Origin of the sequence: Shewanella nanhaiensis, assembly GCF_019457885.1 — a bacterium.
Taxonomy (GTDB): domain Bacteria; phylum Pseudomonadota; class Gammaproteobacteria; order Enterobacterales; family Shewanellaceae; genus Shewanella; species Shewanella nanhaiensis.
Map to the genome: position 1 here is coordinate 230,687 of NZ_JAHZST010000002.1, position 115,343 is coordinate 346,029.

At 44.0% G+C, this 115,343-nt stretch carries 107 protein-coding genes and 3 pseudogenes (2 of these 110 running past the window's edge); 48 read left to right on the plus strand and 62 right to left on the minus strand.

Annotation, left to right across the window (positions count from 1 at the left end; genetic code table 11):
• The 7 genes from murA to K0625_RS03325 all read right to left on the minus strand — a co-directional run.
• Positions 1-102 carry the beginning of a UDP-N-acetylglucosamine 1-carboxyvinyltransferase gene (gene murA / locus K0625_RS03295; RefSeq protein WP_012326810.1) on the minus strand. Its footprint begins 1,158 nt before the window's first position, so 102 of the gene's 1,260 nt are visible here — the first part of the coding sequence; its start codon is at positions 100-102; its stop codon lies beyond the left edge, outside the window.
• Between the two features lie 13 nt (positions 103-115).
• Positions 116-406 carry a BolA family protein gene (locus tag K0625_RS03300; RefSeq protein WP_220108357.1) on the minus strand — a complete coding sequence of 97 codons (291 nt, stop codon included), beginning with the start codon at positions 404-406 and terminating at the stop codon, positions 116-118.
• A gap of 4 nt (positions 407-410) precedes the next feature.
• A complete protein-coding gene (locus K0625_RS03305; protein ID WP_220108358.1) occupies positions 411-713 on the minus strand; it encodes an STAS domain-containing protein in 303 nt (100 codons plus the stop codon).
• Positions 714-1,376 (minus strand): MlaC/ttg2D family ABC transporter substrate-binding protein, encoded by a 663-nt coding sequence (locus K0625_RS03310; protein WP_220108359.1) that lies wholly within the window; start codon positions 1,374-1,376, stop codon positions 714-716.
• Between the two features lie 3 nt (positions 1,377-1,379).
• Complete coding sequence (gene mlaD, locus K0625_RS03315; RefSeq protein ID WP_220108360.1) at positions 1,380-1,847, minus strand: outer membrane lipid asymmetry maintenance protein MlaD; 468 nt, start codon at positions 1,845-1,847, stop codon at positions 1,380-1,382.
• Between the two features lie 62 nt (positions 1,848-1,909).
• Entirely contained in the window at positions 1,910-2,692 is a 783-nt protein-coding gene (gene mlaE, locus K0625_RS03320; protein WP_220108361.1) for a lipid asymmetry maintenance ABC transporter permease subunit MlaE, read from the minus strand.
• A 62-nt stretch (positions 2,693-2,754) separates the two neighbouring features.
• Positions 2,755-3,570: an ATP-binding cassette domain-containing protein gene (locus K0625_RS03325; protein ID WP_220108362.1), complete on the minus strand. Its 816-nt coding sequence runs from the start codon at positions 3,568-3,570 to the stop codon at positions 2,755-2,757.
• A gap of 187 nt (positions 3,571-3,757) precedes the next feature.
• Here K0625_RS03325 and K0625_RS03330 point away from each other — a divergent pair, with 187 nt between their 5' ends.
• The 12 genes from K0625_RS03330 to mgtE all read left to right on the plus strand — a co-directional run bounded on the left by K0625_RS03330 (position 3,758) and on the right by mgtE (position 13,524).
• Positions 3,758-4,717, plus strand: coding sequence for a calcium/sodium antiporter (locus K0625_RS03330; protein ID WP_220108363.1), 960 nt, complete (start codon positions 3,758-3,760; stop codon positions 4,715-4,717).
• 88 nt (positions 4,718-4,805) lie between these two features.
• Entirely contained in the window at positions 4,806-5,783 is a 978-nt protein-coding gene (locus K0625_RS03335) for a KpsF/GutQ family sugar-phosphate isomerase (RefSeq protein ID WP_012326818.1), read from the plus strand.
• Positions 5,784-5,888: 105 nt separating this feature from the next.
• A complete protein-coding gene (kdsC, locus tag K0625_RS03340; protein WP_220108364.1) occupies positions 5,889-6,440 on the plus strand; it encodes a 3-deoxy-manno-octulosonate-8-phosphatase KdsC in 552 nt (183 codons plus the stop codon).
• A complete protein-coding gene (gene lptC / locus K0625_RS03345; protein WP_220108365.1) occupies positions 6,437-6,994 on the plus strand; it encodes an LPS export ABC transporter periplasmic protein LptC in 558 nt (185 codons plus the stop codon). Before kdsC ends, lptC begins: the two co-directional genes overlap by 4 nt.
• Positions 6,995-7,068: 74 nt before the next feature.
• A complete protein-coding gene (gene lptA / locus K0625_RS03350; RefSeq protein ID WP_220108366.1) occupies positions 7,069-7,659 on the plus strand; it encodes a lipopolysaccharide transport periplasmic protein LptA in 591 nt (196 codons plus the stop codon).
• Positions 7,656-8,387, plus strand: a complete 732-nt coding sequence (lptB, locus tag K0625_RS03355; protein WP_220108367.1) for an LPS export ABC transporter ATP-binding protein — start codon at positions 7,656-7,658, stop codon at positions 8,385-8,387. Before lptA ends, lptB begins: the two co-directional genes overlap by 4 nt.
• Positions 8,388-8,538: 151 nt before the next feature.
• Positions 8,539-10,020 carry an RNA polymerase factor sigma-54 gene (locus K0625_RS03360; protein WP_220108368.1) on the plus strand — a complete coding sequence of 494 codons (1,482 nt, stop codon included), beginning with the start codon at positions 8,539-8,541 and terminating at the stop codon, positions 10,018-10,020.
• Positions 10,021-10,228: 208 nt separating this feature from the next.
• Complete coding sequence (gene hpf / locus K0625_RS03365; RefSeq protein WP_012326824.1) at positions 10,229-10,516, plus strand: ribosome hibernation promoting factor; 288 nt, start codon at positions 10,229-10,231, stop codon at positions 10,514-10,516.
• A gap of 2 nt (positions 10,517-10,518) precedes the next feature.
• The gene (ptsN, locus tag K0625_RS03370; protein ID WP_012326825.1) at positions 10,519-10,962 is read left to right on the plus strand and encodes a PTS IIA-like nitrogen regulatory protein PtsN; all 444 of its coding nucleotides are present in this window, start codon (positions 10,519-10,521) and stop codon (positions 10,960-10,962) included.
• On the plus strand, positions 10,959-11,801 hold the full coding sequence (gene rapZ / locus K0625_RS03375; RefSeq protein ID WP_220108369.1) for an RNase adapter RapZ: 843 nt from the start codon (positions 10,959-10,961) through the stop codon (positions 11,799-11,801). Before ptsN ends, rapZ begins: the two co-directional genes overlap by 4 nt.
• Positions 11,794-12,069: an HPr family phosphocarrier protein gene (locus K0625_RS03380; RefSeq protein WP_220108370.1), complete on the plus strand. Its 276-nt coding sequence runs from the start codon at positions 11,794-11,796 to the stop codon at positions 12,067-12,069. The genes rapZ and K0625_RS03380 overlap by 8 nt, the downstream gene beginning before the upstream one ends.
• Positions 12,070-12,159: 90 nt before the next feature.
• Positions 12,160-13,524, plus strand: coding sequence for a magnesium transporter (mgtE, locus tag K0625_RS03385; RefSeq protein WP_220108371.1), 1,365 nt, complete (start codon positions 12,160-12,162; stop codon positions 13,522-13,524).
• A gap of 59 nt (positions 13,525-13,583) precedes the next feature.
• On the opposite strand, the pseudogene K0625_RS03390 reads toward mgtE, so the two are convergent.
• The 5 genes and pseudogenes from K0625_RS03390 to K0625_RS03410 form a co-directional block, all read right to left on the minus strand.
• A pseudogene (locus K0625_RS03390) lies at positions 13,584-14,373 on the minus strand (molybdate ABC transporter substrate-binding protein).
• A 217-nt stretch (positions 14,374-14,590) separates the two neighbouring features.
• On the minus strand, positions 14,591-15,265 hold the full coding sequence (locus K0625_RS03395; RefSeq protein ID WP_220108372.1) for a YiaD family glycine zipper/OmpA-like lipoprotein: 675 nt from the start codon (positions 15,263-15,265) through the stop codon (positions 14,591-14,593).
• A gap of 404 nt (positions 15,266-15,669) precedes the next feature.
• Positions 15,670-16,098 (minus strand): GtrA family protein, encoded by a 429-nt coding sequence (locus K0625_RS03400; protein WP_220108373.1) that lies wholly within the window; start codon positions 16,096-16,098, stop codon positions 15,670-15,672.
• The gene (locus K0625_RS03405) at positions 16,086-17,477 is read right to left on the minus strand and encodes an ArnT family glycosyltransferase (protein ID WP_220108374.1); all 1,392 of its coding nucleotides are present in this window, start codon (positions 17,475-17,477) and stop codon (positions 16,086-16,088) included. Before K0625_RS03405 ends, K0625_RS03400 begins: the two co-directional genes overlap by 13 nt.
• Positions 17,474-18,493 (minus strand): glycosyltransferase family 2 protein, encoded by a 1,020-nt coding sequence (locus K0625_RS03410; protein ID WP_220108375.1) that lies wholly within the window; start codon positions 18,491-18,493, stop codon positions 17,474-17,476. The genes K0625_RS03405 and K0625_RS03410 overlap by 4 nt, the downstream gene beginning before the upstream one ends.
• Before the next feature lie 124 nt (positions 18,494-18,617).
• On the opposite strand from K0625_RS03410, the gene K0625_RS03415 reads away from it, so the two are divergent.
• Both K0625_RS03415 and K0625_RS03420 read left to right on the plus strand, forming a co-directional pair.
• A complete protein-coding gene (locus tag K0625_RS03415; RefSeq protein WP_220108376.1) occupies positions 18,618-19,304 on the plus strand; it encodes a response regulator transcription factor in 687 nt (228 codons plus the stop codon).
• Positions 19,304-20,608: a sensor histidine kinase gene (locus tag K0625_RS03420; protein WP_220108377.1), complete on the plus strand. Its 1,305-nt coding sequence runs from the start codon at positions 19,304-19,306 to the stop codon at positions 20,606-20,608. The genes K0625_RS03415 and K0625_RS03420 overlap by 1 nt, the downstream gene beginning before the upstream one ends.
• Before the next feature lie 122 nt (positions 20,609-20,730).
• Here K0625_RS03420 and K0625_RS03425 read toward each other — a convergent pair whose 3' ends face one another.
• The 3 genes from K0625_RS03425 to mnmC2 form a co-directional block, all read right to left on the minus strand.
• Positions 20,731-22,920 (minus strand): OmcA/MtrC family decaheme c-type cytochrome, encoded by a 2,190-nt coding sequence (locus K0625_RS03425; RefSeq protein ID WP_220108378.1) that lies wholly within the window; start codon positions 22,918-22,920, stop codon positions 20,731-20,733.
• A gap of 287 nt (positions 22,921-23,207) precedes the next feature.
• A complete protein-coding gene (locus K0625_RS03430) occupies positions 23,208-24,746 on the minus strand; it encodes an FG-GAP repeat domain-containing protein (RefSeq protein ID WP_220108379.1) in 1,539 nt (512 codons plus the stop codon).
• A 159-nt stretch (positions 24,747-24,905) separates the two neighbouring features.
• A complete protein-coding gene (gene mnmC2 / locus K0625_RS03435) occupies positions 24,906-25,589 on the minus strand; it encodes a tRNA (5-methylaminomethyl-2-thiouridine)(34)-methyltransferase MnmC2 (RefSeq protein WP_220108380.1) in 684 nt (227 codons plus the stop codon).
• Positions 25,590-25,768: 179 nt separating this feature from the next.
• Between mnmC2 and K0625_RS03440 the strand changes: the two genes are divergently transcribed.
• Positions 25,769-27,679 carry a DUF885 domain-containing protein gene (locus K0625_RS03440; RefSeq protein ID WP_220108381.1) on the plus strand — a complete coding sequence of 637 codons (1,911 nt, stop codon included), beginning with the start codon at positions 25,769-25,771 and terminating at the stop codon, positions 27,677-27,679.
• Positions 27,680-27,854: 175 nt separating this feature from the next.
• Positions 27,855-28,796, plus strand: a complete 942-nt coding sequence (rarD, locus tag K0625_RS03445) for an EamA family transporter RarD (RefSeq protein ID WP_220108382.1) — start codon at positions 27,855-27,857, stop codon at positions 28,794-28,796.
• Here the strand turns inward: rarD and K0625_RS03450 are convergent.
• Positions 28,793-29,377 (minus strand): lipase family alpha/beta hydrolase, encoded by a 585-nt coding sequence (locus K0625_RS03450; RefSeq protein ID WP_220108383.1) that lies wholly within the window; start codon positions 29,375-29,377, stop codon positions 28,793-28,795. The genes rarD and K0625_RS03450 overlap by 4 nt on opposite strands.
• Before the next feature lie 111 nt (positions 29,378-29,488).
• On the opposite strand from K0625_RS03450, the gene K0625_RS03455 reads away from it, so the two are divergent.
• Entirely contained in the window at positions 29,489-30,496 is a 1,008-nt protein-coding gene (locus K0625_RS03455) for a class I SAM-dependent rRNA methyltransferase (RefSeq protein WP_220108384.1), read from the plus strand.
• Positions 30,497-31,084: 588 nt separating this feature from the next.
• Here the strand turns inward: K0625_RS03455 and K0625_RS03460 are convergent.
• From K0625_RS03460 to K0625_RS03500, 9 genes are all read right to left on the minus strand, one after another.
• A complete protein-coding gene (locus tag K0625_RS03460) occupies positions 31,085-31,372 on the minus strand; it encodes a hypothetical protein (RefSeq protein WP_220108385.1) in 288 nt (95 codons plus the stop codon).
• 116 nt (positions 31,373-31,488) lie between these two features.
• Positions 31,489-31,857, minus strand: coding sequence for a hypothetical protein (locus tag K0625_RS24530; protein WP_232846898.1), 369 nt, complete (start codon positions 31,855-31,857; stop codon positions 31,489-31,491).
• Positions 31,858-32,760: 903 nt separating this feature from the next.
• Positions 32,761-33,357, minus strand: coding sequence for a DUF1287 domain-containing protein (locus K0625_RS03470; RefSeq protein ID WP_220108386.1), 597 nt, complete (start codon positions 33,355-33,357; stop codon positions 32,761-32,763).
• A 176-nt stretch (positions 33,358-33,533) separates the two neighbouring features.
• The gene (locus K0625_RS03475) at positions 33,534-34,913 is read right to left on the minus strand and encodes a class II fumarate hydratase (RefSeq protein WP_220108589.1); all 1,380 of its coding nucleotides are present in this window, start codon (positions 34,911-34,913) and stop codon (positions 33,534-33,536) included.
• A 46-nt stretch (positions 34,914-34,959) separates the two neighbouring features.
• Positions 34,960-35,334 carry a hypothetical protein gene (locus K0625_RS03480; protein WP_220108387.1) on the minus strand — a complete coding sequence of 125 codons (375 nt, stop codon included), beginning with the start codon at positions 35,332-35,334 and terminating at the stop codon, positions 34,960-34,962.
• Positions 35,335-35,459: 125 nt separating this feature from the next.
• Positions 35,460-35,975: a P-loop NTPase family protein gene (locus K0625_RS03485; RefSeq protein ID WP_220108388.1), complete on the minus strand. Its 516-nt coding sequence runs from the start codon at positions 35,973-35,975 to the stop codon at positions 35,460-35,462.
• Between the two features lie 311 nt (positions 35,976-36,286).
• On the minus strand, positions 36,287-38,269 hold the full coding sequence (locus K0625_RS03490; protein ID WP_438944488.1) for an alkyl/aryl-sulfatase: 1,983 nt from the start codon (positions 38,267-38,269) through the stop codon (positions 36,287-36,289).
• 219 nt (positions 38,270-38,488) lie between these two features.
• Positions 38,489-39,592, minus strand: a complete 1,104-nt coding sequence (locus K0625_RS03495) for an AraC family transcriptional regulator (RefSeq protein ID WP_220108390.1) — start codon at positions 39,590-39,592, stop codon at positions 38,489-38,491.
• A gap of 3 nt (positions 39,593-39,595) precedes the next feature.
• Complete coding sequence (locus K0625_RS03500) at positions 39,596-40,033, minus strand: GNAT family N-acetyltransferase (protein WP_220108391.1); 438 nt, start codon at positions 40,031-40,033, stop codon at positions 39,596-39,598.
• A 473-nt stretch (positions 40,034-40,506) separates the two neighbouring features.
• Between K0625_RS03500 and K0625_RS03505 the strand changes: the two genes are divergently transcribed.
• The 4 genes and pseudogenes from K0625_RS03505 to K0625_RS24890 form a co-directional block, all read left to right on the plus strand.
• Positions 40,507-41,679 (plus strand): MFS transporter, encoded by a 1,173-nt coding sequence (locus tag K0625_RS03505; protein ID WP_438944484.1) that lies wholly within the window; start codon positions 40,507-40,509, stop codon positions 41,677-41,679.
• 327 nt (positions 41,680-42,006) lie between these two features.
• Complete coding sequence (locus K0625_RS03510; protein WP_220108393.1) at positions 42,007-42,381, plus strand: DUF3135 domain-containing protein; 375 nt, start codon at positions 42,007-42,009, stop codon at positions 42,379-42,381.
• Between the two features lie 428 nt (positions 42,382-42,809).
• A pseudogene (locus K0625_RS03515) lies at positions 42,810-43,868 on the plus strand (PAS domain-containing protein); the annotation flags it as partial.
• Between the two features lie 120 nt (positions 43,869-43,988).
• Positions 43,989-44,219, plus strand: a pseudogene (locus K0625_RS24890) (methyl-accepting chemotaxis protein); the annotation flags it as partial.
• Positions 44,220-44,323: 104 nt separating this feature from the next.
• Here K0625_RS24890 and ppnP read toward each other — a convergent pair.
• From ppnP to K0625_RS03535, 4 genes are all read right to left on the minus strand, one after another.
• The gene (gene ppnP / locus K0625_RS03520) at positions 44,324-44,605 is read right to left on the minus strand and encodes a pyrimidine/purine nucleoside phosphorylase (protein ID WP_220108395.1); all 282 of its coding nucleotides are present in this window, start codon (positions 44,603-44,605) and stop codon (positions 44,324-44,326) included.
• Between the two features lie 125 nt (positions 44,606-44,730).
• Complete coding sequence (locus K0625_RS03525; RefSeq protein WP_232846900.1) at positions 44,731-45,522, minus strand: class I SAM-dependent methyltransferase; 792 nt, start codon at positions 45,520-45,522, stop codon at positions 44,731-44,733.
• 249 nt (positions 45,523-45,771) lie between these two features.
• The gene (locus tag K0625_RS03530; protein ID WP_232846926.1) at positions 45,772-46,119 is read right to left on the minus strand and encodes an MAPEG family protein; all 348 of its coding nucleotides are present in this window, start codon (positions 46,117-46,119) and stop codon (positions 45,772-45,774) included.
• 217 nt (positions 46,120-46,336) lie between these two features.
• The gene (locus tag K0625_RS03535) at positions 46,337-46,714 is read right to left on the minus strand and encodes a GFA family protein (protein WP_220108397.1); all 378 of its coding nucleotides are present in this window, start codon (positions 46,712-46,714) and stop codon (positions 46,337-46,339) included.
• Positions 46,715-46,976: 262 nt separating this feature from the next.
• Between K0625_RS03535 and K0625_RS03540 the strand changes: the two genes are divergently transcribed.
• Positions 46,977-48,365, plus strand: a complete 1,389-nt coding sequence (locus K0625_RS03540; protein WP_220108398.1) for an aminotransferase class V-fold PLP-dependent enzyme — start codon at positions 46,977-46,979, stop codon at positions 48,363-48,365.
• Positions 48,366-48,445: 80 nt separating this feature from the next.
• On the opposite strand, the gene K0625_RS03545 is transcribed toward K0625_RS03540, so the two are convergent.
• The 3 genes from K0625_RS03545 to K0625_RS03555 form a co-directional block, all read right to left on the minus strand.
• Positions 48,446-50,836 (minus strand): putative bifunctional diguanylate cyclase/phosphodiesterase, encoded by a 2,391-nt coding sequence (locus K0625_RS03545; protein WP_220108399.1) that lies wholly within the window; start codon positions 50,834-50,836, stop codon positions 48,446-48,448.
• A gap of 4 nt (positions 50,837-50,840) precedes the next feature.
• Positions 50,841-51,773 (minus strand): transporter substrate-binding domain-containing protein, encoded by a 933-nt coding sequence (locus tag K0625_RS03550; protein ID WP_220108400.1) that lies wholly within the window; start codon positions 51,771-51,773, stop codon positions 50,841-50,843.
• A 373-nt stretch (positions 51,774-52,146) separates the two neighbouring features.
• Entirely contained in the window at positions 52,147-52,650 is a 504-nt protein-coding gene (locus K0625_RS03555) for a peptidylprolyl isomerase (RefSeq protein WP_220108401.1), read from the minus strand.
• Between the two features lie 282 nt (positions 52,651-52,932).
• Here K0625_RS03555 and K0625_RS03560 point away from each other — a divergent pair, with 282 nt between their 5' ends.
• On the plus strand, positions 52,933-53,487 hold the full coding sequence (locus K0625_RS03560) for a DUF2799 domain-containing protein (RefSeq protein ID WP_220108402.1): 555 nt from the start codon (positions 52,933-52,935) through the stop codon (positions 53,485-53,487).
• A gap of 135 nt (positions 53,488-53,622) precedes the next feature.
• On the opposite strand, the gene K0625_RS03565 is transcribed toward K0625_RS03560, so the two are convergent.
• On the minus strand, positions 53,623-53,946 hold the full coding sequence (locus K0625_RS03565) for a zinc-ribbon domain-containing protein (protein WP_220108403.1): 324 nt from the start codon (positions 53,944-53,946) through the stop codon (positions 53,623-53,625).
• A gap of 345 nt (positions 53,947-54,291) precedes the next feature.
• On the opposite strand from K0625_RS03565, the gene K0625_RS03570 reads away from it, so the two are divergent.
• Both K0625_RS03570 and K0625_RS03575 read left to right on the plus strand, forming a co-directional pair.
• The gene (locus tag K0625_RS03570) at positions 54,292-55,179 is read left to right on the plus strand and encodes a LysR substrate-binding domain-containing protein (RefSeq protein ID WP_220108404.1); all 888 of its coding nucleotides are present in this window, start codon (positions 54,292-54,294) and stop codon (positions 55,177-55,179) included.
• A 534-nt stretch (positions 55,180-55,713) separates the two neighbouring features.
• Positions 55,714-57,804, plus strand: coding sequence for a hypothetical protein (locus tag K0625_RS03575; RefSeq protein ID WP_232846901.1), 2,091 nt, complete (start codon positions 55,714-55,716; stop codon positions 57,802-57,804).
• Between the two features lie 147 nt (positions 57,805-57,951).
• Here the strand turns inward: K0625_RS03575 and K0625_RS03580 are convergent, their stop codons facing one another.
• Complete coding sequence (locus K0625_RS03580) at positions 57,952-58,356, minus strand: hypothetical protein (protein ID WP_220108406.1); 405 nt, start codon at positions 58,354-58,356, stop codon at positions 57,952-57,954.
• A 356-nt stretch (positions 58,357-58,712) separates the two neighbouring features.
• Here K0625_RS03580 and K0625_RS03585 point away from each other — a divergent pair, with 356 nt between their 5' ends.
• Complete coding sequence (locus K0625_RS03585) at positions 58,713-60,380, plus strand: SulP family inorganic anion transporter (RefSeq protein ID WP_220108407.1); 1,668 nt, start codon at positions 58,713-58,715, stop codon at positions 60,378-60,380.
• A gap of 139 nt (positions 60,381-60,519) precedes the next feature.
• On the opposite strand, the gene K0625_RS03590 is transcribed toward K0625_RS03585, so the two are convergent.
• From K0625_RS03590 to K0625_RS03600, 3 genes are all read right to left on the minus strand, one after another.
• On the minus strand, positions 60,520-60,882 hold the full coding sequence (locus tag K0625_RS03590) for a hypothetical protein (RefSeq protein ID WP_220108408.1): 363 nt from the start codon (positions 60,880-60,882) through the stop codon (positions 60,520-60,522).
• Positions 60,883-61,485: 603 nt separating this feature from the next.
• Positions 61,486-62,466, minus strand: a complete 981-nt coding sequence (locus tag K0625_RS03595; RefSeq protein WP_220108409.1) for a transposase — start codon at positions 62,464-62,466, stop codon at positions 61,486-61,488.
• Positions 62,467-62,559: 93 nt separating this feature from the next.
• Positions 62,560-63,144 carry a hypothetical protein gene (locus tag K0625_RS03600; RefSeq protein WP_220108410.1) on the minus strand — a complete coding sequence of 195 codons (585 nt, stop codon included), beginning with the start codon at positions 63,142-63,144 and terminating at the stop codon, positions 62,560-62,562.
• A 301-nt stretch (positions 63,145-63,445) separates the two neighbouring features.
• Between K0625_RS03600 and K0625_RS03605 the strand changes: the two genes are divergently transcribed.
• Positions 63,446-64,291 carry a TonB family protein gene (locus tag K0625_RS03605; RefSeq protein ID WP_220108411.1) on the plus strand — a complete coding sequence of 282 codons (846 nt, stop codon included), beginning with the start codon at positions 63,446-63,448 and terminating at the stop codon, positions 64,289-64,291.
• A gap of 411 nt (positions 64,292-64,702) precedes the next feature.
• Here the strand turns inward: K0625_RS03605 and groL are convergent, their stop codons facing one another.
• Together groL and K0625_RS03615 are read right to left on the minus strand one after the other, a co-directional pair.
• Complete coding sequence (gene groL / locus K0625_RS03610) at positions 64,703-66,355, minus strand: chaperonin GroEL (RefSeq protein ID WP_220108412.1); 1,653 nt, start codon at positions 66,353-66,355, stop codon at positions 64,703-64,705.
• A gap of 82 nt (positions 66,356-66,437) precedes the next feature.
• Positions 66,438-66,728, minus strand: coding sequence for a co-chaperone GroES (locus tag K0625_RS03615; protein ID WP_012326890.1), 291 nt, complete (start codon positions 66,726-66,728; stop codon positions 66,438-66,440).
• Between the two features lie 229 nt (positions 66,729-66,957).
• Here K0625_RS03615 and K0625_RS03620 point away from each other — a divergent pair, with 229 nt between their 5' ends.
• Positions 66,958-68,313: an MATE family efflux transporter gene (locus K0625_RS03620; RefSeq protein ID WP_220108413.1), complete on the plus strand. Its 1,356-nt coding sequence runs from the start codon at positions 66,958-66,960 to the stop codon at positions 68,311-68,313.
• A gap of 40 nt (positions 68,314-68,353) precedes the next feature.
• A complete protein-coding gene (locus tag K0625_RS03625; RefSeq protein WP_220108414.1) occupies positions 68,354-69,013 on the plus strand; it encodes a Qnr family pentapeptide repeat protein in 660 nt (219 codons plus the stop codon).
• Positions 69,014-69,107: 94 nt separating this feature from the next.
• Here the strand turns inward: K0625_RS03625 and K0625_RS03630 are convergent, their stop codons facing one another.
• Entirely contained in the window at positions 69,108-70,628 is a 1,521-nt protein-coding gene (locus K0625_RS03630) for a polysaccharide deacetylase family protein (protein WP_220108415.1), read from the minus strand.
• A gap of 575 nt (positions 70,629-71,203) precedes the next feature.
• On the opposite strand from K0625_RS03630, the gene K0625_RS03635 reads away from it, so the two are divergent.
• On the plus strand, positions 71,204-71,755 hold the full coding sequence (locus K0625_RS03635; RefSeq protein ID WP_065204217.1) for a hypothetical protein: 552 nt from the start codon (positions 71,204-71,206) through the stop codon (positions 71,753-71,755).
• Between the two features lie 49 nt (positions 71,756-71,804).
• Here the strand turns inward: K0625_RS03635 and K0625_RS03640 are convergent, their stop codons facing one another.
• Entirely contained in the window at positions 71,805-72,749 is a 945-nt protein-coding gene (locus K0625_RS03640; protein ID WP_220108416.1) for a LysR family transcriptional regulator, read from the minus strand.
• A gap of 194 nt (positions 72,750-72,943) precedes the next feature.
• Between K0625_RS03640 and K0625_RS03645 the strand changes: the two genes are divergently transcribed.
• From K0625_RS03645 to K0625_RS03655, 3 genes are all read left to right on the plus strand, one after another.
• Positions 72,944-74,026: an efflux RND transporter periplasmic adaptor subunit gene (locus tag K0625_RS03645; RefSeq protein WP_220108417.1), complete on the plus strand. Its 1,083-nt coding sequence runs from the start codon at positions 72,944-72,946 to the stop codon at positions 74,024-74,026.
• A 3-nt stretch (positions 74,027-74,029) separates the two neighbouring features.
• On the plus strand, positions 74,030-77,116 hold the full coding sequence (locus tag K0625_RS03650) for an efflux RND transporter permease subunit (RefSeq protein ID WP_220108418.1): 3,087 nt from the start codon (positions 74,030-74,032) through the stop codon (positions 77,114-77,116).
• Positions 77,117-77,322: 206 nt separating this feature from the next.
• On the plus strand, positions 77,323-77,673 hold the full coding sequence (locus tag K0625_RS03655; RefSeq protein WP_220108419.1) for a DUF6677 family protein: 351 nt from the start codon (positions 77,323-77,325) through the stop codon (positions 77,671-77,673).
• 88 nt (positions 77,674-77,761) lie between these two features.
• On the opposite strand, the gene K0625_RS03660 is transcribed toward K0625_RS03655, so the two are convergent.
• The 3 genes from K0625_RS03660 to K0625_RS03670 all read right to left on the minus strand — a co-directional run bounded on the left by K0625_RS03660 (position 77,762) and on the right by K0625_RS03670 (position 79,012).
• Positions 77,762-78,067, minus strand: a complete 306-nt coding sequence (locus tag K0625_RS03660) for a hypothetical protein (RefSeq protein WP_220108420.1) — start codon at positions 78,065-78,067, stop codon at positions 77,762-77,764.
• A 190-nt stretch (positions 78,068-78,257) separates the two neighbouring features.
• On the minus strand, positions 78,258-78,638 hold the full coding sequence (locus K0625_RS03665) for a hypothetical protein (RefSeq protein WP_220108421.1): 381 nt from the start codon (positions 78,636-78,638) through the stop codon (positions 78,258-78,260).
• Positions 78,639-78,841: 203 nt separating this feature from the next.
• Entirely contained in the window at positions 78,842-79,012 is a 171-nt protein-coding gene (locus K0625_RS03670; RefSeq protein WP_220108422.1) for a hypothetical protein, read from the minus strand.
• 193 nt (positions 79,013-79,205) lie between these two features.
• Between K0625_RS03670 and K0625_RS03675 the strand changes: the two genes are divergently transcribed.
• On the plus strand, positions 79,206-79,751 hold the full coding sequence (locus tag K0625_RS03675; RefSeq protein ID WP_220108423.1) for a helix-turn-helix domain-containing protein: 546 nt from the start codon (positions 79,206-79,208) through the stop codon (positions 79,749-79,751).
• Between the two features lie 71 nt (positions 79,752-79,822).
• Here K0625_RS03675 and K0625_RS03680 read toward each other — a convergent pair whose 3' ends face one another.
• The 3 genes from K0625_RS03680 to K0625_RS03690 form a co-directional block, all read right to left on the minus strand.
• Positions 79,823-82,228 carry a zinc-dependent metalloprotease gene (locus K0625_RS03680; RefSeq protein WP_220108424.1) on the minus strand — a complete coding sequence of 802 codons (2,406 nt, stop codon included), beginning with the start codon at positions 82,226-82,228 and terminating at the stop codon, positions 79,823-79,825.
• Positions 82,229-82,727: 499 nt separating this feature from the next.
• Positions 82,728-86,429 (minus strand): response regulator, encoded by a 3,702-nt coding sequence (locus tag K0625_RS03685; RefSeq protein WP_220108591.1) that lies wholly within the window; start codon positions 86,427-86,429, stop codon positions 82,728-82,730.
• Positions 86,430-86,722: 293 nt separating this feature from the next.
• The gene (locus tag K0625_RS03690) at positions 86,723-88,117 is read right to left on the minus strand and encodes a PhoH family protein (protein WP_220108425.1); all 1,395 of its coding nucleotides are present in this window, start codon (positions 88,115-88,117) and stop codon (positions 86,723-86,725) included.
• A 425-nt stretch (positions 88,118-88,542) separates the two neighbouring features.
• Here K0625_RS03690 and rapA point away from each other — a divergent pair, with 425 nt between their 5' ends.
• Both rapA and K0625_RS03700 read left to right on the plus strand, forming a co-directional pair.
• Positions 88,543-91,449: an RNA polymerase-associated protein RapA gene (gene rapA / locus K0625_RS03695; protein WP_220108426.1), complete on the plus strand. Its 2,907-nt coding sequence runs from the start codon at positions 88,543-88,545 to the stop codon at positions 91,447-91,449.
• A gap of 119 nt (positions 91,450-91,568) precedes the next feature.
• The gene (locus K0625_RS03700) at positions 91,569-92,462 is read left to right on the plus strand and encodes a DUF3530 family protein (protein WP_220108427.1); all 894 of its coding nucleotides are present in this window, start codon (positions 91,569-91,571) and stop codon (positions 92,460-92,462) included.
• A 19-nt stretch (positions 92,463-92,481) separates the two neighbouring features.
• Here K0625_RS03700 and K0625_RS03705 read toward each other — a convergent pair whose 3' ends face one another.
• Positions 92,482-92,979, minus strand: a complete 498-nt coding sequence (locus tag K0625_RS03705) for a YqhA family protein (RefSeq protein WP_220108428.1) — start codon at positions 92,977-92,979, stop codon at positions 92,482-92,484.
• Positions 92,980-93,112: 133 nt separating this feature from the next.
• Positions 93,113-93,934, minus strand: coding sequence for a crotonase/enoyl-CoA hydratase family protein (locus K0625_RS03710; protein WP_220108592.1), 822 nt, complete (start codon positions 93,932-93,934; stop codon positions 93,113-93,115).
• 370 nt (positions 93,935-94,304) lie between these two features.
• Here K0625_RS03710 and K0625_RS03715 point away from each other — a divergent pair, with 370 nt between their 5' ends.
• Entirely contained in the window at positions 94,305-95,300 is a 996-nt protein-coding gene (locus K0625_RS03715) for a response regulator (protein ID WP_012326907.1), read from the plus strand.
• 13 nt (positions 95,301-95,313) lie between these two features.
• The gene (locus K0625_RS03720) at positions 95,314-96,276 is read left to right on the plus strand and encodes a sensor domain-containing diguanylate cyclase (RefSeq protein ID WP_220108429.1); all 963 of its coding nucleotides are present in this window, start codon (positions 95,314-95,316) and stop codon (positions 96,274-96,276) included.
• Positions 96,277-96,357: 81 nt separating this feature from the next.
• Here K0625_RS03720 and rraB read toward each other — a convergent pair whose 3' ends face one another.
• The 6 genes from rraB to K0625_RS03750 all read right to left on the minus strand — a co-directional run bounded on the left by rraB (position 96,358) and on the right by K0625_RS03750 (position 101,320).
• Positions 96,358-96,792 carry a ribonuclease E inhibitor RraB gene (gene rraB, locus K0625_RS03725; protein WP_220108430.1) on the minus strand — a complete coding sequence of 145 codons (435 nt, stop codon included), beginning with the start codon at positions 96,790-96,792 and terminating at the stop codon, positions 96,358-96,360.
• 129 nt (positions 96,793-96,921) lie between these two features.
• On the minus strand, positions 96,922-97,644 hold the full coding sequence (locus tag K0625_RS03730; RefSeq protein ID WP_220108431.1) for a 1-acylglycerol-3-phosphate O-acyltransferase: 723 nt from the start codon (positions 97,642-97,644) through the stop codon (positions 96,922-96,924).
• 137 nt (positions 97,645-97,781) lie between these two features.
• Entirely contained in the window at positions 97,782-98,588 is an 807-nt protein-coding gene (locus K0625_RS03735) for a metal ABC transporter permease (RefSeq protein ID WP_220108432.1), read from the minus strand.
• A gap of 82 nt (positions 98,589-98,670) precedes the next feature.
• Positions 98,671-99,582 (minus strand): metal ABC transporter solute-binding protein, Zn/Mn family, encoded by a 912-nt coding sequence (locus K0625_RS03740; RefSeq protein ID WP_220108433.1) that lies wholly within the window; start codon positions 99,580-99,582, stop codon positions 98,671-98,673.
• Positions 99,566-100,774: a hypothetical protein gene (locus K0625_RS03745; protein ID WP_220108434.1), complete on the minus strand. Its 1,209-nt coding sequence runs from the start codon at positions 100,772-100,774 to the stop codon at positions 99,566-99,568. Before K0625_RS03745 ends, K0625_RS03740 begins: the two co-directional genes overlap by 17 nt.
• Positions 100,775-101,029: 255 nt before the next feature.
• The gene (locus tag K0625_RS03750) at positions 101,030-101,320 is read right to left on the minus strand and encodes an ABC-type zinc uptake system zinc chaperone (protein ID WP_220108435.1); all 291 of its coding nucleotides are present in this window, start codon (positions 101,318-101,320) and stop codon (positions 101,030-101,032) included.
• Positions 101,321-101,585: 265 nt separating this feature from the next.
• On the opposite strand from K0625_RS03750, the gene K0625_RS24655 reads away from it, so the two are divergent.
• Complete coding sequence (locus K0625_RS24655) at positions 101,586-101,711, plus strand: hypothetical protein (protein ID WP_012326915.1); 126 nt, start codon at positions 101,586-101,588, stop codon at positions 101,709-101,711.
• A 203-nt stretch (positions 101,712-101,914) separates the two neighbouring features.
• Here K0625_RS24655 and K0625_RS03755 read toward each other — a convergent pair whose 3' ends face one another.
• Positions 101,915-102,250: a hypothetical protein gene (locus K0625_RS03755; protein WP_220108593.1), complete on the minus strand. Its 336-nt coding sequence runs from the start codon at positions 102,248-102,250 to the stop codon at positions 101,915-101,917.
• Between the two features lie 166 nt (positions 102,251-102,416).
• Here K0625_RS03755 and K0625_RS03760 point away from each other — a divergent pair, with 166 nt between their 5' ends.
• Positions 102,417-104,018 (plus strand): mechanosensitive ion channel family protein, encoded by a 1,602-nt coding sequence (locus K0625_RS03760; protein WP_220108436.1) that lies wholly within the window; start codon positions 102,417-102,419, stop codon positions 104,016-104,018.
• A 68-nt stretch (positions 104,019-104,086) separates the two neighbouring features.
• On the opposite strand, the gene K0625_RS03765 is transcribed toward K0625_RS03760, so the two are convergent.
• Positions 104,087-105,799 (minus strand): formate--tetrahydrofolate ligase, encoded by a 1,713-nt coding sequence (locus K0625_RS03765; RefSeq protein WP_220108437.1) that lies wholly within the window; start codon positions 105,797-105,799, stop codon positions 104,087-104,089.
• A gap of 212 nt (positions 105,800-106,011) precedes the next feature.
• Here K0625_RS03765 and K0625_RS03770 point away from each other — a divergent pair, with 212 nt between their 5' ends.
• Entirely contained in the window at positions 106,012-106,908 is an 897-nt protein-coding gene (locus K0625_RS03770) for an aldo/keto reductase (RefSeq protein WP_220108438.1), read from the plus strand.
• Positions 106,909-106,974: 66 nt separating this feature from the next.
• Here K0625_RS03770 and K0625_RS03775 read toward each other — a convergent pair whose 3' ends face one another.
• From K0625_RS03775 to K0625_RS03785, 3 genes are all read right to left on the minus strand, one after another.
• On the minus strand, positions 106,975-107,808 hold the full coding sequence (locus K0625_RS03775) for a MaoC/PaaZ C-terminal domain-containing protein (RefSeq protein ID WP_220108594.1): 834 nt from the start codon (positions 107,806-107,808) through the stop codon (positions 106,975-106,977).
• A 198-nt stretch (positions 107,809-108,006) separates the two neighbouring features.
• The gene (locus K0625_RS03780) at positions 108,007-108,636 is read right to left on the minus strand and encodes a chemoreceptor glutamine deamidase CheD (RefSeq protein WP_220108439.1); all 630 of its coding nucleotides are present in this window, start codon (positions 108,634-108,636) and stop codon (positions 108,007-108,009) included.
• A gap of 171 nt (positions 108,637-108,807) precedes the next feature.
• Positions 108,808-109,692, minus strand: coding sequence for a TraB/GumN family protein (locus K0625_RS03785; protein ID WP_220108440.1), 885 nt, complete (start codon positions 109,690-109,692; stop codon positions 108,808-108,810).
• Positions 109,693-109,742: 50 nt separating this feature from the next.
• Here K0625_RS03785 and K0625_RS03790 point away from each other — a divergent pair, with 50 nt between their 5' ends.
• Positions 109,743-110,054 (plus strand): prephenate dehydrogenase, encoded by a 312-nt coding sequence (locus K0625_RS03790; protein WP_220108441.1) that lies wholly within the window; start codon positions 109,743-109,745, stop codon positions 110,052-110,054.
• 103 nt (positions 110,055-110,157) lie between these two features.
• A complete protein-coding gene (locus K0625_RS03795; RefSeq protein ID WP_220108442.1) occupies positions 110,158-111,876 on the plus strand; it encodes a GGDEF domain-containing protein in 1,719 nt (572 codons plus the stop codon).
• 38 nt (positions 111,877-111,914) lie between these two features.
• Here K0625_RS03795 and K0625_RS03800 read toward each other — a convergent pair whose 3' ends face one another.
• Positions 111,915-112,439, minus strand: coding sequence for a DUF3016 domain-containing protein (locus K0625_RS03800; RefSeq protein ID WP_220108443.1), 525 nt, complete (start codon positions 112,437-112,439; stop codon positions 111,915-111,917).
• 238 nt (positions 112,440-112,677) lie between these two features.
• On the opposite strand from K0625_RS03800, the gene K0625_RS03805 reads away from it, so the two are divergent.
• The 3 genes from K0625_RS03805 to K0625_RS03815 all read left to right on the plus strand — a co-directional run bounded on the left by K0625_RS03805 (position 112,678) and on the right by K0625_RS03815 (position 113,816).
• The gene (locus K0625_RS03805; protein ID WP_220108444.1) at positions 112,678-112,983 is read left to right on the plus strand and encodes a hypothetical protein; all 306 of its coding nucleotides are present in this window, start codon (positions 112,678-112,680) and stop codon (positions 112,981-112,983) included.
• Positions 112,984-113,074: 91 nt separating this feature from the next.
• Positions 113,075-113,338, plus strand: coding sequence for a hypothetical protein (locus K0625_RS03810; RefSeq protein WP_220108445.1), 264 nt, complete (start codon positions 113,075-113,077; stop codon positions 113,336-113,338).
• 163 nt (positions 113,339-113,501) lie between these two features.
• On the plus strand, positions 113,502-113,816 hold the full coding sequence (locus tag K0625_RS03815; RefSeq protein WP_220108446.1) for a hypothetical protein: 315 nt from the start codon (positions 113,502-113,504) through the stop codon (positions 113,814-113,816).
• A gap of 42 nt (positions 113,817-113,858) precedes the next feature.
• Here K0625_RS03815 and K0625_RS03820 read toward each other — a convergent pair whose 3' ends face one another.
• On the minus strand, positions 113,859-114,368 hold the full coding sequence (locus K0625_RS03820) for a DUF4240 domain-containing protein (RefSeq protein WP_220108447.1): 510 nt from the start codon (positions 114,366-114,368) through the stop codon (positions 113,859-113,861).
• A gap of 151 nt (positions 114,369-114,519) precedes the next feature.
• On the opposite strand from K0625_RS03820, the gene K0625_RS03825 reads away from it, so the two are divergent.
• Together K0625_RS03825 and K0625_RS03830 are read left to right on the plus strand one after the other, a co-directional pair.
• Positions 114,520-114,921 (plus strand): hypothetical protein, encoded by a 402-nt coding sequence (locus K0625_RS03825; RefSeq protein ID WP_220108448.1) that lies wholly within the window; start codon positions 114,520-114,522, stop codon positions 114,919-114,921.
• Positions 114,922-115,086: 165 nt separating this feature from the next.
• A protein-coding gene (locus K0625_RS03830) for a response regulator (protein WP_220108449.1) crosses the window boundary here: on the plus strand, positions 115,087-115,343 show its 5' end (the start). Its footprint extends 541 nt past the window's final position; 257 of the gene's 798 nt are visible here — the first part of the coding sequence; it begins with the start codon at positions 115,087-115,089; its stop codon lies beyond the right edge, outside the window.

Sequence of the window (115,343 nt, forward strand, 5' to 3'; positions counted from 1 at the left end):
CAATACACCCGCCATCAAAATAGGCAGAGCAGCATTCTTAGCACCCGAAATAACAACATTCCCGGCAAGTGCTTCACTTGCCTCAATCTTTAATTTATCCACTTTAGCTCTCAGCTTACATGTTAAATACTTTTTCACGCTTCCATTGTGTCGGCGTGAAAGCATTGATCGTTAGTGCATGCAGTTCACCACTGGTGATGCGGTCCATCAAGGGGCCATAAATAGTTTGCTGCTGCTTAACACGCCCCATGCCTTCGAAACACTCGCCGACGGCAACGATTTTGTAGTGGGTTCCAGCTTGGGTCACATGAACTTCATCTAATGAAAGTGCATCCAATAACAGCTGCTCTAGCTCTTTAAGTTTTGCTGTATCGTCATTAACTTGTTCGGTCTCGTTAGCATTCATGGATCTATTTACCTTGTTTTGCTTCTTCATTGAAGAAGAGTTCTAAATCATATAAATCAATTAATTTTGAAAGTTGCTCAGAGGCAGAGGTAAAGCTCAAACTCCGCTTTTCGGCTCTCGCTACACTCATCAGCTCTAAAATAAACGCAATCCCTGCGCTGTCACTGTATGAGAGTTTAGAGAGATCAATAACCTCAACCTCTCTATTTAACAGCGACTTTTTGCGCAGCCACAGTGCCGGTATCTCCTCCTGAGATAAACGGCCACTGATATGACAAATCGAGCCCTGTTGAGTAAACTCAGCCACTTAGGCCTTCTTATCCGCAGATCCGCGATGGATAGACACCTTAGTGCGCTCATCAAGTTCAGCAATAACAGCATCAATCCCTTTTTGACGGATAAGATTGGAGATCTCTGAGCTTTTTGAAGCAAGTAAACTCACCCCTTCAGCCACCAAATCGAAAGCCTTCCAGCTATCATCCTTAAGACGACGCACTCTGAACTGCAGTTTAATGGGAGGACGACCCGCATCAATGATCTGCACATCCACACTGACCATCTTCTCTTTGCTGAAATCTGCAGCTCGTGCAAAGCTCACCTTTTGATCTGTATACTCAGTAAATGCCTGAGCATAAGTAGAGATGAGGTAACCTTTAAACGCTTCAACAAAACGTTCACGCTGCTCTTTTGTTGTCTTCCTTAAATATGTGCCCATCACCTTATAAGAGGCATACTTAGTGTCGATATAAGGCATCAACTCGTCCGATACTATCACCTTAAGGTGGTCAGGATTGGTCTCAATAATGGCAAAGTCATGATGAAATCTGTCAAAAGTATTATTAGCAACGGTTTCCACCATAACATAGGGGTCCATGGTGTTCACCTCGGCCTCCTGACTATGAGCGGTCGCGCTAAAAACCAGCAAAAATAGTGAAGCTGTGAGCTTGAAAATTTGATTAAACATTCTCATTCCTTAATCCTTTGACGCACTATACAAAAACTGACCAATCAACTCCTCTAGCACAAGTGCAGAGTGAGTATCATCGATGCGATCACCATCGACTAACATGGCTATATCATCATCGATAAAGCCAGGCGTCAGGCCTAAAAACTGCTCTCCTAATAAACCCGAAGTCAAAATCGACAGACTACTGGTTTCAGGGAACTGATTAAATCTCTTATCCATAGAGAGTTTAACCACGGGCACAAGCTCAGTCGGGTCGAGATTAATCTCACTCACACGCCCAACGACTACGCCACCCACCTTGACAGGAGAGCGCACTTTTAGCCCGCCTATATTGCTAAATTTAGCGTATAGGGTGTAGTTACTGCCATTTGCTTTCACCTCTACATTGGCGACATTGAACACCAAAACTAAAAATGCAGCTAAACCAGACAGAATAAACAGACCCACTAATACTTCGATTTTACGCGTTAACATACTCTTATTTCCATTCTCTTATTGCGCAGATTATTCAAGAATAATCTGCCAATGTTCATCCATTAACGACCAAACATCAGTGCGGTAAGCAGGAAGTCCAGTGCTAACACAGCCAGACTAGACTGAACTACGGTTTGCGTTGTTGCCTTGCTGATCCCTTCAGGATTAGGGATCACCTGATAACCGCGATATAGCGCAATCCAGGTCACCACCACCGCAAACACTAAACTTTTAATTAAACAATTTACAATATCTTGTCGCCACTCAACAGACGCCTGCAAAATAGACCAGAAACTACCACTGTCTATCCCCTTCCACTCGACACCCACGATATGACCACCATATATCCCCACAGCAGTGAAGATAAGGGCTAACAGAGGAAGACTCACCACCCCGGCCCAAAACCTTGGCGCGATGATCTGTCTTAAGGGATCTATTGCCATCATCTCAAGGCTGGAAAGCTGCTCAGTGCTCTTCATCAAGCCAATCTCAGCGGTTAATGCAGAGCCTGCTCTTCCGGCAAACAAGAGGGCTGTCACTACAGGCCCTAACTCACGCAACAGGCTCAACGCCACCATAGGCCCTAAACTCTCTTCAGTGCCAAAGCCAACAAGAATATTATACCCTTGCAACGCCAATACCATGCCGATAAAAAGCCCCGACACAAATATCAGCACCATAGATTGCACGCCGACAACATACAACTGTTTAACGAACAGGGGAAAACCTTTGGCTCTAGGTTTACGGGCAATTGCTCCCCACAACATTAATCCCGCACTTCCAAATCCAGTTACCAGCTCAATAGCTGCTCGTCCCAGATTGGCAACTCTATCTAACAAGTTCATAGTTAACCCCCACCGTTATCAAGGTGGAAAAACTTGCTAACCACATATTCAATATCATCATGCTAGCCTATCAGCTCCTTTTGATAATCTTCAGCAGGAAAATGAAAAGGGACAGGCCCATCCGGCTCACCGCCAATAAACTGCTTTAACTGCGCCATATCTGAGGCTTTAAGCTCTGCGGGAGTTCCCTGTGCAATCACACGCTTATCTGCCATCACATAAACGTAATCGGCAATACTAAGCACCTCCTGCACATCATGGGAGATCACAACTGAGGTCAACTGTAACGCCGCTGATAACTCCCGGATCAGCTTAACCAGAACCCCCATAGAGATAGGATCTTGACCTGCAAAAGGTTCATCATACATCACCATCTCAGGCTCAAGCGCTATCGCCCTTGCCAGTGCTGCACGTCGCTGCATACCACCAGACAATTCGTTAGGCATCATGTTCGCAGTGCCACGTAAACCTACCGCTTCTAGTTTCATTAGTACGATACGTTTGATGATCTCTTCCGGCAGGCCTGAGTGCTCCCGCAATGCAAAGGCGACATTATCAAAGACATTCATATCGGTAAACAGAGCCCCACTTTGAAACAGCATGCTCATGCGTTTACGCAATGTAAACAGCTCCTCTCGACGACACTTATGCACATCGACACCATCAAACAACACATGCCCGATATCTGGCGTCAGCTGCCCGCCCATCAATTTCAGCAAAGTGGTCTTTCCAATACCACTTGGCCCCATGATAGCCGTGACCTTCCCTCTTGGAATAGACAGACTGATATCGTCAAAAATTACATGTTCACCACGACTAAAACCCAAATTGTGGATCTCAACCAAAGGTTTTGGCTCAGCTAACACCTGATGATCCATAACGATTCCATCCACTAAAAGTGAGTTATCTGCCTCGATGAACAGATTAACGAAAGAAAAAGAGACAAATTGTACGTAATTGGACTATTAGGTACAACTGAATCAACACTATCTTGCCGCAATACTTTCAATTTTGCTCAATTCCAGCGAAAATGCGCGTCGGGCTCACTTACTGAAATGCAATTTAATGTTATTTAATATTTTCATGCTTATCGCCGGATTAGTCGCTCTAGTGTGGAGCGCTGACAAATTTGTCTATGGTGCTGCAGCTTTTGCCAGAAATCTTGGTCTTCCTCCTATGTTAATTGGATTAACCATAGTCGCCATGGGCAGTTCAGCCCCAGAGATGTTCGTCGCCGCGACCGCCTCGATGGAAGGGATGACAGATACCGCAATTGGAAATGTTTTAGGCTCAAATGTTGCAAATATCACCCTTATTTTGGGACTCACCGCTCTACTTGGGGCGATTGCAGTTAGCTCGCAAACGTTAATGCGAGAGATCCCCTTGATGATTATTGCCACCATTATCGCTGGCTACTTCCTCCATGATGGTATGCTGACCCGCATAGAGGGCTTTATGCTATTAGGCCTCTTCTTCATGTTGATGGGCTACTTTATCTGGCACGCTGTCACAAATAAGAAAAAAGATGCATTGGAAGAGGAAGCTGACAGCGAGATCCCAACCGGTGTTCCTACATCTAGAGCAATACTCTGGCTTATTGTTGGTATTGTACTGCTGCCTCTATCTGCAGACTGGATGGTACAAGGGGCCGTAGGCATTGCCAAAGCCTACCATCTGTCAGACCTAGTCATAGGCTTAACTATCATAGCTATTGGTACCAGCTTACCTGAGCTAGCAGCATGTGTTGCGGGCGTCATGAAAAAAGAGGATGATCTAGCAATAGGTAATATCGTAGGCTCAAACCTATTCAATATTTTAGCTGTATTAGCCATTCCGGGAATTATTGCTCCCGGCGCCGTTGATGCAGCCGCCAGTAGCCGTGATTTTTATATGGTACTGGCTACCAGTAGTGCACTTGCTGTATTTATATTATTAAGTGGTCGAGCAAGGGCTTTAAAACGCTGGCATGGTGTAGTGCTACTGTGCACCTTTATCGCCTATCAGTTAATCCTGTTTCAGGCTTAACGAAACTGGTTTTCAGAAATTAAGTCGTCGACAGATTGATTAAGCAAAATCTAACGACACAGAGCCTTGATTAAATAGAGAGAGCAAGATGGTAGATGTAACTCAACTTCGCCAATGGGGCAGAACGGTTATCGACATCGAGCGCAACGCACTCGATAACCTTTACCAGTACGTCGACTCAGAAGAGTTCACCCAAGCCTGTAAGCTAATTCTTAACTGTACAGGTAAAGTTATCGTAATGGGCATGGGTAAATCAGGTCATATCGGTAACAAGATCTCAGCAACATTAGCCAGCACAGGCACTCCAGCCTTCTTCGTGCACCCCGGTGAGGCGAGCCACGGAGATCTCGGCGTTCTTAGTGAAAATGATATTATCTTAGCCATATCAAACTCAGGTGAAGCCAGTGAGATACTCACCTTAATGCCTGTCATTAAGCGCATGGGATTGCCAGTTATCGCTTGTACGGGAAATCCCGATTCAAATATGGCTAAACTCTCTGTTGTGCACTTATGTATAGAGGTGCCAGAAGAGGCGTGTCCATTAGGATTAGCACCGACATCAAGCACCACAGCAACGTTAGTCATGGGCGATGCCTTAGCCGTTGCACTTTTGCAAGCTAGAGGCTTTACCAAAGATGATTTTGCCCTCTCTCATCCCGGTGGTAGCTTAGGGCGTAAGCTGCTGCTTAAGGTCAGTGATGTGATGCATAAAGGCAAAGATCTGCCCTCGGTAAACCATGATATCTGCATCACAGAAGCCCTCTATGAGATCTCTAAAAAGAGCTTAGGCATGACAGCTGTCGTCGATGAAGCAAATAAACTGGTAGGTATCTTTACCGATGGTGACCTAAGACGCGTTATCGACAGTGAAGTCAATCTTCGCACCACCTCTATCAGTGATGTAATGTCTAAAGGGTGCGTCACTGTCTCTGCCGATATTCTAGCGGCCGCAGCACTGAAAGTGATGGAAGATAAAGATATTAATGGTTTGATCGTTATCGATGATCAGCAGCACCCGATAGGCGCCTTAAACATGTTAGATATGGTCAAGGCTGGCGTTATCTAACATTAGGGATTGCTCCCTTTTTACCAATTTAGGCCAACTTAATGAGTTGGCAAAGCAGTTAGCCCTTCGATGAACAAACGGCTAGCGCGATAATGGAGATACTGTATGTCACACCAAGGTTTTTACGGTCCGATAGAGGATACTGTTTGGCAAAAGGCCAGTAAGATCAAGCTTCTAATTTGTGATGTAGATGGAGTATTCTCCGACGGCTTAGTCTATATGAGTAACTCGGGCGATGAACTTAAAACCTTCCATACCCGCGACGGCTACGGCGTCAGATCTCTGCTCACCAGTGATATTCCTGTCGCCATTATTACCGGCAGAAAATCTAAGATTGTCGAAGATCGCATGACAGCCCTAGGGATCACCCATATTTATCAAGGCGTCGATGACAAGCTGACTCCCTATCAGGAGCTACTCTCTTTATACAAGGTAACGCCAGAAGAGGTCGCATATATCGGCGATGATATGGTTGACCTACCAGTGATGAAACAGGTTGGTTTATCGGTATGTGTTGCTGACGGCCATCCTTATGTTCAGCAAGGTGCCGATTTTGTTACTCATATCAAGGGAGGCCACGGCGCCCTACGTGAGTTGACAGATCTACTGCTTCTTAGCCAGAATAAGTTCGAAACGGCTCATGGAATGAGTATATGAATAGAGTCACCCTCGCCATTATCGCCTTCTTTGGTACCGCACTTCTGCTCTACTGGCAGGTGCAATCCAAACGAGGAGATGAGGGGTTAACTGTCGATGTTAGCGCCCGACCCGATTATATTGCTGATAATCTAAAAAGTGTTGAATACAATGAACTTGGCTTAGTTAATAGCCGGGTTAGTGCTAAACATATGGAGCATTATGAAGAGGATAATATGACCTACTTCACCGAGCCTATCTATCTGGTGTACCCTGAGCAAGGCGAGGCTCAGTGGCAGCTACAATCGACCAAAGGCACCATGAATAAAAATTCAGGAAAAGTCATACTCGAAAACAATGTTATCATCAACGCCATAAACAGCAATGAGCCGATACAGTCGATCAAAACAAGCTATCTTGAGTTGGATCTCAATACCATGATCATGACATCCGATGACAATATCTATATCACAGGTAGCGACTTTATTATTGAAGGGGTTGGTCTATATGCCGACCTCAACGCTGAAAACGTAAAATTAACCAGTCAGGTTAATGGCACCTACTCAGCACACTAGTTAACGTCAACGCAAAATGGGTAAACATTTGCTTGATTAGCATTGGCATCTTTTATGTCAAATTGAAGGGATATATGAAGCAAAATACAGGCATCATCACTGCACTACTCTGCTTAATAAGCTTTAGTAGTGTTGCAAAAGTCGATGATCTAAAACAAGAAGTTAAAATCTCTGCAGCAAGTCAGGAAGCAGATATTAAAAATAACCAGATCATCTTTAATGGCCCAGTTGAAGTCGTTCAGGGTTCAGTTAAAATCAATGCCGATAAGCTTAGAGCCTTTACCAAAGAGGGCTCTAACGGACGTATCTTAGTCGCTACGGGAAACCCAGCAACTTACTCACAGATAATGGAAGATGGCCGTCCAGCCAACGCCAGCGCAAAAGAGATCCGCTACGAGTTATCAAAACGCACTCTTATTCTGAAGGGTAATGCGACACTTGAGCAAGATGGTAGCCAAGTTACAGGTAATCAGATTCAATATAACATTGAAAAGCAGCAGCTTATTGCTGAAAGTACAGGTAGCGAAAGGGTGATCACCATTATCCAACCTGAAAATTACCAGGATGAATCTAAGCCTAAAACAGATAGCAACAAAGAGACTCAACCTGAAACTGAGCCAGAGACACCAGTAGAACCTGCAGTTAACGCTCAGGAGATCGAATGAGCTCTTTAACGTTAAAGGCTGTAAACCTAGCCAAAAGTTATAAAAGTCGCGCCGTAGTACAAGACGTGAGTCTCAGTGTAAAAACAGGTCAGATAGTTGGCTTACTCGGCCCCAATGGTGCCGGAAAGACCACTACTTTTTATATGGTTGTGGGCTTAGTCCAAAGTGATAAAGGCCGTATCTTTATCGATAATGACGATCTCACATTAGATCCCATGCACCTACGTGCCCGTAAAGGGATAGGATACCTGCCCCAAGAGGCCAGTATTTTCAGAAAACTCTCTGTGCGCGATAACATTATGGCCGTTCTCCAGACCCGTGATGAGCTAGATAAAAATGCTCGCGAGGAGCAGCTTGAACACCTGCTGGAGGAGTTTCACATTACCCATATCAGAGATAGCCAAGGTATGTCACTGTCTGGTGGTGAGCGTAGACGCGTCGAGATAGCCAGAGCACTAGCAGCAAACCCTAAATTTATCCTGCTCGATGAGCCCTTTGCAGGTGTCGATCCTATCTCGGTTATCGACATCAAAAAGATCATTTTACAGCTCAAAAGTCGTGGTCTTGGTGTCCTGATCACCGACCATAACGTACGGGAAACATTGGATGTTTGTGAGCATGCCTATATTGTAAGTCATGGAAACTTAATCGCTGAAGGTACACCCGCTGAAATCTTAGACAATCAGCAAGTACGAGCTGTGTACTTAGGTGAACAATTCAAGCTATAGTTAATCTAGAGGATCGATTCTCCTCTAATTTAAAAATTCTACAGCATCGTTATGATTCGTTCTTATGAAGTCAATTGAGGGAGCAAAGACTCCCCAAATAGCTCCAACAGGCTTTCTCATTTTATAAGTACAAAGTAGGGAATAGCAGTACATGAAAGCGTCACTCCAGCTCAAAATGGGTCAGCACTTAACCATGACACCTCAGCTTCAACAGGCGATACGTCTGCTGCAACTGTCGTCACTGGAACTGCAACAGGAGATCCAACAAGCATTAGATTCCAATCCATTACTGGAGTTGGACGAAGAGCAAGTTGATGCTAACGCTGATAATAGCGATGTAAAAAACAACAGCGAAACAGACTTCAGTGCTTCTGTCGAAAAAGAGGCCGATAAAGATAGCTCGTCACTTGAAACATCCGACGCACTGAATCAAGATTCCATGCCTGAGGACCTCCCTGTCGACACCACATGGGATGAGGTCTATACCGCAACACCAAACTCAAGCTCTGGCGCGATGCGAGATGATGATCTTCCCTTCCAAGGCGAAACCTGTGAAGGTCTGTATGAGCACCTTGAGTGGCAAAAAAACTTAACCCCGTTTTCAGATAATGACTTAGCCATCGCGACCGCCATTATTGATGCGATCGATGAGCGTGGTTATCTGACGCAAAGTACCGATGATATCTTAGAAGCCATGGGCGATCCTGAGATTGAACTTGATGAAGTTGAAGCTGTGCTTAAACGTGTTCAGCACTTTGACCCTATCGGTGTTGCAGCCCGTGACCTCAGTGAGTGTCTGTTTATTCAGCTAGCCCAATATACCGACACAACACCTCATATCGACAATGCCCGATTACTGATTAAGGAACACCTTGATCTAATAGCAGGCCGTGACTTCCGCCTCTTAATGCGTAAAACCAAGCTTAAAGAGGATGATTTAAGGCAAGCTATTGAGCTTATCCAAACTCTAAATCCACGTCCTGGACTGGCCATCAATCCAAGTCGAGATGAGTACGTTATTCCAGATGTGACTGTGATTAAAAAGAAGGGCCGCTGGGTTGTTGAACTCAACCCAGATTATATGCCAAAAATTAATGTGAATCAGCATTACGCTTCCATGGCTCGCAGCACTAAAAACCAAGCAGATAGTCAATTTATCCGCGGGCATTTGCAGGAAGCCAAGTGGTTTATCAAGAGTTTAGAGAGTCGTAACGACACACTTCTCAAGGTCTCAAACTGCATAGTCAAATTTCAGCAGGGCTTCTTCGAATATGGTGAAGAGGCGATGAAACCTATGGTGCTAAATGACATAGCCGAAGAGGTTGAGATGCATGAATCGACCATCTCCCGTGTCACAACCCAAAAATATATGCATACCCCAAGAGGCATATTTGAGCTGAAATATTTCTTCTCCAGCCATGTGGGTACCGACGATGGCGGAGAGTGTTCATCGACAGCTATCCGCGCCTTCATAAAAAAACTGGTGGCAGCAGAGAACCAACAAAAGCCTCTCAGTGATAGCAAGATGGCCCTTCTTCTTGCAGAGCAGGGCATCAAAGTAGCGAGACGAACCATAGCCAAGTACCGTGAGGCCATGTTGATTCCGCCATCAAACCAAAGAAAGAGTTTATAAGATATTTGAAAAGTGAATATATTGAGGTTGGTCATTGTGACGTAAAGTCTGTAACTTCACGACATGCTGGACCCTGAACATAGAAGTGATCTGGATATATATCCACACAGGATGCGGTGTTTCGAAGTAGCTTGAATATGTAAATGCAGTGTAAACCTCAAATCAGCGAGCGCGTTTTTAACACAAACGAATCTGAAGGAGTATCTCTATGCAAATAAACGTAACAGGTCATCACATCGAAATTACCACATCGCTACGCCAATATATTGAAGAAAAGTTTTCAAAGCTTGAACGACATTTCGATCAGATCAATAATGTGCACGTTATTTTGAATGTTCAAAAAATGCAGCAGAAAGCAGAAGCCAAACTCCATCTTGCCGGAGGTGAGGTTTTCGCCGCGTCACAACATGCGGATATGTATGCAGCAATAGACTCCCTGATTGACAAGCTCGACCGTCAGGTAATTAAACATAAAGAGAAGCAAACAAAACATTAACGATGGAATTAAGCACCATCCTGCAGCCGGAGTGCACAACTTGCGCCACTCCGGGCAGTAAGAAAAAGGTACTGGAACTTATCAGCGATCTTGCCGCTGTCCAGTACCCAAGCCTTTCCTCTCAAGAGATTTTTGAAAGTCTTTTGGCTAGAGAGAAAATGGGCAGCACAGGTATAGGTAACGGTATAGCGATTCCACATGGAAGGTTAACCAATATTAGTCAGCCCGTTGCGGTACTCATTAAGTGCGAAGAGCCTATCTCTTTCGACTCAATTGATAAACAGCCGGTCGATATACTATTTGCACTATTAGTTCCAGCTGATCAATGTGAACAGCACTTAAGCACCCTGTCGGCGATGGCAGAGAAGCTTAATGACAAGCTAATTTTAAAGCAGTTACGAAAAACACAAGATGAGTCAGAACTTTATCAGGTGATCACCCAATGAAACTGGTTATGGTATCCGGTCGTTCCGGATCAGGAAAATCTGTCGCCCTTAGGGTTTTAGAGGATCTCGGATACTATTGTGTCGACAATCTTCCTCTGCCTCTTATGGATACATTATTGGAACAACTCAAAGGTAGCACAGAGCTTGTCGCTATCAGCGTTGATGTCCGTAATATGCATGAGACAGAGCTAGAGAAACAGCTTTCGAATCTACCTGAAGGGACTGAGCTGCTAAGCTTCTTCCTAAACTCAAGTGACGAAGTTCTCCTCAAGCGTTACAGCGAAACCCGCCGTCTCCACCCTCTTTCGAGAAGTAAAACTTCACTTAAAGAAGCGATAGATCATGAGCGACTACTGCTAGAGCCAGTCTCTAAACTCGTTGATCACTATATCGACACCTCTAATCTCAATATTTACGATCTTAGTAATCAGGTCAGAGAGATATTATTAGGCAGTGTAGATAAAGAGCTAGTCATTAACTTCGAGTCTTTCGGTTTCAAACATGGCATGCCAGCAGAGGCAGATTTTATGTTTGATGTCAGGTTCTTACCAAACCCGCATTGGGAGCCTGAGCTTAGACCGATGACAGGTCTGGATGAACCCGTTCAGCTTTTCCTTAGTCAGCAACCCACAGTCAATAAGTTTATCTGGCAAATAGAGAACTTGTTAGAAACCTGGCTGCCGCATCTTGAGCGCAATAACCGTAGTTATCTAACAATCGCTATCGGTTGCACCGGTGGACAACACAGATCTGTCTATGTCACAGAGCAGCTTGCTAAGCTCTTTAGTCAAAGCAAACACACAGTACAGGCCCGCCACCGCGAATTAAGCAATGACTAAATTAGAACGCCAAGTTACCATATGTAATAAGCTTGGACTCCACGCCCGCGCCGCGACTAAACTAGCCGTTCTAGCATCGGAATTCGACGCTAAAGTCACGATTATACAAGGGGAGAAACAAGCTTCTGCAGCAAGTGTGCTGGGCTTGTTGATGCTGGAAACCGGAATAGGGAAAACCATAACCCTGCTCGGTGAGGGCCAAGATGCCTCTGCAGCACTAGACGCCATCTGTGCTCTAGTTGATGCAAAATTTGATGAAGCAAGTTAAACCTTACCACTAAGCTATCCCAGATATTTCTTATCAACACCGTGGTCTGTATTTAACCTAAAATACAGACAGCTTCATAGGGGGCCTGTTATGCCAATTGAAGTATTAGATAATGAGCTTACCGATCAGCGGTTAAACCAGTTAACACAAGCCCTTAGCAGTGGCATGTTTGTTCATGTCAGAAATATGCTCCATGATATGGCAGCCTCTGATATCGCCTTTATATTAGAGTCATCCCCACCCAGAACCCGTCAGGTTTTATGGCAACTGATCGATCAAGATCAAACTGGTGAGATCCTCGATGAACTTGGCGAAGAGCTTAAAGATAGTCTCATCAAACAGATGAGCCCTGAGCGCGTTGCAAAAGCGGCTGAAGGGATGGACACCGATGACCTCGCTTATATATTACGAAGCCTACCTGATAGTGTATTTAAACAGGTACTTCACTCCATGCGAAGTCAAGACAGGGCCAGAGTCGAACAAGCCCTAGCCTACCCCGATGACACCGCTGGCAGTATCATGAATACCGATACCGTCACCCTACGCCCCGACGTAAATATCGATGTTATCCTACGTTACTTAAGAATACGAGGTAAGCTTCCGGAAGCTACAGATACTCTCTATGTGGTCGATAAACACGACCGCTTACTCGGCGGCGTCGAGATAGCCGATCTGCTAACCTGCGATCCTAATTCATCGATACGAGATATTATGGATGCTGAGCTGGAGGGTATTCCGGTCGGCATGTCAGATAATGAGGTGGCGCAGCTTTTCGAACGACACGATTGGATTTCAGCACCAGTTATCGGTGAAGATAACCAGCTCCTTGGCCGTATCACCATCGATGATGTTGTCGACGTTATTCGAGAAAATGCCGAGCACTCCATGATGGGGATGGCAGGTATGGATGATGATGCCGACACCTTTGGTCCAGTGCTAAAGAGTACCCTTCAACGCTCACTTTGGCTAACCATCAATCTGTTTGCAGCCCTGCTAGCGGCTTCTGTCAGTAACATGTTTGAAGGCACTTTAGAGCAGTTTGCCACCATAGCGATTTTGATGACAATTGTCCCCAGCATGGGAGGCGTAGCCGGAAATCAAACCTTAGCACTTGTGATACGCGGCATCGCACTTGGCCAAATAGGCCAAAGTAACTCCCGCTGGCTAATAGGTAAAGAGTTGGCCATCGGCTTCCTCAATGGACTGCTTTGGTCTGTCCTCGTCTTTGCTGCCATCTGGCTCTGGAAAGGCGATCTTGCCTTAGGTGGGCTCATTGGAGGGGCCATGTTGATCAATATGACAGTAGCTGGCCTCGCAGGCGCCTGTATCCCATTACTACTGAAGAGAATGAATATTGACCCCGCGCTCGCTGGCGGTATGGTACTTACAACTGTCACAGACGTCATCGGCCTCTTTGCCTTCTTGGGTCTCGCGACATTCTTTCTACTGAACTAATCAGTATAACTTCACTATCAAAAAGGGAGCCAATTGGCTCCCTTATGCTAAGCAGTAAACTAGCGCAGTGGCGCATCGAAGCCATATTTAGCCAAAATATTTTGCCCCGGTTGAGACAGAATAAACATGGCAAGTTCACTGGAGTTCGCGTTGGCGTCTTCTAGGATAGTTAAACCATAGTTAGCCCCAACAGATAATGCTTGTGGGATCTGTACGATCTGCAGGGCTGGTAGCTCTTTTTGTGCCAACACAGCATTGGTACAGTAAGTTAAAAAGATATCAGCACCTCTGTTTTCCATCACCCAGCCATAGGGGTTTCTCCCTTTAGGTGCTACCGCTGTTTTTGCACCACCAGTTAACTTTATCGCCTTGCGCTCCAGCTTCTGTGTCGCACCAAGTTGAACTTTATCGGCTCTGGCAAATAAGGCCCAAGCATAATCACCAGCTGGATCTGCTTTAGGGGTGGAGATCCCCACCTTGACTGAATCTTGCAACATCTTCTCCAGCAGTGAATCACTCGCAACATCCACTTCCGGCTGTGCAATGGCGCATAGCTTATTGCGCGCAAACATAACCACAGAGCCACTTTTATCCGATGCATGTAACGTTTGAGGGTGCTTCATATTAGCTGAAGCAAATAGATCAACCCTCTCCCCCTCTTCGATACGTTTACGCAAGAGCCCAGATGGAGCAAACTCAGCATTAACCTTTTCACTCTCCAGCTGCTGATATTCACTCACTATACTCTGTCATCGCCGCCTTTAAACTTCCAGCAGCTCTTAGCTCTAACGGTGTTGAATTGGCCATAAAAGGGAGGGTTAATACGGCGACGGCTATCCACTTTTTCATCTTATTATTCCAGCAAAATAAACCTATAGGCGACTATCAAGCCATAGCTCACGCTCAGTCTCAATAGGCATAAAATGATGTTTATAATACTTGGGAGATGAGTCTTACGTTTCAAATATTAGCAGGACAAATTGTCTATACGCACCAAAAACAAAAATGGCTTCCAATAAGGAAGCCATTTATAGATAAGGATAATACCAATCAATATAAGATGAAATTAAGAGAGTGGACTCAAGATAATTTCAACACGGCGGTTCTCCGCACGTCCCTCTTTAGTGGCATTTGATGCAATCGGTCTCTCTTCACCCATACCATCAGATTTCACTCTAGCATACTCAACTTTCTGAGAAACAAGGTAATCAGCAACCTCAACAGCACGTACTTTAGAGAGTCTTAAGTTATAAGATTCTGAACCTGAGCTATCGGTGAAGCCAAGAACATTCAAGCGCGTCTTGTCATACTCTTTCGCCACTAATGCCACACTGTTGAGTACTCTCTTAGCACCCGCACTCAAGTGTGTCTCATCGACGCCGAAAGTAACTTCATTAGGCATATTTAAGATAATATTATCGCCACTGCGAGTCACACTCACACCAGTCGATTGTAGCTGCTTTCTTAGCTCTGCTTCCTGAGTATCCATGTAGTAACCGATACCACCACCTAGCGCAGCTCCAGAAGCTGCACCAATTAACGCACCTTTACCTCGATCACTCTTACTCGATGATGCAACACCAATCGCAGCACCCGCAATCGCGCCTATGATGGCACCATTTGTTGCCTTGGCATTTTGTGATTCATTGGTATAAGGGTTAGTCGTTTGGCAACCAGTTAACGCTACCAATGAACAAGCTAGTACTACTTTTACTGCAAAAAACTTCTTCAAACTCTGCATCTTTACTCCAAGCCTGTTTATGTAGATTTTCAAAAACATTCATAGACACAGAGACGCCGCTCTATGACTAAAAAATCAAGTAAGCATTGTCTCATATCAAGGCACTATTTCCAGTAATTACTCATACATAATACCCAAGCTACCTCAAGATGCTCGTTTCAGAGCCCCCGTAGGATAGCTGAACAAGGCAGTGATTGAGGATAATGGTTATTCCCTTATTGATATCACTAACACAGTGCAGGTATTCTACGGGAACTCCCGAAGGGCATGGCGAGAAGCAACATTTTTCTGCGTTATGAAATATTGAATTAGAATAACTAGTCCTACTATTTCATGCCTTGAACTCTGTCACTTCTCGACATGCTGAATCCTGCATCTTGAAGTTGTTTGGGTATATACGTCAGTTAATGGCGAAACACCAGAAGGTTAGATCCCAGCCAGTTCACAACCAGCCCTGACAATACACCTAACGCCAGATATACAGGAGCAGTGAGCCCACTGGGTTCTCTCAATTCACTCAATAGATAAAACACACTGAGATTAACGCAAGCTGCACAGCACGCAAGCAGAGCCACCATCAAAACTTGTGTGCCGATTGGACGCCTCTTGCGATGGGAGAAGGTAAATAACCGGTTCCCCACCCAAGTGAGCAATAAAGCGACACAAAATGCCATCAGTCTTGCGTGGAAAATAGGCCAGTAAAGCAGTTGAGAAAGATAGAGAAACAGTAATATATCGACAACAAAGCTTGTCCCTCCCACCAATAAAAACTTCAGCTGAGTCAAAGTTAACGCCCCTTTAACTCTGACAACAAGCGCACCTATTTGCCACATAGTAGTAGACTCTTTTCAGTGGTTTCTGCAGCTGTTATGCACTCAGAAAACAGCGTCAAATCATGCAAATTTTCACGATTAACCACGACATAGAGAGGGACTTTGATAACTTGAGCCAGCTCCTGTTCCCCTTGTAACAGTTCAGCTTCTCCCTGACTGTAAAAACGAGATGAGAAACGGCTATTAAGCCAGTAATAGGTTGAAATGCCCTGCTCTCTTTGCGCCAGTAACCACTTATCACTCTTCTCTTTTGCTGGGCCTAAGTTCAGTATCATTACAGCTAAAAGTAGCAAGCCACTAACGCCAAGCGCTATGGTTTGTAGTTTAGGTATTGTCTCACCGCGCCAAGCATAAACGAGTAGCAGCGCCATACCGGGGATCCCAGGTAACACATAGGCGGGTAAAATATTGCCAGCAAAGGTAAACAGGATAAGTGGTGATAACATCCAGCAGATAAAGAACTTAGTCGCTTCATCAAAGCCTCTGTCCCTTCGCCAAAGCCGCCACAACGCTCTAGGAATAAACAGGGACCATGGCAACGCCGATACAGCAAAGAATAACCAAATAGTCCCCCTTACCTCATCATGAGCAGAACCATAAAGGTCACCCTGCCAACCACTATCAACAAACCTTAACCAATGCTCACCGACAATGAAGTAGTGCAAAAAGCCTGGAGTCGCTTGCTCTGCCAGTAAAAACCAAGGCAAGCTGAGCAACAATAGGAGAGAGAAGCCGCTCAATAGTGGCACCTTGGTATAGAGTAACCTCCATGGTTTAATCAAACCATATTGCCAAATCAACCAAGGACCCACTGCTAACGCCATCAAAACCAGTACAACAGGCCCTTTTGCCAACAAACCTATGGCTAACCCCACAAAGCCCAAATATCCCCACAGGTATTTTTCATGCCAGCACAGATAAAAACCAACCATAGCTAAGGTCATGCCTAAAGTCAGGGCCATATCCGTCATCACTGAGCCAGCACTGACATAAAACACGATTGTTGTGGTCAGCAAGATAGCCAGTTGTAATGCCGATACCTGAACCCTCTTGGCAAGATAACTGGCCAAAATCAATACCGCCACAGCGGCCAACCAGTGAGGGAGGCGCACCGAAAACTCTGAGACACCAAAGAGCTTAATTCCCACCGCACTCATCCAAGTATGCAGTGGTGGTTTGCCCCAAAAGGGCACCCCGTAATCAAACTGAGGGGTCAGCCAGTTGCCTGTTTCCACCATCAATCTGGCCATCTCACCATACCTTGCCTCAGTCGTATCCATCAGAGGATAGAGAGAGAGTGATATCAAACGGACTAATAAAATTATCAACAAGACAACAAAAGAGCATTGAGTTAACGATAATGAACGCTGACTGATCATCCCATAGACTCCAGATAACGGACCTTATCTCCAACCTCATTTTGGCTTCGGCTACGTCTGTGCTCCACCTCGCTGATAAGATAGATAGGCCGCTGCTTTACTTCCATAAACACCCTGCCTAAGTACTCACCAATCAAGCCCAAAGCCAGTAGCTGAACACCAGCAAGCGCCACCTGAACAATCATCAATGAGGGATAGCCCACCACAGTCTCTCCCCATAACATCGTCTTTAAAAGTACCCAGCCACCATAGGTAAATGCCGATAACGCGGTGAGTATGCCGGCCCAAGTGGCCAAACGCAGAGGCTTAATACTGAAAGAGGTGATGCCATCCATCGCCAATCCGACGAGTTTACTGTAGTTCCATTTCGTCTCTCCTAAATAACGGGGATCACGATCGAACAAGATCTCCGTTTGAGAAAAACCTGGCCAACTCAATATCCCTTTCATAAATCGATTTCTTTCCGGCAGGGAGTTGATGCAGTCCACAACCTGACGACTGAGCAAGCGAAAGTCCCCTACATTTTCAGGCACAGGAGACTCCGCCATCCCATTTATGATCCGATAAAAAGTGGCAGCAGAAAAACGCTTAAACCAGGACTCACCCAAACGCTTTTTCCGCTTCATATTGACCACATCAAAGCCAGAACGCCATGCTTCAAGCATCTGTGGGATCAACTCAGGAGGATCTTGAAGATCCGCATCAAGCAAGATCACAGCTAACCCTCTGGCCTGCTCTAAGCCAGCAGTCATCGCCGCCTCTTTGCCAAAGTTTCGACTTAAACGGATACACTGATGCTCGCAGGAGTTAACGGGTAGCTGTTGCAGTAACTCCCAAGTGTTATCATCACTTCCATCATCGATGAACACAATCTCAGCGGACTCAGGAATACTCGATAGCACTCGACTTAAACGAGCAATAAGAGGGGGAAGTACCTCCGCCTCATTGTAAACAGGGATGATAATGGAAAGACATATCTGACCATCACTGGGATTAACTGATTTTATCTGCGCCATGCTGAACACCTTCAAAAATGAAATCAGAGGTGAACATACAGTTGGCGATGTGAATTTCTTATCGTCGACATTTCTTCTACAAAACTATGTAATAATTGGTATCTACCGTTAAGCAGAGAAACAGATGGCATTAACACAACTACTTATTGTCGAAGATAACCCCGATGTTGCAGGTATTCTGGCAGATTTTTTTGAGTCTCAAGGAGCCGTTGTCGATTTTGCCACCAATGGTGAGCTCGGCTATAAACTCGCACTCGAGGGCAGTTTTGATCTGATTATTTTAGACCTGATGCTGCCCAAGATGGACGGATTAACTGTGGCTAAGCAACTTAGGCATATGGGCTGCAACACCCCAGTGCTGATGTTAACTGCGCTAGATGATAAACAAGATCTGTTAAAAGGTTTTGCTAGCGGCGCCGATGACTATCTAGCCAAGCCTTTCGACTTAGATGTACTCAATGCCAGAGTAACCGCTTTAATCAATAGACATCATGGCAAAGTCGCTCGAGGTGTGCTTAAGTTTGGCTCACTAGAGCTCGATATCGCAAAACATGAGGTTTACCGTAGCGGTAAAAAACTGGCCCTTACGCCGACCTGCTACCAAATTTTGCACCACCTTATGCATAAAGCCCCCAATATCGTGAAGCGAGAGGAGCTTATCGAGGCTTTATGGAGCGATACACCGCCAAGTAATGACATTCTACGTAGCCATATGTATCAACTGCGCAACCAGTTAGATAAACCCTTTGATAGCCCGATACTAACCACTGTGCCTAAAATAGGGTTTAAACTTGAATTAACGAGCAACTGATGCCCAGAGCACCGAGGAAAAAAAGCTCAGTCAACACCATGACGAGTAAGCTCAGTATCTACTTTGCTTTCATTGCAATTGTCATTGGAGCGACCCTCTTTGTCTTAAGCCAAGCCATATTGTATTGGCTCGAAGATGAGCTAAATCGCAGAACACTGCAGCAAAATGCAGAAACAGCCATTGTTCAATTTAAGCATCAAGCAAGCTCTCCGCTTATCATCACTAACAGCACTAAAGCTTACAATCGAATCGAAGACTTACCCCAAAAGTATCACGCCCTAACTCAATATCCACTTGGATTTCTCGATGAGATCCATGATGCAGGCTTTGAAGATCTCTTTTTTTACCACACTGAGTACACCCATGACGCTAAACGCTATCCGCTACTGCTCATCATGGATGCCGAAAATGTAGAGCTCTCCTCCACAGAGTGGCGCAATATCAATCTTGTGTCGATCATCGTTATGCTAGTGCTTTTTGTGCTCTTTGGTTACGCTATCACTAAGCTTGCTCGCAGGTTGATAACGCCAGTAACCCAACTGAGTCAACAGCTTAAATCTACCGATCCTAAAACCCATTTCTCGGTACCCGATGATTCAGCCACTGAGTTTACTGAGCTGGCCTCTAGCCTTAACTATTACCGCTCCGAGAACGAACTCCTTATTCGGCAAGAGCAAGCATTTGCCAAATATGCCAGTCATGAATTGAGAACGCCATTAACCATCATTCAAGGCGCAACTAAATTGCTTGAACTCGATGGCGATGCCAAGTTTCATTGCAGGCAAAGAGAGAGAATAGCGAAGGCCGCAACCGATATGAATCAGACAATTGAAGCGCTATTAAGTCTGGTAAAACATGAGCAGTCAGAGGATGCCAACTACCGGGTGTTTGAGCGAGCCGAAATAGAGCAGATCATCGAATACCTGCAGCCTTTGGCCGATTCAAAATCAATAACAGTCAAACTTGTTGTGAATGCTGAGCCTAAGCTTCAACCCAGCAGGCCAGTAATGCGCATGTTACTAAGCAACCTATTGAGTAACGCTATCAACGCCAGCGATCCTGGCTTAATCAGCGTAGAGATAAATAAGAGTGAGATCCGCGTACTCGATCAAGGTTCAAAGATTAGCGAGCAAACCAAACAGGAGGGGCATGGATTGGGGCTGCTTATCGTCGATGCGCTTTGCCAACGCTACAACTGGCGATTCAGCTTAGTTTCCCGTGAACCAAATGGCAGCATTGCAAGCTTAAACTTTAACAGTCATCTATACCCAAACAACTTCAAGATGCAGGATTCAGCATCTTGAGGTAGCTTGGGTATATCTTGAATAAAAGCAAAAAAGGCACTCTATACCCATGGGTAAGGTGCCTTTGGCTTTGCAGGAAAATAGAGACGTATTTAACCGGCTGGCTAAATACGTCAATCTAACTAAAGAGTATGACCGTGATGCGCCATAATCTTCTCTGGACTATGACAAGTCGCACATGCTTCCTTGGCATCTTTTGCGTTAGCTGCATCATTCACATCAACCATATGGTCCGCATCTTTATTAGCGCCGAAGTAACCACCATTACTTCTGATATGAGACATTGCCGCATCAGATAGGTACTTCTGATGACAGCTCATACAAGCAGCCGCATCAGAGGAAGCGTACCAAGTTTCAACCACTTCACCTACAGCAGGGCTCTGAGTACTTGGTACTGCATGAGCTTGTCCACCATTACGGCCTAACTCGAAGCCATACTTCAGACCACCATAACCCTCTGTAGCTGAGTGACAAGTGGTACAGTCTGTCTTAAGGATAGTGCCACTTCCACCGTGACCATTATCATGGCCAGTTGCCTTATGGGCTTTGTACATAAAGCTGGTAGATTTAAGCAGGTCAACACCATTGCTAGCCTGGCCGTTGCCTTTCAGGCTCTTATCATTGGTATGACACGCAATACAGTTCACACCATTTGAATCATGGTAGAACTCATAGCTGTGACAACCATGACAAGATGCAGTATCAACAATCGAGCGACGCTCACCAACAACAGCGGCGCTATCACCTAACACAGTACGGTAAGCTGGGGTTTGCACATAGGCTGGATAGGCATTTTCAGCATCACATGCCACGCGCTTATCGCTGCCCTCTTCAAAACAGACCTTAAGTACTGGCAACACTTCAAGTGAACGTGCGGCAATATCAACTGGGAAGTTAATCGTCACTGCAACACTAACCGTATTATCAGCATTCCAAGTTGCCTTAGTTGGATCTTTTATGTCAACACGACGGCTGCTATAGGGGGCTTGATTGTAATCTGGGTAGTCTTTCTCAACATCCCAGCTCACCACCATATATGGCTTGCTATAACCTTGCTTATAAACCTCAGCTTCAGAAACCAGTACTCCCTCAGCATCCATAATCTTCATCTCAAACTCGATAAGATTAGCAGCGCTAATAGTGACATCACTCACCTCAACACTGTACTCTTTGGCAGCTTGATAAGGTTTCTCTCTGTCTGTATGCACGGCTGCACTATGGCAATCAGTACAAACGAGTGCAGGGTTCTTATCTGACTTATGTTGAGCCGGAGAGTCGGTGTGACAACCTGTACAAGCGTTGGCATTAGCATTCGCTAACCACAGATCTTTATCCGCTAAAGCCTCATCCTGAACGTGACACACGGCACAATCCATAAATGGCTTAGTCGGGAAAGCTGGGTAATCAAAGGCGTGATCGCCACCATAACCCGCGATGGTGTACGGCATCTTCACAACATTACCTTCTGCGTCTTTGCCTTCACGCTCTGGCCCCATGTGAATGGCATGTACCATATGCCCTAACTCAACCGATACGGCATTAGGATCGGTCACAATGCCATTATGACAAGATTGACAGTTCTCAAGATCCAGGCGACGACCACCATGAGCCTCTAAACTATCTGGCTGATGACAGGTGTAGCAGGTTTCCAGCGTCACTAGCTCACGCTTCTCTATCCCTTCAATCGAGTTTGTTGCAGGGATCCAATCATAATGAGCGTTTTCCGCCAACTCATGACCAGAAGCATACTCAAACTGCATCTCTATCGCGATCCTTTGGGTTAACGCTGGATCAAATACGACCCCTGCCGCATCAGTCGCTGACACGAGATTGGTTTTAAAGTTGTAGGTATAGGTACCATCTTTGTTATCGACTAAACATTCGCTGCAGTCTTTGATCTTTTCAAAGCCTTGCTCGAACGTCGTGCCAGTATCGTTGGTGGTTTCGTTTAACAGAGAGATCCACTGCTTTAGTTCACTGCCTGTATTCGTTTCAAGCTGAGCTAAAGAGAAACGGAAGTCATGGTATTCATTGGTCCCACTTAGACCAAATAATCCCACTCCCTGTTTGTTTTCCAGATCAAAATCAACCGTGATTATGCCTTCTGCGTATGTCGCATTTGTGATAGTTGCAATCGCTTCATTGGCCATATCGATATGTAAACCGGACGTTCCCGCATCACCATCATTGCCATTACCGCCATTCTCACCATCACTACCATCTTTTCCATCATCACCCGAACATCCCACTACACCCATAGTCATAGCTGCAGCGAGTACTAACCATATTTTTTTCTTATTTGTTTTTATCATTGCTCATCATCTCCGTGGAGTCGTTCAAATTCAATAAAGTGAACAGTTCAAAAATACCTCAAAAGAGGTATGGTTAATTTGAAGCCTGTCAAACTTTTAACAAACAACATCACAAAAGAGCACCTAATTATTACATTAGAAACAACTACTTAATTTGTCATTAATTGAAATGAATAGAGATGAGAGAGAAAATTTGATTTATAAATTCAGAACTGAAAATAAAAACAGCAGCTTATAAGCTGCTGTTTGATAAGTTTTTAGATATAAAAATATTAACTAACCAGAGATTACTCAGACAGTACCACCCTAAACTGAGTTAACAATTCGACATCATCCTGACGGCCATATTTAATCAAAATATCATCCTTGCCATCATAATTAAGATCGGCAATCGATAGCATATCACCCTCCTCTGGCAGGGTTACTTCCAACTTTTCACCGCGCTTGCCGACTAACTTGCTACTCGACTCTCCTAGGTAAACCCTTAAATTTGCATCACCATCAGAGAGCAGCAGATCTTGACGTTTATCGCCATTAAAATCGGCAAGTTTAATCACAGGTTCACCACTCTGACCTGAGGTGAGACTAAAACTCAGCTCTACCTCCTTGGCCGTATTTGGCTTCTTAGCGTAACGGCCATTGCTGTCCATCTTAAACAGATACACATCCTGATCGATACTGCCAGAGATAAGCGCCCCAATGATCTGAGAGAGACCGATATCGAAACCAGACACCATCACCTCTAACTTCTCATCATCATCGATATCAATAAACTCAAAACCAGTCAGTGTCCCCTCAGCATGGATCACGCTATTAGGCTCAATTGGAAAGCTTAATTTGCCCTCATTGTTTTCGCCGAGAAATATCTCGTAATCATTCACCCTATCGAGCACTCCTGAGCTTTTGGTATACCTGAGCACCAGATCTGTGATCCCATCATGATCAATGTCTCGGATCTCCTCCACTTTACGGTAAACCAGTGAGCTTTGATCTGGCTGATCCCCAAAAGCATCTCGCTTAAGCCACCAGTCAACACCGCTGATCGCCTGTCTCATTGGGTGATAATTTGGGGTCTTCTTAAAGCCTCCCTCATCGGTCTGAAAATAGCTCTCCAGCTCACCTTCACCAATTTTAACGATATCCTTTCGGCCATCTAAATTCATATCAGCCAAATATATTTTAGACTCGGTATAGTTCACACTCTTCTTATACACATTGACAAAAGGCTTTATCGGTAGGGTTTGACGAGTAAAACCGCCCGCCTCCTGAGCTAGCAATAGTGTAATATCGGTAAAGTTAGTGATAACAATATCCGCCCGCTTATCGCCATTAAGATCCCTGACAAAATCGCCTCGACTAATGTAATCGGCGCGGGATTTTAACGTCATAGAATCAATATCGGAGATCACCTTAAAAGGTGCCGTTTTGTCTGCCGGCATAAACTGCACTAAGTGCTCGCTGGATTGAAAATAGAGCTGCTGTTGCCCCTCTCCTTCACTGATATCAAAACTGTGAAAAGAGACCGGCAATAGCACTTTTTGGGCTAGGCTATACCTCATTGAATCAGGGGTTAGGCTAAATACCCCAAGCCACCGCTGTTTACTGTCATCGACCCCCAGCGCAACTAACTCCTTACCAGCATCGGGTAGAAGATCGACAGGCAAAAGTGTGTGAGTCAATTCAAAAGGCGCTTGAATAGCTTGGTTTTTAAATGATAAATCCAAACTGTTGCCTGCCGATAGCGCGTTAAATGAATAACTAACCACGCCTACTGCACTGGTGAACATCAAAGCTAAGCGAGTGAATTTTCTTGTTATATTTACCATCTACACCGAACTCCCTTAAGGCGAATGCTAATTGTTATATCTTTGTGATTTTTCGCTCCTCTAATCTATCGACTCTAGGATAAAAAGAAAGTTCATAGTTACCCCCTGTTACAAACTAAGGCGATTAGACATAATAGCGACTCTGTATACTGATTGGTATTATTTCCACGCTCGAGTCATCTCACGACGCCCCAATGCACCGGGATAAGCTTTAACGGTAAAGCCGGAAGCTTTCAAATTTCGTTTAAACTGACCATTCGCACAATAGGAGACCAACATGGCTTGCTCCTGCATCATAGGAAAAAGTCGATCAAAGTTATCTTGTTGCCAAAGCTCAGGCTGCTTACTGGGCGCAAAGCCGTCGTAATAAACTAAGTTGATGCTGTTTGCAGCAGAAGTAAACGCCTGTAACTTCCCGTGTACCTTGTGCAGCATAAAACCTGGCATGATCTCCACATCACAGTCCCAAGGGGCCTGATGCAGCTTATCAAATAGCGCGGCAATCTCGGGCGTAAAACCAGCTTTATAGTTAAGCTGTTCCACCAGCTCCATGGGGATAGGGTAAGCTTCAATACTGGTAAAGCGTATTGGACGTTCAATTCTGCCCGTTTTGGCTAATGCGCTTTTTAGCGTCAGAATGGCATTCATGCCAGTTCCAAAGCCAAGCTCTAATATATTTACCTCTTCGAAATCAGCAGATAACTGTTCAAACCCTGCTTGTATATACACGTATTCAGACTCACTCATGGCCCCATTATGGGCATGATAACTATCATCAAAAAGTGAGCTCATCAGAGTATGTGAACCATCTTTAGTCATCTTAACTTCAATCTTATTTATCACTTCATAACCTCAAACAGTCACAGCTTTATATGCGGCATTCATGTTAATGAAGCAAATTATACTGAAAATGCCACCTAAGGATAAAGAGATACACAATATTGTATTAAGCGATGCCATAGGCCCTCAAACCAAGGTATAGTTCACAAAAACATTAAAAACGTGACGTAAAAGGATGTTCCATGTTTACCAAAAAACTTATCGGCCTCAGTGTGCTAATGACACTAGTTGGCTGTAACAATGAAGAATCAACACCGACAAATGAGCTAACAGAGCCCAGTGTCAAGGTCGCCCCGACTCAAACCCAAGCGTCAAAACGGGCAAACATAGATGTTAAAGTCGCCCAATTGACCCAAGACTACATCCGATCGCAGCCAGCTTTAGCCACCTCTTTAAATCTTAGCCCTGAGATTGCAGGGGACTTTCAACGCAAGCTTCCCGATCTCTCCTCTGCAGGTATGAAGCAGTTGCAGTTAAAGATGAGACAAGCCGCAGCGCAGCTTGCCACCATTGATAGAGAAGGGCTTTCTGAAGCAGATAAACGCCACGTAGACGTCAATGAGGTCATCGCCAATTATTACGCTGGTGACAACCAATTTGATGCGGGTTATATCGATGTCTGGGCTGGGCATCTGCCCTATATCGTCAATCAGATAAACGGGCCGCTGATCGACACTCCCACCACATTGATTGATCAACAGGCCATTTTAAACCTAAATGATGCCGAGGATTACCTAGAACGATTAACGGCATTGGCAACGATGACGCTTCAAGTAAAAGCAAAAGTTGAAGCCGATGCCGCTAACGGGGTGATCCTGCCAAAACCCCTCTTTGCTAACACGCTGAAGTTTTTCGCCAACTTCACACAAAAGCCAGCCAGTGATCACCCATTGGTCAGCAGTTTCGAAGAGAAGCTTAACTCGGTTGACACTTTAGATGAGAAACAGCGACAGAAGTTGACAGCTCAGGCTGCAAAGGCCATTGAAGAGCAGGTTTATCCTGCTTATCGAGAGGTAAGTAAGCTAATGACTCGTTTAGAGCCCAAGGCGCCAACAGATGTGGGAATATGGGCGCAACCTAACGGTGAGCGCTTCTATCAACATGGTATCACCTATCTGGCAGACTCTAACTTGAGCGCCGATGAGATCCATCAACTAGGTGTTGATGAAGTGACCCGCATTACCCAAGAGATGGACAGCATCTTAAAAGCCAACGGCTATAGTGAGGGAAGTGTTGGAATGCGTATGGTGAAACTGAGCAGTGAGCCCCGCTTTCTCTATGAAAACTCAGATGAGGGCCGTAAACAGCTACTTAGCGATCTCAGTCGTGATATCGACACCATAATGGAGAAAGCCCCACAACTCTTCTCCACCTTGCCCCCACAAGAGGTTGTAGTTAAGCGCGTTCCGGTGGAGGTCGAAGCTGGAGCTGCTGGGGGCGCTTACGTACCTCCAGCCCTCGATGGCAGTCGCGATGGTGTTTACCTAATTAACCTAAAGGATATGACCTCAATCGCTAAGTTCGACCTGAAAACCTTAACCTACCACGAAGCAGTCCCAGGTCATCACTTCCAGATAGCCCTTAACATGCTGCAAACTGATATCGGCTTGATGCGTCAGAATGCTTCCTTCAATGGCTACATTGAGGGCTGGGCGCTCTACTCTGAGCTGCTCGCCTATGAGATGGGGATGTATGAGGGGGATCCATGGGGAGATCTAGGTCGACTAAAAGCTGAGGCATACCGCGCAGCTAGACTAGTTGTCGATACTGGTCTGCATCATAAAAAGTGGACTCGTCAACAAGCCATTGAATACTTTGCCGAAGCAACAGGTTCTACTCAGGCTAATGTCACAAGCGCGATCGATCGTTATATCGCTTGGCCAGCGCAAGCCCTAGGTTATAAGTTGGGAATGATTAAACTGGTTGAACTCAGAGCGAAAGCTCAACAGGCGATGGGTGAGCAGTTCGATATTCGTCAGTTTCATGATCTGATACTGCTCCCAGGCGCCCGCTCTATCAGCATGGTTGAAGCCGATATCAACCACTGGATTGAGCAGCACATACAAACCACCAGCCTCAACAATATTCAATAAGAGAAGACAGTCTCAATCGCTCCCTGAGTTATCCCCACAGACTCAGGGAAGCCCTCTCTTTTGCACACTAAGCGGTTAAAATGGGTATACATAGTGATCAACATCACATTTTTATCTCAATTTCAGTGAGAGAATGCGCGCCTCTAAACAGTCCAATCTACTCAAGTTATCTTCTATGCATTCAACGAGAGAAAAACAGGCAAGCTCCTCATTTAAGGGCAACGCACTGGCAGCATTTTCATTTCTGCTATGGGGCTTGATGCCACTCTATTATCAATATCTACCAAATGCAGATATTAACGAACTGTTGGCGTTTAGAATTCTCTTCTCCGTCCCCTTTATGGCATTAGTATTCCTGCTTTTAGGGCGAACTATGCCCTCAATGTCAGCATTGAAAGCGGACAAAAGATCGGTCGTTTTATGCGGCTTGGCGTCACTTATCATGTGTGTCTCTTGGTATAGCTTCACGTGGGCCATCACCCATGGACAAGTATTGGCTGCAAGCTTAGGCTTTTTTATCAACCCTCTGTTTGCGATTGGCTTAGGTGTTCTGTTTCTTGGAGATAAACTCACCTCAGCACAAAAGCTAGCAGTAATATTAGGCACCTGTGGTATCAGCTACATGGTCTATAGCTATGGTGAGCTCCCTTGGCTTGCACTAAGCATGGGCAGCTTTTTTGCGCTCTACGGACTATGTAAAAAGTTTATCCGTTTCGACTCTCTCACTTCGGTAACACTTGAAGCTATCTGGCTAATGCCTTTTGCTGCTATCTACCTCATCTGGCTCTGGAGCTCAGATCAAAGTGTCGCCATCTCTTCAGCACTATCTGGAGAAGTTTCAGTTCTGCTGCTCTACATGGGCACGGCGCCGTTAACTTTACTGCCTCTGGTCTTCTTTGCATTAGCAGTCAGAGCCACTAGCCTATCTATGATAGGTTTGATGCAGTATATCGAGCCGAGCCTGCACTTCCTGCTGGCTGTTATCCTATTTAATGAACACTTTGATCAGGTGAAAGCGGTCAGCTTTGCGTTAATCTGGACCGGACTTCTACTCTGCTCATTAGAAGCTCTCCCCACCCTAAGGCATAAACTGTTAGCTAACAAACACTCAGGTTAAGCTAATGCGCCTCTTAGCTCTGCAATAATCTCATCGGTGATCTTACGACTAAAGATCACCGATAGATGTAAGATAATAAAAAAGCGTTTGTTTTTGGCCCACGGCCAAAGTGAGCTCGAACTCGGTACTATGGTGTAATCGATAGCCGTCCAGTAAGAGAACAAGTTCACTCCCTCCAGACTCTCCTCACCCTCTTGCAAAAAATGCAATAGCTCACTGTTTGGTCTTAGCTGTTTAAATGTTTTTGAGGGATAGGGAAGATAAGCGGTATAAGTCCCATGGTGGGGGGACGACAGCGTAAAGAGATTCGCCACCCGTTTGGCTCCACCTAACGCTTGCAGATAATACCTGGCAACTATCCCACCCATGCTAAAACCCACAAGCGTGATCATCTCATGCTCACCAAACCTTAGCTCTATCTGCTGCTTTAAGCTGGTACTCGCATGTTCGATACCCAAGCTGCCATCAAACGGCGCTAATGTCGGAGCAAAACACTCATGGCCTTCGGCCTCAAAGATCTTCTGCATCCGGCTCATCACTCTGCCCGTATTAAAGATCCCATGAACTAACACTATTTTCATCCACTAGCCCCTAAAATAATGCGAATCTAAACTTCCTATAGAAGATATCTGCTATCATGCGCCCCTATCAATAGCTGTCCGCTATCCAGTACTAAATACGAGCCAAAAACTATGTCGATTTCATCTTTATTAACCAGCGCATTAGCGAAACGTCATGATCTATTAGCGGACGCTAAGTTGAACAATACCGACTGTTATCGTGTATTTCACGGCACAGTAGAGGGCCATAACGGTTTAAATATCGATAGGTATGGCGATGCTTGGTTAATTCAAACGTTTCATCAGACGTTAACCCAAGATGAGCTCAATGAAATCAAGCTTATACTGAAAAATATAAACCCACTGACTGCCATCTACAATGACCGCTCAGACAAGAACTCTCGGGTAATGAACGCTCTCGACACAGCCGACGAGACCTTTGCTCAATCTGCGCAAGTGATGCAGGAAAATGGCATTAAATTTACCTCCAAACTTCGCCATGAAGGGCAAGACCCTCTGCTATTTTTAGATATGCGAGTCGGTCGTGAATATGTTCACGCCAACAGCAAAAATAAAACCGTACTCAATCTATTTTCATACACCTGTGGCATTGGCACAGCGGCCGCAGTGGGCGGTGCAAAACGCGTGATCAATATCGATTTTTCATCTTTTGCATTGGAAGCTGGGCGTAAGAATGCCGAGTTAAATGGCGTACCTGAGGTGTGTCAGTTTATTCAAAGTGATGCCTTTCCTGCACTGCGCCAACTTGCAGGATTAAAAGTGGGTGGGCGCCGTAACCAAAAGCTGCCCGCCTATCCTAAAATGAGCGCCACCCAGTTCGATCTTGTCTTCCTCGACCCACCACGTTTCGCTAAAAGTGCCTTTGGCACGGTCGATCTTATCAATGATTATCAGGGACTATTTAAACCAGCCATGTTAGCCACTAAAAAAGGCGGCACCATCGTCTGTTGTAATAATGTCGCCAAAGTGGAACGTGAAGCCTGGTTTAACTCCCTCAATCGCTGTGTGGAAAAACAGGGACGTAGCGTTGCCAGTCACCAATGGCTAGATTGCCATGAAGACTTCCCTTCGTTTGATGGGAATCATCCATTGAAAATAGTCGCTTTAACTTTAGGTTAAAGCCCTTAGTTTCAGTGTTGGGTGACTTGTCGGATAACAAATTGGTTCTACTTGTCGAATCACAAGTTTTAAATATTTTGAGGGTTGGGTTCATTGGGCGAGATTGGTACTTAGTGAGCAAGTTGTGAATCATCACTTCAATATTGTTTATTGCTTGCAGCAGGCCTAATGTGTAAATACTTCAGTGGGACGGTGAGTGAAGCAAAGCTTCAAGCTTACGAACGAGAAGCATGGAGGCTGAACTGGCACTTAGATAGGGATATCGTTGGAAAGTACAATCCCTGTAAGCTCGACGATGACATCCATGCCACCAACGCCCACAGCCGCATTCACACCTGATTGTTTATCTCTTCGATTAATAAGTTATTGGCTTTGTTTGTATTTTTAGATATTACAAAGATTTATCAGCGATGGGCTATGACTGGGAGGCCGAAAAAGTAACTATTCTTGATAACTGGATGACCAGCATAAAAAAGATGATTGTTAACTTAAATTCGATCTTGAGAGATAGTACTTTTTTGAGGTGATAGTGTGGGAAGCCCCACAAGCTTAGCATTAGCAATTGGCGCCATAGTCTCTTATCACGCATTATTGCCAAATGATAGTTACTACAACTACCACAATAAATAATATAACAGCCAAAGCTAGTAGGTTACCTACAAAAGCTAATACTTTAGGTAGCCTAGTGAAGGAGCCTAGCTCCCATTTAGATAAAGCACCTTTACCTTTAAGAAAAGACTCTTTATCTGAATCCTGAACGGTGTTCCATTCACTATTAAACTTCTTAGATGAACGAACACCTGAAAGGATTTTATAACCGAAAATAGCTATTAATATTACTAAGAGAATAACTTCAAAAAATTCAGTTAACGCCATAAATTCCTATTCGTAACGCCCTGCTAACAAGTGAACCATGTGCTGGCAGGCGATTTGCTCAGCAAATGGCATGACAGCCTTGGTGAATATGAATCTAACAGCTTGTTATATGCACGTCACTCATTAAGTCGTTGTTCTTTTTCTGCTTCAGGTAATTTATCCCACAGAGTTTCATAGTAAAACTTTTTAATCAAAGGGTAATTAGCCTGCGCAAATTCTCTTACCATATCAGGATCAGAATACTTCATCGGTTGATGAAATAACTCGTTAGCCTTTTCCATGAACTCAAATAATTCTATAAACTCATTTTGAGATAATTTGATTGAAGGTAAATTATCTACAATTTCAAATTCTGCATCCTTTGAATCAAAGGTTTCTAACCAAATTGTACAGCCACCTTTGTCGTAACACTCAAGATCAAAAGCTCCGTCATAGAAATCTACAACAGTCGCAATATCACCAACTTTGGGGGTACGTGTACCCATGTGATTTTCATCAAATGTGAACTCACGATTTAACTTGTTAATTCTAACGACTGAATATTGCTTCATCCGTGACCTTAGTGCATATAACAGTATATTAGGCTGAACTTCGAATAAGAACATTCTCCACAAGAATAGCCAGCGAGCTTATAGCGTTAAGCTAACAGTAAAACCACTACCTATCAATAAGTTAATCTTAAGTGCTTCCTAGTTATCGTTTTCCCCACTTAAGTGAAACAAAGAACATCTGTTATAGCAAAAAGTGCAACGTATAAACTGTTTAACCTTGCCATAATTTAAAATCAAAATTCTACCAATAAAGCCAAATCAAAGAGATACTCTTGATTAGAATCAGCAAGTGTAGATGCAGCTGTGGCCGTTGACAGCAAGGCCAGAAATGTTCCCTACATTTTCCGGCATTTCCCACATCCTTGTGGGTCAGATGCTGTTGTCGAGCTTACAAGGACGTACTTGCAGCGTGTCACAGAAGTATCTACACATAAGCCCACGGCAGGTGATAGATAATCATGAAGGTATGGCCTTCAATAACCCAACCCAATACAAACTCAGCCAAAAGCCAAACCAGAAAATGTAATCAATCTTCATTCAAAGGCTAGCTAACTTTGGGGCAAAAAACAGTTATGAACCGCAACCAAATAAAGCCAAATTGAAGAGAGCCTCTTGATTAAACTCAGCAAGTGTAGATGCAGCTGTGGCCGTTGACAGCAAGGATGCTGTCGTCGAGCTTACAAGGACGTACTTGCAGCGTGTCACAGAAGTATCTACACATAAGCCCACGGCAGGTGATAGATAATCATGAAGGTATGGCCTTCAACAACCTACCCAATATCAAACCAGCCTAAAGCAAAAGAAGAAAATGTAATCAGCCTTCATTCGAAGGCAAGGTTAATCACCACTAACTGTTACTTCATATCGATAGTGCCCTGTGATTTGGTAATCAAACAGCATATCTTCAAGTACGGGACCTGAGCCGATGTTGTGTACCACGTAGGGCTTTTCCTTGTCACCAACGCCTTGGCTAACAATGATGCCGATATGTGGAAGGTTACCAGGTAGCATCCAAGTCACAATATCACCAGAGCGGTAAGATTGAGCACTCAGATTAATTGGCAGTACTTCGCCATGACGGGTAAAGAACGTCTGTAAATTTGGAACTCTACGGTGGTCAATATTACTGTCAGGGCGCGTTAGCCCCCATATTCTTTTTGAGGGATATTCTGAGAAGTTTGCCAGCATATCTTCATGCACTAACGCTTGAAGATCGATGTTCAACTGGCGGTAGCTACGAATAATGACATCGGTGCACACACCAATATTGGCTGGCACATCTCCATTTGGGTAACTAATGCTGTGGTAAGCACCATCATAGCGCACACTATGCTTAGTTCTTTCTAAAGCTGCATCAACCAAGCTTGAAGCTGATGCAGCACCACAGACAGCGGATGAACAGAGCAGGAACAGTGCTAAAGTTAATCGTTCCATGACAACTCCTAGGATCTTAGGTTTTATTCATATAGACCCATGTTGCGCTATACTCCCCCAAAATAGCAAATCGTTCACTCTGGATTAAACGATAAACACATCGCCCAATCCCTAACTCAGCCAGAAGTAAAAAACAAACCAAGAAAAATGTAATCAGTCTTCATTCGAAGAGCTATTTATAAACCACCTAAGGTGAGTTTGGCTGGATCTAATAACCGCTCAAGTTCATCACGTGAGATCTCGGTCTCCTCTTCGGCGACATCGAGTACCGCTCTGCCCTCTTTATAAGCTTTTTTAGCAATTTCTGCTGCCTTGGCGTAGCCGATAATCGGGTTCAACGCAGTCACTAAAATAGGGTTACGAGCTAAGGCTTTCTGTAGCTGCGCTTCATTGACCTTAAAGCTGGCTATCGCTTTATCTGCCAGTAGGTAACTGACATTGGCCAGCAAGGTAATACTTGATAGCAGGTTATCGGCAATCATGGGCAGCATGACATTGAGCTCGAAGTTTCCAGCTTGGCCGCCTACTGTAATGGCACTGTCGTTACCTATCACTTGCGCCGCAACCATAGTGGTCGCTTCAGGGATCACTGGGTTAACTTTTCCCGGCATAATCGATGAGCCAGGTTGTAGCGCCTCCAACTCAATCTCTCCTAAGCCTGCTAACGGCCCAGAGTTCATCCAACGAAGATCGTTGGCTATCTTCATCATAGACACGGCTGTCGTCTTCAATTGCCCTGAGAGTGAAACGGCAATATCTTGAGTGCCTATATGGCTAAAGAAGTTATCTGCGGGTGTAAATGCAAGTCCAGTGACATTACTGAGCTGACGGCTAAACTCTACAGCGAACTCCTTATGGGCATTAATACCTGTACCTACCGCGGTTCCACCTTGAGCCAAGCTTTGCAGCTTTGGTCTTATTCCCTCTATCAGTTCGATATTTTGCTCAATTTGACTCGCCCAACTCAGCAAGCTCTGGCTCATACGCACTGGCATTGCGTCCATCAGGTGGGTGCGGCCCGTTTTCACAAGGTGATCCACTTCATTCGCTTTGCGCTTAATCACTTGCAGCAGGTGCCTAAGCCCAGGTAGTAGCTGTTTATCCAGTTCAATAGCGGCGCTGATATGGATACAAGAGGGGATAATGTCATTGCTACTTTGGCCAAAGTTAACATGGTCGTTAGCGCCTACGGCTTGCTCTGTTAGCTCGGATGCAAGTGTGGCTAATACTTCATTGGCATTCATGTTTGAGCTTGTGCCTGAGCCCGTTTGAAATACATCCACAGGGAAGTGCTGCATCAAACTCTCATCATTGAGTAACTGGTTAACCGCATCAGAGATCCCATCGGCCATCTGCTGGGGTAAAAGTCCTAGTTTTCCATTGGCTTGAGCAGCGGCAGATTTAGCCAATAATAAAGCGCGAATAAACGGCTCAGGCATCGTCTTTCCACTGATAGGGAAGTTGTTTACTGCCCGTTGGGTTTGAGCACCATAAAGCGCTGAAGCTGGCACCTCTAGCTCACCCATACTGTCTTTTTCAATACGTGTTGTCATGATTATCCTATCGCTGTTGGTCATGCCTTAACTGTGTAAACTATTTACTCTAGTGAGCTAAACCCGGTTTAAAAAACTGACTGGTTACCCTTAACTCATAAAATAATTTCTCCAACTCCTGCCTTTGCTCATCGGAACCTACGAGTCTAGATAGCGCGCTCAAGGGTTTATAGATGTTATCTAAGCACCAAAGGCGCCAATGCCCCGCCAACATGTCATCAGATAGAGTATCAAGCAATAATCGATACTCTGCTACATACAAAGACCAAGCCGCCTGCTTACAAGTGCTAGTCATGGCCTCCTCCATGGAGAACCAGATTAAAACTAAACTTGGATTATCTACCTCTTCACCGTGCCGTATCTTATGGCGCAGCACATTAATCGCAGGATCTTGATGTTCAAACTGAGGGAAACATTGGCACATAAAAACCACTTAATGAGAATAACAATTAATATCATTAAGTGATTTTAGGCTGAATATGTCAACGACATTTACGCAACTAACTTAAGGGGACTAAGTTAAGGGAGTTAGGCTAAGGGACAGCCTGTTTATTTTACATTCTGACGAGCAAACTCGTTTAGTTCAGACACTGTTCGGATCACAATCACCTCTTTGGTATTCGCTCTCTCTTGTAGCCTAGAGACAAAGTCGTCATTCCAAAACTTTGGACATAACCTCAGTACCTTATAACTCTCCAAAGTCCCTTTCAGTACCGAGCTACCATCAGGCCAGCCCTCAGGTTTGACAACAAGCCCCTTTAAAAAACGCTTAGTCACAAACCAATAACTCGTTAGATAAGGCAGATCGATGTAAACCAAGGTATCGGCAGCATCTAAGCGCTGATGAAAGGAATCTATAGGTCCAAAACCATCGATGATCCAAGTTTCACCTGAGAGGATTTTTTCATGTGTTTTATCAAACCTCTCCCTAGGAACTAGTTTGCCACTAGGTTCATACAGTATCGAATCGAGTTGATATAAGGGTATCCCCGTCGCTAAAGCAAGTGCTTTACTCATGGTGGATTTTCCGCTGCCAGGCTTACCAAAAACGGCAATTTTCTTCATATGAGTTCCTTCAAGTGAGAATTTCCATGAGGCAGAAACAGAAAACCCACCTCTATGGGGTGGGTTCAACTGATAAAAAGCATATCAAAATCCCACCATTCCTATGGAATGATGATAATAATGATTTTGCACAGCTTAAGATCTATTTTCATACCATCATCCTCATGGATAAGAAACTGATTGTCAACGGATGTTTATTTAATGCTAGATCCTGAAACAAGTTCAGGATGACGACTTTACAGTGACAGAATTTACAGTGTCAGCCAGATGCCAAATAAAATGAAATCAGCCTTCATTCGAAGGCCTCACACTTATGGTGTAACGATATTAAACACACCTTTTGGCTTATCCAGTAATCCGAAAAAACTCACCAGTTCTAACTTACTTCCCTCGATGTTAAGCTCATCAGAGAAGAGCAGATCCGAGGCACCAGCACTGCCAATAATGATATCGATAAAGAGTTCATGGCTGATATTCAAAGTCACGCTAGCGTCGGCACTTTTGGGGGCTTTTTTATGGTTTAACACCGCATTTTTTAGGGTTAACACATAGTTTGTATCAAGATCGGTAAAGTGAATATTTAACATCAGCTCCTTACCAAACGCTTCTGGCCCTATCACGCGTGATGCCATGGATTGCAGGAAGTTTTCCACTGGCGATCGCAACAAGATCTGTTTCATCGACACCAGATCTATCCCCTTCTCTGGTGCACCATGTCTGAGCTCATAGGCAGCAGAAAGGTACACATCACGCCAAGGAGCGGATTCCGCTTGATAACCCAATTGATCATAGGTATTAGCCAGTAGCGCTTTCGCAGCGCTGTTATCAGAATCGGCAAAGACCAGATGGTTAAGTAACTCAGCAGCCCAGCGGTAATCGCCTGCAGAGTAAGCCTGCTGACCATGTTGCAATACCGCATCGGCGCCTCCCATCAACTTGACATATTTCACTGCAGCACGTGCTTGTGGCAGAGGGTCAAGATTAACTGGGTTAGCGTCATACCAGCCAAGATAAGCTTGATACACAGCTTTGGCATTGTGCTTAGCCGTGCCGTAATAACCTCGATTTGAGAATGTGTTAGACAGTGAAGGTGGCATCTGGATCTGTTCGGCAATTTCATTAGGGGTTGAACCTGCATTGAGCATGCGCACCGACTGATCATGAATGTATTTATAGGTATCTCTCTGCTTCTCTAAAAAGTCGCCTATCGCCTCCTCTCCCCATATGGGCCAGTGATGACTACCAAAATAGACCTTCGCCTGTTTTTGACCCGTGATCGCCTCATCGATAGAGCGGCTCCACTGCAGTGCATCTCTCACCTTAGCACCTCTTAAGGTGTACAGATTATGCATGGTCTTAGAGACTAATTCGGCTCCACAATAAGCTTGTTGCTCTGGCAGATAGAAGGTGAATTCAGCAGGGGCTTCCGAGCCAGACACAATTTGAAAGTCAAACTTAACGCCATCGATCACATGGGACTCATCGGTCTCAACTGAGAGGGTCGGTGCGAGGATCCCGAAGGTACCAAACGCGGGCTCCTTACCTAAGCCTGAGTCGATATGCCCTCGCTCGCTCCTAGGCAGACGTTTACCATACATGTACATGGCGCGGCGACTCATGGCAGTACCGGCCATCACGTTTTCACTAGTAGCCTCATGCATAAATCCAGCTGGCGCAACAATATCGACACCCGCTAACTCAGCGTTAATATCCCCTTTAAAAAGCCCCAGAGCACCACCAAAATGGTCCATATGGCTGTGAGTAAAGACAATGGCAGAGACAGGTTTTTCACCTAGCTGCTTATTCACAAAATCGATAGCGACAGCGGCGGTTTCTGCCGTGGTAAGTGGATCGACAATAATCCAACCACTCTTCCCCTCAATGACGGTCATATTGGCAAGATCGAAACCGCGGATCTGGTACACCCCTTTAGTCACCTCAAACAAACCTTGGATATTATTGAGGCTAGCCTGACGCCACAAACTGGGATTCACACTCGAAGGAGCTTCCCCCTCTATAAACCGATATCCAGAGTTGTTCCAGATCGTCTCTCCTTGGGAGCCACTCACTTTAAGATCTGGCAAACTAGCGATAAAGCCTCGCTTGGCATCGGTAAAATCTTGGGTGTCATCAAAGGGAAGTTTTTCAAGCTGTTGACGGTTAGCCTCTATGGTGTAGCTTGACGCAGGGGTAAAACCAGTTGCATCAATCTCCCCTGACTCACCGCCTGCTATGTTTGCTTTGTTATCGGGCGAACACGCCACCAGCAGCACGCTAATACTACAGGGAAGCATCAATCGACGCAGGGTTTGAAGGCGGCTCACGCCAAGTCGATGGGCACAGTGTTCTCTCATCGAAGATGAAGCTTGATCTGTCGTTATAGGGTTTCCAAGATTAAACATATGGCTAGGCTCTATTGATAACAAGTCAGCCTAACCTATTACATCTTTACAACACTCAGGTTATCATTTTTCGCCAATGACAGATCTCAAACACAGCTCAACCTTTCGAAACTAACCTGTATCCTTGCCGTTATCGGTCGTCGATGATGACAGACGTTGTACTCGATATTCACTAGGACTGACGCCATACCAAAGGTGGAATGCACGGGTAAAGTTACTCAAACAGGTATAACCTAATTTATCGGCCAGTTGGGTCACGCTCAGCTCACTTTGTCCTAAGTAGTAGTGTGCTAGCTCCTTACGCTTATCCTGCAGCAGAGCTCTAAAGCTAGTTTCCTCTTTTTTAAGATAACGACTCAGAGAGCGCTCGCTGATATTGTAGAGCTGTGCCACTTTAGCTGCGGTTGGCTCCCCGGTGACTAACATGGCATGTATCGCTTGATAGCTTTTCTCCTTCCAGGTCAACGCCTGCATCTGATCTAAGTATTGTCGTACCTGATGCTCATTCTCTGCGGCTAACTCAGAATTAGCCATCAGAGTGGAGCGCTCCAGCATGCCCCTATCCATCCACATGCAGTTCTCCTGCCTATCAAATGCAACTGGAGCTTTAAAACAATCTCTCCAAGCAGAGGAGTCCTTTGGCTCTGTGCGCATCAAGTCGACACTGTGAATAAACCTAGAGTCACCAATCATCAAGTCGCCGTGATGCATCAAGGTTGAAAAAAAAGCATCGATAGCCATGTGGCTTATCTCAACCCCGTCGAGTGGTGTGATCGTAAAACCTATCAGTTGTGGCGTTCGCTGTAGCTTAATTGCAGCAGAATTACTGATGAGTGCATAGTAACTAGGGAGGCGTTCAAATGCCTGAGCGAGTGTATCCGAGGTCATCATCAAACGGCCTAATGCCCTAAAGTGCATTGGGTACGCATACTGACCGACCTTTAACCCAAAGGAGGACAGTTGAGTTACCGCTTCAATATCTCGCCAAAAAGGGGTCATAAGATCGATAGCAACCCGAGAGTCTGGCGCAGACTCTAACTGAGGCAGAGATAAGCCCGCAGTTTCAAACACTGGATTAGGCTCAATGCCTGAAGCGCTTAGGGTTCGAGCAACGGCTAATGACCAGGCTGCAATCGTAGTGTATTTAGCTGGTGAAGTCGTAAGCCTCCCTTGAGAGGAGTGACCATTAACGATATCTGAAATTAACGGCTTCATAGGCTAACTTAGGGGCTGACGTAACATATGAAACTCATCTTTATCCTCACCTACTATGGTAAAACCTAATCTCAGATAGAGCTCTCTAGCAGGATTGGCTTTTAATACCGTTAAAAAAATGGGCTTGCCCCGGTTTGCTGACCAAGCAATCATCTGATTAAGCACCATTTTACCTAAACCGTATCCTTGGTGGGCTGGCGATATTTGGATCTGCATAATCTCAAATTTGTCACTCAACTCACGATACTTCAACGCGCCTACCCGCTCATTCTGGTGAATCACTAAATGAAAGCAATCAAAATCATCATTTAGACGAGTCAAGTGCTCATCTTGAGTCAAAAATATCCCAGCTTGCTCTAAATGCTCCACCATGGTCGAAAGCCTAAGCTGCAACAAAAAGTCATGATCGACTTGCTCGGCCCTCACTATTTCAAAATCCATTCACCTCATCCCTATTTTTTATCCATGACTTTTAGGCTATCAGCTTTGAGTTCACATTTCCTCTTTGGTTTACTTTTAATATAAACCCAAACAAAACAGTCAATAATAACCACTACAACAAAAATAAGACCAAAAGCCAGACATACAACAACGAAACCTACGTCATCAAGTCGGTTTACAGTCAACTTTAGTTAACGCTAAAAACCTGAATAAATTTACAATAGATAATTAAAATCTTGTCAGAAAATGACTATAAACAGCAAAAAAACAAAGCCATAAAAAACAACAAAACAAAGAAAAAACATAAGCTAACCGTTACATTTACAAAAATTAATCTTACAAGGTAATTTATCTTCTTTACTTCATAATCAAATGGGAATACATTCGCCAAAAAATAACCAACAGTGGGTTATTTAAGACTCAAACACCATAGACAACCAAAGCTAAATTAAAACAAGCTAAAGGAGATGATTGTGATAGAAAACATCATAGAAACACACAAAAATAGCACTTTCGTTCCTGTGGCTGGATTGTCGTTTTTTGCAGTAGCATCCGGATTTTTAATGAGCCTAATCCCACTCTCATTATCTTCATTTGGTATTGATAGCTCTGTGGTGCCTTGGCTTGCCAGTATCTTTTATTTGGGTCTATTGATAGGTGCTACTTGCATCGAAAGTATTGTTGCTAAAATCGGGCACAGAGTTGCATTCATTTTGTTTCTCTGCGTGCTGATCTCGACAATTCTTGTCATGTTAGCGATCCCCAATGCAGTGACATGGCTAATTTCACGCTTTGTCGCAGGTTTCGCTGTTGCTGGTATCTTTGTCGTGGTCGAGTCTTGGCTGTTGATGGCCGACAGCGCAAAACAGAGAGCGAAACGCTTAGGCCTCTATATGACCTCGCTTTATGGTGGTAGCGCCTTAGGTCAACTTGGTATAGGCCCAGTTGGAGTTGATGGCTTTTTTCCATACCTTTGTGTACTTGGCTTGTTAATGTTAGCCATTCTGCCTCCACTTCTAGTGAAAAGCGGACAACCAAAAAATGAGCATAACCAAAAGCTAAGATTGAATGAGATAAAAAAACTAAGCCGTCCAGCGATCCTAGGATGTCTGGTATCGGGCCTATTACTCGGCCCTATATACGGTTTACTGCCTGTGTACATCACAAGCCAAGTGGATAGCCCAGAGCAAACTGGAGTACTTATGGCCACGATAATTCTCGGTGGTATGTTGGTGCAACCCCTTGTGAGCTACCTATCACCTAAGATGAGTAAGAGCTTGTTGATGGCACTATTTTGCTTATTTGGTGCGCTGGCTGTATTTGGTATTTTAGAGTCACGCTCATTTATGGTGATGGCGATAAGTTACATGCTGTTAGGCGCCTGTAGCTTCGCTCTCTATCCTATTGCTATCACACTCGCTTGTGATGCGATATCGATGGAAAAGATAGTTTCGGCAACAGAGGTGATGTTATTAAGCTACAGTGTGGGATCGGTTTTAGGACCACTATGTGCTACCAGTTTTTCAGATTCACCTGACTCAGTGATCTTTTATCTCGGCGGCTGTTTAACAACGACCTGCCTCTATATGTTCATCAAGAGCATCGAAAAGATCCACACAGGTCAAACGCCAGTTCCAGGTGCTTAATTCTCAAAAATAGGAAAAGGGGACTCTTTAGTCCCCTTTTTTATAGCACTCCCCGCCCCTCTTGCGTTGAGTGCCAATCCTCTATGCCAAAAGACAGCTCTACATAGTCCAGATCAACTAAAAATGTAGTAACTGCGCAAATCTTAGTCTCACAATTGCAACACGCAACTAAATCTTAATTTATAAATACCTGATAAATATACCGATGATTTTTGGTTCAAAACTTGCCTTATCTAAACCAAGGAAACTGCAAATTACGCTAGAAAAAAAGTTTCGAATGTAATGATAAAAATGCGTATGTAAACCGTAAATGATGAGGTAGTAGATATGAGTCAGCAAGATTTTCCAGATTTTGACACATTAATGGAGATGGCCAAAAACCAGCCAGAAAAACTTGAAAACATATTCAGAGATGAGGTGAATAGCGTGATAGAGAGTGCTTCAGAGGAGCATCACCATCGCCTTAGAGGATTACAATTTCAAGTGGATGCCCAACGCATATTAGCCAAAAACCCCATGGATGCCTGTATTCGAATCTCAAAAATGATGCACAGATCTTTAGGTGATCTACATACCACCCTCAATGATTTCTCCCTACAACATGATCATAGCAATCAGGTATTGAACGACCTATCAGATAAACAGCAAGATGTGGGCGACATTCTTTATTTTGAAGACCGTAAACAACCTGAAGCAACGTAACTGAAAGTAAGAGTATCACCTTACTAAAGCTATCAGTACCTACACCAATAGATAAACAAAATTTGAGTTTGGTTTCATCATCTGATGAAGCCTTAACTCATCTTGCTAGCACTCCAGCATAGTATTTCCTTAATCCCCACCGACACTGAAAAAGTAAAATAGACATCATACAAAACTCCTTACATAAAATAAGTAACATTCATAATTTTGACTATAATTTGGACAAGCATTGGATGCTTAATAGTTAAAAGCAACAGAAGTACAAGCACTTTTAAATGGGCAACCTACAAGGAGGTGCACACACCATTCTTTTAGATATACAAACTAAGAGGCAGATACTGATGACCAAATTTATAAAGAATTTATTTTCTTCATCAAAAAAGCAGACTTCTGATAATGGCGCAAATGAAAAGCTTAAAGAGCTGCAGATGCAAGAAGCGCTCTCAAAAGCAGGCAGCAAAGCCGTTGAGAATGTACTAGGTCAATCAGTGGATGCAGTAATAATGATTGATGGAAACAATCATGTGACCTTTATCAATGATGCCGCCATCAAGATGTGGGGATACCGAAAGGATGAGGTCATAGGAAAGAATGTCAAAATGTTGGTTCCAAGTGAGCTTCAATCTCAACATGATGGATTTGTAAATAAAAACAGGCGTACAAAAGAAGACATCATAGTCGGCACCAGCCGTGACGTGGAGCTTGTTCGCAAAGATGGTTCTAAAACATGGATTAACCTCGCCCTATCCAGACTAGAAAACGATGGGGATATAGGCTATGTCGGTTTTGCTCGAGATATCAGCGCCCAACGTCAGGCCAGTGACACAATACAGCAGGTACTCGAACAAGCGCTCGACGGCGTTGTCACCATAGATAGCCATAATATCGTTACCTTCATGAACTCAGCAGCTGAAACCCTATGGGGGATCTCTAGAGAAGAGGTCATAGGAAAGAACGTTAAGATGCTTGTTCCCAGTGAAATACGCTCAAATCATGACTCTTTAGTCAACGCTAACCGAAACACGGGTATCAACAAGATAGTGGGGACCAGCCGAGATCTCGATCTCATTCGGGTTGACGGTAGTACGATTCAAGCTAACCTCTCGCTTTGTAAAATAGAGGTCGGTGGCGATATAGGTTATACCGCTTTCGTCCGAGACATTACCGAGGTCAAACTTGCCCAAGACGCCATAGATCAAACCTTAGAACAAGCACTTGATGGCGTGGTATCTATCGACGAGAACAATACGGTGACTCTATTTAACAAGGCCGCAGAGGAGTTATGGGGTTACAAGAGAGAAGAGGTCATAGGTCAAAATGTAAAAATGTTAGTTCCAGTGGAACTACAAGCTGGCCATGACGGACTGGTCAACGCCAACCGAAATACCGGAGTTAACAAAATTGTTGGGACTGTTCGGGAGGTGCCAGTCTTCTGTAAAGATGGCAGTAAAAAATGGGGCTCACTCTCCCTTTCTAAAGTTGAGGTCAGTGGCCGTATCCTCTACACCGCCTTCGTACGAGACGTCACCGAAGAGGTTGAGATGCGTGATGGCATGAATGAGATAATGGCCAATGTTGCCAAGTCCAGTAGTGAAATTGCTGATATTGCCAAAGTCATCGATGGGATCTCAAATCAAACCAACCTGCTTGCCCTTAATGCCGCAATCGAAGCCGCGCGCGCTGGCGAGCATGGTCGAGGTTTTGCGGTAGTGGCAGATGAAGTTCGCCAGTTAGCCTCCCGCTCTTCAGAATCAGTAACTGAGATCAATAAATTATCAGAAGAGACCCAACGCTTCCTGCAAGATCTTGCGACGAACCTCAAACTTGATAAATCGTAATTAGAACAGAGATACACTTTTCCCTCTAGAAAAGTGTATCTAGTTACATGTAGGACAAACATAAGCTCAAACTAAAACAGGCTTAAATCAACCAAGCCCCTATGCTAGCCATAGCTGCACAAGTAGGCAGTTTGAGTTAACACTTTAACCTGAAATTTAGCATCGCCAATCACATCAAACTGCTCACCAGCACTAAAGGTTTGCCAGTCATTATGACCAGGTAAAAGTACGGTTAGGGCACCCGATATAACCTGCATGACCTCGGGAGCCTGAGTACCAAATTCATACTCGCCAACTTCCATCACACCAACAGAAGCGGGTTTATCTTCTGCTTGAAAACCAATCGACTTTACTTGCCCATCAAAATACTCATTTATGGCTAACATCTTATCTCTCAAATAGAATAGTTTTTACCAGCCTAATATAGCATAAACACCTGAAATCAATCAGCATAATAAAGTGTTTACCCTTAGTTCATAAATGAGTCTCAACCCATTTAGTTCACAATGATTTAGGCCTTAACAAACTTATAGATAAATCTGTCTGTCTTACCTCGAGTCTCTTTTTCAAACACGTTCATGGAGAGATCATCATCAGGATTTCTCAGGTAAAAGGCTTCCTCTACAAGCTTAAAGCCAGCCTCCTTCATCTGATACTTCACAATATTTGAATCGATTCTATGCTCAGAGTTAGGGGCATCATAGCCAGATCCCTTAATCGCTTCATGATCGATAATGATAAACACACCATCATCTTTAAGTGAGTCGCGCACTTTAGCCAATGCAGCTCTGTGATCTACCGCCTGCTGGCGAAATACAGTTTTCTTGCCAGTTTTCTCATCCACATTATGGGTAAAGAAAAGATCATGATAATTCAATGCAGTAAAGGCAATATCGAGACTTTTCTCTGGAATATCCATATCAACAATATCAACTTTATCAAAACGTGTCAGATTCGCTAGTCGCTCTCCCTTTGTGCGCTCATTTATCCGTTTTTCGGCAAAACGCCAAATCACATTGTCGTTTTGAGCATACACCTTACCTTTAAGCCCTACGGCTTTGGAGAAGAGTTCGGAATACCAACCACCACCAGCAAACAGGTCTAAGACGTTATCGCCAGCCTCAACGCCGGCAAAGTGCATAATCTGAGCGGGTTTACGTGCAGCATCCCGCTCACTATCTTTTGCTGGACGATCACTGCTTGCTAAAATCTCGTTAAGCTCGCTCAACGACAGCGGAGCCGCATCAACAGACACTAAACTAATGCCTGCGATCAAGCCTGCCAAAATTGGTAATCTCATCATTATCCCTTACTCAGTTAAGTTGCAGTTCGGATATAAACTTTTAGCAAGTTACCAGTAAAGCCATAAAGTTGGCGATAAGGGGAAACCAGCTAATTGTTACAGAGCGTTTCAACCCAAGGACTACACCTCGCGAAACAGTCAAGCTCACAGCAGACATTGCAGCAAATAAGTTTGCACTATAGCGCCCCAGAACAGGCTCAAACACAGAGCCAAACACAGACTAAACGCCCTAGATAGAGTGACCTCTATTTAAAATAGTTGTGTTACAAATAGGGCGCACCACATCCCCCAAAGAGTGCAACTCGCGATAATAAACGCGCAGGTTCGTCTCAGTAAGTGATTCCCCCTTACATGTTCAAATGCATGCCAATAGCGTGCTGTAACAAAAAGAGCAGAAGAGAGAAACCATGCAACTCCCTGTAATTGGAAGTGCATAATAAACAACATTAAAAGTATAAAAAGCAGTGGCTGTTGATACTGATTGTCATGACTGCGACTCAGTAAAGCGACTCTTTTAGGCATAGCATCGAGATTGACAAACATCACATCCGAATACTTCACACGCCCCTCAATGACTGACTTCAACCTCAATATCAAGGTAAATAGCCATAGAGAGGCTATCAATATTATTAGCATGCCCACGGGGAAAAGTGGCCATATTAGCTCTATATTTTTGTCTATCAGAGGAAACATATTTTTGTACCTAGTTCACAAGATGTAAACCAGTATATCGGAGGATAAATCGACAAAAAGTGTCATTAGTGACACTTAACAGGTCATTAATGACATTCAGTATCGTCAATAATTGAAAGCGCTAGTCCAAAAAAGTCCAACTATCTGCACCGTCGAAATGCCTAACTTGAATCTCAGCCACTTCAGCCCTAGGAGCCATACGGAAGTTAATCCCATATTTTGGCTCAGGCACCTTATCTGTGGTCAGATAATGAGTTAAACAGCCACACTTTTGACAATGGAAAAACTCAATGCACTCATCACCAAATCGATAAGACTTAGCAGATGGCATACTTGTTCCCAATGAATCAGCCATAAAGGTCAACTGAACTTCATTAGGTTTATAATACCCCCAAAGCGCCCCATAACGATGACAGATAGAGCAGTTACAAGAGGTCAATGTTGCGGGAGAGTTCGCCACCTTGATCTTCACATTACCGCAATGACACATCAATTCCATCTACTCTCCCTCCATCTGTAGTGATTTGGTTAATCAAAACACAATATGCCACATCAAACGCGACTCCAAAAGTTAATACTTTAGTGCTCTCTTAATAAAGGGTTATAACAACTGTGTGATTCATCACGATTTTAACTCTTTATAACTTATAACATCGCCGATGAATGTATATTAAAAACGCTCAACATAAGCTTGATAGCATTAAGCTTTTTTTACCCTAAAGAAACAATTTTATTCAGTCATCATTTAATTTGAGAGTAGTATGAATAACGATAATAAAGATGTCGCATCAGGTTTAAACCGCCGTAGTTTTTTAAAAACATCTACAGGCTTAGCACTGGCAGGCGCCGGTACTTTGATGTTTCCATCGGTCGCAGCAGCTAAAACAGATGAACTAGGGCCTACCCAGTTTAGAGGTCATAATTCAGACCAAAAACTGTGGAAAAAGGTGCGTAAAGAGTTTGTGCTCAACAAGCGCACAACTTACATGAACGTAGGAACATCTGGCTCTATGCCAAAGAGCATTTTAAAGTCTTACGCTAAAACTAATGAGATGATCTCTGCTAATCCTTGGCAGAGCAACGTTCCTACCATTGAGCTAGCTAGGCAGGTCGCGCCTGGTTTCGGCGCCGATGAGCATGAACTGGTATTGAGTCGCAACACGACTGATGGCATGAACTCAATCATCAATGGCCTCCAGTTTGAAGAGGGGGATGTCGTTTTAACCACTCACCACGAGCATCCAGGTGCAACCATTCCACTAAAGCATGTAAGTGAGCGCTATAATGTTGAAGTGGTTGAGGTTGAGATCCCTGTATATACAGGCGAAAACCAAGTTTCTGAAGATGACTTTGTTAATGCATTTGCCGATGCGGTCGCAGAGTATGGTAGCCGCGTTCGTCTGATCGTTTTCTCTCATGTAACCTACACAACAGGAACCAGCTTACCTGCTAAGCGCATCTGTAAAGAGGTGGCAATTCCTAACCGTATCCCTACATTAATCGACGGTGCCCACACACCAGGTATGCTAAACCTGAACTTTCATGATATCGATTGTGATTTCTACTCAGGTGCAGGCCACAAGTGGCAGTGTGGTCCAGGTGCAACTGGCATCTTATATATTCGCGATAACGCGCAACGCTTAGCTGAGTTTTGGAGCGATCGTCCAACACCGCTTTGGTGTATCAACTCATCGTCATCCTCCACAGCTTTACAGGCTAAATTCCAGTCTATCGGCCAAGATAACTACCCAGCAAAGCAAGCCTTAGCTGACGCTTGTGTCATGTGGGAGGAGATTGGCAGAGACGTGATTGAGGAGCGAGTGCTGGATCTAAGTGAGCTTTGTAAACAAGAGTTGTTTGATACCTTCCCCTATGCAAACTTCTATGCACCGAACATCCGTGAGCTATCAAGTGGTCTAACGACGTTTAACCCATTCTACGATCAACATGATGGCGAACTGTTAACCCAATTCCGCGATCGTCTGCATGAGGAGTATGGCTACATAGTGCGTACCACCTCTTTCTATAACAAGAAAGATGACATGCAAAAAATCCACACCATCCGCATCTCGACTCACCTTTTCCATGATGAAGATGATGTAATTGGTTTAGTTAAAGCGATGAAGCGTCTTTACCGCAACATGGCATAAACTCAGCTTTAATTAGATAAAAAAATGGCCTTGAGGATCTCAAGGCCATTTTTATTAATAGTGATACCAATCAATAAAAGTTAAGCGGTCGCGACGACTAAGCTCTCCTGCTCCATCAAGAGCTGAGTAAATGCCTCTGCCGTGACTGGACGGCTAAAGAGATAGCCCTGACCAAATTCACAGCCGTGACTCTGCAGGAATTGCGCCTGCTGCTCATCCTCAATTCCCTCTGCCACCACTTTCATCTCTAACGATTTTGCCATAGCAAGAATCGCGGTAACGAGTGCTTTATCAGCCTTACTGCTTGCCATCTTATTGATAAAAGCCCGATCAATTTTCAACTTCGAAAACGAGAACTTCTGCAGATAACTTAACGCTGAATAACCGGTACCAAAATCATCAATCGACATCTCAATTCCAAGCTGTTTCAAGTAAGCCAGCATGGTCATCAACCCGCTCTCTTGATCGATTAACAGGCTCTCAGTCACCTCCATATCGAGTCTGTCAGCGGGAAGACCTGTTTGCGTCAGTACTTCAACGATTCTTGCCTGCAACTGCTCACTATAGCGAAACTGTACACTGGAGAAGTTAATCGCCATTTTGAGCGGGGTGATCGATTGCCAACTAGCTGCCTGTGAACACGCCCGCTGCAGAACAATATCTCCCAGTTTATGGATCAAGCCGTTCTTTTCAGCGAGTGGAATAAACTCATCCGGTGACACAACCCCAAGCTCACTGTCGGTCCAACGCATCAACGCCTCGGCGCCAATAATCTTACGACTGGCCAAGTCTAAAATCGGTTGATAATAGATCTCTATATCATCCAAGTTTATCGCTTGATGCAGACGAACATTTAAGGTCAACTTACGTTGAATATCTTGGTTCATACTGTCGTTATAAAAACTAAAACCGTTACGCCCAGCATCCTTAGCTCGATAGAGGGAAGTATCCGCCTTCTTAAGCAGTGTCGCAGCCGTGTCACCATCTTGTGGATAGATAGACATACCAATACTGGTTGAAACAAAAAACTCCTGCCCTTCAATCTTAAATCCCTGTTCAAATAGGGTCAAAATTGAGCTTGCCAACATCTTTGCCATATTTTGATGGGGCAGCTCAGGAATAATGATAAGAAACTCATCGCCACCAAATCTCGCCACCGTATCGGTATTACGCACTGAGTTTAATAGCCGCTTACTGGTGAGTTTTAACAGCTCATCTCCCGCATGATGGCCCACGGTATCATTGACCTGTTTAAAGTTATCCAGATCGAGGAACATCACTAACACCTTAGTGTTATTAACCCGAGCAGACTCAATGGACTGAGCAAGCCGGCTCATACTGTGAGTTCGATTTGCAAGCCCTGTAAGTTCATCATGGGTCGCTTGATAAGCAAGCTTATTCTCTGATGCTTTACGCTTATCAACCTCCTCAAGTAACTGAACATTTTGATTGGTTAATTTCTGTTGCTGCTCTGAGACAAAAGCAACCTGAGTCTGAAGTACCAGATTGGTATTGTTCACCCTCATCAAGTACAGCAAACCTAACATCACAGGTAGAGCAAGCAGAGAGATCCCGGCAATAAACCAAGCAGATGTAAATATATCCTGCTCATTGACCGGCTCAAACCAACTGATCAGTTTAAAGGGCGTACCTGAAACCTCTTTCTCAAAGTAGATATTATGGGATGAAATATTATCGTGGCTTTGCTTCTTTCCTGGGTTAAACGCTGTACTGGCTCTAAAGGGCTCAGTAGGCGTAAATTTCAAGATAGGATTAAGCCCGGCCAAAGGTTTAAGTGAGTCCCAAACCAAGATCTCCCCAAGCGGCGTGACCAGCTTCAAACAGCTGCCATTACTTTCATGCTCTTGAGTCGAAAGCTGATGAATAACAACATCATTATCAATCTCTGCAATCAATATTCCAGCAGGTTTATCTTGATGATATATCGTGTGTAGTAGAGTAATTATCGGCCCCTCTGGAGTCGATAACATCAATATCTTAGTGCCCACCTTCTCCATCGCGGCCATGGGGATCTGATTAACATCAAAGGGAGTATCTAGCTCGGTATCGGCAATAACCGTTTTACCGAATCCCACGACTACGAGCCTGCGATAAATTTGATGATTATCAATCTTGCTTGTTTGGGCAAAACTATTAATGGTCTGTCTAAGATTAAACAGGCTAGAACCTAGCCCATACTGCATCGACATGCCCGCAGCAAGATTGGAGAAGTAGGCACTAATCGCCCTGTTATTGGCAAGGTTGCCGATACTTTCCTGACTCACATCAAAAAAGAAACTCAAATTATCAGTGTAATTACTAATCTTTAAATCTAATGCGTTATTTTGTGACTCTTTTAGCCTGCTTTGACCTAGGTTTGTCACGGTCAAGATTAAAAATAGATAAGCGGTTAGAAGGATGCCAGCAACAATAATGGCAGTTTTACTGTTAAACCATTTCTTTATGTTCATAAATCTACTGCGATTTTATCGCCTGAGAAAAGTAATTGTTGTAATAGTGGAAAGCACTTGGATAGTATTTTTTCACCAGCTCGTTAAAGCTACCATCAGCCCTGATCTGCTTTAAATATTGATTAAACGCCTTCCTTAACTTGGGAGAGTCTTTCCTAAACCCCATCGCCATTCTCTGCTCTTCAGAGATGGGTCCTATTACTTTAATTTCATTTGGCCATTTCTCCAGCGCAATCAAAGAGTCTGCAACATCTAATAGGGTTGTTTCCGCTTCGTCATTCAACATAGCAGGCACCATCTCATTAAGCTGCAACTGCTTAGTCGGTAGTATCACATTAGCTTGGGTGCGATAAAGATCATACAGATCTGGATCTAAACATGATTGCTTCATTGCCAGCACGTCGCGACCTTTAATCAAAGACTTAACCGCGGAAATATCCTCAATGAGTGAACCACTGGGTTTTATCGGCATGAGATCTGAACTGGTTCTGGCAATGAGCCACACGGCAGAGGGAAAGTAATCATCGGAGAAATCAACGATCTCTTTGCGCCAATCTAAAACCGTCACACCATGAGCCATCACATCACCTTCAATGATTTGAGGCGAGGAGTACACCACCTTATTGCCAATGAACTGGCCATTTACTCCTGTTAACTTGCCGAAAACTGTCGTCCAAGTTGCAGGGATAAATTGATAATCTACCCCTAGGTATTTTGCAAAATTTTGCATCAACTCAATATCAAGACCACTATGAGTGACCTTGCTTCCTTCGGTGTACTTGGCCACAAAATTGGCATAAGGTACGCCAATGTGCCTAAGCACTCCTTCAGCTTTAATCTCATCGAGATCACGCGCTAAAAGTTGACCCGAACTGCCAATCAAGAAGATCATCAACAGGCACTTTGTGATTAACTTAGATTGCGCAAAAAATCGCATTATAAATATCTCTATTGTTTATTTAAACCATCGAACAGATTTCGCACGCAGTATACCTTCCAAGTTCGTATTTACAACGATATCCCTTCCAGTTTTCGACATTTAAAGTAGAAAAAACAAGCACAAAAATTCAACAAAGGTGATCACCTCTAAAGCGATAAATTTAGCTTCACAATGTAAGAGTAAAATGCAACAAGCTCGTTCGTTGTCACACTTTTAGTTAACCTATTACTCGATCTGTTATACAGATAATTTCTGAGTTCAAAATTAATGTGAAAACAATCACGATAAAAGTTAGGTATAAAATAGATAAGGGGAGTGTCATTACTCAGAATCTTGGCATAGCAGAGCGAAACGGTATAAAAAGACAAGATTAAGAGGTCTGTTTAATAACAGTCACTTTCTCAATAATAAGCGTTTCTTGGGGCAGATCATCATGACCAGCTTTCGAGCAGGTCTTTACCTTCGCCATCCTGTTAACCACATCCATCCCTGCGGTCACTCTACCAAAAACAGCATACCCCCACCCCTGATTAGTAGTCGCAGTGTGATCTAGGAAGGCGTTATCAGCCAAATTGATGAAGAACTCACCAGTGGCTGAGTGAGGCGCATCGGTTCGTGCCATCGCCAGCGCGCCTCTGATATTTTTCAAACCTCGATTTGCTTCATTAACAATTGCAGCCCGAGTTGGCTTCTCATGCATCTGGGCAGTATAACCCCCACCCTGCACCATAAACCCTTTGATCACCCGATGAAAAATTGTACCTTCATAAAAACCATCTTCGCAGTACCTCAAAAAATTCTTAGAGCTTACTGGTGCGCGCTCAAAATCGAGTGCTATCTCAATCTTGCCTAAGTTAGTCATAAAAATGATCATAAAAACTCGTTTACCTTATCTCGATCGATAAAGATCAATATGAAAAATTGGGGCTAAGTATACCTGAGAAAAGGTTTAGCCACCTGCCTCCAACTTCCGCAACCAGCAAGCACTTAACGACAACCCAAAAGAAACAAAAACAACACAACCAACAAGAAAAACAAACAATGCCGCCGTTAAAATACGCAACCAAACGATACATATGTAAATAAGTGGTGACCTCCATATTCTCATTGATGTTTTTTGATAGATTTAAGCCCTACACGCTATCGGGGGAAGCAGATGAAATATAAAACAGTGGCAGCATTGGCAGCTTTGAGCCTAACTCAATGTACAAGCTTAGATATAGAGGAGTGTACGCATGCTGATTGGTACTCCTTAGGACTCAATGATGGGAATAGCGGCGCTACTCCTTATACCCTTAATAATTATATTCAGGACTGCAGTGAATTTGGTCTTGGTGTGGATTCAACTCAATGGAGAGCAGGCTATCAGATAGGGCTTAAAAACTACTGTCAACCAGAAAATGGCTACAAGTTAGGGCTAGAGGGAGCTTACTATAATGGGGTCTGCGGCAGTAACGATTTTCTAAAACGTTATAATGAAGGCCACCGTAAATATGAAATAAAACAGCGAATATCTACAATTAAAACTAGGTTAAACACGATTGAGAATGAAATAGCTCAAGCAACCAGCGCCATCAGATCAAGTATTGATGTAGCAAATAACAAAGAGAGAAAAAGTAGCCTTAAAAGGGAAAGGAAGCAGTTAGAGCAAGAGCTATTACTACTTCGTATCGGCGCTCCTGATGCATTTTCAATCCAATTCAATTTTTAACCATATCAGCTAATTAATCAGACATATGAATAAAAGCGTATGATAGTCACCATAGACATTACTGACATCAGCGACTCAAAGCATGGGAAACTGCAATATTACCGGCTCGATGAGCTATTTAACCTAAATTGAAAGTTAATTCTCACGATTAGTGGTGATATTAACCTTTTGGTGCTCCGCGACTAAGCTCGCAAGTTCATTCTGCCTCGCCGTAATTTGGGAACTGTCTAAAGCGAGTTGCTTTCCCTGTTCACGGGGCAGTTTCATCGGATATTGGCAGCTACCACACACCAATAAGTAATCGGGAGTAAAGCGCCAAATGGTAATAAAAAACAGCGAAGCAAATTCGGTTTCTTTATACAGAAACCACTCTCTCTCCACACCACAAAATTCGCAGTGACAACTCATTGGCGGCTCTATTAGCTCATATTTCTTATCCATGCCAGCAAGAAAAAACATCCCTTCCCTCCATCTAACCTCTTTAATAGGACAGCTTATTGTGTATAGAGAGATAAGAAAAGGCTTTAAATGCCTGACTTACCCAGGCAAGCCTTTCACCGATAAACCATTATTAAGATACTGTCGACCTCCTTAATTCCCCCTCTCATCATATTACCCACCTGCATTCACAGCTCAAGATAAAATGAGAAAACATCACTATTAACCAATTAACATTCATATTTAAGTTCTCCAATAAACATCATTAATTGACTAAATGTAAACCGCTTTAGATATTATAGGTAACGTGCTTTAATATGGTTACTCACAAACCGATTACAAAGCACCAACATATAAGGAGGAGTTTTGTCGTTACCTGAATTTAAAATAACCCAGCTTCGCCACTTTATTTGGGTAGCGGAGTTAAAAGGCTTTCATTCCGCAGCAAAAAAAGCATGCCGAACTCAACCTGCAATATCATTATCAATACGAGAACTGGAGAACAAGTTAGACACAGCTCTTTTTGAAAAGGTAAACACCAAGGCCACCATATTAACTCCTTTCGGTAAGTATTTTTTACCTAAGGCAAAAGAACTTATTTATCACCATGATAATATTGCTCTCGACATGGCATTAATGTGTGAGCATAAAACAGGGCATTTACGCCTTGCTTCTGTCCCCTCAATTTCTACTCGAATGTTACCCGAATTATTATCAGAATTTATAAATGATGTTCCAGATCTTCAGATAAGTTTATACGATGATAATTCTGAGGCTGTGTTGAAAAAAGTTGAAAAACAGCAAGTCGATATTGGCATATCTAGCTTACCCTATAAAAATGAACATGCTGATATTAAATTTACTCCAATATGGAAAGATCAGCTCGGAGTTGTGTGCCATAGAAATAATCCTCTCGTAGAAGAAACGGAACTACACTGGAAAAAATTGCGTAAGCTACGATTGATTAGAAATGGGACTTCACGCCTATTAGAAGACACGAAAGCAAAGTCTTTACTAAATGATTCACAGTTATTCATCTCTACTATGATCTCATTAATTGCAATGCTAGAAGCTGGACTTGGCGTTACCACATTGCCTTGGTTCGCCTTCCCACAGAATAACAATAACCTACGCTTCATTCCTCTTAAAAATCCTAAGGTGATTCGTCAAACAGGGATCGTTCAGCTTAAAAATAAATCCTTATCTCCTGCAGCATCAGCTCTAGAAAACTTCATTATAAAAAATACAAATTAATAAGCCTCCTTACATTAACTTAAGACACTTTCTAAAAAACTCTACCTTATAATAATATATTATATGTATTAACCAGTAGAATTACGTTCTTACGGCAGCGTGAAAATACATTCATTAAATTTAAAATCAATATTAGACACTATTTGATGAGTAAAACTTATCCAACAATAAGCTTTCCTTCAAAATACCACTATTTACTATTAGTAACAGAAACTTATGATAACAAACACCTTAATGTAAAAATATAACCACTCTATATCAATAAATAAAATAAGAGAGTAGTGTAATTTACAGCAAGCTTGCATCTTTATAATTACATTTATTTAAAACACTATTTTCCCGGTGGAGTTAATTGTCACATACACAAGTTGCCACTCGGTAAAACCTCAAGTTTATATTTGAAATAAGGATTTATAGATGTTTATACTTTCAAAAAAAATGAAACTATCTCTAGTAGCCATATCGATATTAAATATTCAGAGTGCTTGGGCAACTTCTTATATGCCTCTTGATAGTAATCTTCAAGAAAATGACTTGAAAAATATAATAAAAACACTAAACACAAAGGAAGCAGACTCAAACTACAAGCTACTATCCCTTACAAAAGATATAGAGTTTAACTTTGGAGAGATCACCGAAGAGGGATATCAGAATGCTAAGGCTATATATCACAATGGAAAAATCACAATAAACCCTAATAGAATTAATGACAAAGCAGATCTACGCTCAGTCATCATTCATGAAAGTGTACATGCTTTACATCCTGAATTAACAGAAAACGAAGTTGATATTTTTGCGACAAACTATGCGTTACAAAATAATACTATTTATAACCATCAATACTCAGTAGACCCCATCACTGGCGATGCATTTCGACCGAGTATTCCAAATCCATTTCAAAATAACTTAATTAGGGGACTCTGTCGTGCTGGTGCAGGTACAGCATTAAGCGCGGCAGGATCGTTTGGCCTCATAGGCTTAGGTCAAGATGTTTATAACCATGTCATTGGAGGTTCATCATTAAGTCAGGAGCTATTTAATGCCGCCCAAGGAACTGCAGTACCATTAGCTTGGGCCTTTTTCGATTACACTTTACAAAGAGCACAGTGGACTCATGGATTCCCTGGTAGTCATGCTGGTGATGGTCAAAGAATCAACGATGCCCTGCGAGCAATGCCGAGAGTAGGCAACATACTTGCAGATACACTGAACTTAGGCCATTTGACCCAAAGAACCTTAAGAGAAGAGCTAGGTCTATTGATGTTTGTCGGTGCCATTGGCACCAACGCCATGATTCAAAAAGTAGCAGATGCAAATAACGCCTCAGCAGCAGCTTGGCCATTGAAAGTCGCCGACACCGCTATATGGGGTGGGTTAAATGGTATGGTCGGTGAATTTGCTCGCTATGCTGACGGCGGCACTTACACCTCATTGCCGACTTCACATCCTGGCTCTCTTATGCCCTACTTAGGTGGACAAAAATGGGCGTTACTATCCAGCTCTATTAACTGTGGTTTGGGAGCATATTTAGGCAATCAAGCCTATGGTTCCTATGCTAAATGGCATCCTGTGCCTGCAAATGCCACGACTTCCGAATACGCGAGCAGTTCATATGGCGCAGCGGCCGCGTATATGGGCACTTGGATAGCAACAGATGGTTTATTCAAATACTTTCAATATGCTACGGCCGCGGGTATTGCAGGCTTCGCTGATGTCGATTGGAATCAAGTTAGGTTGGACGGTATTGAGCGAATTACCACTGCCTTCAGCAGCCAATACGCAGCAGAGAATATTCCAGAAGATCTCGAGTTAGGCTCAATACCTGAAGTATCGACACATATGCGTCGTCGTAGAGATACAACGCTCAATGCACGTACCGCAAGAACAAGAAGAATGTTCGATGAACTAAAGATCACCAAAAGCGAAGCGATTGCCGCATGGGAGCGAGTCATTCAACCACCACTGACGCTAAACAACTTCCAGAAAGTCGATATGGTAAGGCTTAAACAGGATACGGCGTTCAAAAAAGATCTAAATGGCTTTAATCCTTCCGTTATCATAGGGAGCAATCCTACACTCAACACTCTTAAAAATAAGGAGTTGGCTCATATAACCAAAGAGGTTGCAACGATTTCAAATGTGATCCCACGCAATGACTACACCGATTGGCGACAGTGGTGGAACTACAGCTCCTGGGCCCATGGTTGCATAAAAGATGGTGTTGTAGAGTACGGCCAATGGTTATCAGATGGCGGTAATATTGATGCTCGTGATTGTGGCTTCGCTACCTATGGAAACGGTATCAACCAAGCGATACGCTTCAATGATGGTTCTGTAGCAATAGGCATTAATGGTAGAACGATTAACTCACTCGAAAACTGGACCATTGGTGCTGTTGGCGGCACAGATTGGAGTGGGTATAACGGTTATGCCTTCTTTGATCCCCAAGGACGACCTGCCGCGATGGCCATTAGTAATGCAAACTGGGCCGCTTACGGTGCAGGTTTTAGTTTCATCTACAAAAATGGCAAGTGGGAATCTAGAAGTCAGGACAATTGGATCGGAGAGTTTTCAAATAGTAACTCTCTTGATTCAAATGCATTTCGTTTTAGGTTCCCTCAATAACCTTAAGCTGAATACTTAGCAAAACAATTTATAGAGAGGCTCAACGAGTCTCTCTACTTACTCGCTGAATGACCTATCATCTCCAAGCTAGAGATCCACGAAATACAATTAAACTTGTTGATAAATATTGACCTACTAACCTACTTGCTACTGTACCCAGTGGATAATCTCGTTAGCACCTTTTACTGCAAACTGCCTTTTAATTAAACTCCCAGATGAATCGAAAAGTAGCAGTTCAGCGGGACCCGCTCGATGGGTGGCGATCAGCTGTTCCCCCTCTGGAGTGCCCACTCGGGCGAGAAGAAGGTGAACATCTTCACCAAGATGCACTCGAGCTTCGTTCATCTGTTCAGTCTGGGTATGGCTCACCGCCAGATTAGGATCATAGACAAACACCAAAGCAGGCTTACCAGTACCTATCTGTTCGTGGGTGGCTTTAAACCCCTTTGGCATCATCATTAGCAGCCCTAAAAAAAGCACCACTATGGATAAAACGACACCAAAAGCGATCCAAGGCTTTTTACGACTCGAGTTTGAATTGAGGTTATCCATGATGACACAGCCCTTTTACTGTTAAATGACGTAATTTAGCCACCAATTATAATCAAGATAACTGAGGCTAATATTAAATCCTTCAACATAAAGCGCCAATACCAATATTAACCAGATATAAAAATGTACATTATGCTTTTTTGCTTTTTGTGATAGCTAGTTAGGCTCTTCTTTACTATTTCTAAAGACTAAAAATCTGCTAAATGAGGAAAAGTATAATATTCAGCATCATTACCAAAGCTTTTAACACAAGCTTTGCAGAACAACTAGATTTGCAACATTGATCACACCAGTAGAAGCGCTATACAATGCAGCAAAAATTTATGTGTTGCTAATGATTTAAGGTGGTATTCGCTTTGCTTAACCAACGCTTTCAAGATGTCAGTCTTAAAGGAGATATATTTGGTGGTGTCACAACCGCCATTATTTCATTACCACTGGCGCTCGCCTTTGGTGTGGCATCTGGAGCCGGTGCAGAAGCCGGGTTATGGGGCGCCATTTTAGTTGGTTTTTTTGCCTCACTGTTTGGCGGTTCTTCGACACTCATTTCAGAGCCGACCGGCCCTATGACTGTGATCATGACGGCCATTTTGACCACCATGGTGGCCAAATATCCAGAGTCTGGCGTCGCTATCTCATTCACTATTGTGATGATGGCAGGAGCATTTCAATTTTTACTGGGCATGCTCAAATTAGGTAAATACGTCACGCTGATGCCCTATAGTGTGGTATCTGGTTTTATGTCAGGCATTGGCATCATTTTAATCATCTTACAGCTGTCACCACTTTTAGGTCATGCTGCGCCTGCAGGTGGTGTGATGGGCACACTTAGCGCACTACCAGAAACCTTAATTAATCTTGATTTTAAAGAGCTGTTCTTAGGCGCATTAACCTTAGTCACCCTGTTTTTGTTTCCGCAAAAATATCGCAAATACGTGCCAGCGCAACTGGTAGCGTTAATTAGTGTGACGCTATTGTCAGTCATCATTTTTGAAAGTGACAGCATCCGCCGAATTGGCGAAATTCCAGCGGGCCTCCCCTCTTTGGTTATCCCACATATTAATAGTGAAATCTTCACAACCATGATTATCGACGCCATAGTGCTCGGCACATTGGGTTGTATTGATACCTTACTTACTGCCGTGATTGGTGACTCATTAACACGTAAAGAGCACGACTCAGATACCGAGTTGCGCGGCCAAGGCTTAGCAAACATGTTAGCAGGTTTGTTTGGAGCGCTACCCGGTGCAGGCGCCACTATGGGGACAGTCACTAACATCCAAGTGGGGGCGCGATCGCCAGTCTCAGGGATCACACGCGCACTCGTATTGGCCTTAGTGGTATTAGTAGCAGGTGGATTAACCGAACCTATCCCAATGGCAGTTCTGGCTGGCATTGCCATGTATGTTGGCTTTAATATTTTGGATTGGAGTTTTATTCAACGCGCTCATAAAGTCAGCGTTGCTGGTATGGCAATCATGTATGGCGTCATGCTGCTTACGGTGTTTGTCGACCTAATTGTCGCGGTAGGTTTAGGGGTGTTTATTTCAAACATCATCATTATTGAACGTCTTAGCCGCGAACAAGCTCGTCAAGTCAAAGCCATTAGTGATGCAGACCAAGACACAGTACCACTGACTCAAAGTGAGAGCGATCTACTGGATCAAGCCAAAGGCAAAGTACTGTTCTTTTACTTGTCTGGCCCCATGATTTTCAGTGTATCGAAAGCGATATCTCGCCAGCATAATAGCATCAGTGAATATGAGGCGATGATTTTAGATTTAACAGACGTGCCTATGATAGATGTCACGGTTGGCTTAGCATTAGAAAATGCCATCAAAGATGCACAAGACACGAATTGTGAAGTATTTTTATTGTGTCCAAATCAACAAACTCAAAAGCAGTTGAATAAATTCCATGTGATTGATTCGCTACCACAGCAGAACATCTTCTTATTCCGCTATGAAGCATTACAAGCTGCACTGAACCACGTGGGGCCGAGTCAACAACCTCTGTCAGTTTAGCCCCCTAATAACCTGAAAATAATACAGCCAATTTCACTATTAAAAAAGCCCCGATACCTTGAGGTATCGGGGCTTTATCTTTAACTGCTATCAACTTTGAGCGCAGGAATGTATCTGTGCCAAATTAGCAATACACGATTTACACAATCGTTGAATTAAACAACATACCTGGCATAAAAAAGCTGAATGCAAAGGTAACTGAGCCAGTCAGAAAAAATGCAATACAGCAAAAAGATGCTTGAGTTAAAAAGATTCTTGGTTTTACTGATGCGCTATGCCTTATCGAAAAGCCTATCAATGCCAATTGAACTTGCAACATTTGATATTTAAGGCTTAACCATTGCCAAATAGGTTTCATCCAAACGAGCAGCATTACGAATGTCACTTCAATCCCACCAAATTGAAGTAGTATTGCAATTTCAGGTACAAATATTGCCGCAACAATTAGAAAAGTGGTCAATAATATTTTTTGTAAAAGCGTTAAATCTTCCCATTGCTTCATGTTATTCCCTTTATCCCGTCACTTGGCTTTATCGCGCGCGCCTGCTAATCGACCAAAGAATTCACTAAGGCCGACCTTCTTTCTAATGTGCTCAGCCCAACAGTCACCAATAATGAAACCTACAGCACCCAAGCAACTATCGTAAGCGAGCTAAGTTGACCTGACGACAAACTCAATGCTACGCCAACAAAAAGCCCTAGAAGCGTTGGTGATGCTGCTATTGACAGCCACTGTAATGCAAAAAAATAGACTAACTAATCTCATTGGTTCTCCTTAACCCTATTTATAAACCAGTTAAAGAATACACATAAAACAATATAATTTCGACATATTATGTCGAAAATACAGTTCACCACGAATATCCAAAACATAGCCACCCATAATTATTTCTTATTATTCAGAAGAAATAGGCTTTTCGGCCTAAACTCGATAATTCAGAACTATTTACGCCACACTGGCTATAAATTTCAGCTTGTCGCTCCTCTATCGCTAAAACCTCAACTCAAAAGCTCAAAATCAACCAACACAAAAACCGAGTGAGCACTCGGTTACTAATCTAGGTGATTGGAGTCGTTTAAATGAACGTCATGTTACAAAGACTAACTAAGTGCCATCAAGCCATTTACGACAGTTTGCTGCACCTTGCCTTCGTTTACGCTCTAGATGCTCACAATAAATATCAAGTGCTTGCAGTGTTCCGACAGCACCTTTAAATAATCGACTAAATTCGGTGGTGAGCTTTATCCAATTCTCTTGAGGAATATTGAGTCTATCAAGTATCTGCTTTGAAGCTTGGTTAATAGCTCCACGCTTATCACCTCTAATAATACGCCCGGTATCATCAAGCAGTTGCAGGTAGTCTTGAGCGTTAAACATCAACCCTTTTGGCATATATTTGTACTCATTACCCACAAATGGCAGCAATGTAGCTGGCTGCTTACCATTCATCGCAGACTTGATTCTCAGCTGAATACTCGTGTGATCTGATTGTTCTGGCGTCTTAGCCACCTTAGCTCTGATAGGGTTGAGGTCAACATACGCCATACAAGCTAATACTGCTGCATCATCAAGCAGGGCTTGGGATTTAAACCTCCCTTCCCAGAAGCGACCCGTACAGTTATCTTCTTTATTTGCCATGCGAGCTATCGGCTCGTTGAGTGCCCGCATAAACCAACTAATATCGCTCAATCGGCTTCGATACTGCGCTATAGAATGCTTTAGGTGGCCAACTTCAAAGCTTTCTATCACTTCACCTTTAACAAACTTCTGGGTGATATCCGTTCCTTTAAACAAGTTATGCCAATGTTCCACAACCTCTCTATCTGTCCAAGCATTCGCTTCATAGATATCAACCCTCAACACTAAGTGCAAGTGATTGGACATCACTGCATAAGCACTGACATCGATGGCAAAAATAGTGGCCAACTCAAGGAGCCTAGATTCAACCCACTCTCGGCGATGTTCATAAGATTGACCAGTATACTTATCAACTCCTGTAAGCCAGGTTTTTCGTACACATCGAGACACACAGTGATAAAATGGGGTATCTTCCACACTCACTAACATACTTCTTGGTCTAGCCATAGCAACCTCAATCCAGCAACGATAAATTAAGCTTAGTCACTACTAGATAATTCATACAGAATCATGGGTGGCCATGTTATTTTATTCCACCTATCAGATATCAATCTTTAAAGAATTTATGATTTTTTTGAGTTCCTGCTCATCATCAGAATGCGAGAAAGATAAAGCTATTTGAACTAAATATGGGGGATACCAGTAAGCATATTGGTATTGAGAAAAGACTCGCTTATCTTTAAGTTGAATACTCAAAAAGTTATTAATCAATGGGTACTCTGGCATCGGTAGGGCATTGTTTATTGTAATAACATCCGGAAAGGTTAACCTAAGCTCAGTAACTTGCTCTTCAATCAAGCGATCCACTATACCCCTACTACCTTTTCGAATTGGTGTGGCTATAACATGAATAATAGAGTTATGGGCAATACCATCGAATTCCTGCGATTTAGCCAAGCGTAATAGCGTCAAAGGAATGAAGTCTCTAACATAGCCTGCCGCTTCATGTGGGATTGTCATTTGCTTTTCTGCTAAAACGAGAGCTTCACGAAGAGTTGAGTCATTGAGGGATTTCCATGAACTGTTGTAACTCATTTTTAATCCGATTTCTGGATTATTGTAAAGCTGTATTTCTGGTTGCTTACAACAAGAAGCTACTGTCACTATAAAGACAGCTATTAACATTATTTTCTTCATATATTAAGGCTAGCAGCCTTACTTTTCACTCCATTGAATTTTCAGTTTACCAAATACAAAATCAAGCCGCCAATTTGGGTATTAAATCTATGCTCAAACTCATTTATTAGCTGTTGTGATTTAAATATTAAGCTTTTAGGCTACAGATCAGCAAAGTATTTTACGCAGGATAAATCAATTAAAGAGGAATTTTACTCTGGTCCCAGTTATCTATAGCGCCATAATGACGAGTAAAAAGCTGTCTCACCTCTAGCTAACAAAAACAACCAGTAAAGGAAGTAGCAAAATAATGAAAATACAACTTATTACTCTCAGTTTGATTTTACTAACTTTCGGTTGCGCAACCGTAGGCAGCCACTCCACCTCCGAAACCATAGTCACTCAGAAAAACAATCTATCAAAATTGAGCAAAAGGCCAATGGTAAAGCCCTCTCCAGCTCAATACCCCATTGATGCGGCTAATAAAGGAATTGAAGGTTGGGTTCAGTTAAATTTCGATATCAATGCACAAGGCAACACTGAAAATATTAGCGTACTGAAATCTTCCCCAAAAGGTGTATTCGATCAAGCGGCTATCAAATCTTTAAGTAAATGGGAATATAGACCCAAAATAGTTAATGGCGAGGCCGTACATCAACATGGACAAACGATCCAACTCGACTTTACCTTAAGCGATAAAAATGAGGTGAAGTCTGATTCTTTTACGAGCAATTTTATCCCTCGTCCGCCGAATAAAAACCAACTCATCACAGACCAAAAACTACGTAAGTCAATAACTCATAGCTTCCAACTTTATTTAAAAGGAGACCCAGAGCAGGCGCTATTAACCGCTAAAAATATCAAAACATCTACGCCATTCGAACAGGCTTATGTTAATCGGCTTATTGGCAACTTTGCGGCTGAAAATGGTAACTTTAATTCTGCAATTAACTACTTAACTACTGCGACTGAAAAACAACTTTTAGCAGATAAAGATCATGCAGCTGCTATGAGACTACTCGCCGACTTAAATTACCAGCAAACGTATTATCAAGCAGCAATAGACACCTACAAACGCTGGATAAATTTCACAGGTGATACGGATGCACAAATGATGGAACGCATAGCAAACGCGGAGTTAAAATTAAGCAAATGAGTTAACATCAGTGCAAAAGATAAAGTCTATTTCGAGTATCGGCTAAAAATGTAGCTTGATTAGCTTACAAACCAAGAACAAAGCAGTGGATCCCGGCCTTCGCCGGGATGACGGCCAAGAAAACCCTCTCTTAATACATCCATATACTCCCAGGATAACTCTTTGTTGCAAGAAATCCATGTGAATACCGCACCTATCCATGGTGTGTGGCATAAATGTTCCAGACATTAAAAAGCCCCGATACCGTAAGGTATCGGGGCTTTCATTCGTTTAGCTTTAGCTTTTAGGCTCAGACCAACATAATCATCTAACGCAGGAAAAATCGTGTTAGTACAAGGCGCTGTGAGCGACGTGTAGTTCACCTACACGAGCGAGCAGCAACGCAGTAATCACCGATTTTAACCAGTTAGATTACATCATGCCGCCCATTCCGCCCATACCACCCATTCCACCCATGCCGCCCATATCAGGCGCACCAGCAGCTTCTTGTGGTACTTCACCAACCATAGCTTCGGTAGTGATCATCAAACCAGCAATAGACGCTGCGAATTGTAGCGCACTACGGGTTACTTTAGTTGGGTCTAGGATACCCATCTCTAGCATGTCACCGTATGTGTCGTTACCAGCGTTGTAGCCGTAGTTACCAGAGCCGTTCTTGACGTTGTTAGCAACAACTGAACTCTCTTCGCCTGCGTTGGTTGCGATTTGACGCAGTGGCGCTTCCATCGCGCGCAGTGCGATAACCACACCGTGCTTTTGATCTTCGTTGATCACTTCAACGTCAGCGATTTTGCTTGCTACGCGTACTAGTGCAACACCACCACCAGCAACTACGCCCTCTTCAACAGCAGCGCGTGTCGCGTGTAGTGCATCTTCTACGCGAGCTTTCTTCTCTTTCATTTCAACTTCTGTGGCTGCGCCAACCTTGATCACGGCTACGCCGCCTGCAAGTTTAGCCATACGCTCTTGAAGCTTCTCTTTGTCGTAATCAGACGTTGATTCTTCAGCTTGTACTTTAATCTGTGCAACACGTGCTTGGATCTGCTCTTGCTCACCAGTACCGTCGATGATAGTAGTGTCATCTTTAGTGATGATAACGCGCTTAGCTGTACCTAGATCTTCTAGGGTCGCTTTTTCAAGCTCTAGGCCAATCTCTTCAGCGATAACAGTACCGCCAGTTAAGATAGCGATATCTTGTAGCATCGCCTTACGACGATCACCAAAACCAGGTGCTTTAACAGCGGCAACTTTAACGATACCACGCATGTTGTTCACAACGAGTGTTGCTAATGCTTCACCTTCAACGTCTTCAGCAACGATAAGCAGTGGCTTACCTGTTTTAGCTAGACCTTCAAGGATTGGTAGCAATTCACGGATGTTTGATACTTTTTTATCAACAAGCAGGATGAATGGGCTTTCTAGCTCAACACTGCCAGTCTCTGGCTTGTTGATGAAGTATGGAGATAGGTAACCGCGGTCAAACTGCATACCTTCAACGACGTCTAGTTCGTTCTCTAGTGCTTGACCTTCCTCAACGGTGATCACGCCCTCTTTACCCACTTTCTCCATCGCAGTTGCGATGATTTCGCCGATAGTCTCATCAGAGTTAGCTGAGATAGTACCAACCTGAGCGATAGCGTTAGTGTCTGCACACTCTTGAGATAGGTTTTTAAGCTCGGCAACAGCAGCAACAACCGCTTTGTCGATACCGCGCTTAAGATCCATTGGGTTCATGCCAGCAGCAACGGCTTTTAGGCCTTCGGTAACGATGGCTTGAGCAAGTACAGTAGCAGTAGTGGTACCGTCACCAGCAGCATCATTGGCTTTAGAAGCAACTTCTTTCACCATCTGTGCGCCCATGTTCTCAAACTTGTCTTCAAGTTCGATCTCTTTAGCAACAGAAACACCATCTTTAGTGATTAGTGGAGCACCGAAGCTCTTGTCTAGTACTACGTTACGACCTTTTGGGCCTAAAGTTACTTTAACTGCGTTTGCTAGTACGTTAACACCTGCAAGCATTTTTACGCGAGCGTCATTACCAAATAATACTTCTTTAGCTGCCATCTTTAATTATCCTTTAAATTCTTTTTAAATTACCGCGGGTTTATCTAAACCTGAGGTTAGAAAAATGTCCAAATGAAGTGATTTAGCTCACTACAGCCATAAGGTCAGATTCTGAAAGGATCAGAACCTCTTCACCATCAATTTTTTCTTTCTTCACGCCGTAACCTTCGTTGAAGATCACCATGTCGCCAACTTTTACGTCTAGTGGCTGTACACTACCATTTTCAAGAATTCGGCCATTGCCTACTGCAAGTACTTCACCGCGAGTCGATTGCTCAGCCGCACTACCAGTAAGTACGATGCCGCCGGCTGACTTTGATTCAACTTCTGAACGCTTAACTATGACACGGTCATGTAATGGACGAATATTCATCTATGGATGCTCCTAATGATTTTTTAGCCCAACAAAGGTTGGCAATTTTTAATAAATGCAGCAATAAATTAGGGTAATTTTTGCTACTTGATGTTCGATATATGGGGGTCGTGGGATTCAGATCCAAGGCCTTTACAAAAAAAAAGCGATTTTTTTTAACTGCGGTTTATAAATGGTGGCGCAATCCTGCTAGAATTGCCCTCCTTCAGTAATAAGGCAAGACTTCCCCATGAGAGACAGACACGGGCTGCTTACCCAGCCAATTGGTCGTGTACTGCTAAATATGAGCCTCCCGAACCTGATTGGTATCTTAACCATTCTGGGGTTCAGTCTCGTCGACACGTTTTTTATCAGTCAGTTAGGGACAGAATCTCTAGCGGCGATAAGCTTTACTTTCCCGGTAACCTTAGTCATATCCAGTATCGCCATCGGCATAGGCGCTGGGGTATCAACCAACTTAGGCCGGCTAATTGGCAGTGGCCAAGCGCCAAAAGCTAAGGTGTTTTTACACGACTCTCTGCTACTAACCTTCTTCCTGACCGCGTTTATCTCACTGCTTGGAAGCCTCTGTATCGGACCGCTATTTAGCCTGCTTGGCGCGAACAGTGAGAGCCTGCCGCTCATCTATGACTATATGTTTATCTGGTACTTAGGGGCGCCACTACTGGTGCTGCTGATGGTGGGTAATCAAGGACTTCGCGCCACTGGCGATACCAAGTCGCCTGCTAAAATTATGATGTTAGCCGCACTGATTAACCTAATTCTAGATCCGCTGCTTATCTTCGGTATTGGCCCATTTCCCCGTTTAGAGATTGAAGGAGCCGCGATTGCAACGGTGATCTCTTGGATAGTGGCACTGTCACTTTCAAGCTACCTGCTTATCTTTAAACGTCATCTGGTGGAGTTTGCCGAGTTCAATATGGCAAGATTCAGATCTAACTGGAAAAAGCTGGCCCATATTGCTCAGCCCGCCGCCTTGATGAATCTAATGAATCCGCTGGCCAATGCCATCATTATGGCCATGTTAGCCCGTATCGATCATGGTGCTGTAGCGGCCTTTGGTGCGGGAACACGCCTTGAGTCTGTGCTGTTAATTGTGGTGATGGCACTATCATCGAGCTTAGTGCCCTTTATTGCGCAAAACTTAGGAGCGGGCCAAACTGAACGTGCCCGAGACGCCCTGCTGTTTTCACTCAAGTTTGTACTAATATTTCAGACCTTACTCTATCTGCCACTCTACTTCTTTGCAGGCTCTATTGCCCAGCTCTTTAGTAGCGATCCCCAGGTCATTGAGTGGTTAACCTTCTATATCGTTATGCTCCCCGCGGCTTATGGTCCCTTGGGCATAGTGATCTTACTGGCCACCTCTCTGAACGCTTATCACAGGCCGATGTGCTCACTGGTACTGAACGTGTGTCGCCTCTTCCTCATTATGCTGCCACTGGCCGCATTAGGCTCATACCTTGGGGGAGTTAAAGGCTTATTGATGGCGCTTCCTATCACCAACACAGGTATTGGTATCGCCTGCTATATCTTGGCGACGAAAATCTCTGAGCCGCCAAAAGCAGAGCCGTCAACAGCCTAATACCATTCAGTAGAAGCCAATTTAAACTAGGAAGATAGAGATGCAGATCAGTCACAAGGTTTTCACTGAAACTCGTTTTAACGAAGAGGATCTACAAGATACTATTTTCGAGCATTGTGAGTTTTACCGCTGTGACTTTAGTCGTGCAGATCTAAGTGACTCAAGCTTTATTCACTGCCGATTTGTCGAGCGGGGCGATAGCCAAGGATGCCTGTTTAACTATGCCACACTCACCAGTGCCAGCTTTAAGCAGTGTGATCTGAGCATGGCCAACTTTACTGGTGCCCGCTGCTTCGGTATTGAGCTGCGAGAGTGTAACTTACAAGGCGCCGACTTTGGCCGCGCCAGTTTTGCCAATCACATCACCCATAAAACCTTTTTCTGCTCCGCCTATATAACAGGCTGTAATCTGGCCTACGCCAATTTAGAGAGTGCCTTGCTAGAAAAGTGCGAGCTGATGGAAAATCGTTGGCGTGGTGCTAACCTGCTGGGTGCGTCGATGAAAGGCTCAGATCTCAGTGACGGTGAATTCTCTCAATCCCAGTGGGGCACTTTCGAGCTTGAAGCTTGTAACTTATGCCGAGTGGAACTTGAGGGACTCGACCCGCGTAATGTCAAACTTGAAGGGGTGATGATAAATCAATGGCAGCAGGAGCAACTACTCGCACCATTGGGGATCATTGTCACCCCAGATAAATGATAAATCAATGGCAGCAGGAGCAACTGCTCGCACCATTGGGGAGCATTGTCTTGTCACCCCAGATTAAGACAAGACCACAGCGCTAATCAGCGTACTAGCTTCTGTCGCTTATACCGAGCATCTCTTGCAAGTTAACGAAACGGTAACCTTGGCTACGGTAATAATCGATAATCTTTGGCAGTGAATTAACGGTGCTTTGCCTATCACCGCCCGCATCATGCATCAAGTTAATCACTTCTGGATGATGGTTATTAATCATCACGTCGCTGATATTTTTGGAGGTAACAATGGGCGAGTTCCAATCTCGAGTATCTACCGACCACAAGATAACCTTCATCCCTTTCTCATCAAGAAAGGCTATTTGCTCATCGCTTATTTCGCCATAGGGTGGGCGATAAAATCGCGGCGTGATCCCAAGTGAGTCTTGAAACAGCTCATTTGTCTTCCAAACCTGATCTTGCCAAAGCTGTTGATCACTTAACTCACGCCCGTGTGGATGACTCCAGCTATGGTTGGCAAGTGTGTGCCCCTCACTCAGCGCTCTTTCCATAATCGATTGGTTCGTTTGCATGTTCAATCCCATCCAGAAGAAGCTAGCTTTGACCTTTCTCTGGGAGAGAATATCTAATATTTGAGTCGTATAGCTTGATGGCCCATCATCGAAGGTTAATGCGATAAGCTTCTCTTGATTCCACCCCTCTAAAAAATAGCTACCTAAAAAATCACTGGCCTGCCTTGTCAGCTCACTCACACTCACTTGATCTACTACATCACTGGTTCTGACATATTGCGCAGACTTATGAGAGAGTTTAACTGGTGCAGCTAAGTTGACGCTAAATAGCTCAGCATCAAGCGAGAAAGTATTCGCAGCCTTGCTCCCAGGGTAACGGTTAAAGTGCTGACTTGTCAGGTAGTAAGCTAACTTCCACCCTGTACCATTATCTTTAAAGTCATGGGTTGCAGGATCAAACCAAGCCTTGATATCGTCCCCCGTCTTGAGCGCCTTTTTAGCTAGGTCTATCGCGTCATTAAGTGCTGGTTTCGATATTTGAACATCTTGATAAAGCACTTCTGGCTTAAGTTCTGACTCTACAAAATGCAGTGCTAAACCATGACTCACGAGCTTTTCAAGTAGATCTGTATCGGCTTGATGTGCTCGCCTTAATGCTAAATAGATACCAGTTGCCAGCGGTTGACTCAGCTCCTTGTCTGGCAAGCTCTCCGCCAGTGTGACTATCAACCGGCTTTGGCCTAATTTTGACGCTGAAACATCAATGATAATGGCTTGCTCTTGCAAAGGATCCAGCCGGATCCCCATCGCAAAGGTTTCAAGGGAGAACTGCTTGGCAAAGATATCTGACAAGCTAGCAAGTTGAGTACTAAGCGCGGACAACATAGGCTCAGTAGGCTCACTTGTCGCTATCCAGTAGCTAGATAAATCAAGCTCATCTAATATGGGCTTATAATCAACACCTGCTATCTCAATATTCGCCCTAGGGTTAATGTGCTCAACGGGTGCCTTGTCTATCGATGCTTGATTTGCAGAGCCACGCCCCCCACAAGCCGATAGCAACAGTACTGCACAGATCACTAATAACGGCACACTCCAAAACATAACTCGCTCGCTATACCTTGATACTTTGCTAAACCCAATTAACGCCATGAGCACTATTCCCTTTCTGTCTCGTTATGTTTTGATGTATGCCATCACAGAAGTTAACAGCATCGTCATCACTACAACCACTAAAGACAACGCTGTCATTTGTAAGAAAATAGATTAACAAATCAGCAGATATATGCAGCAACTTTATAAAGTTAAGTTATACCCAAGCTACTTGGAAATGCAGGATTCAGTGGGAATTTAATGCATTTTAGGCAAGGCATTGTTTGTAGTTAATGGTTGTTCCCTTAGCAAAATCAATAACGCAGAATAAAATGCATTAAAACCCATCAACGAAGGCTTTGTGCAAGCCCACTTCGTTGTTGCATTGACTTAAAAGGGGGAGCCATTTCTACGCCAATGCGTCTAGAAGTGAACTCGCACAACGCCTCTGAAACGAGCATTTCCAGGTAGTTTGGGTATATATCCAAGCTTAAGCTCAAAAAACTACCAACCCCTAATGGCTTTCCTCTTTTTAAAACAGTAAGCTTACACTGATGTAGTCCCATACATGGAATGTAAGGATAGATATGTATAACCTCATTAAACTAATTGCTATAGCTGCAATCATTAGCTTCACTTACCTAAAGTGGTTCGCTCCCCTCCCTCTCACTGGCTATTACCTGTCGACAGTTCCCGTTAAAGTCGACATGTTCAGTGGTGCCCATGCCAAATATGACACTGATAGCACCACAGATATCGAATCAATCATCTCTCAAAAAAACAAAGAAAATCCAATTGTAATGGTGGCGCTCTCAGTAAGTTCCACCATGGAAAATTTTGAAGAGTCAGACATAGAGTTCATTCCTGATGAATTTGAGAAATTTGATCAACTAGGCTCCATCTACGGTAATATTGCCAACAATAGCTTAATGATGGAACAAGAGCGCGGTTTTATCGATCAAAATGGCAAACGTGGTTATCAGATGACGATGACAATGGCCGTAAAAGAGGAGCAGTTCACCTTAATTCAACAGGTATTTATTGTCGGTGAACATCTATTGGTTTTCATGACCAGCTATAGCGACATTCAAGAGGAAAAAACGGCCATGGCATTCCTCGACTCCATCGAGTTTTTATAGACACCTCTACTATATCAACTCGTTAATCACAGAGGTTATTAGTGTTAAGTTATATCCAAGACTTAATAGAGCCACGTAACCTCTCTTCACGACCACAGCCTTTTCCTGCATTACAGCTTTCGAGCGCACTCATCATATGATCGATAAATCGCTGACTAGCTAGACTGATAAAGCGCCTTGAGGGATAAACTAAGTAGCACTTACCCACATAGGGCTCCACATCTTCAAACAACATGGTTAACTCACCGCGCTCAACGTGTTCTCGGGTCAATGCTAAGGGAAGAAAGGCGATGCCGCGTCCAGTTAAGCTCGCCTCTAAACAGAGCTGAATACTGTTGAGACATAAGTTACCCTTCACTGCGATTTTCATCTCATTGCCAAATGGCACCTCATTGAAAATTCGCCCATTAGGGTATCGAAACAGAATTGAGTTATGCTTTGCGAGATCTTCAGGTAACAGCGGTGTTCCCGCTTTAGCCAGATAATCTGGGCTAGCAACAAAATGCAGCTCTTCAGTTATCATCTCCCGAGCAACCATCTCATTTTCATTAAATGAATCTTCAACCATAAAGGCAAGATCGATATTGTTGCGGATCATATCTTGAGGCTCAGTGCTAACAATCAGCTCCACCGTTAGCTCAGGATTATGGTCCATAAAGTCAAAGATGCCGTTGGCAATATCGAGCAACTCAGGCACTGGAAAGATAAGAATACGTAGATGCCCACCGATCTCCGCTTCCGTGTCGGTCAACTCCACAAGGGTCTGTTCAAGATCCCCTAAAATGGACAAGGTTTTATCGTAAAAATGGCTGCCCGACGCCGTTAACGTCATAGAACGACTCTGGCGATGAAATAACTTGATGTTGAGATCGTCCTCCAAGATCTGCAAACGACGACTCACAGTAGATTTGGGTAGATTAAGCAGATCGGCCGCTTCCACTAAACTGCCAGTTTCTACAATACGATGAAACAGGGCGATATCTTCAGTTTTCATAATCTATTCTCACGACTCCAGAGCGCTAAACCGATAACAAAATACACTATGCTCACGCTTAGTGTTAACAATCAAGCCTATTAGGTTCCATTTAATGGAACTTATAATTCCACATCATCCCGTTTTATTCAATAAAAGATACTGCTATCTTTGCCAACCTTGATTACATTCTGTCACATATATGGAACTGGGCTATGACACTCCTGCCAAAACTACTCCCTCTTTTTATCACCGCCGCCATGTTAGCAGGTTGCAGCACAGAGTCAGTTGAACTCACACCTGAGACAATAAGACCCGTTAAGCTGCTTGAGATAAGCGATATTAATGCCGCCTCCATGCGCGAATTCCCGGCTAAAGTAGCCGCGACTAAGCAGGCGGATCTCGCTTTTCGAGTCTCGGGGCACTTAGTCGATCTCTCGCTAGTTGAGGGGCAGTCAGTGAAAAAGGGCGAGCTACTGGCTCGCTTAGACGACAGGGATGCACGCAACACCTTGCTTAATCGTGAGGCTGAGTATGATCTTGCCGAAGCTGACTACCAACGCAAAGGCGAGCTACTTCGTCGCACCTTAATCTCTCAAGCCGATTATGACCTTGCCAAGGCTCAGTTAAAGTCGGCGAAAGCGGCACTGGCCAATGCACAAGATCAGCTAAGTTACACCGAGTTAAAGGCACCCTATGCAGGTACTGTCGCTAAAATATCAACCGATAATTACCAGATGGTGCAAGCTAATCAAGCCATTCTTCTGCTACAGAAAGATCGTAATATCGATGTGGTGATTCAGGTACCTGAATCTCTGGCAAGCCAGGTGGCGCAGCTAAACAATAAGTTGGGCTCTCAAGCTAAGGTGGTCTTCGCCAATCAACCGAAGAGAAGCTACCCAGCTCTCTTAAAGGAGCATGCGACTCAGGTGACCACAGGCACCCAAAGTTACGAAGTGGTGTTTACTCTGCCTCAACCTGAGGACGTCAAGATCCTTCCAGGCATGAGCGCTGAGCTTAAGCTAGATCTCTCCTCCACAGGAGAGCTGAAGACTGGTGCTGTCTTGCCAGCCAGTGCAATCATGAAGCGAGATGAAGACGGTAAAAATATCGTCTGGCTTTATCAAGATGACAAGGGAAGCGTTGCTCCATCTGTGGTCACACTAGGCAAGGTCACTACAGAGGGGATCGAGATCCTTAATGGTGTCGATGCAGGTGATAAGGTTGTGGTTGCTGGCGTGCAGTACCTCTCAGCCGATCAGCTCGTTAAGCCGCTACGCTGGCAACGTGGAGTTTAATCGATGAATTTTGCCGAATACGCCATAAAACATAAAGTCGTCAGCTGGATGTTTGCCCTACTACTGCTAGTCGGTGGTAGCATCTCATTTCTGGGCTTAGGCCAACTTGAATTTCCCGAGTTCACCATTAAACAGGCACTGGTTGTCACCGCCTACCCCGGAGCTTCACCTGAACAGGTTGAGGAGGAGGTTACCCTTCCCCTTGAGGACGCGCTACAGCAGCTCGATGCAATCAAACATATCACCTCAGTTAACAGTGCTGGCTTATCTCAGATAGAGATTGAGATTAAAGAGAACTACGATGCCACTGAGCTTCCTCAGGTTTGGGATGAAGTGCGCCGTAAGATCAATGATAAGACAAGCGCACTGCCACCAGGGGTGTTAACACCATCAGTCATTGACGATTTCGGCGATGTATATGGCATTTTACTTAATGCCAGCGGTGATGGTTATAGCAATCGTGAGCTGCAAAATTATGCCGACTTTCTCAGGCGTGAGCTTGTGCTCGTCGACGGTATAAAGAAGGTCACTATCGCCGGTAAAATAGATGAACAGGTGATGGTTGAGATATCCCAGCAAAAACTCAACGCCATGGGACTCGATCAAGACTATATCTATAGCCTAATCAATAGCCAGAATGTGGTTTCAAATGCAGGAAGCATACGGGTCGGTGACAATCGGATCCGAATTCATCCCACTGGAGAGTTCACTCAAGTAGAGCAGATGGAGCGCCTGCTTATCAGTAAACCTGGCAGCACCAAGCTGGTTTATTTAGGCGACATCGCCAACATTTATAAAGCGTTAGATGAAACGCCGGATAATATTTATCACGGTAACGGGCAAGATGCACTCTCAATTGGCATCGCCTTCTCCAGTGGCGTCAACGTGGTTGAAGTGGGTAAAGAGGTCAACGCTAGACTACTTGAGCTCGACAGCGAGCGCCCTATCGGTATCGAATTAACCACAGTGTATGATCAGAGTAAGATGGTCGATCAGACTGTCAGTGGCTTTTTAGTCAATCTCGCTGAGTCCATCGCCATTGTGATCGGCGTACTGCTTATCTTTATGGGAGTACGCTCTGGCCTACTGATGGGATTAGTCTTGCTGCTGACCATACTGGGCACATTTATCGTGATGAACATACTCAATATTGAGTTACAGATCATCTCTCTCGGCGCCCTTATCATCGCTTTAGGTATGCTGGTCGACAACGCTATTGTGGTTACCGAAGGGATCTTAATCGGGATCAAGCGGGGACAAACTCGACTAGAAACCGCCAAAGAGGTGATCACTCAAACCCAGTGGCCTCTACTAGGCGCGACAATAATCGCCATTATCGCCTTTGCACCTATCGGTCTGTCAGATAACGCCACCGGTGAGTTTTGTGCTTCCCTATTTCAGGTGCTGTTGATCTCGCTGTTTATCAGCTGGATCACCGCCATGACCCTCACCCCCTTCTTCTGTAACTTGATGTTCAAAGATGGGGAGGTGAGTGAAGATGAGGATAACGACCCATACAAGGGCTGGTTATTTCAGCTCTACCGTAGCAGCCTCAACTTAGCGATGCGATTTCGAGTGATAACGCTGTTACTTGTGATTGGTGCGCTTATCGGCTCAATGGCGGGAGCGGGTAACCTGAAAAATGTCTTCTTTCCAGCTTCGAACACACCTATGTTTTTTGTCGATGTGTGGATGCCAGAGGGCACAGATATTAAAGCAACAGAACAACTTTTCAGCCGAATTGAGAAAGATCTTTTACAGCAGCAGGCCGAGCAAGATATTGGCTTGGTCAACCTCACTAGCGTAATAGGTCAAGGCGCGCAAAGATTCGTGCTCTCCTACGTACCAGAAAAAGGCTATAACGCCTATGGTCAACTATTGATAGAGATGACTGATCTTGTGACGTTAAACCGCTATATGCGCATTTTAGAGAGTGAGCTTAGCCACAAATATCCGGAAGCTGAATATCGCTTTAAGTATATGGAGAACGGCCCGAGTCCAGCAGCCAAGATTGAAGCCCGTTTCTTTGGTGAAGATCCAGCAGTATTAAGAACACTGGCCTCACAGGCTGAAGCTATCTTAAAGGCTGAGCCGACCGCCGTTGGCGTAAGGCATAACTGGCGCAATCAAGTCACCTTGGTCCGCCCTCAACTAGCACTGGCGCAGGCTCGTGAAACTGGGATAAGTAAACAAGATCTCGATGACTCATTGCTAGTGAATTTCAGCGGAAAACAAGTTGGCGTATATCGCGAAAACAGCCATCTAATGCCGATAATTGCCCGAGCTCCCGACAGTGAACGACTTGATGCAGACAGCATGTGGAAGCTGCAGATCTGGAGCGCCGATAACAAGGTTTTTGTGCCTGCAACTCAAGTGGTGTCAGAGTTTTCCACTGAGTGGGAAAACCCCATCATCATGAGACGAGATCGTAAACGTGTACTTGCAGTACTGGCCGATCCGCTCAACGGCAGTGATGAGACCGCTGACTCAGTATTTAGAAAAGTCCGCAGTGATATCGAAGCAATTCCTCTACCAGCTGGCTATGAGCTGGAGTGGGGCGGAGAGTATGAGACAACTATCGAGGCGCAAGCTTCAGTCTTTAGCTCAATCCCAATGGGGTATCTGGCGATGTTTATTATCACTGTTTTACTGTTTAACTCTGTCAGACAACCGCTAGTGATCTGGTTTACCGTGCCGCTTTCAGTCATAGGTGTGGTATCTGGTCTACTGATTTTCGATGCGCCATTTAGCTTTATGGCACTGCTAGGATTACTGAGTTTAACTGGCATGATAGTGAAAAACGGCATTGTTTTGGTCGACCAGATAAATCTGGAGTTAAGCAGCGGAAAAGATCCCTACTGGGCGGTTGTTGATTCATCCGTGAGTCGTGTACGCCCAGTACTAATGGCCGCTATAACCACGATGCTCGGCATGGTCCCTCTGTTATCCGATGCCTTCTTTGGCTCAATGGCTATTACCATTATCTTCGGGTTAGGCTTCGCTTCAGTATTGACCTTAATCGTACTGCCTGTGACCTACACCTTAGTGTTCCGCATTCCTTATTTAGGGGATAGGAAACTTATGAAATAGGAGGTACACAGACAGCAAACCCATTACTAGAAAATACCCAATAACTGCTTCCCGGCAGACCCGATCCAGCAATGGATCGGGATCTTTCATTGAAAACACTGCATTCCCCTTAGCTTGATATGATGGCCAATAAACAAATCCTCACCAAAAAGTCGATTATTGATTTAGAATAACTTCTGCGACTGAGTTTCAAGATAGGAAACCCGATGAATCAAGCAACCAAAGCCTCTCTTATCTCCGCTTTCATCTGTCCAGGCGGCGGGCATTTTTACCTGAAACGCTATAACACGGGCACCTTGCTCAGTGTGGTGACCTTGGGGGCCCTGATCTACCTGCTAAATCAAGCCATCGCCCGCGCTCAAGATATTTCACAGCAGATAATCAGCGGCCAACTGCCTTTAGATCTCAGTGTGATCTATCCTCTTATCACCCAGCCACCCGCTGCAGAGCAAGCGCTCTACAGCAATATTGCCTTAGTCGCCTTTGCAATCTCCTGGTTCGTTGGCGTTATCGATGCTTATCGGTTAGGTGCTATTGCAGATAAAGCTGCAGAGTAAACATATTTCAGAACAAGACAGTAAAATAAAAAAACGGCCAAACAGATATCTGTTTGGCCGTTTTATTAGCTTAAATGATTAACCCTTTTCAGCACCCCTGTTTGAGCGAGGATGTCTTAGAGAAATCATGCTGAGTCGAGGGAAGGTTAACTTTGTAGAGCTTAGCAGGCGTATTTTTTGAGAACTGATAGTCACTGCTTGCCGCAGCCGTTTTAGAAAAATCATGTCGAGTAGAGGGTTTCATCAACTGATTTCCAGTAGCGGGCTTATTTTTAGAAAAATCATAACTGGCTTTTGCCGCTGCAGTCTTAGAAAAATCAGGCTTCTCTGCTAAAGCAAAAGTAGAAGCAAAGACAAGGACTGCAGATAAGGTCAGGCTGGTTAACAACTTCATATAGAACTCCAATCTTATTGACCACAAGTGTGCAACAACAATCTAACTTAAATTGCATCACCAGTGAACAAATGAATTTAATTTCATGCAAATTGATACACTTAGGTTCAATTGCTAAATAAAAACGCTTAAGAGATTTACACTATTTATCAACTTCAAAATAGTTATCTCATCCAATTCAAAAAGAAAATTAAGCGATTGGAGGGCGAATAGTCGGAATGGGCTCGGTAGTCAAAATAGACCATGACCGATTCGGTATTGGTTCAGAGGAGATTATTTGAATTAAATCTAGCGATGAGTAAGCAACAATTCCCGTCAGCAGAGTGCAGTGTGCTACACAGTGGCCACTGGCTAAAATCATACAAGGTTGATCACACTGCACTATTTGACCATCAGAAAAGGCTTCAGCTGTAGTCTCAACAGGACTGATCACAAGTGATACAGATGATGTTTGTTGAGTCGCTTTATGGTTCATAGAGTGAATAAACTCAGGCATGGCCATCGCTGGAGACATTAAATTCTGTCCAACAAGCGCGATAAATAACAGCAGATGTATGATCTGTTTTACCATGTAATATTCGCTACAGTCCTGAAATAGCTAATCTTAAAGCAGTACATTGAAAGAGTATTGCTCCACTTACTACCAATAGACAAGTCTAGGGTAAATAAGTTGCAGAATCTGAGATAACAAGGGCTAACCGAATAAAAATCAAACAAAAAGCCCAACACTAAACTGTTGGGCTTTTTATGAAACTGATTGTTTCAAGGGAAGAATTAACCTACTGCGCAGGTCTTCTCTTCTTGAATTAGGCCAGCTTCAACAGCGTCGATCGCTTTCTGATCGTGATCGTTAGCTGGACAGCCACAAGCGTGCTCACTTGTTGCGTGAAGACGAGCTTGTTCGATGTGCCACTGTGCTACTTTAAGGTGCTGATCTACGTTCATTTTGAAACTCCAAATAGTGTTGATATATAAAAGCCGCGCTAAAATATCATCACAAATTGGGTTTACACAAGGATAATACAGACTAAAAAACCAAATTACTGTCAATATGTTTTAATATTGGAATCTGTAGTCAAGCTGTGTTGATATATTGACTAGTCGTTGCGAGTAAGAATCATTAACAGAGGAAGATAGGATGGCGAACCCCATCAATGAAGGTATCAAACGTCTACGGGCTCAACATAAACTGACTCAAATTGAGCTGGCTGAGATGGCAGGGATCCCCAGAGCGACATTGGCTAATATGGAGAGTAGTAATAGTAACCCAAGTATCAGTGTGGTGATGAAAGTTGCACAAGCATTAGGCGTAACTGTGGATGACCTCATTACTCAACGCCAATCAGTGCATGTAACCAAAGTTGAGCGTAAGGATATGCCCGTCTCCCATCAAGATGAGGGCAAATTTATCAGTACTCGTACTAGCCCTATCAGCACGCAAAATCTACAGATTAGCGACGTGATCATGATGCCGGGATGCAACACTAAGGGCGTACCACATCCAGAGGGTAGTCATGAGCTGTTTCTCTGTTTGGAGGGCACTGCCACACTGGAGGTTCAGGGAGAACTATTTGAGATAGAAGCTGGAAACCTCACCTACTTTAAAGGTCACCTTCCTCACCAATATGGTAATGCCAGTCTCAAACCGGTCCATGCGATCGTAGTGGTATTTATGCAAAAATAACTCAATAAAAAAGCTAAGAAAACTCAGAGTCCTCTTAGCTTTTTTCATCTTTATAGCGCTTGCTATAACGGCTAAATAGGCGATCCTGGCGGCATCTTTATCGGCTCAGGGATCAATTTCACTTTTTCATCTTCCATACCCGCTTCGAGCCCTTGGGCTAACCAGGCAAAATGGGCAGCTTCATAGGCACTAGCACGTTTGACCTTACGGTTTAACTGCTTGAGAGTGGTTTTCAGCCTTGCTGCCAGCTGCGCCTTAACTTCGGGACGAGTTTGCTTATTGTGATAAACCGCCAATAGCTCATCAAGCATAACGCTATTGACCCGCATCCAGACGCCAAGCTCTTCCCCCGTTGGGATATCACTATACAGGGTGAAGCCCAGTAATTTATCCACTAAAGCTGGAACTGACAGCTGCTCCTTATCATTCAAATATGCCTGATTTACACGGTTTAAACGCTCGGGTGCAAACAGTTGCGATAGGGTATGCCTACTCAGCACTTCAGCCATGCCTAAGGGATCATTAATCACTCCAAGACCAGAATCGAAACTCTCACGACTGGCTTGATAATTACCCGACTTAGGAACCAACGCCTCCTGTAGAGAGGTTGAGAGCACTAATTGCTCAGGAGATAGCGTTTGCATTAAGGCCTCAAGCGCATTGAGCTGAAGCTGGGGCGCTAAATAGTGCCAAGACTCACCATCGACGCCATCAGCATAACTGTAATCTGTTCCACCAATAAACTTGGCTGCAGCGGCTATCTGGTAACGGGTCAGCAGATAGATTGGAACAAAACTATCACTGAGTTCACCCGATGGTTGCCCCTTAAGTAGAGCTAATTGGGAAAAATCCTCTATCGCCTTGGTTCTAACTTTGCCTAAGCGAACCAGTTCAGCAACAGGATCACTACCGTTATCCCATAAACTGGCATAAGCATTACTGGCAGCCTTAGCACGAGAGTCTGCCTCGCCGATATAACGTAAACCATCACGCTGCACCTTTTTCATTAAGGCTGTGAGCTCAGCCTGCTCCTCTGCAAGGTCGGCATACTCACCATAACCATACTCAACGATATACTTGTCCCACGCACCGACGCCAACATCATAGGGGGCAGAGATATCTATGTTGCCATCCACTAATCCAATTTTAGGGTGCGGGTAATCCATCACAGAGGCATTACCATTGGTAGAGGCCGCAAAATTATGATCAAAACCTAAGGTATGGCCTATCTCATGGGCAGACAACTGGCGAATACGAGCGAGTGAGAGTGACATTGCAGCCTCCTTAGCAGCATCTCTATCCTCCCAACCTGCGGTCAAGCCACGCGCAATGAGATGATCTTGACGCACACGTTGACTACCTAGCGTGACATGACCCTTGATGATCTCCCCTGTTCTAGGGTCAGTCACAGCGCTGCCATATGACCAGCCACGCGTCGCACGGTGCACCCACTGGATCATGTTATAACGAACATCTTGGGGGTCTGCATCTTCAGGTAGCAGTTCAACCTTAAAGCCATTGATAAAACCAGCCTGGGTAAAGGCCTTCTCCCACCAGCTTGCGCCTTCGAGCAATGCACTGCGAATAGGCTCAGGTACACCGGGATCGAGATAATAGGTGATAGGCTTAACCACTTCACTCGGTGCAGATCCAGGCACCACTTTTTGCAAGCGATGGCGTAACAGGTGACGCTGACGAATATCTTGATCCACCAAAGTGCCGTAATCTAAATACTCATCAGAGAGATAGCCACTCATTGGGTGATAGGCTCGCGGTGTGTACCCCTCATCGGGTAACTGAATAAATGAGTAGCGCATGCGAACCGACAGATGGTTTGCATCGGGTGTCACCTGAGCAACATAGTCGCCTGCTTTTTTGCTATTAAATGAGAGCAGTACATCCACATCACTGTTACGCTCAAATGACTTAACCCCTTCAGGAATAATCAAAGAGCGCTCTGGATCTAACTGATAACTTCCCTGCTTTGTCGCCTCAAGTCTCGATGAGATCCCGTGGAGATCATTAATCACTAGGTCATTAATCGCCACCAAGGAGCGCTTACCGTCTAAAATTTTACCGCGCCATAATACCGATTCAGCAAACGCCTCTTTAACTGCACGCAGCTCAGCACTATTGTCGCTGCTCGCTCTGTACTGAGTGTTTAACTGTTTTAATATCAGGTAAGGACCATGTCGCTCAAACTGTACCAAACGGGTATAACCTAACTGACCACGATCTAGCCCGATATCGTTTGAGCCAACCCCATGGGGCAAACTGGTCAGTAGCAAGAAAGGTTGATTGAGTTTATTAATCTCAAGGTACAGATCCCCAGAGTTTTTAGCATAGAAAAGATTGGTAAACCCTGTGGCAGCCTGACTCTTCTTAATCAGTGTGGCTGTATTTTCTGATGCGGCTGTGGCGGTAACGACTGGCGCGGATAGCAGTGCGGCTGCCAGCACGAGGTTAAAGGGTTTCATTTTATCTCCTTGAATTGGTCCCACAGCTTGATTATTTTTTATCGTTTTCAGCTGTATTCATAGATAGTTAGCCCCTACCTAAAAATGGCGGGTCCCATTAGGCAGGTCTGTATTTTGTATCCACCATGGTAACAGCAATCACCTTAGTCTCAAGTGGTATTATTTCCTTATCCCCTAAAACAACAAAGGGGAGATACTCCTAAGAATACTCCCCCTTTTGATGCGCTCTAGGCTAACTGTTTAGCTGACTGTTATACCAATCCCACTAATAATGTGATCTTTCAGCAGGAGTTCAAAGCCCAGTATGCAAGGCAAAGGCTTGAAGCTAATAGTAGCTCTATATCAAAAGCCTATAACGTAGCATAAAGGGTTTTGAAACCTGCACTACGTGAGCCTCTCAGGCATTCCACTTCTGCTTTGCATTGACTCAAAAGGGAATAACCATTTCTTCATCAATGCGCCTTGAATTGAAAAGCCTGAATGGCTCTGAATTACTCACCTATTTAGTAGGATTGGTATTTATCCAATAACTTAAGGTATCAAACAGCTCATTCAATACGATAGGCTTGGTAATATGAGCATTCATTCCCGCATCTAAACTCTTCTCTCTATCGCCTGACATTGCGTGGGCGGTCATGGCTATCACAGGCAGTTCTGACTGACTGTAGTGTTTACGCAGCTCCTTGGTCGCTGTTAAGCCATCCATCACCGGCATCTGGATATCCATCAATACCGCGTCATAGTCATTATCAGCAATCATATCTAAAGCAATTTGACCATTATCAGCCACATCAACCTCATAACCTGCGCTCTTTAACAGTTCAGTCGCCACTTGTTGGTTAATAAAATTATCTTCAACTAAGAGGATTCGACCAGAAACTTCATTCACTTTCTCTTCGGCCAACTCCTTAACAGGATTGAGTTTAGGCGCATCAACAAAGGCTGAAATAATCTCATCAAAGAGTGCAGAGGCTTTAAAGGGCTTTTGCAACATGGCGTAGATATTCGACTTATCCACATCCTCTTTTAACGGCTCTGCCGCGTAGGCTGTCATCATAATGATAATAGGGCGACTATCCAAACGACCATCGGCCACCATACGATCTAGCTCCTCAATCACAGCGATACCATCCATCTCCGGCATCATCCAGTCGAGCAGTAGTAGATCAACCGAAGACTTACCCAGTTTGTAGATAGCTTCTGAGCCACTCGCCGCGGTATCAACGTCGAACTTGAAATCCTGCATGATAGTCGAGTAGATCTGTAGCGCTGTGGGATTGTCATCCACCACTAAAGCTTTAAGGTTGGCTAGCTTTGCAGGCACTATCATGGGCTTAACTTCCGCCTCTTCGGCGATCTCAAAGCTAATGGTGAAGCTAAAGGTACTGCCCACTCCCATCTCACTCTGCACCTGCATGGTGCCGCCCATCATAGAGACTAAGTGTTTACTGATTGAAAGCCCTAGACCTGTACCGCCATACTTACGCGTTGTCGAACCATCTGCTTGAGCGAAAGCATCAAACAGGCTCTCCTGCTGCTCCTTACTGATACCTATTCCTGTATCACGCACCCAAAATTTAAGCGTAATACGATGATCTCGCTCACCCACATCTTCACAACCCAGCTCAATCTCACCACTTTGAGTAAACTTAACTGCGTTTGAGAGCATGTTGATCAGAACCTGCCCCAGACGCAGAGGATCGCCTTCTAGAATCAGACCTGCGGTAACAGGTGCATAAAGCAGTAGCTCAACCCCCTTCTCCTGTGCTTTTAAGGCATTAAGGTCTAAGGCATGGTCCAGCACTTTATCAAGTGGGAACGAGACCCGCTCCAACTCCAGTTTACCCGCTTCAATCTTAGAGAAATCGAGAATATCGTTAATGATCCGCAGCAGTGATTGAGCCGAGAAGCCTGCTTTATCAAGATAATCCTCCTGCTGAGGAGTCAGCGACGTGCGCTGTGCTAGCTGAAGCATACCGATAATGGCGTTCATCGGCGTACGGATCTCATGGCTCATATTTGCCAAGAACTCACTCTTATACAGGTTGGCCGATTCAGCGTCCTGCTTAGCCTCCAACATCACCACTTCGTTACTCTTATGACGAGTAATATCCTTATGGGTTCCCACCATACGCTTAGGCTGATTATCTGTGGTGAACTCAACCACACGACCACGGGAGAGTAGCCAGTGGTATTCACCACTCTTGCCCTTCATCCTAAATTCGATATCGAAAGCACCGATAGGATCGGACAAGTATTCATCGCGATACTCCTCGACACGAATGCGATCGTCGGGATGGATCAATGCATCTATGGTCGAAACCAATGCAGGAAACTCATTAGTTTTGTAGCCTAACATTGAGTAGTAAGCTGGATTACAGATGATCTGCTCAGAGTCGAGATACCAATCCCACAGACCATCTTCTACCGCATCCATCGCCAGATGGTAACGCTCCTCAGATAGCCTTAGCTGCTCCGCAGACTCATATTCACGGGTCACATCACGCCATACGGCAATCAAACCCAACAGCTCACCGCGTCGGTTATAAAATGGCAACTTAAGGGTGTCTAAGAGTACCGGCTTACCCGCCAGCTCTACTTTCTCCTGATAACGCAGTGGCGTTCGCTCTGACAAGACTCGCCCATCTTCCGCCTTGATCCGTACCGATTGCTCCTCAGAGGTGAGTTTGATGCTCTCTTGGCCAATCATCTCACTCTCGGTATAACCAAGCATACGTTCAGCGGACTTGTTGCAACCTAGGTATTTGCCCTCTTTATCTTTAAATACAATCGCCTCAGGAATAGAATCAAGCAAAGAACGAAGCAGTGCATATTCACGCTCACGACGCTCAGTGGTCTCTTTAAGTCGCTCGGTTCTGCGAGCAACCAGTTTATCCAGACGACGATTTTGCTCGGCCAAGTGCCTTGTATACTGCTGGTTCTCTTCAAAAATTCGGCTGACCAGCTGGAACCATGGCTCCCAACCTATTGTCATTCTCTCCGGTGGCTTTCTTGGCTCTTGCGAGCACCCCTCGAGATGAGTCAGTAGCTGAGAGGCTGGATTAACGAAGGATCGACGGGTCTGCCAATGCACTATGGTCACCAGCACAGACAGCGCCAGTACCACTAAGATAAAGGTCAGCTCCAGTTTCTCCCAGGAGTCCTTAAACAGGTCGTTCTCTTCCTGCAGGTAGAGCAGTCGCCACGGCGCATTATGCAGCGCAACGGAGTGAATATAATACCCGTTACGGATCAAACCTTCGTGAGCATCGAACAGTTCAGACTCTGGAATAGAGTGAAGCTCAGAGGGGATCTTCTGACTAATATGGTAGACCCGGCTCATATCGGTACTGTCGTCACCACTATGGGAGAGGATATTGTTCTTCTGGTCTAATAAGATCACTGTGCCGGGCATCTTAAAATAGAGACGGATCTGCCTCGCAAGTGACGACAGTGTCATATCTAGATTGATAGAGCCGATAAACTCATCCTGCAGGTAGATAGGAACACCTAAGGTGGTCAGTAGCTCTTTTTTATTGGGATCCACATAGGCTGGACTCCAAAAAACAGTGCGCTGGGGGTTCATCGCTGGCGTGGCTAACTGAAACTGATTTTTATTAAGCAGCTCCTCTCTAAACCTCTGTTCATCGGCAGGCCAAGGAAAGTAGGACATGATCCTACGTTTTGAGATGTAGTAGATGGAGGAAGCTTTTGGGGCAGCTTCAGTCGCTACGGGAAAAGAGAGAGACAATTCAAACAACATCTCCAGCTCTTGATAGAACTTATCGCTGCGGCCGTTGAGCGAGCCGGAACCTGTAATACGTCCCATGTTGGTAAAGGGCTCACCACTCTGGGCATAACTCGGCTCTAAGGTAAAGTATTGACCACTCTCATTAAACTTCTCATATTGAGGCAATCTATCGGTGCGCACCAGCTCACCGAGTCTCAAGTGATCTATGGCAACATTACGAAGACTATTTACCGCACGAATACTGGACTCAAGCAGCAGATCGACCTGAAGAACGTGGCGCTCTACCTGTTGCTCTCTTAAATCCATTAACTGAGTTTTTTGACGCTCGAAGAAAAACCAGGCCGTGATCAAGGCCATGATGATCACACCAATATAGGTATAGAAAACAGCGCGGTTATAGTTTTTCTGTATCGGTGACTTCAGTTGAAGATCCGGCTCAGTCGGTTTCATGCTTGGCCCTTGAGTAACACGAACTGACTCAGGCATATCCCTGCCTGAGTTATAAAATTCAATATAGGTATAGTATCAGGAAGATAGCTGATTGGAACACACTATCTTGTGATAAAACAGCTAGGGGTAAACAGGCGGAGTACAGAATGTTTAACCACCTCTCTCCCTTTTACCTATTAATTACAAGCCAATCAAAAAGAATACATATGTAAATTTTTTTAGATATTAAAAGGCCTCCGCTAATTTAAATAGCCAGAGACCCAGTTAAGTTAAGATAAGTTTGGCAATGAAAGTTACAAGTTCTCCTCGGCAAACTCAGCAAGGCGAGAACGAACTACGCCATTGAGGTAGATATTGGCACTGCCTTCGAAGTTTTTAAAACGCTCAACAATGTAGGTTAAGCCCGATGTAACAGCGGTGAGATAGTTAGTATCAATCTGAGCTAAGTTACCACTACAGATAAGCTTAGTCCCCTCTCCCATACGGGTGATCATGGTTTTAATCTGAGAGGCGGTTAGATTTTGACACTCATCAAGAATAACCACAGAGTTCTGAATCGAGCGTCCACGCATAAAGTTGATCGATTTAAACTGGATATTAGCCTTGTCCATGATGTAGTTCATGCTACCACTTGGGTTTACATCGTTCTTATGCAGCACCTCTAAGGTATCTGTGATGGCCGCAAGCCAAGGCGCCATCTTCTCCTCTTCGGTACCCGGTAAGAAACCGATAGACTCAGCAATCTCTGGCGTATTACGCGTCACAATCACCTTGTCATAAAGGCCACGCTCTACCACCATCTCAAGGGCTGCTGCGATTGCGAGTAATGTTTTACCACAACCTGCAGGGCCAGTTAAAATCACCAGATCGATATCGGGATCCAGCAGGGCCTGCATCGCCATTCCCTGATAGATATTCTTTGGACGGATCCCCCAAGCATCGAGATTGAGTAACCTGTCTTTGCCCAGATCCAACAGGTGAAGATCGGTATCACTTTTTTCAATTACCCGACCACAAAAGTTGGAGTCTTTATCCATCAGGTACTGGTTAATATAGAAGTTTTCATCACCGACCTCGGCAACAGGCACTGTATGAACCGTGTGTCGTCCTTGAGTCTCTGTGGTGACATGCTCTTTTCTCTCCCAAAAATCACCATCGAATTGATGGAAGCCTTTGGTTAAGAAGCGTATATCGTCAATCAGCTGATCCGTGCGATAGTCTTCAACCAATAATATGCCTGCACCTTTGGCTTTCAGGCGCATATTAATATCTTTAGTGACTAAGACAACGGTACGGGGCTCGTGAATTTTTTGCAGGTGTAGCGCAGTATTGATGATGCGATTATCGTTATTGTCCCCAGGAAGGGACGCTTGTGTCATCTCGAGTTGATGATCAGGAAAGATAGCTAGTGAGCCTGATGCGTCACCGTGATCTTCACGTCTTGGGAGTTTAACGCCCTGAACTATCTCCTCCGGAGTGGTGGTTCCTCCGAGAATATCCTCTAATGCTCTGATAGCCACTCGAGCATCCCGGCTTACATCTCGTTTTCTGTCCTTTATCTGATCCAGTTCTTCCAGAACGGTCATCGGGACAACTACATCGTGTTCTTTAAATGAATAAATGGCTAAAGGTTCATGTAGTAATACATTGGTATCCAGTACAAACAACTTTCTGTCGTCTTGTTCCATGGCGCCTCCATAATTTCCATTAAACTTTTGTTGAAATCTTGGTCGATGCTCCCCTTTAAAAGTATGAGTTTAAGATTTTATTTCATCACCTGAGAGAGTAACTAAACAGTACCCAACAAGCAGTGAAACAATTTAATCCCGTTAAAAATTAAATAAATGATAAAAATGCATATCACTTAAATCCATACTGACACTATTACAGTATAGCTTCAATCACTTAGTTGTGACTTTCTCCTCTCAAATTTTACTTATCTACATGACGAACAGATGACAAATTGATTCCTGATATCTCACCTGTATAATTAACCATCAACTATTGGGTCGCTAGCGGCTCTAATCTCCGAGATTAGCGATCGACATAAATGCGCTTAATGTTATAACATACGCGCCCTTCGTGATTTACCCTGTAGATGAGAATATAAGTAATGCCCTTTTCCTTAGGTCAACGCTGGATAAGTGACACAGAATCTGAACTCGGTTTAGGTACTGTTGTGGCTGTGGAAGGCCGTATGGTCACCGTGATGTTTCCAGCAACAGATGAGAACCGTATGTTCTCTCGAGCCGATGCGCCGTTAACACGTGTTATTTTTAATCCGGGCGATAAAGCTGAAAGCCATGAAGGCTGGAGTTTGACCGTTAGTGAAGTTGAAGAGAAAGATAATCTAATTATCTATCATGGCATTCATGATGAAACTGGTGAGCAGGTCAGCTTAAGAGAGACCCTGTTAAACCACAATATTCGTTTCAATAAGCCACAAGACAGATTGTTTGCGGGACAGATCGATCGTCTCGAGCGATTTGGTATTCGTTACCAGTGCCAGCAACTAAGACACAAGCTCGCCACCTCAGACATGCTAGGTCTACAAGGTCCTAGAGTCGGCCTAATCCCTCACCAGCAGTGGATCGCCCATGAGGTGGGTCGTCGCTTTGCACCAAGGGTGTTACTCGCCGATGAGGTGGGCTTAGGTAAGACTATCGAAGCGGGCCTGATCATTCATCAGCAGCTACTAACTGGCCGCGCTGAGCGTATCTTAGTGATAGTACCAGACACACTTCGCCATCAATGGCTGGTTGAGATGCTTCGCCGCTTCAACCTTAAGTTTTCTGTTTTTGATGAAGACAGATGTGTCGAAGCTTACGCCGATAACGACAACCCTTTCTACACTGAGCAGCTGGTAATCTGCTCACTTGAGCTGCTCCGTAAGAAACGACGCTTAGACCAAGCACTCGCTGCTGACTGGGATCTTATGGTTGTCGACGAAGCTCATCATTTAGAGTGGACGGAAGAGGCACCAAGTCGCGCCTATCGCATAGTCGAAGCACTCAGTGAAGAGATCCCTGGCGTACTGTTACTGACAGCAACGCCAGATCAACTCGGTCATCAGAGTCATTTTGCTCGCCTGCGCCTGCTCGATCCTGATCGCTTCTACGATTATGAGGCTTTCCTCAAGGAGGAAGCCAACTACGCAGATATCGCCAGCACCGCAGATGCATTAGCAGGCAATGAGCCGCTTTCACAGGAGGTTATTGATAATCTCAAGGCTCAGCTAGCTGAAAAAGATATCACAGCGGCTACCGACATTATTCAAGCGACTGACGCTGATGTTGACCAGCAGCAGGCTGCCCGTGATGCGCTACTCCAAGACCTGTTAGACAGACACGGAACTGGACGTGTGCTCTATCGTAACAGTCGCGCCTCAGTAAAAGGCTTCCCGACACGTATCTTCAATCAATATCCACAGAAGATGCCTGCACAATATGTGACCGCTGCACGTGTGGGCGCTATGATGAATGGCCATCTAGATACAGCAGGGAAAGTTAAACAGGCACTAAGCCCTGAGAAAATATACCAAGAGTTTGAGAGCTCAAGTGCAAGTTGGTGGAAGTTTGACCCTCGCGTTGACTGGCTTATCGATTTCTTAAAAGAGAACCGCAGAGAGAAGGTACTTATTATCGCCAGTCAGGCGGAAACAGCCCTAAGCTTGGAAGAGGCACTGCGTACCCGTGAAGGTATACAGGCGACAGTGTTCCATGAAGGGATGTCGATTATCGAACGTGATAAGGCCGGCGCTTACTTTGCTCAAGAAACAGGTGGAGCTCAAGCCCTTATCTGTTCAGAGATAGGCTCAGAAGGGCGTAACTTCCAGTTCGCTAGCCAGTTGATCTTATTCGATCTACCGTTAAACCCTGATCTACTCGAGCAACGTATCGGTCGCTTGGATCGTATCGGTCAGAACAATGATGTCTCTATCCATGTGCCATACCTTGAAGATACAGCGCAAGAGTCTCTTATGCAGTGGTATCACAAGGGATTGAATGCCTTTGAGCAGACCTGTCCAAGTGGTCATATTCTGTTTAATGAGTTTTCAGAGTCACTGCTCAACGTCTTAATAAGCCAAGATAAAGCGGTACTAGAGCAGATTTTAAGTGACACCCAAACCCGCTATGCAGAGCTAAAGTCTGTGATGGAGCAAGGTCGCGATAAGTTACTTGAGATAAACTCTCACGGTGGCGAGCGAGCTAATAAGCTAGTCAATGCCTTAGCCGAGCGCGATGAAGATACCAACCTTATCGGTTCGGTTATTCGTCTGTGGGATATTATCGGTGTAGAGCAGGAAGATAGCGGCGAAAACGCCATTGTGCTTCGCCCGAGCGAGCATATGATGTTCCCAACCTATCCAGGCCTACCGGAAGATGGCATTACTGTCACTTTCGACAGAGAGATGGCGCTTTCCCGTGATGATATCGCCCTTATCACCCAGGAGCACCCACTGGTGCAAACGGGCTTAGATCTGATCACCTCATCGGAAACCGGCACCACAAGCGTAGCAGTGTTGAAAAACAAGTCTCTGCCTGCTGGCACGATATTTCTTGAGCTGATCTACATGGCTGATGCTTCTGCTCCTAAGTCGAGCCAGCTATACCGTTATCTGCCACCGACACCAGTGCGTGTCCTGCTGGATAAAAATGGCAATAACTTAGCCGATAACGTCAATTACGAGAGTTTTAATAAACAGCTAAGCGCCGTGAACCGTCATATTGCCAGCAAGCTGGTCAATGCATCACAAGCGGTACTGCACCCTCTGTTTGCCAAAGGTGAAGAGTTTGCATCTAGCGAATTAGCCTTACTGACTGAAAGCTCGCGCGCTAAAATGACCACGCAACTTAACGGTGAGCTGGAGCGTTTAGAGGCATTAAAAGCGGTTAATCCAAATATTCGTGATGAGGAGCTAGCGCACCTACGCGAGCAGATGGTAGAGCTTAACGGCTACCTAGACGGAGCCGTATTACAGCTCGATGCTATACGTTTAGTGTTGGTTAGCCACGCATAATTAGTTTTCCCTCGCTTTCTAAAGCCCCATAACTAAATAGTTTTGGGGCTTTTTTATTGCCTATTCGATACTCTATACTTAACCTACTCGCACAGTTGACCCACGTAAGAAGCTTTTCGATGAATCTTAGCCACGCCCTCAGTCTCCTCTCTAGATACATCTTATCTATAGGCGCTCTTACCTTTGCAGTAAGCAGTGCAGGCTTGGCTGCCGAACCTAACTCAAGCAATCCAAAGTACAGCTACCTTCCAAATGAGGAGGTGATCTCCATCGATGTAGGCCAACAAAAATCAGAGGTTTTGGTACGCAGCTGGATGGGGAAAAAGAAGCTAGGTGCAGCCATCATCTTCTCTAACCCGGGAATGACAGCCGATTCAGCGGGATTACAGGCTTTCTTAAGACGTGAGCTCCCCCATACAGGCTGGGCCAGTATCGCTATCACGCCACCCAATAAGGTATCCACACCTAACTTTGCCACCTCTCCTGAAGAGGTGTCAAAAGCGGGTGAGGGAAACAATGACAAGGATGGTAGTGAGCGGGTACCTCAATACTCGAAGGAGCAGTGGGTCAAGATCCGAGAAAAGCAGGAGGAGTTTATTGTTAATACAATGAATAAGCTCGATGAGATAGGCTCTCCCTACCAAGGTAAGCGAATTCTTATCACCACAGACCAAGGAGCCGGATTTGTTATCTCAATGCTGAGCAGGAGCAAGCTGCCTAAACCTGACATATTAGTGCTCATCAACCCCTTTATGAGCACTAGGACAGAAAATATGGCGCTACCTAAACAGCTGGCTGAACTGGATATTCCAATACTGGATATTCAATCTTCAGATGGCCATTATGCCTCTCAAGAAACCGTGACTGAGCGCCGGTTACTCTCCCCTCACAATGAGCCCTATCGTTATAGTCAACAACTGATGCAGCTTAACCTGAATCAGGCTGGTGCCTGGCAAACCTGTTTAGATCTGATAGAAGCCTTTGCCCACCGTATCAATAAGGCCTACCCATAATCTCAATCAACTATTGCGATTACTTTTTATCTTTAGTGAGCATCAAGGCTAAAGCTACAAGCACGATAATCACTCCCATATAGAGAAGTTCCAGCATGCTCTGGGGCTTCATCTCGATAAAATAGGAGAACAGTTTGATGATTAACATCATCAAGATCACTTTACCGAGTTTACTCTTAAGAGAATCGATACTGCTGATCACTAAGATCTTTCCGGCAGCCTTGCTCTTCTCTGCAACTTCCAAATTGTTGATAAAGAGCTCATAGAGACCAAAGGCAAAAATCAATAATACCGCTCCAAGTAGGAAGGTATCTAAGATCTCAACCACCACCATAACCAGATCGTTTCTTATCTCATGGCTGCCAGTGAGAATATAGCTCCAGATAAGATCCAGCATATGAATCACATCTTTTAAGCCCATGATAAAGATGACAAATGCAGCTACAATACAGGCTAACACGCCTAACATGACCGAGAGTCGACTGCTCCATAGCACGCGCTCAAATAGGTTTCTCATAAGTAAAACAGTCCATGACAGAGTAAAATTGAGCCGATCTTAATCACTATTATCTCTTTGACCATAATCAAACAAAAAGAGTGTGATCGAACTCACTACCAAAGCGATGTTATTTCAGTTAGGTGATCGATATTCACCAGCCAGATTGGCGAACTCGATACTCAGATTTAGGTTCAACCCCCTTTGCATCTTGACTGTTTCGCTTAGCAGCAATGACTCTATTTTTCCCCATAAGCAGCCGAATCTGACTGATTGATTCCCGAGACAGAAGCTGTCTGACACTGGCTGTCCAGCTCTTGTTAATGCTCATCTTAATAGCGGCATTGGCATCGGGAGAGGTACAACTAATCTCTTCGGCTAACTCTTTGGCCCGTGCCATAGGTGATTGAGCGACTTCAGTCACTAAGCCGACTTCGAGGGATTCTTGCGCCGATAAAACCTTAGCCGTCATGGTCAGCAACATGGCTCTGTCTTTACCCACCAACTCCCTCAGTGATATTAACCCCGCCATATCAGGAACCAGCCCCCATTTGGCTTCCATAATCGAAAGTTTAGCCTCGGGTGATACAAGCCTAATATCTGCACCAAGCGCAATCTGCATTCCACCACCGAAACAGCAGCCTTCAATAACGGCAATCACAGGTATCGGCAACGCTCGCCAACCACAAGAGACCCTCTGAGCAAGGTTGGCATTACCTGGTAGCCACTTAAACAGTAGGCCAACAGCTTGTAGCGGGGAGTTCATAACGCTTTTTACATCAAGTCCCGAACTAAAGTTACCTTCAGCGCCCGATAAAATAACTAACTTCACAGCGCGATCTTTTTTCAACTCAGAGATAACACTATCTATCTCTTTAAACATCTGATAATTAATTGCATTATATTTATCAGGGCGAGTCAACGTGACATACGCAACTCCCTTTTCTATCTCTAGTTGTACAAATTCCCGCCTCATCATGCTCTCCCTAATTAACACTGGTCAGTCCAGAAGCAAGATTAACATATTTGGCATATTTAACTAATAGAGATAACATACAAAGAAAGTTTGACTATCGTCAAAAAAATGACATTATAATTAAGCCTTTCCGGTCATGGTGATAGACAATAGTGAGATCGAAAATGACAAGATAATTGTCTTTTCAAAATTTTTGTCCATAAAAATAAAATAACAGCGACGTTAATGAGAAGAGATTTATAAGATTTCACTTAGATTGAACTCTAAAAACAAAAACAAAAACTGCAATATTTTTCATCGATTGAACGGGCGAGTTCACTAATAAGTGTTATCTTTGAATATATGGGCAGATTAGGATGTTAATAGAAAAATGCCAATCCCAGTACTCATATGTGACGATTCAGCGCTTGCCAGAAAGCAGATGGCCAGAACACTCCCTAAAGAGTGGGAGGTCGATATTACCTTTGCTAATAATGGTGCAGAGGGGATCGAAGCGATTAAAGCCGGTAAAGGCGAAGTGGTTTTTCTCGATCTCAATATGCCGGTTATGGATGGCTATGAAGTTTTAGAGATCATTCAAAGAGAAGATCTTCCCGCGCTCGTTATCGTTGTCTCAGGCGACATTCAGATCAAGGCACATGAAAGAGTTAAAGCACTAGGTGCATTAGACTTTATTCAGAAACCTGTCAGTGCCGATGCCATCAGCAATATTCTTCAAGAGTATGGGATCTTAACCATAGCCCTAGGTGAAGGCGTGGCTGATAGCCCAATGATCAAGGTTGATCTTCGTGATGCCTGTCAAGAGATCGCGAATGTTGCAATGGGACGCGCCGCCGATCTACTCGCCAAACTGCTTGATGTTTTCGTTCTACTCCCCATCCCTAATGTTAATGTTCTCGAAGTTAGCGAGCTCACCATGACGCTAAAAGCCACAGAGGAGCATAGTAAAGTGTCTGCACTCTGTCAGGGCTTTATCGGCGCAGGCATCGCGGGAGAGGCACTGTTGCTATTCCATGACTCCTCATTTAAAGATATGGCAAAACTCATGGGACTCGCGAACCCAGAAGATACCAACACAGAGATGGAGGTGATGATAGATACAGGCAATGTATTGATCGGCGCTTTCCTCAACGGGATCTCTGAACAGCTTCATATGAAGTTCAGCCAGAGCCACCCTGTTGTACTAGGTCGTCACTGCACCGTAAACGATCTTATCCATGATAATTCAGAAAAGTGGTCTAGAACATTAGCGATGGAGATCAACTATCGAATCGAAGATCATGATATTCAGTGCGATCTTCTCCTACTGTTTACTGAAGACTCACTACCGACGCTTAATTTTAAGCTCGGCTACCTGTTAGAATAAGTTGGATTAGTTTATGTCACATGACCAAAGCGCAATGAACGAACTCCACTGGCTGATCGATATGGTTCAGACCATTGAGGTCGGCTTAGTCGTCCTTGATAAGAACTTTAATATCCAGCTTTGGAACGGATTTATGGAGAACCATAGCGGTATCTCTCCTAACTCCATTAAAGATAAGAACCTGTTCGAACAGTTCGACGATCTCCCATCCACCTGGTTAAAACAGAAGATGGAATCGGTATTTCTCCTTAAAAACCGTGCCTTTATTAGCTGGGAGCAGCGTCCATACATCTTTAAGTTTAAAAACTACCGCCCCATCACAGGTCGAGCAGACTTCATGTACCAAAATGTCACCCTGCTCCCACTCTCATCACTGACAGGCCAGATAACCCATATAAGTATGATCGTCTATGATGTTACCGATGTGGCTATCAATAGATTGCAACTCAAAGGCGCCAATGAGCGTTTAGAGTACTTAAGTCAAACCGACGGGCTCACCCAGCTACATAATCGCCGTCACTGGCAACAGTGCATGCAGAGAGAGTTTGACAGGCATGCTCGCTACGGTGATGAAACCAGTTTAGTCATGTTTGATATCGATGACTTTAAGAAGGTGAATGACAACTACGGTCATACTATCGGTGATAAAGTGATTCAACATATCTCCCACCTCCTAAAACAATCTTTACGAGAAACCGATTGTGCAGGTCGTTACGGTGGTGAAGAGTTCTCTGTGGTACTTGCTAAAACCTCAGCAACCGATGCTCTTCAATTTGCCGAACGACTGAGGAAGAAGATCGAGGAGACCGCACTCGTCTATGAAGATCAAACCATTAATGTCACGGTTAGCATCGGAATATGTGATATCCAAGATGAGTTAGAGAACAGCGGCCAGTGGCTTAATTATGCCGATGAAGCTCTCTACACCGCCAAAGAGACAGGACGAAATAAGTGCGTTATCTATAAACAGGAGTAATCAGTTGTGGATACTCAATAAAAATGCCCATCTTGACGGGCATTTTTGTTTATAATTCAACCTATCATATACCAATTGGTATTAATGAAGAGATCTTTTACCTTGCTCTTCGAAGCCATCATCGTCTTCTTCAAAGTCGTCTTCACGGATCTCCATACCATCTTCATCGATAAAGTAGGTACCCCAACCGTCATAATCCACCTTCTGCTTAGCAGCTAGTAACAGCAGAGATTCACATGCCTTATCCAGAAGCTCAACATCTAACAGATGATTAGCGATAGCATCGAAACAGTAGATAACTGAGCCATCTTCGAGCTCCATCTCTTCAGCATCACTGACTTCAAAGCCTGCCTTAAATGCATCGACAGCCGCTTTTTCTAAACGGTCAAAGTTATTCGATGAGAAATGGTGTTCAATTGTGTACTCAGCATCAGGATGAGAACCATCATCTAAGATAGCTGTTACTATCTCCTGATTTTCTTGCTTCTGCGCCTTAAGTAAACGATCAATTGACATAGATAACTCCCAATAAAAAAATCTGCTGGGATTATACACCCAAGGTAAACCACTTCAAGCTTGCATTGGCAAGTACAGACACAAAAAAGCCCCCATAAAACGGAGGCTTTATCACTAAGCTGAACAGAGCTACTTAGCCATTAAGGCGGAGGCTTCCTGATCCAGCTGAGTTAACCGAGTCGACATCATTGCATGGATGCGTTTGGATAACTCTTTAACCTGAGATTTCGCCAACCCTTTTGTTTCAATAGGCTCCATCATCTCAATAATCACCACGCCATTATTCCAGCGATTCAACTTGATATGGCCTTGATTAGATGCCAATACAGGCACCATAGCCACACCAGCCTCTATGGCTGTATGAAAAGCCCCAGACTTGAATGGCAGTAGGCCTTTACCACGAGAGCGAGTGCCTTCGGGGAAGATCCAGATAGAGAGACACTTGTCTTTAATCTTCTTGGCAGTTTGCGCCATCGTTTCAAAGGCTCTACTACGGTTCTTTCTGTCGATAAGAATATTACCTGACAACCAGTAGATTTGACCAAAAAATGGAACCCAAGCCAAACTCTTCTTGCCTAAACTCACAGTCCCTTTAGGCACGGCTGCTGTGTGGGTAAACATATCAAAATTATTTTGATGGTTTGCCAGAAACACACAAGGCTCAGTTGTCGCTACGTTTGCTTTACGTACAATAACCTTAATGCCTAATACAGGTGCTGCGTAGGAGAAAATTTTAGCGAACATGTGTACATTGTCACGATGTCTTGGCCTAATTAAACAAAAAAGACCACCAAAAACAAATGCTAGCAGCAACATTACTGCTAAAACTAACGATCTAAGGATTAAAAGCACAACTCACTCCCTCGGTACCAATGGCGACAGTATAGCCAGCAAGATGATACGACTCAATAAAATGTTTTTACACTTGTAGCCTGAACGTTTATTACCCATCAGCATCGTCAAGCACTAGGGAGTGTAGTCGATCAATATTAACCTTGGTTTAATTCCGGATTAATTTTTCTTGGTTTCTTTTCTGGCTGCGCTTTCCTACCCAAAACGAGTCTAAACAGAATGGTACTTATCGCCAAAGTGGCAACAATTGCCGCACCACTGGGAAGATCGAAACTCGCAGATAAGACCAACCCTGAGATATAACCAACAAGACCAACGGCATAAGCGGCCGGCAAACGGAACCTAGCTTGATACTTGTTAACAGCCAAAGCTGGCAAAATTAACGTACTAAAGACTAAATAGACCCCGACCAACTCAACTGAAAGCGTGATAACTAAGGCAAACATGATATAGAAACCACGTCCATCTAGCAGCGCAGGTTTAATCGAGATAAGCAGTAAAATACAGGCAGAAACACTCGCTGGCAGTATGAGTTGAGACCAGTTAACCCAGAGGATCTGACCCGACATCAATTGCTTCAACATCTCCGCTCCATGGGGGTCATTTGAGAGCAATAACATAGCAGCCACAGCCGCTAACACATAGAAACAACCAATAATCGCTTCTAACTCATCAGCCATTCGCTTCGATAACCATGCGATAAATCCCGCGCCAGCAAGCGCAAATAGTGCAGGCATCCACACGTGAGAATAGGGCAAATGTTCAATATCATGGTTAAGGTGAGCCACTATTGCACCTAAAGCTGCAACTTGAGCGATCGCCAGATCGATAAAGATAATGCCACGTTTCAACACTTGCTGACCAAGTACCACATGGGTAGACAAGACCAAAATCCCCGCAACAAAGGCGGGGAATAGGATTGAGAGTAAGTCAGTATCAAACATAATAAATACTCATAAAGTAAATAGAATCGATCTCGGCCCAGATAGCACCGAGATCTAAACTAAGGGCTTATGCTAATTGGTATTACTGTTTTAAATTTAACAGCAGCTCAATGACACTGTCATAGAGGCTAAACAGATCTTGACTCTGGCTGTTGCCACCAACTGACATAGGCAAAACAACCACAGGTAGATTAGCACGCTCCCCTAGCCACTCGGCACCTCGCTCGCTCTGATAAGAGGCAACAATAATCGCCATCACATCACCAACTTCGGTACGTTTAAGTAAGCTGGCAAGATGACTGCTGCTAGGTGGCAAGCCTGGCTTAGGCTCCAGATCTCCAACTTGCTCTATGCCAATCCAGTTAAATAGGTATCGAAAGCTAGAGTGGTAAGCGATAACTTTCTTACCTTTTAATGGTGCTGCTTTCGCCTCCCATTGAATAATAGCTTGATTCCATTTGGCGCTAAACTCACGTAAAGCTGATTGGTATTGCGCTTTGGAGCTAGGGTCGAGGGAGATAAGCTTTTGACTCAAGGCTTCAGCGACCTTCAAGACTCTCTGTGGAGAGAAGTGCAGATGCGGGTTTCCCTGGGCATGAACATCTCCCATGCTGCGATCTACTGATGCCAATTTGTCTAAAGTATCGATATGATCGGCGGCAAAAAATAACCCTTGATCCGTCGATCTCACCTTGGCATTAGATGACTTCATCTGCAACATAGGCAACCAACCTACCTCCAGATCGGCGCCAGCACAGATAGCGAGATCGGCCTGTCGCATCTTAGCAATTAAACTCGGTCTTGCTTGAACCTGATGTGGATCTTGCATCGCCGTTGTCGCCGAATAGATCTTAGCATCGGGTGCTAACTCTTTCGCCAATGCGGCATACTCAGGTTCACAAGCAAAAATATTCAGTTCGGCACTCGCTAGACTCGAATAGCCTAGGGTGAGCGCAAGTGCAGCGGCTTTAGCTAGATTAGAATTGATGCGCACCGTGAGCCCCCAAAGTCATAACATATTGAAGAGTAATGACGTTATCATCTTCGATACCATCAAAGTTAGTGCCTTTCTGATTAGTATATTGCAGACGAACCGTTGAGAAATGGCTGTGGTGCCAAGCTAAACTAACCTCTGTCTCTTTCAGCTTCTGAGGGTCGAAATGATCGCCATGCATCTCTTGAGTTTCCACTTCACCATAACGTAGACCCGCAGACCAATTAGGTGAGAACTGGTATACCCCACTTAAATACCAACCTTGTTGATCATCAACGCCTTGCCCCACTTCATGCTCGTGATCATGCTCATCGTGGCCATGCTCCTCAAGCGGCGTAAAATCAGTGACCTTAAAATACTCACCACTTAGCGTCAGGTGTTGATATTTATAGTTGCCATTGGGAGCCCATTTATAAACGAAATCAGCAATATAGGTATTTTCACCTGTATACTGGGCGCTATGGCTATGTTCATGACCATGATCATGTCCACTCTCTTCCTCTTCATGATCATCATGCTCATCGGCTGTCATGCGCCCATTTTCATTGCGCATATAACTCAGGCCAGCCTGCCAAGAACCGTTAGCACCGATATCACCACCGAACTTAGTATAAGCAGTGTAAACACCTAGCTCCTCATACTCACGCTCGTTATGCTCATCGGCGGCACGCATACTGTCACCTTTAAATGCCTCAACGCCCATCGCCCAATAAAGATCTGTCGGTGCAACATAGTTAAAACGAACACCATCATCAAAATAATGGCTGCCTAAGAAGGCGCGGTACGCCGCAGGTCTGTCAGAAAATGCATCTGTGTGTACGTGCTGATTATTCAGATAACCCACATCGGAGAGGAAGCGACCTGCACGAATGGAGAATCCACCTGGCATAGCCAGAGTTTGAATAAAGGCTTCCTCAATTCCTAGCTCAGTTTCACCTTCATGTATCTCAACAACGGCGGTTAACTTACCGTAAAACATATCATCAACATTGGCGCTCAGGGCTAACTCGGTATGCCCTAAACCAAAACCTTCAACACGCTCTGCCATAGGGCGCTCGGTATTTTGATAGTAACCGTCAAGTACGGCACTAATCGCTGGGTTTGTCAGTGTCGGATTTTCAGCAAAAGCTGAAGTAGAAATTAGTGCACAGGCAGCAGCCACGTGTGATACGCGGAAATTAGTAACTCTCATTTGTTTCTCCAAAATACAGCCATTCTCTGTTCTCTTTGGAACAGTGAATAAAATCAAAAACTTAAAATAGTTAATCGATATTTCTAAATCATGTAATTGATATCAATCTGACCAGAGAATGTTAGATACACCCAGCTAGCACTCCAGATAATAGGATTGCCAAGCACTGTCATGCATCTACAGGGTGACTCTATTTTCTGAGCCAGCCATAGGCAGACAGAAATAGAGCAGTTCTAAATTCGCTGGAAATTGATATTAAGCTGATACAGGAGGGGCGCGGCTGTTGAAAAAACGGGTATGTTGAGAGATCTTTTCATCAAAATTAACTAGGCTCACTTCAAAGGTTTGAAGACTCACAGCCAAGCCAAAATGGTGAGTAGGGAGTAGTTTGTTTAGCTGATGTTTATGAAAACAGAGCGTACAGTGATTCTGTGCGCCACCATCATTGATATGTTCAACACTATGGGCAGAAGCGGCAAACGACAGGCAGATCAATAGGGCTGAAAGCCATATTGCTATACCTCGTCTAACGCTATTTTTGACCATAAAAAAACACCATCAACACTTAAACTAAACAAAAACGCGTTCAATTTGATACAAACGCTAACCTAAGTCAAGTTACACCTATAATAAAAATAGTTCGTATTTACCATTAAATTTAGTAAATAACCCTGATATAAACAGGACTAAGGTCACTTTATTTCTCTGTTAAATTAATACTGACTTAAGGACAGATGACTAAAATTAACACATAGCGTCCACCAATTCATACCTATGGTTTAACCACTCAACCTAGATGGAGTAATGTAAAATGTTAGAGTTCCTACGTGAAAACGGCAAAATGATCATTTGGACAACGCTTTTCTTCATCGCGATTGGCGGTGGGATCTACTACGTAGATATGGCACTTGAAGCGCAAGTTCAGGTTATCGAATAACCGATAAGAGACTTTTCCTGACAGTCAGGTTTGAGAGCACCGATATTTAGCTTAATATTACATAATATAAGCGTCATTAAACTAGGTGCTTTCAGCTAAATGTCTGGGCTACCAAGGTAGATCAATGAGATTGATTTTAATTCGCTAAAGATAAGTGCACTCATCTCCTTCAATAATTTAGAGGCATAGCCCTTGTTGCTATGTTAACGATATTTTTGCCTATGCTCACTATCATCAATATCAAGTTTCTCAGGTGCTTCAACCACTTTTAAGTGATCCATCATATGGCTAACCAACAAGACCATCACAGCTAAAATGGCTATCGGTGTGGTTAAACTGCGCATCTCAGGTGTGAAATAACCATAAGCCAATGCCACAACGGCAAGATAAAAACCTAACATCTTAAATCGAGATAGCAGAGGACTCTTCCCAAGCCAAGCATCACAATGGGGACATTGGAGTTGCGCACCAAAGCCTTTACCACGCTGATTTTTAACATCATTCACACCAAAAAACTTACTACAATGGGCACACAACACAGCTTGACTCTCTTTAAGAACTTGCGGAATAAGCGTGAAGTTTAACAGAATATTCAATAGAAAAATTATTTATACATTTTGCTAATAACCCCTATTGAATAAGGGAATTTACACTAAGGTGAAGTGGGGATAAAATAGCGAAAATTTTTGTTTTAGGAATTTATTTATGCATCGCATAATCGCCTTGATAATGCTTGCTATTGTAGGGCTTAGTAGCTTACCAGCCCAAGCAGATACATCCAGTGAACTGATATCACTACAAACCTCTATTCAGCATGATGTCGCACTACTCAGCAAAACCCACGGTGAACTCACCAACTTTACTGAGTATAAGATTAAGCAGAATACCGAACTGCTTCATGAAAGGCTTAAAGAGCTGATGAGTGAGCCTGCTCTTAATAAAGAGATGCTTAGCCCAATCATTAAAAGTCACCTTATCTTTATCGGTAAAGTCGATAACTACTTCAAGACTAAGATTGCGACTCTTCAGGGACAACTTGGTAAGGGCGATGATAACAAGATCATGATGCAACTTTCGATGTTGGAAGCTGAGCGTGATCAACAGTTACAAGCTTACCTGGACGTACTTGGCTGGGCGAAGACTTTAGAGCTAGATACTGGTGACCAAACAGCACAGCTGACCAAGAATCTTATCGCTCGAGCAGACGGCTTCAATAGCTTTGTTCAGTACACCCAAGATAAGTTAAAGCAAGCGGTTAAAGAGGTCAGTCTAGCGGGTAAAGATGTAACAGCAGAGCAAACACTCAATGTCACTGAACTCAAAGAGCGCTTATCTTACGCCAGTTCAAGCTTAGGTGTTGCTATTCATCTCCTCGATATTTTAGGCCAAGATACAGCGGACATGAAGGAGACCCTATTTAAGAGTTCAGGGGATATCACCCAAGATGTGCTTAATATCGATGTAGCCAGCAGCCTATTCGAGCAATGGCTCACATCTGCACAAAACTACTTAATAGAGAATGGTCCAGGGATCGTCTTTAAGTTGTTTATTTTTGTTCTGATCTTAGTGGCAGCCTCTTTGATTGGTAAAGCCGTTCAGAAGTTAGTCAGAAAAGCCGTCAGTAACTCAAAGCTTAAGTTTAGCGTGCTACTTCAAGAGTTCTTTATCTCACTCTCAGGCAAGGCAACCTTCACTTTAGGTGTCTTAATTGCCCTGTCTCAACTGGGGATCGAGTTAGCGCCTCTGCTAGCAGGTTTCGGTGTGGCCGGTGTGATTATCGGTTTTGCACTGCAAGATACTCTATCTAACTTTGCATCTGGCATGATGATATTGGTCTACCGTCCTTATGATGTTGGCGATCTGATCAATGCAGCTGGCGTAACAGGTAAAGTCAGCCATATGAGCTTAGTGTCTACCACAATTAAGACACTGGACAATCAGAGACTTATCATTCCAAATAACAAGATTTGGGGTGATACCATCAACAACATCACTGTCGAGCATCAAAGACGTGTAGATATGACCTTTGGTATTGGCTATAGCGATGATATCGAGAAGACAGAGAAGGTACTGAATGAGATCATCATGGCACATCCTAAGGTTCTTAAAACACCAGAGCCTACGATTAAGCTACACACTCTAGGTGAGTCTTCTGTCGATTTCGTTGTTCGTCCATGGGCCAAACCGGAAGATTATTGGGATGTTTACTGGGATATCACACGCACAGTGAAGATGCGTTTCGATGCTGAGAATATCAGTATTCCATTCCCTCAGCGCGATATTCACATCTATCAAGAAAGCGTATAAGTCTATACCTAAAAAGGGGCCGGATCTGATATCCGGCCCCTTTTTTAAACGGTAAATTTCAAACGCTGTTAAGCTAAGCCGACAATCTCATCCCGCTCATTGATGTCGATATTAAGATAACCAGGTTTAATCCCTAAGCCAGGCATAGTCATCACCTTACCGACTAAAGCGGTAATGAACCCAGCACCAGCATTTATCTTTAACTGGGCAATAGGTAGTTCAAACCCTTGAGGCACACCTTTTAGCAGTGGGTCATGGCTGATTGAGAGTGGTGTCTTAGCGATACATACCGCCAGATTATCAAGCCCCATGGCTTTGATCTGCTCCAGCTGCGCTTTAGCTTCATCGGATAAAACGATCCCCCTCGCACCATATCCAGACTCAGCGATGGTGAGCAGTTTTGCTTCAATGCTTGCATCACTTGAATAGAGCAGATGAAAATCAGAGTCTTGCTCGGTTGCTTCAACAACTTTGCGAGCCAAAGCTTCGGCTCCGTTAGCCCCTAAACTAAAGGCGTCACTAATCTCGCAACCAAAGGCACCAGCTGACATCACTTCCCTCTTCAACCACTCAAGCTCCTCTTGGGTGTCACTAGGAAAACGATTAAGCGCTACCACGACAGGAACGCCATATTGACTGACATTATCCATGTGCCATTTAAGATTAAGGAATCCAGCTTCTAAACGAGCTTGATCAGGCAAGTTAATATCCTGCTTAGACTCAATACCCGAGTTGGCTTTTAACGCTTTCAACGTCACAACTAAAACCGCTGCATCTGGAGCCTTTCCTGACTCTCTCACTTTGATATTACAGAACTTCTCAAAGCCCATGTCTGAGCCAAAACCTCCCTCTGTGACTACAAAGTCTGCAAGTTTGAGCGCAATTCTGTCCGCAATAATCGATGAATTACCATGAGCGATATTGGCAAAGGGGCCCGCATGAATTAAACAGGGATCCCCAGTCAAAGTCTGCATTAGAGTTGGCTCGATGGCACTGCTCATAATCACCGTCATGGCACCTGCAACCCCTAGCATCTCCGCAGTGATAGGCTGAGCTTGTTTATCTAGTGCTAGCACTAAACGGCCAATACGTTTACGCATATCCTTTAAGTCATGGCTGAGCGCCAAAATAGCCATTAACTCAGAAGCTGCGGTAATATCAAAACCAGAGGCATGAACGGGGCCATTGATATCACCAAGACCTACAGTAATGTTGCGTAAACTACGTTCATTATGATCAACCACACGACGCCAAAGGATCTGCTCAGGGTCGATATCTAAAGGGGTACTTCCCGACTGCTGGGTAAACTCATCAGCCGGCAATCTTGATTCATGAAACAGTCTTGCATCGATAGCGGCTGCCGCTAAATTATGCGCGCTGCTAACAGCATGAATATCTCCGGTGAGGTGGAGGTTCATCTCTTCCATTGGGATAACTTGAGAGTAACCACCTCCAGCGGCACCACCTTTAATGCCAAAAACAGGCCCCATGCTGGGCTGACGAATACAAGCACAGGTTTTTCTACCAATGGCATTTAGCCCTTGAGTCAAACCTATACTCGTGACAGTTTTACCTTCACCAAATGGAGTTGGCGTTACCGCAGTGACTATCACTAACTTCCCCTCCACATTGTCCTTAACACGGTCCAATATAGAGAGCTTTACTTTAGCTTTAGCATCACCAAACTGAGATAACTCATCCTTTTTAATACCAAATTTCTTGGCAATATCGCTAATAGGTTGAGGTGTAGCCTGACGAGAGATTTCAATATCCGTGAGCATTCTTTGGCTCCTTTAAATAGAGAAGAGTAGGGAATTATATTTTTAATTGCGTCGAATATTAGGCGATCCTAAGGAGAAGAAAAATAGCTAAAATCCATTTATGATGCTTAATTAGACTTTTATAAATCTAAATCAAAAAAATGTGATCTAATCCAAATCAATATATTATCAATATCCTATCAAACTCACAGGAATCACGGGCAGGGGTAATAATGAGTAACCAATTTGAGATGTCAGACTTTATCGCAGGTTTTTGGAGGTTAGCGAGTTGGGATTACTCTATACAACAAAGGTTGGCATTAATTGAGCAATACCTAGAGCTGGGTGTAACGACTATGGACCATGCAGACATCTACGGCCAGATGCAGTGTGAGGCTCTTTTTGGTGAAGCTCTATCACTCAAACCTAGCTTACGTTCAAAGCTACAATTGATCAGTAAATGCGGTATTAAGCCCGCCTTTGACTCGACACCCGAACGTTACGTTAACCACTATGATACTAGTAGAGATCACCTTTTAAACTCAGTGGAAAACTCACTAACTAGACTCAATACGGATCACTTAGATCTTCTGTTAATTCACCGCCCCGACCCATTAATGAATGCAGATGATGTTGCCCACGCTTTCAAACACCTTCAACAATCAGGTAAGGTACTGAATTTTGGTGTATCTAACTTTAGCACGACACAGTTCGAGCTGTTGCAATCTAGGTTAACCCCACTAGGTATTCAGCTCGTGACCAACCAAGTTGAAATATCGCCAGCAAATATGACAAGTCTGCATGACGGAACCTTAGATCAATGTCAGCAATATAGGATCACACCTATGGCCTGGTTCTGTTTGGGGGGAGGAGAGATAATAACGGGTCAAAATGCTCAAGCAGTCAGGTTAAGGAAAGCACTTCACCGTGTTGCTGATAGTCATCAAACTCAAGATATCAGTCAGATCATCTACGCTTGGATAGCTGCACTCCCCTCTAAACCTAAACCCATTATCGGAAGTGGTAAACTACAGCGAATACAGAGTGCAATAAAATCTAAAGAGATCAAACTAGATAAGCAGGAGTGGTTTAGTATTTGGGAAGCATCAACAGGCCATAGCGTACCCTGATACTAATATAAATAAAAAAGGGCGCCATCGGCGCCCTCTCAATTACACTAGCGATTCATTTGTGCTTTATAGAAAACTTATCTGACCAGAAAGGTGCGGTCGGCGGCCACGAGCATCACGAAGTTCAAACACTAATTGATCTTCGCTACTTTCTACAGCAAAGCTAACATCTGCCGGCATAAATAGAGGCAATTTAAATGCTACATCAACCTTGCAGGGACGTTCACCAATTTGTGGCATCATCTGGGCAATACAACGCGCCTTAGACCACATGCCGTGGGCAAGCACACGCTCAAAACCAAATCGCTTAGATAGAAATGGATGCAGGTGGATCAAATTATAATCACCAGATGCTTTAGCGTATTTACGCCCGAGATCGTCGGCTAGAGACCAAGACTCTGGCAATTCCCAAACCATGGCATTCGCTTTAGGTGGACGCACACGACGTGTCGTACTCTCAACACGATACAAATACGTTGAGAGTGACTCCCAGACTAACTCACCATCAACCCTAGCTCTAGAGACCAACTCAAACTCAAGCCCCGCATCGGTAAGCTGACTACCAATCAAGACGCACTCTAGATCGAATGTTTCATCGACATTTAGCTGTCTATGCTGAGTGATACTGTTTTTGAGATGGATCATTCCTAATAGGGGGAAGGTGACCGCATTATGGGTAAATATAACGGCATGGAGACGAAACGCCATCACATATAGATAGGTCAATGGTAGTGACTTGCCATCGAATTGAAATCCACAGACCGAGGCATAATCACTCACTTTTTTAGTTGATAACGTCACGCCTTGAGTATTAACTTGGATCTGTGGCAGGGCTTGATTATCCCAACCAGGCTTACGATCAAAGAAGATCTTTCTATATAGAGAAAACAGAGAAGGCATCGCCTTCAGCTCAACCAAATACTCTTTTTCTGCACTCACCGACGCGTTCAAATTTCAACCCACCTACCTGATATCAAGCCGGCGATTATACCCAAAATGATTAAGTTTGTCCTAGATTTGAGCTAACACTTATATATCAATAAGATAGAAGGTCAGACTTTGAAAAACATGACTAAATTAACCAGCAACTACATAGCTTTAATCAAAAAGTTCAACCTTGCTTTCAGCCTGCTCCTTCACAATATCTTTAAGGTAAACCTTCTCCTCCTTCTCCATCTCACGTATACCGCTAGCAGGAAGACGCTTAAGTAATACTTTTCCGCTATTGGGGTGAAAGAGCACCTTTCTTGGCCAAACTCCACCTAACTCTTCACTTTCTATCTCTATCCCCTCCATGTGCAAGTAGTTTTTCACAAACTCAATATTTGAACGACCAACATTCAGTACCGTTTCTTTACCCATCTGGGCTCCACCAAAAATTTTCGCCCTTAGCCTTTGTCTCTGACCACCCAGTGTCAATATACCGTTGATCAACTGCTCCATGGCGAAGTTGCCATATCGGCACGAGAAGCTCATTAACTCATGCCAATCCTCATTTAACTCCCTTTCAGGCAAAAGAAAATGGTTCAATCCACCAATACCAAGGAGAGGATCCCAGATACAGGCTGCAACACATGAACCCAGTCGAGTGAACACGTACTCATCTTGCGCTGTGATATAAAATGCACCGGGATCGACACGAGCAACAATTTTATTGTGTTTGTTGTCCCATTTCCTTGGGATCTCTTCAAAGCCTTTAGTGGATGTGGGGATAACCAATGCCGTCATTCAGCCTCCTTGCTGGTGAGCTAAGAAATGTATCGGATATTAAATAAAATGTAGAGACCTGCACCTGAAAGTATAGACAAGATAACGCTTGTTACCCCAATCAGACGTAAGTAAATGTCCAAAACCATATTTTAAATAGGGTAATTTAAGTTTAGAGTACGCTGCTAGTTATCATAAACAGCTAAGCTCCCAGCAGTTCTTAACTTTAGCCCCCCTCTTAAGCAACTCCTGCACAATACTCTTAGGGCCAACCACATGACCAGCTCCCACTAAGATAAACAGAGGTTGAATAGTCTGTTTATCTTGCATTAACTCACCAATTTTTTCCGCCATCCCCACATTACGGTGCCAGAGTATCTTCTCGACCATCTCAACATCACCGTTATCGATCATGCTCTCCTCCATCAAAACATTAAGCTCTGTGGCATCGCCACTTCGCCACGCATCAACTAAAGCCAACATCTCATCATCAGGTGCTTCTATTGTCTCTTTCACCATCTTCCACTGAGTTTTGTCATCAAAAGATGACATCAAGCTAAATTGAAACTCTGTGCTTTCAAGTTCCAAAAGTGGTCTATCACGATTTTTTGAGATAAACCTCTGCTCTACACCATAGTTTGCGGTATAGCCTAAAGCTTCGAACCTAGCCACGCCAAACTGCATCGATTGCAACCAGGGCGCAAACCCACTCATCGCCCTACACATTTGTTCCATAGGGCGGCAATAGCTCTCTAATGCAGTTTGAGTTTTGATATCCGCAGGCACAGATTTAATACCATATTTATTGATCAATGCATTGATATCGGCATTGGTTGTATCGGCCTCAACAACCAGAGAGCCCGCAGACTCAAACAGTGATTCAATTTGAGGGGCCATTGGGTAAAAATCCGCTTTTCCTATATGAATGGAGCCAAGCAGATATGAGGTTTCTCCTTTATAATCAACTTGATAAAAAGGCGGCCTATCCTCAGGTGATGCCTCTACAGAGAAACTAATCCCTACGCAAGCGCCCCACACTACTGCAAGTATTAACTTCAACTGACTTGTTGCTATCATCTTCGCCCCTTATAATCGCGACAATTAATTTTTATGAATGAGAGGCTGTTATGCCACACACACGTGTTCTTGAACAACTAAAAGAGAATTTACAAACAGCCTATCGCAAATCGATCGATGCAGATAGCAAGCTTGACGAGCTAAAAAAAGCGGGCCATGCAAAGTTCAACACCATCTTTACACAGGATGAAGGCTTTTCAACACGAAGTAATCGATTCAAGCCTTATGTTGAAGAGTTAGCCAGCGAACTTGAAAAAATACCCACAGATCCAGAACAACTTCCTGCAGCATTAGAGCAATTTGTCAGAAAACTGGGTGTATTACTCCAGACTCTACAGGCCTTTAAAGATCAAGCTAAATAAGCCCGCCAACAGATAGTACGGTGAACAACTTAACATAAGCTTGTCATCTTACTGTCACTCAAGTGTCATATGCTCCCCTCTGTTTTAAATAAAGGAGGTGAGCATGTCTGCTATCAATCTAGGGAAAGAGCTAAATAAGGTTATAGAGAAAAAACAGATAGATGCTCTATTTCAACCTATTTTCAATATTAATAATCATAGCTTACATGGTTATGAAGCCTTAAGCAGAGGACCTGCCCATAGCCCTCTATACTCTCCAGTGCCACTATTTCAAACCGCTGAAAATCAAGGAAAACTTTCCGAGTTAGAGGGTTTATGTCGTAGCATCTCTATCAATCAATTTAAAACAAAGCGATTAGCTGGCAAGCTATTTATCAATATCTCACCTAAAGCCTTACTGGAACCAAACCACGCAAAAGGGATGACATTAAGTCTGGTACAGGAGCTAGGGCTTTCACCTTCTCAGGTAGTGATAGAACTTTCAGAGCAGTATCCAGCCGATGACATCGACATGCTAAAGTCATGTTTAAACCACTATCGCAATCAGGGCTTCCTTACTGCCATTGATGATCTTGGGACCGGATATTCCGGGTTACGCCTCTGGTCTGAGCTAGCACCAGACTATGTAAAAATAGATCGCCACTTTATCCATCAGATAGATCAATCTACAGTGAAACAGGAGTTTGTCCGCTCCATTATCGAGCTTTGCCAAAATCTAACCTGTCAGGTGATTGCCGAAGGGATAGAGACACAGGAGGAGTTGGCAATATTGAAACAACTTGGGATTGTATATTGCCAAGGTTATCTACTTGGTATGCCTGATAAAAATCCTAACGGTAAAATAGAAGCTCATATTCATCAAGAGCCAGTAAAGAAGCAGATACGCTACGCAGAATCTGCAGAGAGCCTCTGTAATCAAGCTGAAACAGCATCCTCTGAGACCAAGTTAAAACAGCTAAGCGATATCTTTATCGCTCAACCCAGCCTACAAAGTATCGTCATATTGGGGCAGTCTAAGCCTCAAGGCTTAGTCAGCCGCGCCCAACTTCTGGAGCTATTTAGTACTCCCTACGGCCGTGCCCTTCATGAAAATCGAATCGCCATAGAGGTGATGAATACTCAAGTTGTCACGGTTGATGCAGCCTCCCCTATCTCCCTAGTAAGCCAATCTTTAACGGCACAAAACAGCAGCTTTATGGCACAAGAGTTTATTATTATGCGTCACAATAAACTGCTAGGAATAGGTCATACCAAAGATCTTTTACAGCTGCTAACCGAGCAGAGAATTAAGCTAGCTCGTCACGCTAACCCCCTTTCAGGGCTTCCCGGTAATATTCCAATTCAGGAGGAGATAAAACGACTTAAGCAACAGAAAAAGCCATTTTATCTTGCCTACTTCGATCTTAACAACTTCAAGCCTTACAATGATATCTATGGTTTTTGTCGTGGCGATGAGGTCATTTTAGAGGTGTCTGGAATACTCGAGTCACACCACAACAGTGATAACTTTATCGGCCATGTGGGTGGCGATGACTTTGTCATCATCAGCACAAGTAAAAATATACAGTCTGTTTGTCAGCAAGTGCTTATCGATTTTGATCAAAAAAAGCGGTTATTTTATTCCAATGAACATTGGCAGACTAAGAAGATGCAAGCCGAAGATCGTTTAGGACAAGCATGTGAGTTCGACTTAATTGGTCTCTGTGTTGGGCTACTCTCACCCGCTATTACCTCAGGGGCAAACGCCCATGAACTTTCTATCTATAGTGCGGATGCAAAAAAACAGGCTAAAAAAGCGGTTAGCTCCTTTAGCCTGTTATAGTTTCAATCAGTATAAAATAGAGATAGTCGAGTATGGTATTAAAGTTGCGGCGCGACAGACTTCTTCAGCCAATCAGCCAGCAATTTAGACTCATAGCGAGTTGGCTTTTCGTTCATACGACCAATCGAGTGCATAAATCCTAGGTCAGTCAGCTTCTCATCACCAGCCATCACAGTTTTACCATCTTGAGTAACCGTGTAGGTAAAGGTAATACGTGGTGGGTAGATATCCTTAATGACTCGAATATCTGATGTGGTGGCACCAAAAGTGGGTCTCACATCGCCGGCAAGATCAAGGTCGGTCACCTGCATCTCAAGCTTTTGATTAGGCTTTAAGATCTTGCTTGCCTCTTTGTTTAAGTTCTTGGTCAGCGTTTCAAAAGTACGCATCTCATAGCGTGACTGAATATCGCTTGCCGCTTTCACATCGCGAAAACTTTTAGGATCTTTCCATTCTATCTTCACCACCCCTTTCTCGGTGACTGGGTTTTCTACCGCCTCATCTGCGGCAACAACAGCACCAGAAGCCATCACTCCCGCTAATAGTAAATACGTTAACTTCATATGAACCTCCAAAAGGTTATCGGTTACTAAGCTTATGCATTAAAGTGTACGATTAATAACCTGAACATTAGCTTAATGCAAAACAATTAGTGACTAGTCAGCTGTATACAACGCCATACCTACAAAACAGTAACAAATTAAAAACAGACTAGCTTATCTAGATAAAAAATGTATCCCCATGCTTTAAGGAGACATAGAATGGCGGACTAAGTTCATTCTAGATTATGAAACTCATAAAATGAAAACAGCGCAAATGTCACTGCTAACTCTAGTCATATTTCTAGCTTTGGGGGTAACCCTCTACCTAATCGGTCCCACAAATCAAAAAGAGCAGCCCGAGAGCTGGTCCTCATTTGTCTATACCCAAGGTTATGAATCAGGCAGATATAAGAAACTTGATGACTTTAACGATTATACCTCCTGTCGAGCATACTCAATTGAAACCTCCGCAAAATTCGAACAAGCACCTTGGGAGTGTGGTCTCAGATGCCGTTTTGACTCGAGCCGACAAGGCTTTCAATGTGAAGCCATGGAAAATAAATAACAAGCTGTTGCAGGTTCAGTAAGTATTCAAGTTTCTCCTGTTAAACTCGACTTCAATTTTCCGTGAAACTCGCTGATATAGGAGCGAAACAATGAAACGAACCCTAAAACCTATTTTAATTCTCAGTCTGCTTATCTCCCCTTTTATGGTAAGTGCTAGCGAAAGTGAGCTGACTGAAGGGCTAACATCTGCCGAAGAGATACTTTCCCAGTATGAAAAAATTAATCAACAGGACTCTGCGGATCAACAGATAGAGAGAGTTAAACATCAGCTTGATGATGAAGAGCTTGAGATGCTACAAAACGATTGTGAAGAGTATCATTTAGACCTCAACGAAAGGCTATGTGAGAACTAATCTCAGCTCAACCTCGTTACGGTTTTTACACTCAGAGCCACTTATATTTACGTTCAGGTATGTTCAGAGCTGCTCGCTTTTCATTCAGCTTAGGTTCATGGTTTACCCGCTAGCATACGCATTAAATTAGTGAATAGATTTAATCATGACTAGGGGGTAATTTATGACTCACTCAATTTCAAAAACCAAGATCCACTTTTCAGGAAAATTTGCGATTATAGCGGCCTTACTAGTCGGGTTTGCCTTTACAAACCAAGCCTCTGCAGATGAGTTAACTCAAACGCAGCAAGTAGCTGTTGATCAGCACTTCGATATTTTGGCCAGACAACAAGATGAGTCAGACAAGAGCATGATCAGTAATCAGCAACAAAATTTTGATGATGAACTTGAGATGGCTGAAGATAAGTTTATGACTCAGATATGTGATGAACATGGCCGAGTGTACGACAACAAGTCACAGACCTGCTACGAGCAATAACATGCGAGGCCAGGCCTCGCTTTTGTTAAGTAGTGGAATGAACTAAAAAGGGAAACGTTCACTCAACTGTGGATAGTTACTCTTCAACAGTTTCTTTTTAGTTGAGAACTTTTTCCCTTGAGGAGTCGCCATACCCGAAGGAACAAAAGGCAGCTCCTCCCCAGTTCTATCCTCAAAAATCTGCCCAGCAATAAGGTCATACTCATCTAAAAATGGATAAGCATAGCCATCCTTTTCAGGCCATTGCTCTAAAGTTCCCAATAGATCAGGGCTTTCGATAACCTTGTCATACCACTCTTTTCCTAATGAGATCAGGAAACAGCGGAACTCAGCAAAGGCATATTCAGAATCACAACCCGTAATAATGTAGGCGGCTCCCCACATGGACCAGAAATAGGAGCGACGCATCTGTTGGCCAAAAAATTTATCAAATTCGACTAATTCACCATCTGTTAATGGTTCAAGTTTGGCTTTTAAATTATCAGCTAGGCTACCCTGATCTTGCTCAGGTGAACTTCTGGTCACCAGTTGCCAAAATTCTGCTTCGGTCATATCTTTCTCATCAGTATAATCTCAGCTCTATTCTAAACAATTCAACGCGCCAGAGCAGCAAAATTCCCTCGACCTTTTCGAATAACTAGCTTTGACTCTGTCAGTTGATTTTTTTACACTTCATCAAATATTTAGCCTGATGAGTTATGCAATGAAAAAACCGACACTGGCCCTAGGTATTATAATGTTCTTGTACGCTGTTCTGGCAGCGGTTGCCATATGGCGAGCTATCAATATTCAAGTGATCGATCTTTTCTCATTTGGGGTTGTTCCAGTTCTTATCGGCTTAGCGTTAAGAACCAGTTGGGCAGGTATCGCTTTCAAGGTCTATCTCGCTATCCAAACTTTAGGCCTCACCGCACTTGCAGGTACAGCAATTATCGCTTATCAAGTTTCACCTGAAGATGTCAAAGTCGTATTCAACAATCATGAGATACCTGTGCCATTAATCGCTATCACAGCGGGTTTATTACTGGCCTTTCAGTTTTGGGTCGCTTTCTCAACGTCAACCAAAGGCTATCTTGAGGGTCGCCCTTCACCAGAAAATAAATAAAATTATTCATATAAGGTAATGAAAATTAAAGCTTAAGAATCGCTCATTGTGTTTAGTCTAATTTTGTTCCATATTTAATATCAATCAGTATAAGAAAGTGAATTGTTAAGCGAACACGCTTTTATACAGACAGGTATTCATCTCCACCTATTGAGCATTAAGACTATGAGCACACTGTTACCTAGTGAACTTTCGATACTGCTTTTAGAAGCGTCAGATACGCAGAGAAAAATCATCAGTAGTAAGCTGTCAGAAGAGGGTTTCAGTAATATTCAAACTGCGACAACTATTACTGATGCACTCACTATCATTAGCCGCTACCAACCAGACCTCATCACCAGTGCCATGCACTTCGAAGATGGAACCGCTCTTGATCTCCTAAAGCAAGTCAGAGAAAACTCCAAATATGAAGATATACAGTT

Excerpts from the sequence above, each read along its gene's own strand:
- K0625_RS03660 (WP_220108420.1), bottom strand. The coding sequence starts at position 78,067 with ATGAAGTTGTTAACCAGCCTGACCTTATCTGCAGTCCTTGTCTTTGCT.
- K0625_RS03485 (WP_220108388.1), bottom strand. The coding sequence starts at position 35,975 with ATGAAGAAAATTGCCGTTTTTGGTAAGCCTGGCAGCGGAAAATCCACC.
- K0625_RS03750 (WP_220108435.1), bottom strand. The coding sequence starts at position 101,320 with ATGGTCAAAAATAGCGTTAGACGAGGTATAGCAATATGGCTTTCAGCC.
- K0625_RS03460 (WP_220108385.1), bottom strand. The coding sequence starts at position 31,372 with ATGGCGTTAACTGAATTTTTTGAAGTTATTCTCTTAGTAATATTAATA.
- K0625_RS03615 (WP_012326890.1), bottom strand. The coding sequence starts at position 66,728 with ATGAATATTCGTCCATTACATGACCGTGTCATAGTTAAGCGTTCAGAA.
- K0625_RS03760 (WP_220108436.1), top strand. The coding sequence starts at position 102,417 with ATGCATCGCATAATCGCCTTGATAATGCTTGCTATTGTAGGGCTTAGT.
- K0625_RS03450 (WP_220108383.1), bottom strand. The coding sequence starts at position 29,377 with ATGAAAATAGTGTTAGTTCATGGGATCTTTAATACGGGCAGAGTGATG.
- K0625_RS03500 (WP_220108391.1), bottom strand. The coding sequence starts at position 40,033 with ATGGATTTTGAAATAGTGAGGGCCGAGCAAGTCGATCATGACTTTTTG.
- K0625_RS03800 (WP_220108443.1), bottom strand. The coding sequence starts at position 112,439 with ATGAAGTTAACGTATTTACTATTAGCGGGAGTGATGGCTTCTGGTGCT.
- K0625_RS03805 (WP_220108444.1), top strand. The coding sequence starts at position 112,678 with ATGAAAACAGCGCAAATGTCACTGCTAACTCTAGTCATATTTCTAGCT.
- K0625_RS03720 (WP_220108429.1), top strand. The coding sequence starts at position 95,314 with ATGTCACATGACCAAAGCGCAATGAACGAACTCCACTGGCTGATCGAT.
- lptA (WP_220108366.1), top strand. The coding sequence starts at position 7,069 with ATGAAGCAAAATACAGGCATCATCACTGCACTACTCTGCTTAATAAGC.
- K0625_RS03715 (WP_012326907.1), top strand. The coding sequence starts at position 94,305 with ATGCCAATCCCAGTACTCATATGTGACGATTCAGCGCTTGCCAGAAAG.
- K0625_RS03630 (WP_220108415.1), bottom strand. The coding sequence starts at position 70,628 with ATGTTTTGGAGTGTGCCGTTATTAGTGATCTGTGCAGTACTGTTGCTA.
- ppnP (WP_220108395.1), bottom strand. The coding sequence starts at position 44,605 with ATGTTAGCCATAAATGAGTATTTTGATGGGCAAGTAAAGTCGATTGGT.
- K0625_RS03785 (WP_220108440.1), bottom strand. The coding sequence starts at position 109,692 with ATGATAGCAACAAGTCAGTTGAAGTTAATACTTGCAGTAGTGTGGGGC.
- K0625_RS03360 (WP_220108368.1), top strand. The coding sequence starts at position 8,539 with ATGAAAGCGTCACTCCAGCTCAAAATGGGTCAGCACTTAACCATGACA.
- K0625_RS03395 (WP_220108372.1), bottom strand. The coding sequence starts at position 15,265 with ATGCAGAGTTTGAAGAAGTTTTTTGCAGTAAAAGTAGTACTAGCTTGT.
- K0625_RS03480 (WP_220108387.1), bottom strand. The coding sequence starts at position 35,334 with ATGTGCCAATGTTTCCCTCAGTTTGAACATCAAGATCCTGCGATTAAT.
- K0625_RS03815 (WP_220108446.1), top strand. The coding sequence starts at position 113,502 with ATGACTCACTCAATTTCAAAAACCAAGATCCACTTTTCAGGAAAATTT.
- K0625_RS03790 (WP_220108441.1), top strand. The coding sequence starts at position 109,743 with ATGCCACACACACGTGTTCTTGAACAACTAAAAGAGAATTTACAAACA.
- K0625_RS03510 (WP_220108393.1), top strand. The coding sequence starts at position 42,007 with ATGAGTCAGCAAGATTTTCCAGATTTTGACACATTAATGGAGATGGCC.
- K0625_RS03430 (WP_220108379.1), bottom strand. The coding sequence starts at position 24,746 with ATGGTAAATATAACAAGAAAATTCACTCGCTTAGCTTTGATGTTCACC.
- rarD (WP_220108382.1), top strand. The coding sequence starts at position 27,855 with ATGCATTCAACGAGAGAAAAACAGGCAAGCTCCTCATTTAAGGGCAAC.
- K0625_RS03665 (WP_220108421.1), bottom strand. The coding sequence starts at position 78,638 with ATGGTAAAACAGATCATACATCTGCTGTTATTTATCGCGCTTGTTGGA.
- K0625_RS03535 (WP_220108397.1), bottom strand. The coding sequence starts at position 46,714 with ATGGAATTGATGTGTCATTGCGGTAATGTGAAGATCAAGGTGGCGAAC.
- K0625_RS03825 (WP_220108448.1), top strand. The coding sequence starts at position 114,520 with ATGAAAAAACCGACACTGGCCCTAGGTATTATAATGTTCTTGTACGCT.
- K0625_RS03545 (WP_220108399.1), bottom strand. The coding sequence starts at position 50,836 with ATGAACATAAAGAAATGGTTTAACAGTAAAACTGCCATTATTGTTGCT.
- K0625_RS03495 (WP_220108390.1), bottom strand. The coding sequence starts at position 39,592 with ATGAAGCCGTTAATTTCAGATATCGTTAATGGTCACTCCTCTCAAGGG.
- rapZ (WP_220108369.1), top strand. The coding sequence starts at position 10,959 with ATGAAACTGGTTATGGTATCCGGTCGTTCCGGATCAGGAAAATCTGTC.
- kdsC (WP_220108364.1), top strand. The coding sequence starts at position 5,889 with ATGTCACACCAAGGTTTTTACGGTCCGATAGAGGATACTGTTTGGCAA.
- K0625_RS03645 (WP_220108417.1), top strand. The coding sequence starts at position 72,944 with ATGACACTCCTGCCAAAACTACTCCCTCTTTTTATCACCGCCGCCATG.
- K0625_RS03325 (WP_220108362.1), bottom strand. The coding sequence starts at position 3,570 with ATGGATCATCAGGTGTTAGCTGAGCCAAAACCTTTGGTTGAGATCCAC.
- K0625_RS03330 (WP_220108363.1), top strand. The coding sequence starts at position 3,758 with ATGTTATTTAATATTTTCATGCTTATCGCCGGATTAGTCGCTCTAGTG.
- K0625_RS03675 (WP_220108423.1), top strand. The coding sequence starts at position 79,206 with ATGGCGAACCCCATCAATGAAGGTATCAAACGTCTACGGGCTCAACAT.
- K0625_RS03335 (WP_012326818.1), top strand. The coding sequence starts at position 4,806 with ATGGTAGATGTAACTCAACTTCGCCAATGGGGCAGAACGGTTATCGAC.
- rapA (WP_220108426.1), top strand. The coding sequence starts at position 88,543 with ATGCCCTTTTCCTTAGGTCAACGCTGGATAAGTGACACAGAATCTGAA.
- K0625_RS03765 (WP_220108437.1), bottom strand. The coding sequence starts at position 105,799 with ATGCTCACGGATATTGAAATCTCTCGTCAGGCTACACCTCAACCTATT.
- K0625_RS03555 (WP_220108401.1), bottom strand. The coding sequence starts at position 52,650 with ATGATCATTTTTATGACTAACTTAGGCAAGATTGAGATAGCACTCGAT.
- mlaD (WP_220108360.1), bottom strand. The coding sequence starts at position 1,847 with ATGTTAACGCGTAAAATCGAAGTATTAGTGGGTCTGTTTATTCTGTCT.
- K0625_RS03655 (WP_220108419.1), top strand. The coding sequence starts at position 77,323 with ATGAATCAAGCAACCAAAGCCTCTCTTATCTCCGCTTTCATCTGTCCA.
- lptB (WP_220108367.1), top strand. The coding sequence starts at position 7,656 with ATGAGCTCTTTAACGTTAAAGGCTGTAAACCTAGCCAAAAGTTATAAA.
- K0625_RS03310 (WP_220108359.1), bottom strand. The coding sequence starts at position 1,376 with ATGAGAATGTTTAATCAAATTTTCAAGCTCACAGCTTCACTATTTTTG.
- K0625_RS03810 (WP_220108445.1), top strand. The coding sequence starts at position 113,075 with ATGAAACGAACCCTAAAACCTATTTTAATTCTCAGTCTGCTTATCTCC.
- lptC (WP_220108365.1), top strand. The coding sequence starts at position 6,437 with ATGAATAGAGTCACCCTCGCCATTATCGCCTTCTTTGGTACCGCACTT.
- K0625_RS03380 (WP_220108370.1), top strand. The coding sequence starts at position 11,794 with ATGACTAAATTAGAACGCCAAGTTACCATATGTAATAAGCTTGGACTC.
- K0625_RS03700 (WP_220108427.1), top strand. The coding sequence starts at position 91,569 with ATGAATCTTAGCCACGCCCTCAGTCTCCTCTCTAGATACATCTTATCT.
- K0625_RS03795 (WP_220108442.1), top strand. The coding sequence starts at position 110,158 with ATGTCTGCTATCAATCTAGGGAAAGAGCTAAATAAGGTTATAGAGAAA.
- K0625_RS03400 (WP_220108373.1), bottom strand. The coding sequence starts at position 16,098 with ATGTGGCAAATAGGTGCGCTTGTTGTCAGAGTTAAAGGGGCGTTAACT.
- K0625_RS03405 (WP_220108374.1), bottom strand. The coding sequence starts at position 17,477 with ATGATCAGTCAGCGTTCATTATCGTTAACTCAATGCTCTTTTGTTGTC.
- K0625_RS03770 (WP_220108438.1), top strand. The coding sequence starts at position 106,012 with ATGAGTAACCAATTTGAGATGTCAGACTTTATCGCAGGTTTTTGGAGG.
- K0625_RS03525 (WP_232846900.1), bottom strand. The coding sequence starts at position 45,522 with ATGATGAGATTACCAATTTTGGCAGGCTTGATCGCAGGCATTAGTTTA.
- hpf (WP_012326824.1), top strand. The coding sequence starts at position 10,229 with ATGCAAATAAACGTAACAGGTCATCACATCGAAATTACCACATCGCTA.
- K0625_RS03735 (WP_220108432.1), bottom strand. The coding sequence starts at position 98,588 with ATGTTTGATACTGACTTACTCTCAATCCTATTCCCCGCCTTTGTTGCG.
- K0625_RS03780 (WP_220108439.1), bottom strand. The coding sequence starts at position 108,636 with ATGACGGCATTGGTTATCCCCACATCCACTAAAGGCTTTGAAGAGATC.
- K0625_RS03580 (WP_220108406.1), bottom strand. The coding sequence starts at position 58,356 with ATGGATAACCTCAATTCAAACTCGAGTCGTAAAAAGCCTTGGATCGCT.
- K0625_RS03620 (WP_220108413.1), top strand. The coding sequence starts at position 66,958 with ATGAGAGACAGACACGGGCTGCTTACCCAGCCAATTGGTCGTGTACTG.
- K0625_RS03600 (WP_220108410.1), bottom strand. The coding sequence starts at position 63,144 with ATGTTAATAGCTGTCTTTATAGTGACAGTAGCTTCTTGTTGTAAGCAA.
- K0625_RS03440 (WP_220108381.1), top strand. The coding sequence starts at position 25,769 with ATGTTTACCAAAAAACTTATCGGCCTCAGTGTGCTAATGACACTAGTT.
- K0625_RS03595 (WP_220108409.1), bottom strand. The coding sequence starts at position 62,466 with ATGGCTAGACCAAGAAGTATGTTAGTGAGTGTGGAAGATACCCCATTT.
- K0625_RS03540 (WP_220108398.1), top strand. The coding sequence starts at position 46,977 with ATGAATAACGATAATAAAGATGTCGCATCAGGTTTAAACCGCCGTAGT.
- K0625_RS03565 (WP_220108403.1), bottom strand. The coding sequence starts at position 53,946 with ATGTTTTTTCTTGCTGGCATGGATAAGAAATATGAGCTAATAGAGCCG.
- mlaE (WP_220108361.1), bottom strand. The coding sequence starts at position 2,692 with ATGAACTTGTTAGATAGAGTTGCCAATCTGGGACGAGCAGCTATTGAG.
- K0625_RS03425 (WP_220108378.1), bottom strand. The coding sequence starts at position 22,920 with ATGATAAAAACAAATAAGAAAAAAATATGGTTAGTACTCGCTGCAGCT.
- K0625_RS03490 (WP_438944488.1), bottom strand. The coding sequence starts at position 38,269 with ATGCTTCCCTGTAGTATTAGCGTGCTGCTGGTGGCGTGTTCGCCCGAT.
- K0625_RS03640 (WP_220108416.1), bottom strand. The coding sequence starts at position 72,749 with ATGAAAACTGAAGATATCGCCCTGTTTCATCGTATTGTAGAAACTGGC.
- K0625_RS03590 (WP_220108408.1), bottom strand. The coding sequence starts at position 60,882 with ATGAAGCAATGGGAAGATTTAACGCTTTTACAAAAAATATTATTGACC.
- K0625_RS03420 (WP_220108377.1), top strand. The coding sequence starts at position 19,304 with ATGCCCAGAGCACCGAGGAAAAAAAGCTCAGTCAACACCATGACGAGT.
- K0625_RS03415 (WP_220108376.1), top strand. The coding sequence starts at position 18,618 with ATGGCATTAACACAACTACTTATTGTCGAAGATAACCCCGATGTTGCA.
- K0625_RS03470 (WP_220108386.1), bottom strand. The coding sequence starts at position 33,357 with ATGGAACGATTAACTTTAGCACTGTTCCTGCTCTGTTCATCCGCTGTC.
- mgtE (WP_220108371.1), top strand. The coding sequence starts at position 12,160 with ATGCCAATTGAAGTATTAGATAATGAGCTTACCGATCAGCGGTTAAAC.
- K0625_RS03625 (WP_220108414.1), top strand. The coding sequence starts at position 68,354 with ATGCAGATCAGTCACAAGGTTTTCACTGAAACTCGTTTTAACGAAGAG.
- K0625_RS03710 (WP_220108592.1), bottom strand. The coding sequence starts at position 93,934 with ATGAGGCGGGAATTTGTACAACTAGAGATAGAAAAGGGAGTTGCGTAT.
- groL (WP_220108412.1), bottom strand. The coding sequence starts at position 66,355 with ATGGCAGCTAAAGAAGTATTATTTGGTAATGACGCTCGCGTAAAAATG.
- K0625_RS03550 (WP_220108400.1), bottom strand. The coding sequence starts at position 51,773 with ATGCGATTTTTTGCGCAATCTAAGTTAATCACAAAGTGCCTGTTGATG.
- K0625_RS03560 (WP_220108402.1), top strand. The coding sequence starts at position 52,933 with ATGAAATATAAAACAGTGGCAGCATTGGCAGCTTTGAGCCTAACTCAA.
- K0625_RS24530 (WP_232846898.1), bottom strand. The coding sequence starts at position 31,857 with ATGGGTACACGTACCCCCAAAGTTGGTGATATTGCGACTGTTGTAGAT.
- K0625_RS03690 (WP_220108425.1), bottom strand. The coding sequence starts at position 88,117 with ATGGAACAAGACGACAGAAAGTTGTTTGTACTGGATACCAATGTATTA.
- rraB (WP_220108430.1), bottom strand. The coding sequence starts at position 96,792 with ATGTCAATTGATCGTTTACTTAAGGCGCAGAAGCAAGAAAATCAGGAG.
- K0625_RS03705 (WP_220108428.1), bottom strand. The coding sequence starts at position 92,979 with ATGAGAAACCTATTTGAGCGCGTGCTATGGAGCAGTCGACTCTCGGTC.
- K0625_RS24655 (WP_012326915.1), top strand. The coding sequence starts at position 101,586 with ATGTTAGAGTTCCTACGTGAAAACGGCAAAATGATCATTTGGACAACG.
- K0625_RS03745 (WP_220108434.1), bottom strand. The coding sequence starts at position 100,774 with ATGAGAGTTACTAATTTCCGCGTATCACACGTGGCTGCTGCCTGTGCA.
- K0625_RS03650 (WP_220108418.1), top strand. The coding sequence starts at position 74,030 with ATGAATTTTGCCGAATACGCCATAAAACATAAAGTCGTCAGCTGGATG.
- ptsN (WP_012326825.1), top strand. The coding sequence starts at position 10,519 with ATGGAATTAAGCACCATCCTGCAGCCGGAGTGCACAACTTGCGCCACT.
- K0625_RS03820 (WP_220108447.1), bottom strand. The coding sequence starts at position 114,368 with ATGACCGAAGCAGAATTTTGGCAACTGGTGACCAGAAGTTCACCTGAG.
- K0625_RS03775 (WP_220108594.1), bottom strand. The coding sequence starts at position 107,808 with ATGCCTTCTCTGTTTTCTCTATATAGAAAGATCTTCTTTGATCGTAAG.
- K0625_RS03455 (WP_220108384.1), top strand. The coding sequence starts at position 29,489 with ATGTCGATTTCATCTTTATTAACCAGCGCATTAGCGAAACGTCATGAT.
- K0625_RS03300 (WP_220108357.1), bottom strand. The coding sequence starts at position 406 with ATGAATGCTAACGAGACCGAACAAGTTAATGACGATACAGCAAAACTT.
- K0625_RS03605 (WP_220108411.1), top strand. The coding sequence starts at position 63,446 with ATGAAAATACAACTTATTACTCTCAGTTTGATTTTACTAACTTTCGGT.
- K0625_RS03635 (WP_065204217.1), top strand. The coding sequence starts at position 71,204 with ATGTATAACCTCATTAAACTAATTGCTATAGCTGCAATCATTAGCTTC.
- K0625_RS03670 (WP_220108422.1), bottom strand. The coding sequence starts at position 79,012 with ATGAACGTAGATCAGCACCTTAAAGTAGCACAGTGGCACATCGAACAA.
- K0625_RS03685 (WP_220108591.1), bottom strand. The coding sequence starts at position 86,429 with ATGAAACCGACTGAGCCGGATCTTCAACTGAAGTCACCGATACAGAAA.
- K0625_RS03410 (WP_220108375.1), bottom strand. The coding sequence starts at position 18,493 with ATGGCGCAGATAAAATCAGTTAATCCCAGTGATGGTCAGATATGTCTT.
- K0625_RS03680 (WP_220108424.1), bottom strand. The coding sequence starts at position 82,228 with ATGAAACCCTTTAACCTCGTGCTGGCAGCCGCACTGCTATCCGCGCCA.